General features: G+C 51.6%; 93 protein-coding genes, 1 tRNA gene and 1 rRNA gene (2 of these 95 cut by a window edge). 27 read left to right on the top strand and 68 right to left on the bottom strand.

All coding sequences use genetic code 11. From position 1 onward, the window contains the following. Both D568_RS0111585 and D568_RS0111590 read right to left on the bottom strand, forming a co-directional pair. Window positions 1–213 (bottom strand): 16S ribosomal RNA (locus D568_RS0111585) (it extends 1,323 nt beyond the left edge of the window). Between the two features lie 559 nt (window positions 214–772). Continuing rightward, entirely contained in the window at window positions 773–1,099 is a 327-nt protein-coding gene (locus tag D568_RS0111590; protein WP_020209767.1) for a hypothetical protein, read from the bottom strand. Between the two features lie 50 nt (window positions 1,100–1,149). Between D568_RS0111590 and D568_RS0111595 the strand changes: the two genes are divergently transcribed. Beyond that, window positions 1,150–1,722: a manganese efflux pump MntP gene (locus D568_RS0111595; RefSeq protein ID WP_020209768.1), complete on the top strand. Its 573-nt coding sequence runs from the start codon at window positions 1,150–1,152 to the stop codon at window positions 1,720–1,722. Between the two features lie 7 nt (window positions 1,723–1,729). On the opposite strand, the gene pssA is transcribed toward D568_RS0111595, so the two are convergent. Together pssA and ilvC are read right to left on the bottom strand one after the other, a co-directional pair. Continuing rightward, complete coding sequence (pssA, locus tag D568_RS0111600) at window positions 1,730–2,575, bottom strand: CDP-diacylglycerol--serine O-phosphatidyltransferase (RefSeq protein WP_020209769.1); 846 nt, start codon at window positions 2,573–2,575, stop codon at window positions 1,730–1,732. Between the two features lie 118 nt (window positions 2,576–2,693). Then, window positions 2,694–3,710 carry a ketol-acid reductoisomerase gene (gene ilvC / locus D568_RS0111605; protein ID WP_020209770.1) on the bottom strand — a complete coding sequence of 339 codons (1,017 nt, stop codon included), beginning with the start codon at window positions 3,708–3,710 and terminating at the stop codon, window positions 2,694–2,696. Between the two features lie 114 nt (window positions 3,711–3,824). Between ilvC and ilvY the strand changes: the two genes are divergently transcribed. Further along, on the top strand, window positions 3,825–4,697 hold the full coding sequence (ilvY, locus tag D568_RS0111610; RefSeq protein WP_020209771.1) for an HTH-type transcriptional activator IlvY: 873 nt from the start codon (window positions 3,825–3,827) through the stop codon (window positions 4,695–4,697). A 9-nt stretch (window positions 4,698–4,706) separates the two neighbouring features. On the opposite strand, the gene D568_RS0111615 is transcribed toward ilvY, so the two are convergent. Next, window positions 4,707–5,306: an HAD-IA family hydrolase gene (locus D568_RS0111615; protein WP_026287008.1), complete on the bottom strand. Its 600-nt coding sequence runs from the start codon at window positions 5,304–5,306 to the stop codon at window positions 4,707–4,709. A gap of 274 nt (window positions 5,307–5,580) precedes the next feature. Between D568_RS0111615 and D568_RS0111625 the strand changes: the two genes are divergently transcribed. Further along, window positions 5,581–5,667: transfer RNA gene (locus D568_RS0111625), tRNA-Leu, on the top strand. A gap of 849 nt (window positions 5,668–6,516) precedes the next feature. Here the strand turns inward: D568_RS0111625 and D568_RS0111635 are convergent. The 7 genes from D568_RS0111635 to D568_RS0111665 all read right to left on the bottom strand — a co-directional run bounded on the left by D568_RS0111635 (window position 6,517) and on the right by D568_RS0111665 (window position 18,058). After that, complete coding sequence (locus tag D568_RS0111635) at window positions 6,517–7,491, bottom strand: Gfo/Idh/MocA family protein (protein WP_020209775.1); 975 nt, start codon at window positions 7,489–7,491, stop codon at window positions 6,517–6,519. Next, a complete protein-coding gene (locus D568_RS0111640; RefSeq protein ID WP_020209776.1) occupies window positions 7,488–9,089 on the bottom strand; it encodes a sugar porter family MFS transporter in 1,602 nt (533 codons plus the stop codon). Before D568_RS0111640 ends, D568_RS0111635 begins: the two co-directional genes overlap by 4 nt. Then, entirely contained in the window at window positions 9,086–9,808 is a 723-nt protein-coding gene (locus tag D568_RS0111645; protein WP_020209777.1) for a phytanoyl-CoA dioxygenase family protein, read from the bottom strand. The genes D568_RS0111640 and D568_RS0111645 overlap by 4 nt, the downstream gene beginning before the upstream one ends. Window positions 9,809–9,906: 98 nt before the next feature. After that, window positions 9,907–11,511, bottom strand: coding sequence for a glycoside hydrolase family 43 protein (locus D568_RS0111650; RefSeq protein WP_020209778.1), 1,605 nt, complete (start codon window positions 11,509–11,511; stop codon window positions 9,907–9,909). Between the two features lie 737 nt (window positions 11,512–12,248). After that, window positions 12,249–13,721 (bottom strand): tryptophan halogenase family protein, encoded by a 1,473-nt coding sequence (locus tag D568_RS0111655; protein ID WP_020209779.1) that lies wholly within the window; start codon window positions 13,719–13,721, stop codon window positions 12,249–12,251. Window positions 13,722–13,822: 101 nt separating this feature from the next. Then, a complete protein-coding gene (locus D568_RS0111660; RefSeq protein ID WP_020209780.1) occupies window positions 13,823–16,810 on the bottom strand; it encodes a TonB-dependent receptor in 2,988 nt (995 codons plus the stop codon). Between the two features lie 201 nt (window positions 16,811–17,011). Then, window positions 17,012–18,058, bottom strand: coding sequence for a LacI family DNA-binding transcriptional regulator (locus D568_RS0111665; RefSeq protein WP_020209781.1), 1,047 nt, complete (start codon window positions 18,056–18,058; stop codon window positions 17,012–17,014). Window positions 18,059–18,543: 485 nt separating this feature from the next. On the opposite strand from D568_RS0111665, the gene D568_RS0111675 reads away from it, so the two are divergent. Beyond that, complete coding sequence (locus tag D568_RS0111675; protein WP_020209784.1) at window positions 18,544–20,352, top strand: right-handed parallel beta-helix repeat-containing protein; 1,809 nt, start codon at window positions 18,544–18,546, stop codon at window positions 20,350–20,352. 68 nt (window positions 20,353–20,420) lie between these two features. Here D568_RS0111675 and D568_RS0111680 read toward each other — a convergent pair whose 3' ends face one another. From D568_RS0111680 to D568_RS0111700, 5 genes are all read right to left on the bottom strand, one after another. After that, the gene (locus D568_RS0111680) at window positions 20,421–21,821 is read right to left on the bottom strand and encodes a hypothetical protein (RefSeq protein ID WP_020209785.1); all 1,401 of its coding nucleotides are present in this window, start codon (window positions 21,819–21,821) and stop codon (window positions 20,421–20,423) included. Continuing rightward, window positions 21,811–22,425: a hypothetical protein gene (locus D568_RS0111685; RefSeq protein WP_020209786.1), complete on the bottom strand. Its 615-nt coding sequence runs from the start codon at window positions 22,423–22,425 to the stop codon at window positions 21,811–21,813. The genes D568_RS0111680 and D568_RS0111685 overlap by 11 nt, the downstream gene beginning before the upstream one ends. Window positions 22,426–22,480: 55 nt before the next feature. Then, window positions 22,481–23,578: a hypothetical protein gene (locus D568_RS0111690; protein ID WP_020209787.1), complete on the bottom strand. Its 1,098-nt coding sequence runs from the start codon at window positions 23,576–23,578 to the stop codon at window positions 22,481–22,483. A 649-nt stretch (window positions 23,579–24,227) separates the two neighbouring features. Beyond that, complete coding sequence (locus D568_RS0111695) at window positions 24,228–29,249, bottom strand: family 31 carbohydrate-binding protein (RefSeq protein ID WP_026287011.1); 5,022 nt, start codon at window positions 29,247–29,249, stop codon at window positions 24,228–24,230. 359 nt (window positions 29,250–29,608) lie between these two features. After that, window positions 29,609–30,778, bottom strand: a complete 1,170-nt coding sequence (locus D568_RS0111700; RefSeq protein WP_020209788.1) for a helix-turn-helix domain-containing protein — start codon at window positions 30,776–30,778, stop codon at window positions 29,609–29,611. Window positions 30,779–31,212: 434 nt separating this feature from the next. Between D568_RS0111700 and D568_RS0111705 the strand changes: the two genes are divergently transcribed. Both D568_RS0111705 and xylA read left to right on the top strand, forming a co-directional pair. Continuing rightward, window positions 31,213–32,712 (top strand): xylulokinase, encoded by a 1,500-nt coding sequence (locus tag D568_RS0111705; protein WP_020209789.1) that lies wholly within the window; start codon window positions 31,213–31,215, stop codon window positions 32,710–32,712. Window positions 32,713–32,779: 67 nt separating this feature from the next. After that, window positions 32,780–34,111, top strand: a complete 1,332-nt coding sequence (gene xylA, locus D568_RS0111710) for a xylose isomerase (protein WP_020209790.1) — start codon at window positions 32,780–32,782, stop codon at window positions 34,109–34,111. 223 nt (window positions 34,112–34,334) lie between these two features. On the opposite strand, the gene D568_RS0111715 is transcribed toward xylA, so the two are convergent. From D568_RS0111715 to D568_RS0111725, 3 genes are all read right to left on the bottom strand, one after another. Then, on the bottom strand, window positions 34,335–35,285 hold the full coding sequence (locus tag D568_RS0111715) for an alcohol dehydrogenase catalytic domain-containing protein (protein WP_020209791.1): 951 nt from the start codon (window positions 35,283–35,285) through the stop codon (window positions 34,335–34,337). 3 nt (window positions 35,286–35,288) lie between these two features. Next, on the bottom strand, window positions 35,289–36,101 hold the full coding sequence (gene dkgB / locus D568_RS0111720) for a 2,5-didehydrogluconate reductase DkgB (RefSeq protein ID WP_020209792.1): 813 nt from the start codon (window positions 36,099–36,101) through the stop codon (window positions 35,289–35,291). A 77-nt stretch (window positions 36,102–36,178) separates the two neighbouring features. Then, a complete protein-coding gene (locus tag D568_RS0111725) occupies window positions 36,179–37,381 on the bottom strand; it encodes an MFS transporter (RefSeq protein ID WP_020209793.1) in 1,203 nt (400 codons plus the stop codon). Between the two features lie 128 nt (window positions 37,382–37,509). Here D568_RS0111725 and D568_RS0111730 point away from each other — a divergent pair, with 128 nt between their 5' ends. Next, window positions 37,510–38,397, top strand: coding sequence for a LysR family transcriptional regulator (locus D568_RS0111730; RefSeq protein WP_020209794.1), 888 nt, complete (start codon window positions 37,510–37,512; stop codon window positions 38,395–38,397). Between the two features lie 273 nt (window positions 38,398–38,670). Beyond that, window positions 38,671–39,063, top strand: coding sequence for a nucleoside diphosphate kinase regulator (gene rnk / locus D568_RS0111735; RefSeq protein ID WP_020209795.1), 393 nt, complete (start codon window positions 38,671–38,673; stop codon window positions 39,061–39,063). Here rnk and azu read toward each other — a convergent pair whose 3' ends face one another. Genes azu through D568_RS0111760 form a run of 5 tightly spaced genes read right to left on the bottom strand, consistent with a single transcriptional unit; the run spans window position 39,064 to window position 43,938 of the window. Beyond that, entirely contained in the window at window positions 39,064–39,516 is a 453-nt protein-coding gene (gene azu, locus D568_RS0111740) for an azurin (RefSeq protein WP_020209796.1), read from the bottom strand. A gap of 47 nt (window positions 39,517–39,563) precedes the next feature. Then, the gene (locus D568_RS0111745) at window positions 39,564–40,577 is read right to left on the bottom strand and encodes an ABC transporter ATP-binding protein (RefSeq protein ID WP_020209797.1); all 1,014 of its coding nucleotides are present in this window, start codon (window positions 40,575–40,577) and stop codon (window positions 39,564–39,566) included. Further along, window positions 40,577–42,097 carry an ABC transporter permease gene (locus D568_RS0111750; RefSeq protein WP_020209798.1) on the bottom strand — a complete coding sequence of 507 codons (1,521 nt, stop codon included), beginning with the start codon at window positions 42,095–42,097 and terminating at the stop codon, window positions 40,577–40,579. Before D568_RS0111750 ends, D568_RS0111745 begins: the two co-directional genes overlap by 1 nt. Next, window positions 42,094–43,131 (bottom strand): extracellular solute-binding protein, encoded by a 1,038-nt coding sequence (locus D568_RS0111755; RefSeq protein ID WP_020209799.1) that lies wholly within the window; start codon window positions 43,129–43,131, stop codon window positions 42,094–42,096. Before D568_RS0111755 ends, D568_RS0111750 begins: the two co-directional genes overlap by 4 nt. After that, window positions 43,132–43,938: a hypothetical protein gene (locus D568_RS0111760; RefSeq protein ID WP_020209800.1), complete on the bottom strand. Its 807-nt coding sequence runs from the start codon at window positions 43,936–43,938 to the stop codon at window positions 43,132–43,134. It lies immediately after the preceding gene. 179 nt (window positions 43,939–44,117) lie between these two features. On the opposite strand from D568_RS0111760, the gene D568_RS0111765 reads away from it, so the two are divergent. Together D568_RS0111765 and D568_RS0111770 are read left to right on the top strand one after the other, a co-directional pair. Next, complete coding sequence (locus tag D568_RS0111765; protein WP_020209801.1) at window positions 44,118–45,272, top strand: Card1-like endonuclease domain-containing protein; 1,155 nt, start codon at window positions 44,118–44,120, stop codon at window positions 45,270–45,272. After that, window positions 45,269–45,961, top strand: coding sequence for a glutamine amidotransferase (locus D568_RS0111770; protein ID WP_020209802.1), 693 nt, complete (start codon window positions 45,269–45,271; stop codon window positions 45,959–45,961). Before D568_RS0111765 ends, D568_RS0111770 begins: the two co-directional genes overlap by 4 nt. Here D568_RS0111770 and ada read toward each other — a convergent pair. After that, window positions 45,933–47,036: a bifunctional DNA-binding transcriptional regulator/O6-methylguanine-DNA methyltransferase Ada gene (ada, locus tag D568_RS0111775; RefSeq protein ID WP_020209803.1), complete on the bottom strand. Its 1,104-nt coding sequence runs from the start codon at window positions 47,034–47,036 to the stop codon at window positions 45,933–45,935. The two genes, D568_RS0111770 and ada, sit on opposite strands and share 29 nt — an antisense overlap. Before the next feature lie 390 nt (window positions 47,037–47,426). Here ada and D568_RS0111780 point away from each other — a divergent pair, with 390 nt between their 5' ends. Together D568_RS0111780 and D568_RS0111785 are read left to right on the top strand one after the other, a co-directional pair. After that, the gene (locus D568_RS0111780; RefSeq protein ID WP_020209804.1) at window positions 47,427–50,435 is read left to right on the top strand and encodes a TonB-dependent receptor; all 3,009 of its coding nucleotides are present in this window, start codon (window positions 47,427–47,429) and stop codon (window positions 50,433–50,435) included. Window positions 50,436–50,654: 219 nt separating this feature from the next. Further along, window positions 50,655–51,377 carry a DUF599 domain-containing protein gene (locus D568_RS0111785; RefSeq protein ID WP_020209805.1) on the top strand — a complete coding sequence of 241 codons (723 nt, stop codon included), beginning with the start codon at window positions 50,655–50,657 and terminating at the stop codon, window positions 51,375–51,377. Between the two features lie 76 nt (window positions 51,378–51,453). On the opposite strand, the gene D568_RS0111790 is transcribed toward D568_RS0111785, so the two are convergent. Together D568_RS0111790 and D568_RS0111795 are read right to left on the bottom strand one after the other, a co-directional pair. Beyond that, entirely contained in the window at window positions 51,454–51,945 is a 492-nt protein-coding gene (locus tag D568_RS0111790; protein ID WP_020209806.1) for a DUF6942 family protein, read from the bottom strand. 5 nt (window positions 51,946–51,950) lie between these two features. Then, window positions 51,951–52,616, bottom strand: a complete 666-nt coding sequence (locus tag D568_RS0111795) for an SDR family oxidoreductase (protein WP_020209807.1) — start codon at window positions 52,614–52,616, stop codon at window positions 51,951–51,953. A 66-nt stretch (window positions 52,617–52,682) separates the two neighbouring features. Here D568_RS0111795 and D568_RS0111800 point away from each other — a divergent pair, with 66 nt between their 5' ends. After that, entirely contained in the window at window positions 52,683–53,309 is a 627-nt protein-coding gene (locus D568_RS0111800) for an SDR family oxidoreductase (RefSeq protein WP_020209808.1), read from the top strand. Between the two features lie 48 nt (window positions 53,310–53,357). On the opposite strand, the gene cls is transcribed toward D568_RS0111800, so the two are convergent. After that, on the bottom strand, window positions 53,358–54,791 hold the full coding sequence (gene cls / locus D568_RS0111805; protein WP_245551637.1) for a cardiolipin synthase: 1,434 nt from the start codon (window positions 54,789–54,791) through the stop codon (window positions 53,358–53,360). 130 nt (window positions 54,792–54,921) lie between these two features. On the opposite strand from cls, the gene D568_RS0111810 reads away from it, so the two are divergent. Beyond that, window positions 54,922–55,548 carry a hypothetical protein gene (locus tag D568_RS0111810; RefSeq protein ID WP_020209810.1) on the top strand — a complete coding sequence of 209 codons (627 nt, stop codon included), beginning with the start codon at window positions 54,922–54,924 and terminating at the stop codon, window positions 55,546–55,548. A 15-nt stretch (window positions 55,549–55,563) separates the two neighbouring features. On the opposite strand, the gene D568_RS0111815 is transcribed toward D568_RS0111810, so the two are convergent. From D568_RS0111815 to D568_RS0111870, 12 genes are all read right to left on the bottom strand, one after another. Beyond that, a complete protein-coding gene (locus D568_RS0111815; RefSeq protein WP_026287014.1) occupies window positions 55,564–57,129 on the bottom strand; it encodes a phospholipase D-like domain-containing protein in 1,566 nt (521 codons plus the stop codon). Window positions 57,130–57,343: 214 nt separating this feature from the next. Continuing rightward, a complete protein-coding gene (locus D568_RS0111820; RefSeq protein ID WP_020209812.1) occupies window positions 57,344–58,639 on the bottom strand; it encodes an adenylosuccinate synthase in 1,296 nt (431 codons plus the stop codon). 42 nt (window positions 58,640–58,681) lie between these two features. Further along, window positions 58,682–59,857, bottom strand: a complete 1,176-nt coding sequence (locus tag D568_RS0111825; protein WP_020209813.1) for an ATP phosphoribosyltransferase regulatory subunit — start codon at window positions 59,855–59,857, stop codon at window positions 58,682–58,684. Window positions 59,858–59,987: 130 nt separating this feature from the next. Beyond that, complete coding sequence (gene hflC, locus D568_RS0111830; RefSeq protein WP_020209814.1) at window positions 59,988–60,863, bottom strand: protease modulator HflC; 876 nt, start codon at window positions 60,861–60,863, stop codon at window positions 59,988–59,990. After that, window positions 60,863–62,008, bottom strand: coding sequence for an FtsH protease activity modulator HflK (gene hflK / locus D568_RS0111835; RefSeq protein ID WP_020209815.1), 1,146 nt, complete (start codon window positions 62,006–62,008; stop codon window positions 60,863–60,865). Before hflK ends, hflC begins: the two co-directional genes overlap by 1 nt. Before the next feature lie 111 nt (window positions 62,009–62,119). Beyond that, window positions 62,120–63,445, bottom strand: coding sequence for a ribosome rescue GTPase HflX (gene hflX, locus D568_RS0111840; RefSeq protein ID WP_020209816.1), 1,326 nt, complete (start codon window positions 63,443–63,445; stop codon window positions 62,120–62,122). 17 nt (window positions 63,446–63,462) lie between these two features. After that, window positions 63,463–63,729 carry an RNA chaperone Hfq gene (hfq, locus tag D568_RS0111845; RefSeq protein WP_020209817.1) on the bottom strand — a complete coding sequence of 89 codons (267 nt, stop codon included), beginning with the start codon at window positions 63,727–63,729 and terminating at the stop codon, window positions 63,463–63,465. 129 nt (window positions 63,730–63,858) lie between these two features. Next, a complete protein-coding gene (gene miaA / locus D568_RS0111850) occupies window positions 63,859–64,836 on the bottom strand; it encodes a tRNA (adenosine(37)-N6)-dimethylallyltransferase MiaA (RefSeq protein ID WP_020209818.1) in 978 nt (325 codons plus the stop codon). A 1-nt stretch (window position 64,837) separates the two neighbouring features. Next, window positions 64,838–66,691 carry a DNA mismatch repair endonuclease MutL gene (mutL, locus tag D568_RS0111855; protein WP_020209819.1) on the bottom strand — a complete coding sequence of 618 codons (1,854 nt, stop codon included), beginning with the start codon at window positions 66,689–66,691 and terminating at the stop codon, window positions 64,838–64,840. A gap of 10 nt (window positions 66,692–66,701) precedes the next feature. Next, window positions 66,702–68,045, bottom strand: coding sequence for an N-acetylmuramoyl-L-alanine amidase (locus D568_RS0111860; RefSeq protein WP_020209820.1), 1,344 nt, complete (start codon window positions 68,043–68,045; stop codon window positions 66,702–66,704). 111 nt (window positions 68,046–68,156) lie between these two features. Then, entirely contained in the window at window positions 68,157–68,639 is a 483-nt protein-coding gene (gene tsaE, locus D568_RS0111865) for a tRNA (adenosine(37)-N6)-threonylcarbamoyltransferase complex ATPase subunit type 1 TsaE (protein WP_020209821.1), read from the bottom strand. Then, entirely contained in the window at window positions 68,632–70,113 is a 1,482-nt protein-coding gene (locus tag D568_RS0111870; protein ID WP_020209822.1) for a bifunctional ADP-dependent NAD(P)H-hydrate dehydratase/NAD(P)H-hydrate epimerase, read from the bottom strand. The genes tsaE and D568_RS0111870 overlap by 8 nt, the downstream gene beginning before the upstream one ends. 80 nt (window positions 70,114–70,193) lie before the next feature. Between D568_RS0111870 and queG the strand changes: the two genes are divergently transcribed. The 3 genes from queG (at window position 70,194) to D568_RS20050 (ending at window position 73,484) form a co-directional block, all read left to right on the top strand. Next, window positions 70,194–71,309: a tRNA epoxyqueuosine(34) reductase QueG gene (gene queG / locus D568_RS0111875; protein WP_020209823.1), complete on the top strand. Its 1,116-nt coding sequence runs from the start codon at window positions 70,194–70,196 to the stop codon at window positions 71,307–71,309. A gap of 246 nt (window positions 71,310–71,555) precedes the next feature. Beyond that, entirely contained in the window at window positions 71,556–73,010 is a 1,455-nt protein-coding gene (gene gnd, locus D568_RS0111880; RefSeq protein ID WP_020209824.1) for a decarboxylating NADP(+)-dependent phosphogluconate dehydrogenase, read from the top strand. 264 nt (window positions 73,011–73,274) lie between these two features. Then, window positions 73,275–73,484 carry a DUF3622 domain-containing protein gene (locus D568_RS20050; protein ID WP_020209825.1) on the top strand — a complete coding sequence of 70 codons (210 nt, stop codon included), beginning with the start codon at window positions 73,275–73,277 and terminating at the stop codon, window positions 73,482–73,484. Between the two features lie 16 nt (window positions 73,485–73,500). Here D568_RS20050 and D568_RS0111890 read toward each other — a convergent pair whose 3' ends face one another. From D568_RS0111890 to orn, 3 genes are all read right to left on the bottom strand, one after another. Further along, window positions 73,501–74,190, bottom strand: coding sequence for an alpha/beta hydrolase (locus D568_RS0111890; protein ID WP_020209826.1), 690 nt, complete (start codon window positions 74,188–74,190; stop codon window positions 73,501–73,503). Window positions 74,191–74,245: 55 nt separating this feature from the next. After that, complete coding sequence (locus tag D568_RS0111895; protein WP_157497851.1) at window positions 74,246–75,118, bottom strand: hypothetical protein; 873 nt, start codon at window positions 75,116–75,118, stop codon at window positions 74,246–74,248. 185 nt (window positions 75,119–75,303) lie between these two features. Next, entirely contained in the window at window positions 75,304–75,858 is a 555-nt protein-coding gene (gene orn / locus D568_RS0111900; protein ID WP_020209828.1) for an oligoribonuclease, read from the bottom strand. A 65-nt stretch (window positions 75,859–75,923) separates the two neighbouring features. Between orn and rsgA the strand changes: the two genes are divergently transcribed. The 3 genes from rsgA to D568_RS0111915 are packed head-to-tail and all read left to right on the top strand — an operon-like array spanning window position 75,924 to window position 78,668. Beyond that, complete coding sequence (gene rsgA / locus D568_RS0111905; protein ID WP_020209829.1) at window positions 75,924–76,940, top strand: small ribosomal subunit biogenesis GTPase RsgA; 1,017 nt, start codon at window positions 75,924–75,926, stop codon at window positions 76,938–76,940. A 45-nt stretch (window positions 76,941–76,985) separates the two neighbouring features. Continuing rightward, window positions 76,986–77,792 (top strand): sulfurtransferase, encoded by an 807-nt coding sequence (locus D568_RS0111910; RefSeq protein WP_020209830.1) that lies wholly within the window; start codon window positions 76,986–76,988, stop codon window positions 77,790–77,792. A 3-nt stretch (window positions 77,793–77,795) separates the two neighbouring features. After that, complete coding sequence (locus D568_RS0111915) at window positions 77,796–78,668, top strand: mechanosensitive ion channel family protein (protein ID WP_020209831.1); 873 nt, start codon at window positions 77,796–77,798, stop codon at window positions 78,666–78,668. Between the two features lie 52 nt (window positions 78,669–78,720). Here D568_RS0111915 and D568_RS0111920 read toward each other — a convergent pair whose 3' ends face one another. The 3 genes from D568_RS0111920 to D568_RS0111930 all read right to left on the bottom strand — a co-directional run bounded on the left by D568_RS0111920 (window position 78,721) and on the right by D568_RS0111930 (window position 82,618). Next, window positions 78,721–79,713: an LLM class flavin-dependent oxidoreductase gene (locus D568_RS0111920; RefSeq protein ID WP_020209832.1), complete on the bottom strand. Its 993-nt coding sequence runs from the start codon at window positions 79,711–79,713 to the stop codon at window positions 78,721–78,723. Window positions 79,714–79,799: 86 nt separating this feature from the next. Continuing rightward, window positions 79,800–80,957, bottom strand: a complete 1,158-nt coding sequence (locus tag D568_RS20055; RefSeq protein WP_020209833.1) for a glycoside hydrolase family 18 protein — start codon at window positions 80,955–80,957, stop codon at window positions 79,800–79,802. 59 nt (window positions 80,958–81,016) lie between these two features. Further along, the gene (locus D568_RS0111930; protein WP_020209834.1) at window positions 81,017–82,618 is read right to left on the bottom strand and encodes a carbon-nitrogen hydrolase family protein; all 1,602 of its coding nucleotides are present in this window, start codon (window positions 82,616–82,618) and stop codon (window positions 81,017–81,019) included. A gap of 81 nt (window positions 82,619–82,699) precedes the next feature. Between D568_RS0111930 and D568_RS0111935 the strand changes: the two genes are divergently transcribed. The 4 genes from D568_RS0111935 (at window position 82,700) to D568_RS20060 (ending at window position 87,638) form a co-directional block, all read left to right on the top strand. Next, window positions 82,700–85,024: a fatty acid cis/trans isomerase gene (locus D568_RS0111935; RefSeq protein ID WP_020209835.1), complete on the top strand. Its 2,325-nt coding sequence runs from the start codon at window positions 82,700–82,702 to the stop codon at window positions 85,022–85,024. Between the two features lie 84 nt (window positions 85,025–85,108). Further along, on the top strand, window positions 85,109–86,209 hold the full coding sequence (locus D568_RS0111940; protein WP_020209836.1) for a DnaT-like ssDNA-binding domain-containing protein: 1,101 nt from the start codon (window positions 85,109–85,111) through the stop codon (window positions 86,207–86,209). Further along, window positions 86,121–86,798 (top strand): replication protein P, encoded by a 678-nt coding sequence (locus D568_RS0111945; protein WP_020209837.1) that lies wholly within the window; start codon window positions 86,121–86,123, stop codon window positions 86,796–86,798. The genes D568_RS0111940 and D568_RS0111945 overlap by 89 nt, the downstream gene beginning before the upstream one ends. An 18-nt stretch (window positions 86,799–86,816) precedes the next feature. Further along, entirely contained in the window at window positions 86,817–87,638 is an 822-nt protein-coding gene (locus tag D568_RS20060) for a glucosaminidase domain-containing protein (RefSeq protein ID WP_020209838.1), read from the top strand. Here the strand turns inward: D568_RS20060 and D568_RS0111955 are convergent. The 6 genes from D568_RS0111955 to D568_RS0111980 all read right to left on the bottom strand — a co-directional run bounded on the left by D568_RS0111955 (window position 87,635) and on the right by D568_RS0111980 (window position 93,550). Then, a complete protein-coding gene (locus D568_RS0111955; protein ID WP_020209839.1) occupies window positions 87,635–88,177 on the bottom strand; it encodes a DUF924 family protein in 543 nt (180 codons plus the stop codon). The genes D568_RS20060 and D568_RS0111955 overlap by 4 nt on opposite strands. A gap of 21 nt (window positions 88,178–88,198) precedes the next feature. Continuing rightward, window positions 88,199–89,257, bottom strand: a complete 1,059-nt coding sequence (locus D568_RS0111960) for a polysaccharide deacetylase family protein (RefSeq protein ID WP_020209840.1) — start codon at window positions 89,255–89,257, stop codon at window positions 88,199–88,201. Next, window positions 89,257–90,474 carry a DUF4124 domain-containing protein gene (locus D568_RS0111965; RefSeq protein WP_040516742.1) on the bottom strand — a complete coding sequence of 406 codons (1,218 nt, stop codon included), beginning with the start codon at window positions 90,472–90,474 and terminating at the stop codon, window positions 89,257–89,259. The genes D568_RS0111960 and D568_RS0111965 overlap by 1 nt, the downstream gene beginning before the upstream one ends. Then, on the bottom strand, window positions 90,443–90,706 hold the full coding sequence (locus D568_RS0111970; protein WP_020209842.1) for a PilZ domain-containing protein: 264 nt from the start codon (window positions 90,704–90,706) through the stop codon (window positions 90,443–90,445). Before D568_RS0111970 ends, D568_RS0111965 begins: the two co-directional genes overlap by 32 nt. A gap of 11 nt (window positions 90,707–90,717) precedes the next feature. Then, window positions 90,718–92,976: a DNA topoisomerase IV subunit A gene (gene parC / locus D568_RS0111975; RefSeq protein ID WP_020209843.1), complete on the bottom strand. Its 2,259-nt coding sequence runs from the start codon at window positions 92,974–92,976 to the stop codon at window positions 90,718–90,720. Between the two features lie 97 nt (window positions 92,977–93,073). Continuing rightward, window positions 93,074–93,550 carry an LEA/WHy family protein gene (locus D568_RS0111980; protein WP_026287017.1) on the bottom strand — a complete coding sequence of 159 codons (477 nt, stop codon included), beginning with the start codon at window positions 93,548–93,550 and terminating at the stop codon, window positions 93,074–93,076. 204 nt (window positions 93,551–93,754) lie between these two features. Here D568_RS0111980 and D568_RS0111985 point away from each other — a divergent pair, with 204 nt between their 5' ends. Then, window positions 93,755–94,087: a hypothetical protein gene (locus tag D568_RS0111985; RefSeq protein ID WP_020209845.1), complete on the top strand. Its 333-nt coding sequence runs from the start codon at window positions 93,755–93,757 to the stop codon at window positions 94,085–94,087. A gap of 11 nt (window positions 94,088–94,098) precedes the next feature. On the opposite strand, the gene D568_RS0111990 is transcribed toward D568_RS0111985, so the two are convergent. From D568_RS0111990 to D568_RS0112000, 3 genes are read right to left on the bottom strand one after another with little or no spacing between them, the layout of a single operon-like run. Next, window positions 94,099–94,461: a DUF2750 domain-containing protein gene (locus tag D568_RS0111990; RefSeq protein ID WP_020209846.1), complete on the bottom strand. Its 363-nt coding sequence runs from the start codon at window positions 94,459–94,461 to the stop codon at window positions 94,099–94,101. 19 nt (window positions 94,462–94,480) lie between these two features. Continuing rightward, on the bottom strand, window positions 94,481–95,188 hold the full coding sequence (locus D568_RS0111995) for a M48 family metallopeptidase (protein ID WP_169334798.1): 708 nt from the start codon (window positions 95,186–95,188) through the stop codon (window positions 94,481–94,483). Then, complete coding sequence (locus D568_RS0112000) at window positions 95,181–95,828, bottom strand: MBL fold metallo-hydrolase (protein ID WP_020209848.1); 648 nt, start codon at window positions 95,826–95,828, stop codon at window positions 95,181–95,183. The genes D568_RS0111995 and D568_RS0112000 overlap by 8 nt, the downstream gene beginning before the upstream one ends. A 117-nt stretch (window positions 95,829–95,945) precedes the next feature. On the opposite strand from D568_RS0112000, the gene asd reads away from it, so the two are divergent. Continuing rightward, window positions 95,946–96,809 (top strand): archaetidylserine decarboxylase, encoded by an 864-nt coding sequence (gene asd, locus D568_RS0112005; RefSeq protein ID WP_020209849.1) that lies wholly within the window; start codon window positions 95,946–95,948, stop codon window positions 96,807–96,809. Between the two features lie 34 nt (window positions 96,810–96,843). Here asd and D568_RS0112010 read toward each other — a convergent pair whose 3' ends face one another. From D568_RS0112010 to gltB, 4 genes are all read right to left on the bottom strand, one after another. Then, the gene (locus tag D568_RS0112010) at window positions 96,844–98,220 is read right to left on the bottom strand and encodes a cyclic di-GMP phosphodiesterase (protein ID WP_020209850.1); all 1,377 of its coding nucleotides are present in this window, start codon (window positions 98,218–98,220) and stop codon (window positions 96,844–96,846) included. A gap of 119 nt (window positions 98,221–98,339) precedes the next feature. Continuing rightward, on the bottom strand, window positions 98,340–99,404 hold the full coding sequence (gene hemE, locus D568_RS0112015; RefSeq protein ID WP_020209851.1) for a uroporphyrinogen decarboxylase: 1,065 nt from the start codon (window positions 99,402–99,404) through the stop codon (window positions 98,340–98,342). Window positions 99,405–99,485: 81 nt separating this feature from the next. Next, window positions 99,486–100,904 carry an FAD-dependent oxidoreductase gene (locus D568_RS0112020; protein ID WP_020209852.1) on the bottom strand — a complete coding sequence of 473 codons (1,419 nt, stop codon included), beginning with the start codon at window positions 100,902–100,904 and terminating at the stop codon, window positions 99,486–99,488. Window positions 100,905–100,937: 33 nt separating this feature from the next. Next, window positions 100,938–105,392 (bottom strand): glutamate synthase large subunit, encoded by a 4,455-nt coding sequence (gltB, locus tag D568_RS0112025; RefSeq protein WP_020209853.1) that lies wholly within the window; start codon window positions 105,390–105,392, stop codon window positions 100,938–100,940. Window positions 105,393–105,934: 542 nt separating this feature from the next. Here gltB and D568_RS0112030 point away from each other — a divergent pair. Continuing rightward, a complete protein-coding gene (locus D568_RS0112030; RefSeq protein WP_020209854.1) occupies window positions 105,935–107,950 on the top strand; it encodes an Ig-like domain-containing protein in 2,016 nt (671 codons plus the stop codon). An 81-nt stretch (window positions 107,951–108,031) separates the two neighbouring features. Here the strand turns inward: D568_RS0112030 and D568_RS0112035 are convergent, their stop codons facing one another. From D568_RS0112035 to D568_RS0112070, 8 genes are all read right to left on the bottom strand, one after another. Next, window positions 108,032–109,510, bottom strand: a complete 1,479-nt coding sequence (locus D568_RS0112035) for an SPOR domain-containing protein (protein WP_020209855.1) — start codon at window positions 109,508–109,510, stop codon at window positions 108,032–108,034. An 18-nt stretch (window positions 109,511–109,528) separates the two neighbouring features. Then, entirely contained in the window at window positions 109,529–110,614 is a 1,086-nt protein-coding gene (gene aroB / locus D568_RS0112040) for a 3-dehydroquinate synthase (protein WP_026287020.1), read from the bottom strand. 85 nt (window positions 110,615–110,699) lie between these two features. Then, a complete protein-coding gene (gene aroK / locus D568_RS0112045; protein ID WP_020209857.1) occupies window positions 110,700–111,209 on the bottom strand; it encodes a shikimate kinase AroK in 510 nt (169 codons plus the stop codon). Window positions 111,210–111,212: 3 nt separating this feature from the next. Next, window positions 111,213–113,324, bottom strand: coding sequence for a type IV pilus secretin PilQ (locus D568_RS0112050; protein WP_026287021.1), 2,112 nt, complete (start codon window positions 113,322–113,324; stop codon window positions 111,213–111,215). A 36-nt stretch (window positions 113,325–113,360) separates the two neighbouring features. Next, window positions 113,361–113,891, bottom strand: coding sequence for a pilus assembly protein PilP (locus D568_RS0112055; RefSeq protein WP_020209859.1), 531 nt, complete (start codon window positions 113,889–113,891; stop codon window positions 113,361–113,363). Beyond that, a complete protein-coding gene (locus D568_RS0112060; RefSeq protein WP_020209860.1) occupies window positions 113,881–114,492 on the bottom strand; it encodes a type IV pilus inner membrane component PilO in 612 nt (203 codons plus the stop codon). Before D568_RS0112060 ends, D568_RS0112055 begins: the two co-directional genes overlap by 11 nt. Beyond that, the gene (locus tag D568_RS0112065; protein ID WP_020209861.1) at window positions 114,492–115,073 is read right to left on the bottom strand and encodes a PilN domain-containing protein; all 582 of its coding nucleotides are present in this window, start codon (window positions 115,071–115,073) and stop codon (window positions 114,492–114,494) included. Before D568_RS0112065 ends, D568_RS0112060 begins: the two co-directional genes overlap by 1 nt. After that, window positions 115,073–115,343, bottom strand: partial view of a pilus assembly protein PilM gene (locus tag D568_RS0112070; RefSeq protein ID WP_020209862.1) — the 3' portion only. Its footprint extends 797 nt past the window's final position; the window shows 271 of its 1,068 coding nt (coding positions 798–1,068); the start codon falls outside the window, past its right edge; its stop codon occupies window positions 115,073–115,075. Before D568_RS0112070 ends, D568_RS0112065 begins: the two co-directional genes overlap by 1 nt.

A 115,343-nucleotide genomic window follows, 5' to 3' on the forward strand; every position in this document is an offset into this window, starting at 1 on the left:
CGCAAGGTCCGAAGATCCCCTGCTTTCCCCCGTAGGGCGTATGCGGTATTAGCAGCCGTTTCCGGCTGTTGTCCCCCACTACTGGGCAGATTCCCACGCGTTACTCACCCGTCCGCCGCTCTACTTGTTCCCGAAGGAACGTTCGCGCTCGACTTGCATGTGTAAGGCCTGCCGCCAGCGTTCAATCTGAGCCATGATCAAACTCTTCAGTTTAATCTTTCAAGTGATCTTTACCCTTCCGAAGAAGGTACAACAAAGATCTAAAACTTTGCTCAAATACAGTTGAACGTATTTCTTCAATGACCGAAGTCATTTAATGAATTGTACGAGTCACTTGCATTCGATATATTGTGTTGCCACATCGACTTCGCAAGTGCCCACACGCATTGCTTGATCTAGCTTTTAAAGAACTCGGTGAGGGCTGCGCCTCGAACCGTGGGATGCGAATTATACGCATCAAATTCGTTTTGGCAAGCACTTTTTTCAAAGTTTTTTGCCGGGTTAAAAGCGCTTTAAAAAGCCTTTTAACCTTTCCCGTTAAGAGCGCTTAGCGCTTTAGCGGGGATGCGCATTATACACATCAACTTTTGTTTGTAAACCCTTAATTTCATTAAGTTTTTAACAAACCGGAAACTGAAAAACCTAACCTCAACTCCCGTCTTTCTCAGCGAAAGAGGCGCGCATTATACGCTGAACTTTTCGCTTGGCAAGCACTTTTTGAAAAAGTTTTTGCCGCCGGTTAAACCTTTAAAAGAGCACTCAAAAGAACACCTTAAAGGCCAACCTTTTTACCAACCGCGAACCCTGGAGCTCGCTGCTGGGGAGGCGCATTATACGCATCCGATCCGGCTTGTAAACACTTAATTTCAACCTTAACTTCAACTAAGTTTTTACCGCCCGGAAATCGCCAAAACCTCTGCCAATTCCCGCTCTCCCCTGGGGAAGAGGCGCGCATTATACGCACCAATCCAAACCGCGCAAGACCTAAATACAAAGTTTTTAAAAATAAACCAAACATGGTCGGAAGACACTCAAATAGAACAAAGTTCCACCAGTATAACGCCAAATTTGAAACGAGATCACGCTGAATGGCCCGCATACGGCAAGCCTTGTTACCATTAAGGCTTTAACACTGCGTGTATTTTTCTTATGTCCCTTACCGCCCTGCTGTTTGTTGCACTCGCCATGTCCACCGACGCCTTTGCCGCTGCAATAGCAAAAGGGGCACAAATGCCGAAACCCCAAATAGGGTTGGCGATTAAAACGGGTTTACTATTCGGAATTATAGAAGGGTGTACTCCACTTGTCGGGTGGCTACTTGGAAAAGCTGCCGTACAGTGGATGGCTGCGTGGGATCATTGGATCGCATTTACTCTTCTCGGCGGGCTGGGAATACACATGATCATCGAAGGTTTTAATCCCCCCGAAAACAACGATAAGCCAGAGCCAGCCAAAACACGCTATTGGACGCTTGTGATTACCGCTCTTGCAACCAGCATTGATGCCATGGCCGTGGGCGTCGGCCTCGCTTTTGTTGAGGTAAACATTTTAGCGGCCGCTGCCGCCATCGGTTTTGCCACATTCACGATGGTCACCATTGGCATTATGCTGGGCCACGCCGCTGGTGCATTTGTGGGTAAAAAAGCCGAAATAGGCGGAGGGATTATTCTTATTGTTGTGGGCGCTCATATTCTCTACACACACCTGAGCACCCACGAGTAATAACAGCTTACTCTTTATCGCTGGATGCTTGCTGATCTGGCCCTTTTTTGCGACTTGCGAAAATATTCTTACGCTTCCACCCCCACTGCACAGGGCCAGATGCCGCATACAATACCGCCATGACTAAAAGCACACGCGCCGGATCAATGGTGATAACCACAAAAATAAGTACCACTATCAGCATGGCGACAAACGGCACTCGCCCACGAAAATCGATATTTTTAAAGCTTGTGTAGCGAACGTTCGACACCATCAGCAAGGCCGCCAGCACCGTTATCACCATTGCCAAAATAGCTAACGGAAGCTCGACATTGGTATCGTGCCCGGTCCAAACCATAGCGGCCAGCAGCGCTGCCGCAGAAGGGCTCGCCAAACCTACAAATACACCTTTGTCCACCGTCCCTATCTGGGTATTAAACCTGGCCAGCCGCAACGCCGCGCAGGCGGCAAAGGCAAACGCCGAGGCCCAGCCCAGCTTACCTAAATCGACCAGCGCCCAGTTAAACACCACCAAGGCCGGTGCCAAGCCAAACGAGACCATGTCGGACAAGCTGTCGTACTGCTCACCAAAAGCACTCGAAGTGTTAGTGAGGCGCGCCACCCGGCCGTCCATACCATCAAGCACCATTGCCACAAAAATGGCGATTGCCGCTGCCTCAAAGCGCCCGTTCATGGCTGAGATAATCGCGTAAAAACCACTGAACAAGGCCGCCGTTGTGAAAAGGTTAGGCAGCAGGTATACGCCACGGTGGCGAACTCGCTTACCGTCCTCTTGTACCTCTTCTACATGCTCATCAAACGGCAGCAGACTTTCTTCATCTTCAGGCTGCGACTTGTCGATGTCTTCACTCATACATAAATACCTTAGAGCGTGCGATTAACTAGGCCCCTAGCCTATCATAAAAACGACAAACCCCTGCGCAAGGCAGGGGTTTGTGGCGGGGCAACCCCCAATTCGACCAGACCGAAACTTAGTTCTTCGACTTATCGACAATCTTGTTCGCCTGAATCCAGGGCATCATGCCGCGCAGCTTCTCACCAACCTGCTCGATTGGGTGAGCCGCGTTGTTACGACGCGCAGCAGTCATAGAAGGATAGTTGTGCGCACCTTCTGCGATGAACATTTTGGCGTACTCGCCGCTTTGGATACGCTTAAGCGCGTTACGCATAGCCGCGCGAGATTCGTCGTTAATCACCTCGGGGCCAGTCACATACTCACCATACTCGGCGTTGTTTGAGATGGAGTAGTTCATGTTGGCGATGCCGCCTTCGTACATCAGGTCAACAATCAGCTTCAGCTCGTGCAAGCACTCAAAGTAAGCCATCTCAGGAGCGTAACCCGCTTCGGTCAGAGTTTCGAAACCGGCTTTAACCAGCTCTACCGCACCGCCACACAGAACCGCCTGCTCACCGAACAAGTCAGTTTCGGTTTCGTCTTTAAAGGTAGTCTCAATGATACCGGTACGACCGCCGCCCACACCGCTCGCGTAAGACAACGCAACGTCTTTGGCTTTGCCAGAGGCATCTTGGAAGATCGCGATCAGGTCAGGAATACCGCCGCCTTTGGCAAATTCAGAACGTACGGTGTGGCCTGGTGCCTTAGGCGCAACCATAATTACATCCAGATCTTTACGCGGTACGATTTGGTTGTAGTGAATAGCAAAACCGTGGGCGAATGCCAGAGTAGCGCCCTCTTTCAGGTTTGGCTCAATCTCTTCTTTATAAAGCTGAGCTTGAAACTCGTCTGGAGTCAGAATCATAACCACTTCAGCACCGGCAACCGCTTCGGCAACTTCCGCTACCTTAAGGCCGTGCGCTTCAGCTTTCGCTACAGAAGATGAGCCTTTGCGCAGACCAACGGTTACATCTACACCCGAATCGTTCAGGTTGCAGGCGTGGGCGTGGCCCTGAGAACCGTAACCGATGATGGCAACTTTTTTGCCCTGAATAATAGAAAGATCGCAATCTTTATCGTAATAAACCTGCATAGCAGACTCCTATAAAAGAGGATGAATAGAAAAATCCCGTGCAGTGTAGTGAATACATGGCGTTACGTAAAATGATATATTCGCAACTTAATATTGCAAAAACTGAAACGCACTATGGATATTCACAAGCTCAAGCTGTTTACCGCTCTGGCTTCAGCCGGGCACTTTGGCCGGGCCGCCAGTGCCTGCCATGTGAGCCCTTCTACTATTAGCCGTAACCTAAAACAATTAGAAGAAGAGCTGGGCACCGAACTGGTGCTGCGCGACAACCGCTCTGTGGCACTGACCGAGCAGGGTCAACAGTTTTTGCAGTTTGCGCGCGAAACATTACAGCAATGGGAAACCTTCCAGGAATCCCTATTGGCGGGCAGCCAACAGTTGCGTGGTCAAATCAGCATTTACTGCTCGGTAACCGCCAGCTACAGCTTTTTATACGACATTCTCACCGAGTTTCGCCGCCACCATCCGGGCATCCATATAAAGTTGCACACAGGCGACCCAGCCCAGGCCATTGAACGAGTCACGGCAGGATTTGAAGATATCGCCATTGCCGCACGCCCCGACCGCCTACCCGCCGGGCTGGACTTTAAGCCCATCGCCGAGTCGCCACTGGTGTTTATCGCGCCCCAGCAACAAACGGTGAGTCAAACCTGGTACCAACAACCGGTGATTGTTTCCGAAGAAGGGTTAGCCCGCGAGCGTTTTAATACATGGTGCAAAACACAGGATCTGACCCCGAACATCTACGCGGAAGTTAAAGGTAACGAAGCCATTGTCAGTATGGTGAGCCTGGGTTTTGGGGTAGGACTGGTACCGTTAATTGTATTGGAAAACAGTCCATTAAAAGACAAGGTGCAACGCATCAAACATCAGCCTGACTTAGGGCCGTTTGAAACGGGCATTTGTGTACTGGAAAAACGGCTTAAAAGCCCGATAGTCTCGGCGCTTTGGCAGCAAATTGCGGAAAAAAACAGTCTTCTACCTTAACCATAGAAACTAAAGAAAATAATCGTTTTCAATACCCAGCACTTCCAGCACATCAACGCCTGTCATACCGGCCCGCGCCGCCGCCTCAAGTCCAAGCTTTGCGTCTTCAAACACCACGCATTTTTCCGGCGCTACGCCCATCAGCTCAGCGCAACGTAAAAAAGTATCCGGTGCGGGCTTGGGATTAGCGACAAGATCAGCACCGACGATATGATCCAGCAAATGGGCAATCCCACAATGCGTGATAATGCCCCTCGCCTCCTCCGTATAAGCACCCGTGCCTACACTCATCGGCTTTTTGCCCGCGTATTGCTCCGCCACCGCCAAAAGTGCCGTAGGCTTGACGTACTGCTTCGCCACCTTGGCCACGACAGCCTCTTTGTAGTCGTTCATCTCCTCAAGACTGGCCGGAGCCTGCAAGCCATACTTCTCCAACACTATCTCGATGGTTCCTATGGTAGGAACGCCCGCCAGAGAACGCATTAGCGGGCGATCAATGGGCAAGCCGTAGTGGTTTAGAGTTTCCGTCCAGCCCACTTCATGCAACTGACCACTATCCACCAAGGTGCCATCCATATCGAAAATAATTGCATCGTATTGATCAAACAAGGGAATACCTGCTACAGCTATTGAGTGGGGGCCATACCTTAGCACTACCTTTATATAAGCGTCAGCAAAGAACCAGCTTTGATCTTGCGCGCCGTTTCTCAAACAGTGCCAAACCACCGCGCAAAGCACACCCAACACCACAAATGCCTACAAAATCATCAACTTGCCCGCCGAGGTGATAATTTTAAATTTTTCTTCGTGAAAGCGTTGACAAGCTTTAGGCGCAACCGTATAGTGCGCCACCTCAGCTTTAGGCACACGCCAAAAGCTGGATGCCCAGGTGGTGAAATTGGTAGACACGCTAGCTTCAGGTGCTAGTGGCCTCACGGCCGTGGAGGTTCAAGTCCTCTCCTGGGCACCATATTCAAAGAAAGGCTGAATCCTCTGGGTTCAGCCTTTTTTATTGGCTGGACATCCCGTTACACAACGTCGAGGACCTTCGTCCTTCGTCGCTCCCGGCATCCTACCTAGCGCGACACTTGTGCATCCATGCACATCGTCCTGGGCACCAGATATCAAAAGCCTCGATCATTTGCTCGGGGCTTTTTTGTATGCCCTGCAAAACCAGCCAGAACCCGCTTCAACTTAAAGTATCCAAGCCGTCGCAGTGGGAGCACAAAGCAGCACTTTGCAAATGCTCGCCAGACCATATGCTGGGCGCGCGCTCATTAGACTATCGTTTTAAATTGACCTTAGTGAAAACCTTCCCTTTTTACCCTGCCACTGAATCAGCTACTTGAAACAAATTCTTTTACTGCAGATAACTCGCCAAAGGCTTCATGCACCAAAGAATTCCTACCTCAGGGCTGGATCAAATCGAGCGATACCACCTGACATTACATTTACCGTTTAGGGCTGGCACCACGATGAAAACTCTGCAAGCCTTTAGCTGGTCAGCCAAAGCAGCTTGTAATCACTAACGACTGACAAGTACAAAGAGGCAACCTTTTCTGATTCATCGTAGAAAGTAGAAGCAAAAAATTAGCGATAGAGCTCTCACAGGAATACATGATGAGAATCACCCAAAGCTCGTCGAAGGGAGTTTATATATCCATGCAAACACGAGCGCTCTTGGTTAATCGAGAGCGCAAGAAGTCTTCACGACCACCGGTTAAAACCAGCAAAAGTGCCAGACTAAATGAAACGAACCAGTCCGGCACTTGCCATATAGAAGCAAGACTGACTAGGAAGGAACATAAAGGAAAACGCCTTAGCCACGTCCAACGGCAACCTCTTTAATCATGGCCATATGACGCTGAATAGCATAACTATCGCGCGCCGTTACCACGGATGAACTTGCCCTGCCCGCAAGCAGGTCGTTGGTGACGGCCTGAGCTTCGTAATGAAAACCCTCGGTAGCACGCTTATCTACAAAGTGATCGACTCGATCATCCAACACATACAGAGACGCTTCGCGTGCGCGCCAAAAATCAGGGATAGCGATATAGCCTTGTTCACCAATAATGTAAGCCCAGTTTTGCAGCTTACAGCGGAAGGACGTACCCAAGCTCGCAACGGATTCTGGATAATTAAATAAGATGGCCAGATCGTCTTCGATCCCGTTAGGCGCATGACGGGCCATCACCTGGAGTTCCGTCGGGTCTTGCTTCATAAATAGCCACGCCAAAGCTACGGGATATACCCCCATTTCCAACAGACAACCGCCTGCCAAGTTCGCACCGTACACCCGCTTTTTAGAATCGAAAGGAAGCTGAGGGTACCCAAAATCCGCTTTAATCTGGCAAATGCGTCCAATGCGACCCTCTTTTACCCAACGCAAAGCCGTTTGCACCGGCGGCAGAAAGTACGTCCACATCGCTTCCATCAGGTAGCCACCTGTACGCTCGGCGACACGCTGTAGCTCTTCGCATTCTTCGGGGGTTACCGTCATCGGCTTTTCACACAATACCGCTTTGCCATGCTCTAACGCGGACTTGGCGTGCTCAAAGTGCAAATTGTGGGGAGTCCCGATGTAAATCACATCGATTTCTGAATCCGCCAGCAGCGGTTCATAACCTGCGTAGGCCTTCTCTATACCGTACTTGCGGGCGAAGGCGCGAGCGGTGTCACCATTGCGGGCAGCCACAGCATGGATTACCGCATTTTCCACCGCGCTAAAGTCCTCGGCAAATTGCCCCGCAATGTTGCCCGCACTTAAAAGCCCCCAGCGAATAGTTTGGCTCATGACGTTTCTCTCCTGGTAAATTCTGCTTCTAATTGTTCTAGGGTTTTACCTTTGGTTTCCGGCAGCAACCAATACACCAACACCAACCCAATAATGGCAAAAACACCGTAGTTCAAGAAAGTAATGGCGGATCCCCAATTAGACAGCTGCCACGGAAACACAAATTGCACCAAAAAGCTGACGCCACTGTTAATCACTCCGATAAAGGCCATACCAATGCCACGTAAATGATTGGGGAAAATCTCCGACAGCAAGACCCACATCACCGGCCCTAACGACACCGCAAAAGAGGCCACAAACCCAAGAATACCGATCAGGATTAACGTCGGCTGCATATTGATAGCCGCTTTAATAATTTGCCCTTGTTGTTCACGTAATTCACTTTCGCTGAGATGCTCTCGCAAAGCCCGCTTAAACGCTACATCGCTCTCGTACACCACCCCCTCTAATGGCTGCAAACGGCTTTTTAACTCTGTGCTTTCAATTTCAACGGCCTGAGCATCGTCTATCACATAAGTGGCCTGCTTAAACCCATAGGCGCACACGGTCATGCTGATGACGACCCCCAGCAACCCCACAAGCAACAGCGGTCGCCTGCCATAGCGATCTATGCAAAACATCGCCACCAAGGTGAACACCACATTGGTTACGCCCACCCAAATAGCCTGAGCAAAGGCGGCATTGGTACCCACACCACTTTGCTCAAAAATGGTCGGCGCATAAAAATATATCGCGTTGACCCCGGTAATCTGCTGTGCAACCCCAATCACAAGCCCCACCACCAGCGCGAGACGTACACTCGGTTTCATTAACCCCGACAGCCGCTTTAGGAAAGGTTCCATAGCGCTGGAGTGGCTCGCGCGAATTTCACGCACTTCTTGCTCTGCATCCACGCCGGGCATCAGTTTGTGTATCACGCGTTGCGCGCGCTCAGGTTGATAATTTAAAACCAACCAACGAGGGCTTTCGGGTATGCGCAACAACATTAATACGTAAATACCGGCGGGCAGTAGCTCAATACCAAGCATCCAGCGCCAGGTGTTCGAATCCAAACCAATCGAACCCACCCAATCAGCACCAGAGGCCGCTGCTTGCAACAGGGCATAGTTGACAAAATAGGCGGCCGAAAAACCCACTACAATATTCAGTTGATTGATTGACACCATGCGCCCACGCTGAGATGGGTGAGATATCTCAGCTATATAAATCGGCGCCAGGGTTAACGAACCAAACCCCAACCCACCGATAAAACGGGCCAACGTGATGGTAAGAAAATCAGGGGCCAACGCAGAGAAAGCGGCTGACACGGCGTAAAGCATGGCGATCACTAACAGTATCGGCTTGCGTCCAAACCGGTCACTTAACGGCCCGGCGGAGCCACCCGCGATAATGCCACCTAAAGTGGGCGAAGCGACCACCAGGCCCATCTCCCAATCGGATAAAGCAAAGTCCGCCGCAATGGCGTTAATGGCTCCAGAAATAACAGAGGCATCGAAGCCGAAAAGAAACCCGCCTAAAGCGACCACAACCGCCAGGCGAAATGTCTGAGCTGTGCCGCTCACTGGTGCTGTCGGCACTGCCGTGGTCGGTTGACTCATACATCACCCCCTGCCAGCCGATCTTCCACTACCGAACTGGTCTCGAACTGATAACGCATGTTGCGATAAACACACACATCGGTGATATTTTCCGGCGTACCTTGAGGACAGCAGCGGTAATTAGTGGACACCCGATAGCCCCCGACAACGGGGCGTACCCGATGCCAGGTATGGCCATGAAGCATCACTAAGGTCCCTTTTTTAGGCGTCAGCACTATTTGATCTGCGAACTCTTCGTTCACGTCACCCACAGTGATCGTGCCCCGCCGATGAGAGCCGGGGACAACCAGTGTCTGGCCACCGATCTCTTCACTGATATCATCTGTGTAAATTAGCCGATTAACATTGAAGCGGGCGGCGCTTTCCTGCGGATCACAGTCCTGATGCCAAGCCTGACCTTTGGTTCCCTTGCGGGAAAACATGGTCATGCAGTACAGCGAATACCACCCCTCGCCTAAAATCGCTTGGGTCAGCGCCGTAAGGCGGGGATCATTCTCCGCCACATCGAAGGCATTCTGCCCCTCTTGCTGGGGAAACCAGGGAATGACTTCCGTCGCAGACTTATTCAGGAACTCTTCCGTATGAAGAAATGCCGGGCTCGAGCCAAAATGACCAACAATGAGTTCCTGGTATTGATCCATCAATTCAGACTCAAAAAAATCTTCCAGTACCAGATAACCATCGCGCCAGAATTGTTGGGCTAACGCTTCGTAGTTCATAAAACCCCCAGAACCATAGGTATTCGTTATTGTTAAGTCAGGTATCAACAGCGCAATTAAGCCGCACTCACTGATCGTGCTCGTGCGGCCTATTAATGTTATTCGTCTCGTTGGTAATAAAAATGATGAAAATCAGCGGCCCGCGCGGTGCCGGTTAAATCCTGACACGCCATACCAATAAAGGTACCGGTAAAACTTGCGCCCTCGCCTTTACCCGCCTCGCAAGACAAATGCCGGTAATCTAACGTAACAGGCAACTCACACCATTCACTATCGTCGTATCGATAGCTGAAGGTCAGCTCGGCCCGTCTGATGACGGCTTTTAAGTGTATTTTTTTGTTTGACTCTAACGCAATCGGTGCCATCGGGAAACTCGCTTCCAGCCCCAATTTTGCATCGCAGGACATGATCGCCAACTGCTTGCCAAGCGCCTCATCGTGAGAGATGTATAAATAATGAAACTTCTGCGAATTGTAATAACACACCAGGCCAGCCATTTGCTGAAAGTTTTCTGGATTAAATTCCACCACAGCGCCCGCTTCGCAGCTTAAGCTGTCTTGGCGTAAGGCTACTAATGACGATTCAAAATGACTTCCCAAAGATTCTCGCCCAAACAGCCGCAAACACCCCGCCCGCTCCGTCAAACTAAACAAACGTTCATGGCGCGGAGTTCGCAACCACTGGAACGCTTGAGGCAATTCGCTGTTTGTAAAATCAAAATCGGTCGCTTCCGCTGGCCACGGGTGTTCTGGCAGGTTCGGTGCCTGAACCGAGGTTTCCGGCAAGTTCGACTCATTGTCGAGGCGCAGCCAGCCTTGATCATCCCAGCGCACTCGCTGTATCGCCGATTCTCGTCCTAATGGACTGAAGCGATCCTCAGGCGATAACGGCCGCGAACACAAGTGAACCGCATAGTGTTCACTCCCGTTAGGCGTATCCACTACCGCGCCATGGCCGCATCTTTGTATGGCAAGCTCGGGGTTATCTTTGGCGGTAATAAAGTGACCATTGGGGTCCAGCTCGTAAGGGCCGGTTAAAGAACGCGAACGGGCTAAGGTCATTGCATGATCGTAGCCTGTACCGCCTTCAGCCGTCAGTAGATAGTAATATCCATCGCGTTTGTATATATGGGGTCCTTCCGTAAACCCTAACGTCGAACCTGCAAAAATATTTTTCGCGGTGCCGATAAGCCGTTGCGATGACACATCGTACTCCTGCAGTAAAATTCCACCGAAAAATGTTCGCTCGGGCCGATGATCCCACACCATATTCACAAGCCATTTGCGGCCATCCTCATCGTGAAACAGCGAAGGGTCAAAACCACTGCTGTTGAGGTACACCGGATCGGTCCAGTCACCATCAATACGCTCGCAAGTAGTGAGGTAATTGTGAGTATCTTTAAAATTACCATCAAAGCGTTTTACATCAGTGTAAATAAGCCAAAAGCGTCCGTCTGCCCAACTGAGGCACGGAGCCCAAACACCGCAAGAATCGGGTTCACCCGTCATATCCAATAACGCAGGGCGGTTAAGTGGACGACTCACCAAACGCCAGTTTTTCAAGTCGCGAGAATGGTGAATTTGCACACCGGGATACCACTCGAAAGTAGACGTGGCAATATAAAAATCATCGCCAACTCGAACAATAGAAGGGTCAGGGTTAAAACCCGGTAAAATGGGGTTACGAATATTTTGATTCTTCATGGCGTAACTTCTGCCTATTACTGATGGTAAGGTCTATCGGTGCACAGTGAGCGTTACACTCACCGAGCTGCGTGCGCGTACAAAACGCAATTACGGCCCACTCAGTCATTACCACTTCAACTTGAGGGGTCGTGCAATTTCACAATGCTTTCAATTTTTTATGCTGTATCGTTTTTTAAATTCACCCCTACCGGCCACAAACTAACGCCTCAGCAAAAAATAGCTGCCCGCAGGCAGCCCAAGGCACTTAGGGAGGAGGGTTACCTCTTACTAAGTCTAGCTTTGGAGAGCTCAGCTAGAAGATTGCGTAAACTACTTAGAGTCCAATCCGTCAACCACTCATTTCCTAACGGGGCACTTACGACGCTATACCAAGTATCACCACCGGTTTCAGGCACTCTAGAACCATTCAAATTTCGTTATCGTTAACGTTAACAAAAGTGCCTTACTGAGGTCAATAAATAATTAACTCAAGCGGTGAAGGCTCTCGTAAATCGATCAAATTTACGCAGAATAAAGAGCCGCTGCTTACGCATCGAAAAACTAAAAAACAACGAAGGCAACTCAAAGAGGCAAGCTTTTTAAAGCCAACCCCTGACTACTCACTAAGAAAAGCACCAGCGGCAAAGCAAACTTGTTTTAATGCTGCAACACTCAATGATTCGAGGGCATGCACCTAACATTAAGCGTATAGGCGCGCCTTGCCAAGTCGACCCCACCAAACCCTGATGCGACCTTTACGCTGAAAGATAGCGTTTTAAAAACTCCGCGTGACTGGGTAACTTGGCAATATGCGACTGCACGCCTTGAGATAACTGCTTTAGCAGTGCGGCCAGCTCACTCTCTGGCATTTCATCCACAACGGCGTGATAGGTTTTTGGAATGAGCCCCTGCCCGATCATCACCTGAAACCAAGAATCGACAAACAGCTCGCCATCTTCCAGAAAGAATCGCCCCGTTTGCTGAAATTGCTCCATACGATGTGCCAGAGAGTCAGGCACGCTCATGGTGCGACAATGTTGCCAGAATGGCGAATCACTTCGCTCGGTCAAACGATAATGTAAAACGATAAAATCCAACACCTGACGATATTCGGAATCCGCCCTTCGGTTAAATTCATCGCGGTCCAATGCGCAATCAATACTATCTGGAAACAACTTAATGAGCTTTAAAATATTCTGCTGAATAAGGTGAATACTGGTGGACTCCAAAGGCTCCAAAAACCCGCCAGCAAGCCCCAAAGCAATACAGTTTTTATTCCACTGAAGCTTCCGCTTTCCTGTCACAAATCGAATTTTATTGGGCTCTGATGTCAGCCCTCCTTGGACGGAGTGATTTAATAAATTTAGCGCTTCATCGTCTGGCAAATAATCACTGGAGTACACAATCCCGTTACCTCGACGATGCTGAAGAGGAATCTCCCATCGCCAGCCAGCCTTGTGCGCGACTGCGCGAGTATAGGGCTTAGGGTCTCCGGTTAACTCAGTTTGCAGAGCAATCGCCCTGTCGCAGGGTAACCAATGGCTCCAATCTTCATAACCTGTCTGCAATGTCTGCTCAATCAGCAACGCTGCAAAACCCGTGCAATCTATAAACAAATCACCGTCAACACTCTTGCCGTTATCCAAGGTAACCGACAGAATATTGCCGCTATCTTTGCACTGATTCACACGTGTGACTTTGCCCTCTTCCCGTATGGTTCCGTTACGCTCAGCCATTTTCCGTAAATACTGACCATATCGAGTAGCATCCAGGTGGTAAGCGTAGTTCAAGCCACTGTCAGGGCCTATTGCAAATCTATCCGCTTGGGCAGCCTGGACTTCACGACAATATCTTCCAAACGATTCAGCGAGCCCCAGCTCGTCACCGCGTCGCCAAAAATTATGGAAGCCCGCGGCCCAATAGTTTTTACCGGTTTCACCAAAACCGTGGATGTACTTATGCTCCGGTGAACGCCAGCCCTCAAATTGAATTCCGAGCTTAAACGTGGCTTGAGTCTCTCGAATAAAATCGCGCTCATTAATTCCCAGCAGCTGATTAAAGAATTGCAGTGTCGGTATGGTCGCCTCACCGACACCCACGGTACCGATGGAATCCGATTCCACGAGAGTAATTTTTAATCTCTTAAAAACCTTGCTTAACGCTGCGGCGGCCATCCAGCCTGCGGTGCCACCTCCAACAATGGTTAACGATTCGACTCTCTGGCTCATATCCAACCTCTGTTATTATTTTGACTCAACAAAAAGAGCCGCTATCGCTTATACGATAGCGGCTAAATATCACTAACAACAAGTTTGGTTAAGTGTCACGACTAGAAAGAATAGCGTGCACCCAATGCATACCGAGCACCTTGCTCACCATAAAATACCAGCATGTTGTCAGTGCGCCCATGTACACGAACATCTTCTTCGGTGATATTCAATCCTTCCAAGAAGATAGACAAATTATCCGTCAGGTCATAATTAACAGAAATATCTACCTGACCATAGGCTTCGGTATACACCGGTTCTTGCTGACCATTACCCTGAGCGGTTCCGCTTAAGAAATCGTCGCGCCAGTTGTAAGCAATACGAGCCTGGAGACCATAGTTATCATAGAAAGCAACCACGTTAGCCGAATCGCTCAAGCCCAATAGGGCAAACTGGTTTTCATCGATAACGTCATTGTTATAGCCAATATCGCCATCCACAGTAGTGAAGTTAACAATACCCCCAAAACCTGACTCGCCAAACATGTGCTGCAGCGCAAACTCAAAGCCATCGATAGACGCTTCTTTTTCATTGACCGGTACACGTATGGTGTACATCAATGGGTCGTAACTACTGCGATCTCCCAGCAGCTCACCGCTGGTTCCGTCAATCCAACCTTGCGCCACATAATAGTCGCGAACATCCTGACCAAAGTTATCAACTGACGCTTGAGCAGCCGCCTCTTCGTAACGAGGACCGGTTGCGGGGTTTACCACTGAGGGGAACAGCACTTCGTTTTCAATGCTTGTGCCGATAAAATTTTCTACGTCTTTTTGGTAATAACCCAGAGAAACATAGCTGCCTTCGCCGTAATACCATTCGGCGGAGAAATCAAAGTTAGTGGATTCAAACGGATCCAGATCCGGGTTCCCCGAGCCTGCGGTGCTGTTACCATAAGTACGCGCCTGAGGGCTATCCGGAATAGCCGTGCCCTGTAAATCGCCATAGTTAGGGCGCGCAATTGTCTGACTAAACGAGGCACGCACAACGACGTCTTCTGTAGGCTGGATGGAGAAATCAATATTGGGCAGTAAATTATCGTAAGAGCCCGTTCCCTCACGGAAAATTCCACCATCGGCCTGTAATAGCAATTCGTTCGGCGTGCGCCACTGACCGTTAAAATAATTCGGCAACAAAGAGTTAGACGTTACGTCAGTTTCTTCGTAGCGCAAACCCAGTGCCAGGTCAGTCGGCATACCGGCACTATCCCAGCCCAGGTTGACTTGAACGTAAGCGGAAGACTGCTCTTCTTCCATGCGGTTATCAACCGCGTATTCAGGGTTAATGCAAAGAGTCCCCGGATCACAGAAAGTAAAAGCATTACCACCAGCGCCCTGACCATCGGGGTACTGCTCGTAAAAGCGCGCAATATCACCGGCAAACTGATCGTAATTTACATCAACAAATTGACCATAAACCCCGCCAGCAGACAAATCATCAAACTCCCCCGCCAAGCTTTTAAATTCAAACGCGGAATCATCAAAGTTATTGTCGCCATCACCTGCAGCTGAGTTCCAGTCGCCGCCGATATTGGTGTAACCCACACCACCCCAGTTACCCCCCTGATTGAGGCTAAACGCTGTGCGGTTTTCTATTTTGGTCGCCGCCAAGCCAAAATCCAAACTCTTAACCACAGACTCATCGAACTCGTAGCTACCGTCTAACTTAACCTGATCGATTTCCGTTTTCTGGTATGAGTTACGGTGACTGGTACCCGTAGCAATAATATCGCTTGCCGTAAGAGCACCATCGTCCATTTCGACTGTCATTAACGGTAAGTCTTGGCTGAAATCGACGGTCGTTCTGGTTCGGGTAAATGCAGCAGCGGTCGCCACATTGTCACTGCCACGATAATCCTGAGGCTTGGCTTCGGCCTCCGACGAGTGCGCGTCTAATGCCAGGGTGAGGTTGTCGGTCGCTTGCCACTCTACATTTAAGCCCAAAGAATCCATCTGGCTGTCGGTGCCCCAGCTGCCAACACCAAAACCAACGTCGCAACAGTCTGGAGCCACCAAATATGAGGGAGTAACGACACTGCTTTCGCTGTATAACTCGCTCTCACCTTGAGAACTGAAGCCACCACCAAACCAGGCTGAAAGCTCTTGACGCTCACGATCTACGGACTGCTCTGTGTAGGTGTAATCAGCAGTGGCCGTAATGCTATCCACAGGCTGCCATTGCAAGGTTGCCTGGGCGTTGGTGCGCTCGCGCGAATAATCATCCACACGGTACATATAATTTTGCGGGGTAGACATTAAATCGCCAGCGGCTACCGGGTAGGCATCGATCAGCGCATCGCCCTCACCGACCCGCAAGCTGTTCCAGCCGGAGGAAACAGTGCCAGATAACTGCGCTGAATCGCGCTTTTGGTAGCTCGCTGACACCGCAACACCGAAGGTATCGTCAGCAAAGGTGTTGCTGTAAATACCGGAGATCTCAGGGGTTACATCGTCACCTATACGATTGGTGCTGTCGGCAACGGCTTTAACCCCAAAGCTCGCGTTCAATCCGGCGTTTTCCAGCGGACGAGTCGTTTTAATATTAATGGTCGAACCTATGCCACCGGTGGTTAAGTTCGCCTTGCCGGTTTTATAAATCTCAACACCACTGACGCTTTCCGCAGCCAGCTGAGAAAAGTCAAAAGAGCGGGAGTTATTCGTACCCGTTTCCCCGAGGTTAGCCGTGGGCATTTGACGACCATTGAGGGTGATCATGTTGTAATCGGGCCCAAAACCACGAACGGTCACACGAGAACCTTCGTTGTTCTGCCGATCAATAGACACACCGGTCACCCGCTGTAGCGACTCAGCCAAGTTAGTGTCGGGGAAATCACCAATATCCTCAGCGGAAATGGCATCAACCACACCCTGAGAGTCGCGCTTCACATCCATCGCCCTATCCAAAGAGGCGCGAATACCGGTAACCACTACCTCTTCTAATAACCCAGCATTAGCTTGACCATTTTGCGCCATGGCTCCAGTAGCGCCCCCGCCCATCACCAAGGCAATGGTCGAGGATAAAAGACGTTGTTTTACAGTGAGTTGGCTCATTATTTTTTTACTCCAGTTATAGGCTTAACAATGAACTGGAAATGGCCTCGCCTCCATATCCAGTAAGCGCACTGAAATGCGCGTTACCGTTAACGTTAACAAAGGCTCTCAGAGCGCGTCAATAGAATTTTTAACAATTACATTCCCCCCCTAATGCTTAGCGGTCTTTAGCTGTTTCGTAGCACTGAAAACCCAATGAGCTTACTCAGCAGCCGTTGAACCCCGCTGCACAAGAGCGTGGGCCAATACTTCCCGTTTTTGCAGCTTTATCCCCAATACGCTATCGGCCTTAACCACTTCAATTAACAAGTTAACAGACTCAGAGGACAGCTCTTCAATCGGCTGACGCACGGTTGTGAGCTGAGGAAAAATCGAGGTGGCAATGTTCGTATCGTCAAAACCTGCAACGGCCAAGTCCTCAGGAACCCAAAGACTGCGACGGTGTGCCGTTGCAATGACCGCGCTGGCCATATCATCATTACTGGCAAAAATTGCCGTCACAGGTTTACCGGCATCCAATATTTTCGCGCAGGCCTTCATCCCACTGTTAAAAGAGAAGTCCCCCTCTGCGACAAGCGCCTCATCAACGCTCAAGCCATGCTTGCTCATGGCATCCTGAAACCCTTTGTAACGGCTAACGGCGATTCCTTGGTGGGTATCCCCCTTTATGAATCCGATTGATGAATGCCCTTGCGCAATCAAATGCTCGGTCATTTCAAAGGTGGCCCGGTAGTCGTCGATAGAAACGTAGGAGGATCGCTCCAACTCTAAACCCGGCCCCACACGCACGTAACGCACACCGGCTTTATCCAGCGCATCTAACAAGGGGACATATTCACACAACGGCGGAGGGATGATCATGCCATCCAGCTTGTAACGTTTGGTTAGCTCGTCAACCACAGCCTCCACATCATTGTCCCCGTAAGAGCAAGGCTCAATGACGAGGTGATACCCCAGCTCATTGCAGCGCTTAAGAACGCCAATCAGATACTGGCTGATGTAGCTACCGAGAGAGTTATCGTAAAAAAAACCGATCAGATAAGACTGCGCCCCAGATAAGCTGCGAGCTGACGCATCCAAGCGATAGTTTAACGCCTCTACCGCTGCCATTACCTTGTCATAAGTGGCGGCCGCCACCCGATCTTTATTAAGAACCCGTGAAACCGTCATTAAAGACACGCCAGCTCTTTCGGCGACATCTTTCATAGTGACCCGTGTCGATTTACCCGCGCGTTGTTTTTTACTCATCAAATACTCAGTAAACAAGTTTCCAGCGAATCGGCAGCAGACGACTTGCCGTTAACCGTGATCAGATTAGTCCGGTGTACCCCGGCGCCCTTTAGTACCACAAACAACGCCACATTACCATTTGCTATCGTGGCAAGGCAGCACACGAGTACAGAATTAGTGTCGCGCCTTGCTACTCCAAGCCTTTTGAAATCCGTTTTTTCTAGAGCATCCATCCTGACGACTGAATTTAATGCGCTCGCGTCGAGTTCGACTTTCTCCCACAAGTTCAGATGAGCGTTTGCAAGCCCTCATCAATAGGCGATTTGCATAATCCTGACTCAGTTCAGCAAAACTCGAACACCTTCGGCCATAAAAACGAACCGATAAAAGCGGCCTTCATCACTGCCGCGTGACACGCTGTCCAGCAACAAGTGGCATACTATGGCATTCATTTCACCTTCTGCAATTTCGCCCCATCCGATAACACTAAGGCAGGACCAATTGTGACAAAACCACCCATTAGCTCTCGTATCTATCTATTACTCGCGTTACTCGCCTTCCTGGGGGGCTGTCAAACCAGCGTTAAGACAGAGTCCCGCGTTTATCACGTCTCGCCTGATGGTGAGATCGATGCCAGCGGTGCTGTTGACGACCCTCTCCTTTCTATTAATGCTGCCGCGCAAAAAGCGCAGCCAGGCGATACCGTCATAGTTCACACAGGAATCTATCGCGAATGGGTTAACCCGCCACGCGGCGGCAACGCCGAGCAAGGCCCGATTCATTTTAAAGCGGCCGATAATGCGCAAGTTCGCATCCTCGGGTCCGAGCGCGTAACTGGCTGGCAGAAACAGGCAAACGGGTTTTACCGAGTTTCTCTCAGCCCCGAATTTTTCGGTGAGTTCAATCCCTTCGATCAATTAACGCGTCACCCTGAATACGTCAGCGCTGATGAAGAAGGTGACGGCTGGGGCTGGCTAAAGTACGGCCGCTGGACTCACCTTGGTGACATTATCGCAGACGGCCAAGGACTGACCGAGCGCAAGACACTGGGAGAGCTAACTGACCACCCCATGAGCTGGTACGTGAGTGAAGACCACGGCAACACCATTTTATGGGCCAACTTTGGTGACTTGGACCCGAAGCAGGTGTCGATAGAAGTTACCAGTCGCCCTTTCGGTTTTTTCCCGAGTAAGCCGGGCCTAAGTCATATTACCGTTGAGGGGTTTTCCGTTGAAAATATCGCCACTCATTGGGCACCGCCTACGGTTTTCCAGCCCGGGGCCATCGGCCCTAATGGCGGCAACCACTGGGTGATCAAAAATAATACTGTGCTTTACAGCAAAGGGGTGTGCATATCTATTGGCAACCCTAACGGCGCTGCAGACAAAGATGGCAGCGGTTATCATCAAGTCATTGATAATGTATTACTTCGGTGTGGCCAGGGCGGCATTGCCGGTGAAGCCTGGAATAAACATTCGCTGATAGCGGGTAATCATATCGAAGACATAAACTACCGCGAAGAGTTCGGGGGCTGGGAGACCGCCGGAATAAAACATCACAACACATCGAATCTGGTGATCAAAAACAACCTGATCCGCAATGTACATACATTGGACCCAGAACGCGGAGCAGCTCACGGCATCTGGAACGACTTTAAAAACAAAGACTGGCGTATCGAAAGTAACGTAATTATCGGTGCAGAGGCCTCATCGATTCTGTTTGAAGCCAACTGGGACGGATATCCTAACGTTTTCGCTAACAACGTCATCGTCGGGGGACAGGTTTCGGCCTATTCTTCACGCGGTGACGTCATGCTTCACAATCTATTTTTGGATGTGAAACACACGTGGGGCAATCAAGACTGGCAGGGGCGCCCCACACTAGCCGACAGCTACTGGCTGAACAACCTGTTTATTGGCAATGGATTGGATCCGGAAATTGAAGCCACCAATTTTCATTACTCTAACAACGCCTACTTGAGTGGCGCTGATGCGTTACCACAAGAAAAACACGCGATGACGTTACCCGGTAAGGCTGAGTGGTCAGTTCAGGAAAATGCGACAGACCTGAGCCTACAACTCACGCTGCCGCCGGGCACAGAGACTCTCACGGCAACACCAATCAACACGCAAATGATTGATCTGGCGTTGACCATCGACCCTACCGTATCCGCAGGGTTCTCAGGAGACAGCCGCCAAACTAAGCAGCTTAAGCCTGGCCCTTTTGTTGATTTGACAGCAGGAACCCATCTTTACCCGCTATTGCCGCTCAGCGACCGATATTTACGAGCGAAAGCATTTATAGGGGACTAAGCTTGGCCCACGTCTAAATCCATAGGGCTCACAACAGTGAGCCCTGATTGTCTTCGATAAATCGATGTTTATAGGGCGCGTTTAGTCAATTTGATCAAGGATGTCGACACAGGCAAAAACACTCGATCGTATATATCCTCAAGATCCAGAGGATAAAATACGCGGTTCACTTGATAGCGTTGATAACCTGTAAGATAAAATAGATGTACCATCTTAAAGTCGACCACATCAGCTATCGTGCTCACCGTCGTAGGGCAATCAAGAACACCTGCCTCGGACTTGCGCTCATCCAACACTTGGCTCACATTAGGATCATGATTGCGCAGGTCATTGAGTATTTGCAACATGAGAAGATCGTAGAGATCGCCGCTGCCTAGACTCCAGTCGGTTACCGGAGGTTCATGACTGTGCAAGGTTGCAAGCGAGAAGGCTTCGCGCGGGTCCAACCCCAGCCCCTCTAACAAAGCATCTAAACTAAACGCACTGGCGCCCAAGTTATTAGCGAAAGTGGTGGCCCCCCTTTTCTCTGCTGGAGAGAGGTATGCATTACCTTTTTTCAAATAGTACGCCAGTATCAGCCCGTATTTCGCTACTTCATATTTAGGGTGACGCTGCAACCGAGTAAATGCCCCTCGGGCCGTCGCACTGCCCATCGCAATATTGGAAAGCAGAAGCTCTGGGCCAAAATCGTGATGCGCAATCTTCCGCTTTCCTCCGCGTTTTAAAACCTCATCGCGCCAGACCAGAAAAGTGAATCGGTCAGAAGCCCCCTTGCCCGCCATAACGGCATTCATAACCCGCGCGTGACGATCATCAAGTGCCTCACCCTGCTGGCCCTCGGCAATATTGTCTCCAAAAACACCCGGCCAATCTAAATTAGTACCCCACACCGGCCTGGCATTTTTATGCCCATGGCACTCTTGGCAGCTTTTGGGGTTTCGGGTCAGAACCGGCTCGTCTGGGGTAAAATCCAGCACTGAAAATTCCCAGTCGCCCGTTGTCGTATGCAACTGAGCCATGTCCAGTTTATGGTAGGTGGGATCATCCGGCTTGGTACCTATATTCATCATTAACAACCCATCAGAGCCGAAAAGAATAATTCTGGGGTGATTTAAGTTTGATTGGCCCGTCGCGCGAGTATGCTCGACTAAGGAAAAATTGGTTTGGTAGTGCACCGGAAGCCTGGGCAACAATTCATCAATCGATTGAATATCGTGTTCATTAATGTAGCGCTCAATACCGGATATCGTCATATCAGTAACAGCTCCATTATCCGGCGTTTGAGTTAAAGGCACTATGGTATCAAACGCACTTTTTGGACAGAGCCTAAAATGACCGGTTACGCCTCCAGAATGAAAGAACCTCTGATAAGCATCCTCTTGTGTAATCGCACTGGCAGGCTGATGGAACACACAAAAATAAAAAACCGTAAAAAACAAAAAACCATTATCTTTTAATTTATTTTGCAACCTGACTGCCCTCCTCGGCTGCAACACTTTCTGCCAAATGACCAACCAGATTCACCGGAAGAAACAGGTATTCTCCCGTCACTTCATCGACCGAGCAAATATAGTAAAAGACCTTAGTCTGGCTGCCATGAACATCGATCAGCGCGACATTAGTTTGGCCATCGACATAGTATCCAGCAGCCGAGCACCCTTGAAAAGATTCTAACAACTGCCATTTATTGGGATAGTAGATGGGTCCGTCTGCAATAATTCTCTGCCATTGGGACTTCTCTTGTAGATAGACCTCTGAGCGAAAGTTTCCGTACTGATCCTGCCAAATTTTTTTACGTTTACTCTCCACAAACTCCTCTGCAGATATTGAAGACGAAATACTCTCTGGCTTTTCTTCTCTTTCACCGGGCGCCGAATTTTTTTGAACGTTATCAGCCGAGCTGACACTTAGCCCTGCCAGTTCAGTTAGCGAGTTTGAAATTGAGGATTCAAAGGATTTAGACGGACCTTTCGACTTAGGTAGCTCTATCTGCATCAAAGTATTAAGCACTGGCCACGACAGCCCTAACACTATTATCATGGCAACTACAGCCATATAACTTTTAAGTTCCATGGTCTACAACCCCGACATCTGCGACAAGGTACTCCTTGCCGCAGAAACTTCACTTTTAAAGGGAACAACCTGCTGACGCCGCTTGAGAAGCATCAACGAAACACTGTGAACAGCTTTGAGACCACAGGGGGTGTGAAGCCGGACAGTTAGGATTCGACAAAGCACTGGATACACTCGAGCTACTGTCAGAGCTTACACTTGAATTACTTGTGCTGGAAACCGAGCTTGAGCTGGCAGATGACACACTACTAGCGCTTGAACTATTCGGATTATTACCATTACAGCCACCGCGATATTCACAGGCCTGTGCATTCACACCCGGCTGCCAACTGCGGGTGAATTCAAGCATAGCGGCCTTAACCGAATCATCTAAATCGCCGGCGTATTTATCGATGGCTCCATCACCAACATAGAGTCCTACGTAAGCCATGATGTCATCGGTAGACAACCCACACCCAAAGCCGGTATTCAGTAATTGTCGCGGATCAGAGCCTTTTGCTTGGCTGGCTTCGTTGCGGGTGACAATATCATCCCCATTGGTATTGAGCAGACTCACCAGCTCTTTACCTTTTTGCTCGCCAATCAAAGCGCTAAAGTAAATTTCAGCATCCGCCACGGTCATGCTGGGGTTAATAGACGGTGGGGCCCCCTGATATCCAGACATTGCTTGAAACTGGTCATCAACTTCAATGCCTAAGTTATACTCAATATCAAGAATCGCTTCGCGCGCATTCGCCGGGTCACTACAAATACTGGCATTGCTGACAAAAATCCCCTCGGCATTCAGACAACCCGTGCCATTACCCACGTAAGTAACGCAAACGGTATCACACCACGGCTGGGTAAATTGTTGGCGTCGACCAGATACTACATGAGATGGGTTTTCATCGCTGGCACAAGTAAGCTCGTTACTGTTATCTGTAGTATTGGTATTGCTAGTTGAATTGCTCGATGACTGTTCACTGTCACTTGAATTTGAGGCAGATGCCTCGCTACAACCACCTGCCTGTGCTTGTGCGGCATCCACAAAACAGGCCCCGCCGCACTGAAACGGATGGCTTGCAGGGCAAGACTGAGCAAACACCATATGACTTAGTAGCAGTAAAACTGCACCAGCCATAGGGGCAACAAGTAATCGATTAACGTATTGCATTCTTCTCTCCTTGATAGAGATAGACCGTGCTAACCACTGCGGAATAGGCACGTATTGGACTTTGGATAGAATTAGCAGCGTGGTTATTATTAATATTTCCCACCTACTGACTTTGCCCTATGGACCTAAAACAATTCCGTAGGGCTTAATTCAGGCTTGGATATCCCAGCCTGATATTTCTAATCAACGAAACTCTTAATTAGATAAGCGAGACTAATCATTCCATCTGGCGACTTAAAGTGGAGTAGTCGAAACCCAACAAAAGTAGAACTCGAATGGTTGTTATATGGAAAAAACGAACTGAGAAATGCGCGTTCACTTCAGTAAAAACGAACACCAGCACAAGCTTTTCAATGGATGATAAACGGAACATTCAGAAGCGAGTTAAGCTCGTCGCCTGATAGACTCACTTTCTTGCTGTAAAATTCTTGCTGTTTGTCGGCATCAAGTCCACAAACACCTTCCTACGTCAAACGAGTTCTTTAACGGCTACCGGTGTATTTTTTAGTATTCATTATTAATCCCTATAGAAACACCAAAACGGCCTGCGCCCCTCCCTAGGCCTGAAAGACCAGATAAGGACACAGAACCGGTTTATTCATGCAACAACGGCTATAAGTAGCCCTTGCAACATTTAATAATTGATCGATTAAAGCGTTTTCACAAATTCCTGAATCGCCGTTTTCTCAGAATCGCTGAGGGCATTGTAGGCATCGGTAACCGACTGAGCATCACCTCCGTGACGTCTGATAGCGTCGGCAACACTGTCTGAGGCACCATCGTGCATATACAGCATCTCGTGCCCGTTGCGCTCTAACAAGTGAATATTCTGACCAATGCCCCACAGCGGCGCTGTACGGAAATCGCCCTCGCCCAAATCCCACGTTTTCATGTCGGTATAAGGGCGAATAGTCAGGTTGCGTAAATGCGTAGGTGCATCGGAGCGGGTTTTTTGCACCGGAGTATGGCAGCTGGCACAACCAATTTCTGTGAACGCCACTTCGCCTTGACTCACCGCTGGGTCACTGTAAGTGCCAGGGTCACGCGCAGGCACAGTTAACACCTCAACATAGGTGGTTAACAGTTCCAGTAAGCGGGGTGGCATTTCAACCGGGTCTACACCATGGTCGACAACCAGCGCCGATTTAACCTGATCGGCCACGGTAGGCTCTGCCCCCTCCCAGTTAAAACCGGCTTCACGACCTTCAATCGCTTCCAGCAGCTTCACCCCGTACACCGGTGGCGGCAAGCGCATGCCCTTACCCGGTACGTTAACAGGCTCTGTACCACGACCATCACGGAAGTGACAATTACCACAGGTATCCTGACCAATTTGTACATCCGGATCGTTAAACTCACTGGAGCCTAGCTTGTTAGGATCTACACCGTGGAACAAGTGGTGCCCCAGAATAAAATCATCCACCATGTCTTCTTTGTGCAAGGTAACCATAGGCTGGGTGAAAATCGCGTTGTGCTCTAAATCGATGTAAGCACCCGAGTCAGAGAACACTTGACTGGTACCCGCTTTACCGGCTGGGTTTAAGCGCGGATCACCGTACTTACCACACCAACCACAACCCACTACATAGTGGGAGAAGTCGTTGTAGGTTTGTGCACCTGTGTTACCGGCAATAGCGGTTACCTCAAAACTGATCACCTGACCGTAGCTGTAAGCCGAGTCAAAACCGGGGTTTTGAGTCAGGGCAAAAAACTGCTGGCCGTTTGGCCCACCGGCGGTGTTGCGCATAGATTCATTACGCAAGATGCTGCCGTTGATACCAAAACCTAAGTGCACATCACCGGGGCTGTCTTCGGCCCAGATGGTGTACCGGTCAAGGTTACGCAGACGATCATTGTTGTGGTGCGCATCCAGTACGGCTGCGGTGGTACCGTCTTGGGTGATCGGGTGACGGAAACGCATCCAGTTGGAGGAGCCATCCACAAACGGCTCGTAGTTATGGGGGTTAACCCGCGCACCTTCGGTGGTAAACAAACCTGTCCAAATCCACTGCGTAGCCGGGTTATTGTTTAGTGCGTTCGGGTGCAAGTAGCGGAAAAAGTAATTGTAATCACCACTACAGGGGATAGTCGCTGTACCACCGCTTACCGCTACTTTCTTAAAGGTTAAGTCGCCATCGTCCGAGCAGTGCATCTCAAGCCCAGAATCACCGGCGCCCTTCACAATATAAGGCCCCCAGCGCCATGTTAGCTGGTTACCGTCCACGTCAAAGGCAAAACCGTGGCTGGTAGGTGCATGCCCATTTTCAGGTGTGGCCAGCGCATACACAGGATTTGCCCGCGGTGGAGGTCCCACTTCACCGTCGGTGAGTGAATTGCTCGTCCAGTCGAGGTGGGCAAAGGGTGAGTCTGGATCGATATTATCACCCGGATCACCGTTGCCGCCGTCGTTACCGCCATCATTGCCGCCGTCGGCGCCATTGGTAGTGTAGTCATAACGAGGGAATTGATCAGCGCCCATGCCAGGCACCTTTAACTGTGCGGTAAAGCTACCGCCAGGCAAATTTGCGAAGGTGTGCTCGTAACGATCGCCGTTTTGGCTCGCGGTGTAACAGTCGGCTTCCAGATCACGACACAAATAGTAAGTGCCGGAGTCGGGCCAACCTGACTGCGTGGCAAACCACAGGGTGCTGCCGCTAACGCCAAACGGCTCATTGCCGTTGCCGCCGTCATCTCCGGGATTGCCATCATCAGCGGCCGCCACTTGTACACTCACCTCATCGCGCACGCCGGTCAGGGTGTGATCGGCTTCGGCCAGTTCAACCGCGAGGGTATGGGTGCCCACAGCCAAGCCATCGATAACTACGTCGGCGCTGCTGTATAGCGGCCCCTGATCTTCACCATTAACAAAGTAATGAACATGGCCGTCGTTTTGCGCCAGCGGCCAGTTGTTTACCGCAAAGCCCAGCGTAACGCTCTCACCCTCGGTAAAGCTCGCACCATTGGCGGGTGAGCTGATACCCACCGTGCCTTGCGGGGCTGGTTGATCGCTCACCTGAACTTGCACGGTATCAGACGCCACAGCGCCGTCGTTATCCGTGGCTTCGACACGAAATTGCCAAGTACCCACTTGATCGGCGGTAATGCTAAAACCGTAGGGTGCACTGTTTTTTGTGCTCACCAAGGTCTCAGACATACCCGGGGCGGTCGCGTATAAGGCAACGCTGACAACACTGCCGTCGCTGTCTGAAGCATTTGCCGTAAGGTTAATTGTGTCTCCTAGGGTCGCAGCGGCCGGTTGGCTTAAGGTTACCGAGGGTGCCTGATTCTCGACAGGGTCTGTACTGCCACCTTGAAGAGTAAAGTCCAGTAAATCAACATTCATAGCCGCGTCGCCATTTTGATAGCGCACCTCGACACTGGCACCTTGAGGCACCTGAACGTCTACATCAACGGTGTTGTAGCTACCGACCCAAGAGCCGGTGCTAGCAAAGGGCACAGCCGTATCGCTGCCGTTTACTCGCAACGTGATACGCCCTGATACTTCGGAGGCGTATGTGATACTGACAGTATCGGCCTGCGGAGCGCTATCAATGCGAAAGCCTGCGCCATTGCTGCTGATGTAAGCCACACCCTCGCCACCGCTGGCCGCTGTATCCGGGTAAAGCTGCGCGCCGCCAAACACGGTGGCGGTTTCGGCCTCCAGTGTCAGGCTGGTGGGGTCGCCACTGCTGCTGTTATCTTGCACCACGGTTTTACTGGTAGTGGTCTCTGCTGTAGCGCCTTGATCGTCCACGGCCACGGCCCGGAACTGATAGTTGCCTGCCGTATTAACAGCAACGTCGAAGGTGTGAATATTGCCAGAAACCTGATCTACCCATGTTTCGCTACCGCCGGGGGCAGTCATGAACAAGGTTACAGATTCTACGCTGCCATCACTGTCGTTAGCGTTCACTGCCACTGAAATCACACCACCCTCGGTAACAACTCCTGAATTTGTGCTGGCCGAAACCGTTGGTGCAAAATTGGGCTCATCTACTGGGGCACTGCTATCTTTAGTAAAAGTCGCCTGATCCTGCACGGTATACTGACCGCTTTCGTTATCCTGAACTTTAAATTCAATGGTATAGCTTTGACCCAAGGAGCCATTAAAGTTACGGGTAAACAAGCCGTCGGTACGGGTCGCAGACAAACAGTAAGCGTCTAAACACAGATAAGCGAAATTGCCTTCCCAGTCCGGATTGTCCTGATGAAATACTTGCAAGGTGGAGTCGTCGATATAGCGAATTCCAAACTCGGCATTCGGTGCTGGATCGGGATCCCCACCGCCGTCAGCCACGACATTTTTATAGATTATTGTTTCGTCAGTGCGGCCATCGTTATCGGTGGCCACTGCGCGCAAAACGTAACTACCTGACACTGACGTATTGACGGTGAAGGTATCCGCGTCACCTTGCGAGGTTCCGACCAGCACTTCGCTGCTGTTGGGCGCGGTAACATACAAACTGATGCTGGTTACCGAACCATCGGCGTCGCTGGCACTGACGTCAACCGTAAAACTCTCACCGACCAGTACTTCTGAATTTTGAGCCAGTAAGTTGACGCTAGGGCTTTGCGGATTAACGGAGCCCTGATCACCAAAATTAAGTTCACTGAACAGGTTAGCCCCAGCGCGAATAAAATCGGTGCCACCAGTAGCGTTTTGCCAACGGTTTAAAATAGTGCTGTTGGCCTGAACCCGGCTATCGCCCCAGTAACCTTCAGGCCCGTAAATACCATCATTAGGATTCCAGCGCGGCTGCGCATCCCAGTTAGCATTGATATAGGTAATCGCACGCAGAACATCTTTACTGCCGCTTGAGTACTCCGCAATAAAATCAAAGTACGGCTGATACCACTCATTCCACACTTGATCGGCGGTTTTGTTGACCGGATTACTGCCAAAAGCCGCGTCGGTTGAATAGGTTAACGCGCCGGTTTTATAACGCTGCGGAGTGGATTCATTAATAAACAGTGGCTTATTGTGAGCAACGGCAAAGTCTGCCACTTTGCGCACTTCAGCCCAGTTACAATCCTGTGGCGCAAAATACGAGATACCCACCCAGTCGACTACATCATCGCCGGGGTACCACTCATCGGGGTTAATAGGCACTGGACAGTAGGTGGCGGTTTGCCAAACCAAGGCGATACGGTCGTCATAGCCTAACTGCTCAATACGATTATGCACATAAGCAAAAGTAGACTTTACCGCAGAGGGACTGTGGTTATTCCAAGGCCCATCAACTTCATAAGCCCACCGCAAGTACACGGGGCGGTTGTAGCCACCCAAAGTATTTAACAGCGTATCGATATTCGCGTTGTAATTACCGGCTGCAACCTGATCAATCACGCCGTTCATAGAGACGCCCACCACCAGCGCCCGATCGGGATAAGTGGCGGCCAGTTCGGCCACATTGTTACGTCCTGCACCGGCATCAGCGTTATTAGTCAAACCGTCCAGGTTTGCAATCCCCACATAATTAGTGACACCTGCGGGCTGCGTGCTTACCGATGAAACATACTCACCAATGCTTTCGATATCCTGCCCTACTGATAGCATGACCCCATCATCTGGAACCAAGGTACCACTGACCGCGTATGCCTGTGAGGCTGCAAGTGTTGCAACCCCCAGTGTAAGGCTATGGCGGCGAAACTCTTTCCAATAGCTACTCATGGCTTACCCTACCTTATTGTCTATTGTCGTTAATGAATGTCCGGTCGGCAAAAAACCAGATTCAAGGCATAAAAACGCAAACCAAAAGCAGGAGCAAGTTCTAGCTTAGGCAATAGTGGCGTGGAAAACGTACTGCAGAAAAAACAAAAATTTTTTACCAGTTTTTAGTGATTATAATTTAGTTCGCCCCACACAGAGGTAACATAATTTCTTTTGTATCCTCGGGGTTTGGCAGCCGACTGTTACCTTAAAAGCGAACGGTAACAGTTACACATTTAAGCAATGTGCTTCACTTTTTTATTAATCTAAATAATCGTACGAATTTACAAGCAAAAGAATTAACCCCGCAGTAAAGATAATTAGGCGCCATTTTCCGTGCTGGACTGAAGTGAAGAGTTCGCGTCTCGATATTGACTGGGTGTCATACCCACATGTTTACGAAACAACGTAAAAAACGATGAGCGTGAACGAAAACCGACAGATTCGTAAATTTCTTGCACCGACGCTTGGGACCACTCATCACTGGTCAAACGCTGCTTCACCTCTTCCAGTCGATACCCATTGATAAACTCAAAAAAATTTTTCCCAAACTCGCGGTTAATAACTTGAGAAAGCTGACGCGGAGACAGAGACAACTCTTCCGCCAAGCGCTCGATGTTTAAGCGGGGGCGGCAATACAGCTTATCTTCTTCCATACGCATGGTTATATAGCCCTGCACAGTTTGATCCTCCGCCGAAGAAGGCTCATCACTAGCGGTCATTTCCTTCTCGGGCGGCGCGGGAATCTGACGGGTGGCAGGCGCGTAAAAGAGCCCCGCAAAAACAATAAAATAGATTAATCCCAATTCCAGCACGCCGGGTAAATGAACCACTGTTTCCATCAACGGCCAGGGAGCCCAAGGGTAGAAAAACGGCGGCAGAATTTCTAACGCCCAGACCAACAGAAACCCCCACACCATAAGCTTGAGCCACCCGTATTCCATCAGCTCGACCGTGCAGAAACGATCTTTTAAACGCTCAGAGTACCGTTTGATATGAATAAGCGCAGCGACGGCAAAACCAACAGAAACAGCAAACCCCAGCACACACACCAGAACAAGTTCTCGCCAAAACATTACCTCAAGCATCGAATGCCAACCCAAAGGCTCAGAAACTACAACGACCAGCCCCGGTGCAAAAGGCCACAAACACGACCAACGCCACGGGTAAGACTCTGAGGTTAGCGCGCGCGTATAGTGGAACAACAACGGCCCATGCACACTGTAAATCAACGCCCAAAGCGCAAAGCCACTATCGCCCCAGATAGGATGCAGGACTCTAAACAGTGCGGGGTTATAAGTTAAAAGAAAAACCAGCTGCCCTACCGCGAGCGAGATCAGAAAGGCGGACAATAATCGCTGACTGAGCGGCCGCGGAGGCCGAAGCAGCATCAATAGCCCAAACATCAGACACTGAAACATCAACATGATTAAGATCAGATCATAGGCATTGAACTGAGATTGGTTGAGCCATTCGTAAAATTGGTGCATTACGGTACCTTGAAGTCGTTTATTGCCCCGTATGTTTATCGTTATTGTTGAATTGCGTGCTCTGCCCAAGCTTCAACTTGCTCATCAATATGATATACGTTACAGTTAACGTTAACAACTGATCGCTGTACAAGGTTAAAAACTCGGTCGGAGAGACCCCAACATCCCACGGTCCCTCTGAAACCAAAGCATTTCTTTTACCGCTTAACCCAGGCAGTTGTAGCAAAGAGGGTTCCGTCGAATAGACCATTAGCCTGGATCAGGCAGGATGAAGGGTTTGAGGCTGTTTCCACAAGACCTCCATCGAATTACGACGCATCTGGAATCGTCACATATTGTTTTACAGCGTTACGTATCGCCCGATTGTCTGCGGCTCCATCGCCGCCCCGACCAATACTGGCCCCTAATAACAAACGAATACAACGAGACGCACTATGTACTTTCTTGGTTTAGATATCGGCAGCTCCTCGGTTAAATTGTCCGTCATTGATGGCGACAGCGGCGAGCGGGTGGCCAACGCTACCTACCCTCCGCAAGAAATGACCATCAATGCCCCTCAATCCGGCTGGGCCGAGCAAGCACCGGAAAACTGGTGGAGCGCCGTTAAAAAAGGTTGCGAGCAGCTTTGGCAAATAAAGCCGGAAGCCAGAGATAACATCGGCGCCATCGGGATTTCCTACCAAATGCACGGCTTGGTTGCCGTGGACAAAGACGGCAAAGTGCTGCGTCCGTCCATCATCTGGTGCGACAGCCGCGCGGTGGCCACCGGCGAACAGGCCTTTTCCGAACTGGGCAAGGACTGGTGCATGGCGCACTTGCTGAACGCCCCCGGCAACTTCACCGCGGCCAAGCTGCGCTGGGTCCAGGAGAACGAGCCCGAGCTCTACAGCCGTATCGACAAGATTCTGCTTCCCGGTGATTATATTGCCTATAAGCTGACTGGCGAATGCACCACCACCGCCTCCGGTTTATCCGAAGGGGTGTTTTGGGATTTTTCGGAAAATCAGGTAGCGGATTCATTACTAGAACATTGGCACATTGACCCCGCTTTACTGGCCAGACAAGTCCCTAACCTAGGCATACAGGGTGAGGTGAATGAAATCGCCGCCCGCGAGCTCGGCATCAATGCCGGTGCCAAGCTGGCCTTCCGCGCAGGCGATCAAGTTGCCAACGCAATAAGTCTTAATGTACTGGAGCCCGGTGACGTCGCCACTACCGCTGGCACCTCTGGGGTCGTTTACGCCGTGACCGACAAAAACATCGCCGACCCAGATCAGCGCATCAATACTTTTTTACACGTGAACAAAGGCAATGCCGAGGCACACCGTGGCCTACTCGCGTGTATTAACGGTGCAGGGCGAATGAACAGCTGGCTGCGCGGTGTGTTGAGCACAGGTGGCGATATTTCTTACCCCGCATTAAATGAACTGAGTGAGTCCGTAGCGCCGGGCAGTGATGGATTAAACGTATACCCGTTTGGTAACGGCGCCGAGCGCATCATGCGTAACAAATTATTGTCTGCACAATTGGACGGTCTGGACTTGAACCGCCACGGGGTTAACCATATTGCCCGCGCCACGCAAGAAGGTGTGGCCTATGCAATGAATCTGGGCTTTGACTTAATCAAAGGTTTGGGCGCCGAAACCCGGATCGTTCGCGCCGGCCACAGCAATATGTTTTTGAGCCCGATTTTCACTAGCGCGTTCGTCAACCTGATCGGCGCACCACTGGAGTTGTACCAGACCGACAGCGCCGACGGCGTCGCCCGCGCCGCAGCCTGGGGCTGCGATTTCTACACCAGCCGTGACGACGTGTTCCGCACCCTAAGGTGCAAAGCCATACTCGAGCCGCAAACCCAACTACAAAACCAATATCAAGATCTGTACGCGCAATGGCGCACGGCGGTCGAGCAGCGTTTAACACAAAACCACTAACCCACTAAAACACGGGCCGCCCTAGGGCAAGGTCCAATCTATTAACCACAGAGCCAAAAGGTTTTTTATGAGCATTACATTAGGTGATAAAGAGTATTTCCCCGGAGTCGAAAAAATCGAGTACGAAGGTGCCGAGTCCGATAATCCACTCGCCTTTAAATGGTACGACGAAAACAAAGTCGTCGCCGGAAAAACCATGAAGGAACACTTCAAGTTTGCAGTCTCCTACTGGCACACCTTCTGCGGCGCCGGTCACGATCCTTTCGGCCCTGGGCCCTTCATCTTCCCATGGAACGAAGGCAAAGATGCCGACACCCGCGCACGCATGAAGCTGGACGCAGCTTTTGAATTTTTCACAAAATTAGGCACTCCCTACTACTGCTTCCACGATGTAGATGTGATTGAGGAAGGCAACTCCCGCAGCGAGACCAGCGCACGTTTAGCCAAATGGGTAGGCTGGGCCAAAGAGAAACAAAAAGAGTCTGGCGTTAGATTGTTGTGGGGTACCTCGAACCTGTTCAGCAACCCACGCTTTATGAACGGTGCCTCCACCAACCCAGACTTTAACGTGGTGGCCTACGCTGGAGCACAACTTAAAGACGCTATGGATGCCACCATCGAACTCGGCGGTGAAAACTACGTATTCTGGGGCGGCAGAGAAGGTTACATGAGCCTTCTGAATACCGATGTAAAGCGCGAACAGGAGCACCTAGCTCGTTTTCTGACGATCGCCCGTGATTACGGACGCGCCAATGGTTTTACAGGTAACTTTCTGATTGAGCCCAAACCAATGGAGCCTACCAAACACCAGTACGATTTCGACAGCGAAACCGTTATAGGCTTCTTACGTCATCACGGCCTCGATAAAGACTTCAAGCTGAACATTGAAACCAACCACGCCACGCTGGCGCAACACACCATGGACCACGAAATGCAAGTCGCCGCCAACGCCGGCATGCTGGGCTCCATCGATGCAAACCGCGGAGATTATCAAAACTCGTGGGACACAGATCAGTTCCCCTACAACATTAACGAAACCGTTGAGATGATGCTGGTGCTGCTGCGCCACGGCGGCTTCCAGGGCGGCGGTGTAAACTTCGATGCGAAACGTCGTCGCAACTCCACCGACATGAACGACACCTTCCACGGACACATCGGCGGCATGGACGTGTTCGCCCGCTCACTGCTGATTGCAGATGATCTGATCCAAAAGTCTCCGCTGGAAAAAATGCGGGCCGAGCGTTACGCCTCGTTCGATAAAGGTAAAGGCGCCGATTTTGAAAAGGGCAAACTAACATTAGAGCAACTGGCGGACATCGGTAACAGTATGGGAGAGCCTAATCAGACCAGTGGCCAACAGGAGCTGTACGAAAACATGATTAATCGTTATGTTCGCTGAGCGACTCACGCGATAAGGTAACGACGACCAAAGCGGTCTTTGCCGTGCAAAGACCGCTTTCAACGCTTAGCAAACCAATCCACCACCACATTATTACTAAGCGACTCTACGAGCGAAAGCTTAAACGACCAAATCACTTCTGCACTAACGAGAAAAAGAAGCAATCCTCGTTAAGCCCTAACCCAGTAAACACTACACATAACAAGTGACACTTGCTCTCATGTTAGTGTTCGGCCACCCTAACCACGGCCTTTTTCTTGTCGTGTTCATTGGAGGCCAGAGCATTGGGCAGTTCGTTAAAAGAGAAAGTGTTAGCAGGCTCGAGTATAAGACTGCCGTTGACGATATCTTGCATTAACGTTTCCCCGGCGCGCATCAACTTTTGCCACTGCCGCGAGTTGCCATAGTCGTGTAAAGCGCCAAGCGCTATCTCATGGTAGGAAATGGTGCGCGTGAACGCTGGATCCACTGGCGTAGCAATGCGCCCCAGTATACTGACCACATGACCATTAGCTTGCAGCAATGGCACAAGGCTGGCGGCATGCTCGGACCCTGAGGCATCGAAAAGAGCATAGTAATCACCATCTTCCGGAGCATGCCTATGGAGGGTATGAATACCTAAATGACGCGCATCGTCTTCCGATAAGCTGCCAGATAGCGCATGAACTTCAAACCCGGACTGAACCAAGAGCTGCACGAGTATTTTATTAACCGCCCCCATGCCGGTAACCAGCACTTTTTCGCCAGCTGCCGCCGGTACCTTAGTGTAGGTTTGCCAAGCCGTGAGCATAGGGCAAGGTAAAGCGGCAGCGCTCTCATCTGGTAAGCCATCGGGAATCACCATAAACCGTTCGGCGTTTAATAAGATCGTTTGTGCAAAGCTTCCCTGCTCGCCAAGACTTTGGTGATAGGCCACACGCCTGCCAATTAAAGAGGCGCTAACCCCTTCCCCGACTGCGATAATCTCACCCGCCCCATCCACGCCGGGAACATGTCCGACGGGCCAGGAGCGCGGATCGTTCTGAATAAATTTCCAATCCACCGGGTTAATACCTATCGCCGTATTTTTTACGAGAACCTGTCCCGCCAGTGGCTGAGGAACGGCTTTTTGCTGCAACAATAACGGCACCCCTTTCCCTTGAAAGGTCCAGGCAGAAGTCAAAGCTTCAGTCATGACTTATTGATTCCATTCAGGTGAGAAATCTGGATTTGCCTGGCGATCGCCGCAGTTTAGTGCACTGATGGCGGCGACATCGTCAGTCTCCAACTGAATCTCCTGCGCGCTAAAGTTGGCCTCCAAATTACCGCGCTTGGTGGAGGAGGGAATGGTGACCATGTCTTGGGACAACGACCAAGCCAATACAATTTGCGCCGGTGTCGCGCGATATTTTTCGGCAATGCTGATAATGGTTTTGTCCTGCAAAACTTTACCCACTGCAAATGGCATATAACCTGTTACTTGAACCTGGTTAATATGGCAATAATCTCGCAGCGCATCATTGGTCAGATAGGGATGCACCTCAATTTGATTGGTTGCGAGCGCGCCGGCAGGTAAGATATCCAGCGCTTGCTGTGTTTGCGCAATCGTAAAATTTGACACCCCAATTTGCTTAGCCAAGCCTTCTTGCTGCGCTTTCAGCAGCTCACCCAGATACTCTTGCATTGGCTCCCCACCTTGCGGTGACGGCCAGTGAATCAGTACTAAATCCACATAATCGGTTTTCAGCTTTTCCAAGCTCTGCTTAACACTGGGTAAAAACTCCTTTTGGCTTAGTTTGTCATTCCAAACTTTGGTGGTTATGAATACGTCATTGCGGGCCACCGAACTTTCAGCGATAGCTCTGCCCACATCCTCTTCATTGCCATAAATTTGCGCCGTATCGATGTGACGAAAACCGACATCCAGCGCCATCTGTACACTTTTATAGGCCACCTCACCTTGCAGGCGATAAGTACCCATACCCAACTGCGGAATACTGCGATTGATCATAGTCATGCTCTCTTTAAAAATTAGGTATTTAAAAGCTGAGGACGAAAAAACAATCTTCAAGCGGACTTTTACAAAAGTTAATAACTACGCGCACAAGTTGAACCACGCAGTTCATCGAACTCAGCCCGTCGATCCAAACGGCCTGACACACGGGTGAGTGCCAGTGCACCTAAGGTAATAATCGCGCCGATCCAGGCAGTGTCGCGCAAACTCATGGACTCAACGATCACGCCTCCCAGTATGGCCCCCAATGCAATGCCTATGTTAAACGCGGCAATATTCAATCCTGACGCCACATCAACGGCGTTGGGCGTGTACTTTTCGGCGAGCTTTACTACGTATACCTGCAACCCGGGCACGTTACCAAACGCAAACGCGCCCCACACCAGCACGGTACCAATCGCAAGCCAGGTATTACTCATGGTGAAAGTAAACGCGAATAAAATAGCCGCAAGCCCCACAAACACAACCGTTAAAGCGCCCACAGGACCCAACTGATCAGCCAGCTTGCCACCGTAGATATTGCCCACCGCCACAGAGATTCCATAAACCAGCATCACAACAGCAATTGCCTCAGGTGCCACGCCTGTCACCTGCTCAAGCATAGGTGCCAAAAAGGTGAACGCGGTAAAAGTGCCGCCGTAACCCAAAACAGTCATCGCATAGACTAATAACAGTCTTGGGTGCATCAGCACGCTGATTTGCTCACGCACTTTTGCTGGGGCGGATTGCTTTAAATTTGCGGGCACCAGCCAGGCACTGCCAATTAACGCCACCAGGCCAAGGGCTGAAACCACCAAAAATGTGGTGCGCCAACCAAAGTTTTGGCCAATCCAGGTACCCAAAGGCACGCCTGTTACCAGCGCCACCGTTAAGCCGGTAAACATAATTGCAATGGCGCTTGCTTCTTTGTCTTTGCGCACCAGACTGGTCGCAATGGTCGAGCCTATGGAAAAGAACACCCCGTGAGCCAGGCCGGTCAGAACCCGTGCAAGAATCAAACTGTCGTACCCCGGAGCCTGCCAGGCGAGCAGATTTCCAAGTACAAATAAAGCCATTAAGCTCAGCAAAAGTTTCTTGCGCGGCCAGCGCCCAGTAACCGCGGTAAGCACCGGAGCGCCAATAGCCACACCAAAGGCGTATAGGCTAACCAGCAAACCGGCGCTTGGCAGCGTAACGTTCAAATCTGCAGCAATGGTCGGCACCAGGCCGACAATCACAAATTCAGTGGTACCAATAGCAAAAGCACTTAAGGTAAGCGCCAGTAACGCAACAGGCATAAGGGTTTCCTTCAAATGGGTGGCAAATCGCCGTAAGCCGATATGAGGAACGCATTGTGCCTATTGCTAAATATGCGAAAAACAGTGTTAATAGCAAAAGACTTTTGTGACTATTGAGAATATTGCTTGTGACCGTGCACTCCAAAACCGAAGACCTGGAAGCTTTTATCGCCGTGATAGACAGCGGCAGCTTATCTGCCGCTGCGGATCTTTTAGACGTGCAGGTCGCGAAAATTTCCCGCGCAATACAGCGTTTAGAAATGCGTCTGGATGCCACCTTGTTAAACCGCACCACTCGCCGGTTGGAGCTTACCGAGGAAGGCGCCATTTTGCTTGATCATGCCCGTGAGGGGCTCAATACCCTGGAGAAGGGCGAAGAGGCCTTACGCCTGTTGCAGCGCGCGCCATCGGGGCGTTTGCGGGTAGACGCCGCAAGCCCGTTTGTCTTGCATCAATTGACACCGCTGATCGGCGAGTTTTGCTCGACCTACCCCAAAATTCATCTAGACATTACCTCTCATGACAATGTGATTGATCTGTTGGAGCGCAAAACTGATCTCGCCATTCGTATCGGTAAGCTCACGGATTCAAACCTTCATGCTCGGCTTCTCGGGCGCAGTAAGCTACATTTGGTCGCCAGCCCTGGCTACCTTGCCACGCACCCAGTTCGCGGGCCAATAAGCACGTTAGCGCAGCACCGCTTAATCGGCTTCAGTGATGCCTCGCACTTAAATCAGTGGCCTTTAACTCAAGCACAAGAGCTGTCCTTCGCCATATCTGCCAACAGTGGTGAAACTATCCGGCGCCTTTGCCTAGCAGACCAGGGCATCGCTTTACTGTCCAATTTTATGGTTGCCGCAGACATCGCATCGGGTGACTTGATCAAGGTGTACCCACGGGCAGTGCAAAGCCCCAACCCACGCGAACAAGTGAACGCTGTGTATTACCGCAACAGTGCGGTTTCATCCCGCATTCAATCATTTTTGGATTTTATCGCCCCAAGGCTCACGCTTTGACATCCGTGACCGCCACGGCTCAGCGAGTTGAAAGCGGGCTTAAAATCTTCGATTGACTTTATTCCCCAATACGCTAATTTATTCTTTCTGTATCTTGGATTTAGCCATGCTTATCAATCTGATTAACCGTTTTTTAATGTGGAGACTTGCTCCCATCTTCCCCGCCTGACCGGGCCGCCGTCGGGCGTCCCGTAGTTCTATTACTTTTCATTTTGTGATTTTCGTTGCTACCCCGGCAAATATCTTGGCTGGGATTTTTTTATTGGAGTACGTATGGCCGTTAAAAAACCAAAAATCGTGGTGTCTCAAGATGTGTACGATACCTTGTGCCGCATGATTGATGCGCGCGACGGTGATCCTGTCGCAGAGTTACTGCTAGATGAGCTCGAACGAGCCAAGCGAGTAAAAGCGGGCAAACTGCCCAGCGATGTTGTCACGGTCAATTCAGTCGTGACATTTATAGTGCAAAAAACATCGAAGCACTACACCTACCAGTTGGTGTATCCACAACACGCTGGGGGTAACTCTCAGGCTTTATCGGTGTTCAGTCCGGCAGGCAGTGCGCTTTTGGGCCTAAGCCCGGGGCAAAGTATCGACTGGCCGGTAAAGCCAGGCCAGTCGAGCGTGATAGAGGTGACGGCGGTTAAACCACCCGAGGAGCGGTAATTATTCGACAGTTACCGTGCCTTTCATCAACGCATAGTGACCGGCGAAAGAACAAAAAAAGCTGTAATCACCGCCCACCTCAAGCACTGAAGGATCAAAAGTCACCGAAGTGCTTTCACCACCACCTATCACATCGGTATGAGCGATAACACGCTCATCACCGGGCTTGATGTAATTGTTGTCCAGGCCCGCGCTCATGCCGTCCATCGCAACGCCTTGTAAATCGGATGTTTTTGACAGCACCCAATTGTGGCCCATCACATTTTTTGCCATGTTACCGGAGTGCGTCAGGTTCACCGTAAATTCTTCGCAAGACGAGGGGATCGTCATAGCATCGGTATCAAAGCGCATCTGATCAGTGCTGTCGATGGTGACTGAACATTCCTCGGCTTGAGCGGTTGCCCCGAAAAACACAAAAACACCGGCGGCGACTAATTTGGTTACAGTTCTCATAGGTAACTCCTTCAAAGTGATCAAGCTATGAAAGTAAATGAACTTTTCTACTCTCGATTAAAAACCGCGAGCGGATGAGTGGTAGTGATTGCCAGCTGAACCCTGCTGCCAATATCCGCGCGCACTTCGTGACTGACCCGAACTTTGACCTCAGCACCGTTATCCAGGTCAATTGCGAAAAGTCTGGCACCACCTTCGTACCGTGCCCACCGAATCTGACCATTGCCACCAGAGGGTAAAGGAATTAAGTCGATATCATCTGGCCGCAGTAATAGATCCACCTCACCACTAGCCCCCTTCACCGGAGTTCCAGGTGCTTCACCGATGTCAGTAATCACGCGGTTTTGCTCTAACCGTCCCGGCACAAAACTCGCTTCACCCAAAAAACGCGCCACAAACCGACTGGCAGGCTCACAAAAACACGTTTCCGGGGTATCTAACTGCTCAAGCTTGCCACCGTTTAACACACCGACTCGATCACCCACCGACAGAGCCTCTTCCTGATCGTGTGTTACCCAAATGGCAGGAACGCCCGCTTCTTTTAACGCACTGCGAATTTCCCAACGCAAGCTGTCTTTCAATGCGGCATCCAAATTGGACAAAGGTTCATCCAATAAAATAAACACAGGTTCGTGAGCCAGAGTCCGCGCCAGGGCCACCCGCTGTTTTTGCCCACCGGACAATGTACTGGGTTTGGCATTGCGCAGTGCACCTAACCCTAACAAGTCAATCCAGTGATCCGCCAATGCGGTATCTTTTAATCGAAAGCACACATTTTGTTGCACACTTAAATGAGGAAACAGCGCAAAATCCTGAAACACCATGCCGACGTTTCGTTTTTCAGGCGGCACCGGATTTTTCGCCGTCGCGCTCCAGGCACCTAACGTAATTTCACCATCAGCTATGGGAATTAACCCAGCCAGAGCCTGTAAAATCGTGGTTTTACCACAGCCGGTAGGCCCCACCAACATCAGAATCTCATCGTCGGCCAAAGCCAGGTTTAATTGGTCCACTACACGAGTAGAGCCGTAATTAACGGTTAGGTTTTGCACGCTTAACATTAGCGTTTTGAATCCTCTGTCACATCAAAATCGCCCCGGCGCTCTCCCGTAAGCATCAGCGCCAAACCGAGTCCGGACATCAACACCAGCAGCAAACCGGGTACAGCAGCGCGACCAAAGTACCCAGCTTCGTACACCCGCCACAAATAAGTGGCCAAGGTTTCAAAGCCAGTCGGCCCCAACAGCAAGGTTGCGGGCAGTTCGCGCATGGCCTCCAAAAATACCAGCGCGGCACCGGCAATCATACCGCGCACCGTAAGTGGTAAAGTTATACGTGTAAATGCTTCTTTTGGACTAGCCCCTAGCAGTCTCGCCGCCTTAACCAAACTCGGATCAAGACTTTCTGCAGACGAGCGCACAGAGCCTACCGCCAGCGGCAGGAACCGCAGTACGTAAGCAAGCACCAACAAACCCAGGGTTTGATACAGAAAGGGCAGCTTAAGGCCAACATACACCAGCGCAGTCCCCATTACGATGCCAGGCACACCGAAACCGAAATAGGTCACTCGCTCCATCAAGCGCCCCGCCTTACCGCTAACGGCGGCATGAGCCACCGGCACAGCCAAAATCACCGCCACTACCGCCGCTAACAATGAGGCGTATGTAGAATTCCAGGCATAGCTAAATTCAAAGCCGCCGGTGCCTTCACGGACCAGCCACAGGGCAAATATACCAAGAGGTAGCACTATAGAGAGTAAAGGCACCGGCATCGCCACCGCCAGCAGAGTATTCACTTGCCAGCGAGAGGGCCAAAGCACCAAACGCCTGCCTGGGCGCTCGCGCGTGGCTTTAACGTGGGACTCTAAAAACAACACCAGCCCAACAATGGCGAGCAACTGTAATGACAGCATCGCTGCCTGGCTCAGGCCAAACGCGTTGTATTCAACGTAGATAACACGAGTGAATGTATCCAGCCGCATGATAGCCGGAGTGCCAAAATCCGACAGGGTATACAGCGCCGCTAATAAAGCACCTGCAGCAATGCCATTCACCACTCGGGGTAACACCACTCTCCACAAGCTCATGCCCAAAGACATACCTAGGGTGCGAGCCGCATTCACAAGACTGGCATCCAAGCTCAATAACGAGGCACGCGTGGTCAGAAGTACAAACGGGTAGGTATAGAGAGTCATCACCAATGCAGCGCCCGGCAAACCGTAAAAGGCGGGGGTTGGCAAGCCCGTCAGGTTATTGATTTCACCGCCCGGACCGAATGCCGCGTAGAGTGTAAACGCGCCAATGTAGCTGGGCATGGCCAGGGGTGCGGCAAACAAAATAAGCCAGAACTTACGCCAGGGCAGATGCACATATGCCGTCAACAACGCCAGAGGCACTCCAATTAACACCGAGCCCAATACGGTAAGCCCCATAAGCGCCAGAGTGTTAATCAACACCTTAAGGTTATGAGTATCAAACAGTTGCGCAGTGTCGCTGGCAAGAGATACAAGCACCCCCACTGGCACCAGCGCAAACAGCGCTATTAGCAGCGCCAAGGGGTAAGAGCCGGGCAATCGGGTCATAGCACTCCGACGCGGCGCATCAAGTCCAACGTTGGACGCAAATCGGCGAGACGGGTTAAATCCATTTGTGGCGGTGAAATCGTGTTAAGGGCCGGCAATCCCTCTGGCGTATCCACGCCACTTACAAGCGGAATCTCATAGGCTTCGCTGGCAAGGTAAGACTGCACCTCGCGCGTCAGTAAATAACGAATAAAGTTAATTGGCAGCTCGCCATCACTCAAGGTCAAAATGCCAGAGGCGTTCACCAGACAACCGGCATCGTTGTTGGTAAATGCCAGGCCAACTTTTGCATCAGGCTTGCCGGCTTTTAAGCGCAAGGTGTAGTAGTGGTTCGCAAACCCCACATCCACTTCACCGCGCTCAACGGCCATTACCACGCCCAATTCACCGGCGTAATTTTTACCGCGCTTGTTCATCGCTTTCAGCCATTCGCCGGTGGCTTTCTCGCCCTCCAGTAAACGCATAGCGGTGATAAACGATTGAAAAGACGCATAGGCCGGTGCCCAACCAATGGACAAACCGCTATCCGGCAATGCCGTCACGCTACTGGGGATTTTATCCGCCGTCAGCTTATCGGTATTAAAAGGCAATGTGCGAATACGGCCCGTCACAGGGGACCAGTTGTCGTAACGAAACCCTTCTTTTAACTGGCCTGTGAGATCCGCAGGCAAGGGCCGGGCAAGCCCTTCATCGTTGACCAGACCAATGGCTCCAGAATCGACGGCCCAGAAAACATCCGCTCGTCGAACACCTGCTTTGGCCTCAGCCACAATGGTGTTCGCCAAAGCCGCCGTGACGCCACGGCGGATATTCAGTGTAAAGTCAGGATTGCGTTTTTGAATCGCCTGTAACACGTTTTCATACAGGCCACCCTCGCCCCGCCCCAGATAAAGCGTTAGCTCGCCTTTTAACGGCGGCAAATCTTCAACCGATAAGGCACCGGCCGTTGCGGCCAGCGCTCGCGAGACCGACAACGGCAGGCTGCCGGCAATACCGACACCCGCCAGGGCCTGTAGAAAACTTCTGCGTTGCACTTAGAAAACGTCCTTACGTTCGGATTCGGCTTGTTCCAGCAAATCTTTGGCGTTATCGAGCTTGGTTTGCATATCAGTTACTACACCACGCACCTGATCTACACTACCACCAGCAGAAATTGCTTTAGGCAGAGTCACATTGAAGTCTTTTTCCAGACTTTCAACCAGCGCCGCGTCCTGTTCGATCAGCGCCCCTTCAACGCCCTCAAACAGGTTCAGATAGGTATCGTGAACAATGCTGGTGGCCTCTTCGGGAAGCTGTTCGGCATATTTGGCTACCACGCGATCCAGGCGATGCTTTACCTCTTCGAGGGTTGCGCTGGGCGTTGTCGGCGCAGACTCGGTGGTTTTTACCTTATCCAGCAAGCCACGCTGCTGATACAGGGCCGCCAGTTTAACCGCACCCAGCGCTTGCCACAATGATTGCTCAAGTTTAGCCTGCTCGGCACGCACTTCGGCCACAGGCTTTTCGGCATCGATTGCTTCTTTTACACCGTACAACCCCTGCCAAATGCTGGCGTAAATGGGCACGTAGTTCACCTCGATAGCGGAGTGAAACAACACAGCTTCCCAAATATCCACCACCTGATCAGATTCTGCGGCTTTAGCCCCCTTCGCTTCGTAAGTATCAACCATGTTATCGATACGGCCGTTAATCCAGTTGACCTCTTTCTCGTATTTACCCAAATTGTCCTGCAGGTGATTAACGTGCTCGCCAATGTCGCCGTTGGCGGAAATCTGCATCGCAGCCAAACATAAAGAAGCCGCAAGCAACGCTTTGTGACAGTTTCGCAATAAAACCTTCATAAATATTTCCATTCATAAGACTTGACCTGCTAAATGATACTTATTATCAGAAACAAGGTAAAGAAAGGCGGCCGTAAAGAAACGAAATACCAGTGCCCATGATGCACAAGAGCAACCAACGGCTTACTCAATCGCCAAGACAGGTTAGACTGACGCCCACGCTTAAGGACTAAGGCCCTATGGACAATCACACCACGCAGTTTCTTATCGTCTCCGACCGCCCCAACGGCAATCTGATGCCGCTGACCGATTCGCGTCTCAAGCCGGACGAAATTGTGCTGCTCACACCTCCGATCCCCCACCTGGCAGACCACCAGCAATGGTTGATGCAGGTGTGCCAACCTATGGGCATTCACTGCACGCCGGTGACGATAGCGGAACCGTGGAATATTGATCAGCTGCGACACACTCTGGAACAACTGGTAGAGGCAAGGCTCGCACAGGGCCAAACCCTGCTACTGAACAACACCGGCGGCAACGGCCCCATCAGCATCATTGCGCACGAGGTTTTCTTCTATCGCAATTTGCCCGCCTTTTATGTGTATAACGACCACCTGCACTGGCTGTGCAACCCCGACGCCCGCATGGGCTTCGACCTGGAAGACAAAATCAAGCTGCCCGCTTTTTTGCAAAGCCACGGATTGCACGTCACCCACTACTGCCGCGATGGCATCGCCAAAGCGCAGCGCACCATTGCCGAGCGCTGGCTCAATAACGCCGACAGCTACAGCAAAGCCATGGGCATTCTCAACTATTACGCAGCCAGAGCCGAATCCGACTTAAGTACGCAGGTGGACGAAAACCACTTGCGCGGCAATACACCCTTCAATCAGTTACTGGACGACCTGTTACAGCACCAGTTAGTGCAACTGCACGGCAATCAGTTGAGCTTCAACAGCGAAGCAACACGCTTTTTTGCCAACGGCGGCTGGATGGAAGAGCTGGTGTTCAGCGAACTCTTAAAACTGCGCAGCGAATTTCCGAAGCTGCAAGACCTGGCGCGCAGCGTCCAGCTCAATTGGCTGGAAAGCCGACGCCAGCGTCCAGTGCGCAACGAGCTGGACGTGCTCGCCCTTTACGACAATCGCCTGCTGGCCATTGAGTGTAAAACCAGCCGCTTCGAACAGGGCAACGGCAAAAAAGTGATCTATAAACTCGGCGCCATGCTCAAGCACCTGGGCGGCCCCAGCGCCCGCGGCTTAATCGTCAGCTTTCACCCTATTAAAGACATACACTGCGAACGCGCCGAACTGTTCGACGTGCACGTATGCGAACGCAGCCAGCTGCGTAACCTGACACACTTTTTACGTACACTGCTAAAGGAGCTGCAATGAAAACCGCCCTCGCCCTTTACCACATCGACTTTGAAAAGCTGGGCACGCTTGAACCCGTGCTGGCAGAGTGTGGTTATGAGCTAACGTATATCAACGCCTGCACCACCGATCTGAAAGCCATAGAGGCGCACAACGCAGATCTATTGATCGTATTGGGCGGCCCCATTGCGGTTGATGACGGCGAGCTCTATCCGTTTGTTCACCAAGAATTAGCACTGCTTAAAGAGCGCATCGCTAACGGAAAGCCTCTGCTGGGCATTTGCCTGGGCGCGCAGTTGATCGCCAAAGCGTTGGGGGCGCAGGTATCGGCTACCGGGCGTAAAGAAATTGGTTTTGCACCGTTAACATTAACCACTTCGGGCGAAGCCTCGCCGCTGGCGCTATTGGCCAATAGCCCGGTGCTGCACTGGCACGGCGATGCCTTTGCCATACCCGAGGGCGCGCAGCACTTGGCCAGCACGGACATGTGCGCCACCCAGGCGTTTAGCTTGGGCAAAAATATTCTCGCGCTGCAATTTCACTTAGAAGCAAGCCCCACTGACATTGAGCGCTGGCTGGTCGGCCATCATTGCGAGATCACTGCGGCCGGTATAGACCCCCGCGATATTCGCAAGCAAGCACAGCAGGCCAACGCCTTACCGCAAAAAGCTCGTGCGGTGTTTAGCGCCTGGCTGAGTCAGCTGCATTAGATTCTCTTTGCAATAGCTCGCGTTTGCGCTCTACTCCCCAGCGATAGCCCGATAAACCGCCATCGCTGCGCACCACCCTATGGCAGGGAACCGCTACCGCCAGTGGGTTCGCCGCGCAGGCACTGGCGACGGCGCGAGCTGCACCGGGCTGATTAATGGCTTTCGCCAGCTCGCTGTAAGTGAGCGTTTGCCCGGGCACGGTTCGCCCTAACGCCTGCCAAACCTTGCGCTGAAAGGCCGTGCCCTGCATATCCAGTGGCAGCTTGTGACGCTTATTCGGCGACTCGATCAGACCAATGATCTGAGCGACGGTCTGCTCAAAACCGGCATCCCCACCGATAAGCTCGGCGCGAGTAAACCGACGCTGTAAATCCTGCAGCAACTCTTCAGGGTCGTCACCCAGTAAGATGGCACAAACCCCCTTAGCCGTCTGCGCTACCAACACCTGACCAAGGGAAGACTCCGCCAGGGCAAAATATATTTTCATGGTTTCTCCTTGCGCTTGATACTGGCGAGGCGTCATACCCAGCAAGGCGTAAGCCTCAGCGTAAAATCGACTGCCGGCCCCGTAGCCCGCATTGAAAATCGCCTCGGTAATGCTAGAGCCTTTGGCCAGTTGATCTCGTAACCTGTCGGCGCGCAATTGGCGGGCATACTCTGCCGGGCTCACGCCAACCACACGGCGAAACTGACGCTGCAAGTAAGCCGGACTGATGCCCTCGGCATTGGCCAATTGCGTAAGCGTTGGCATGGACTCTTCATCTTTCAGCCGTCCGCAAATCCGTACCGCTCGCGCCAGTGCACCATCAGTCGACTTTACACAATCCGGCTCACAACGGCGGCAGGGCCGAAAGCCTGCCGCACGAGCCTCTGAGCCCTCGGTGAAAAAGCGAATGTTTTTGATCAAAGGCCGACGCGCCGGGCAAGATGGACGGCAATAAATGCGGGTAGTGGTAACGCCATAAACAAACTGCCCATCAAAACTCTGGTCGCGCTCACACACAGCTCTCCAACCTAAATCGTGTTCACTCACGGGCACCGAGGCAGATAACGTCTGTTGGGGTAAAATCGTCATACCGCTATTCTGCCCGCGTGAACACAGGGCGTCATCCCGTATCTTGCGCCTAAATTTTCAGCCATTGCGCACCAAAACAGAGTTTTTTCACAAGTCAGCGCCCAGCGTTGGTGCGAGCTTGCACTTTTTTACTTGAACGCTTGTTCATTCTGCCCTACCCTCCCGTAACCGTTTACAGCTCGGCCGCATCAGATCCAGTAAACACTGAGATCACGCTCGCCAAAATCACAATAAATCCAATAAAAAGCCAATAATCCTGCTCATTTCTATTCGAGTAGAGGCATGGTTTTATCTGTGACATCTGTAACCGGTTACTAAACTGGCCTTTATTGCACAACAATACTCGAACAGCAATGACTGCCATGCCTATAAAAATGGAGACCCTGATCGATGAAAGTTAGCCATGTACTTAGCAAAAAACGTCTTGCAGCCTGCGTATCTGCCATTGCGGTGGGCGGCACTGCCCTTCCCGCACTGGCCCAGCTGGACACGCCACAACTTGAAGAAGTTGTCGTAACCGGTGTGCGCGCTGCTCAGGAAAACTCGGTAAACATCAAACGCGATGCCGACTCGGTTGTGGATGCGATTTCCGCCGAAGATATCGGTAAGCTGCCCGATGTGACGATTACCGACTCTCTGCAGCGCATCAGCGGTGTACAAATTCGCCGCTCTGCCGGTGAAGGCACTGCCCTGAACATTCGCGGCTTGCCACAAGTATTGACCACCCTGAACGGTGAGTCTTACCTGGGCGCCAACTCTCTGACTACCGTGCAGCCTAACTACAGCGACATTCCATCGCAGTTGTTCTCTGGTGCAGAGGTTGCCAAATCGCAAACCGCCAGCATGAACGCTGGAGGCATTACCGGCATTGTTGATTTACACACCTATCGCCCGTTTGATTTCGATGAAGGCTTCACCGTTTCCGGCGCCATCAACGGCACCTACGGCACGGAAACCGAAGAAACCGATCCATCTGCCAACCTGCTGCTAAACTGGAACAGCGATCGCGTAGGCGTTATGGCGGCTATCAGCCATCAGGAAGCCACCCTGGCTAACTATTACTCTGGCGTCATGGGCGATGGCGGCTGGACCGGCTTTACCAACGAGACCGATTACGGCTGGGTAAGCCCTGACAACGCTCAATTTGCCGATCGCTACACCGACGGCGGTGTCGACATTAACAATGATGGAGATCTGGATGATCGCTACTGGGCTTACGTGGGCCACACCGCCTACAACCGCGAAACCGAGCGCGAACGCACCGGTGCCAATCTGGCGGTTCAGGTTGACCTGGGTGCAGGCTTTGAGCTGGTTGCCGAAGCGCTGGTCACCGACCTTGAAGACAACGATTTCCAAGTGGGTATTGCAAACTCTGATAAATGGCAGAGCTGGAGCTGGTACGACGCGACTCAGTCTACCGACCACGGCAACGTCAACACCGTGCAGGAATACACCACCTCGGGCCGCCGCATTAAGTCTTACTCATCGGTGCAGGCGCAAACCGCCGAGTCGCAGAACTACAACCTGGAGTTAAACTACGACAACGGTGGCGACTTCACAGGCGCTTTGCGCTTGATTCACGGCGAAGCCGAACAAGAACGCCTGAACAGCTACACCGACGTCGACTTGGCCAATGGCAGCCAGTGGGGTGTTGAGTGTCAGTACTACCCCGATGGCACCGCAGGCGTTCAAGGCGATTGCGCCGATGGCCAATTGCAAACCAACCCCGGCGGTTACCTGGGCTATCCACAGCTGAGCATTGATTACAGCGGCGACAATCCAAGCTGGAGCGGCTTTGATAACAACGCCAACCTCAGCATCAACGGCGAATCAATGGGCGACGCCCGCACCATTGCCGACTACTTAGGCGATGTAAACAGCTATGCCTTGGGCGCATTTGCCAGCGAAAACAACTTCTCTCGCGAAGGCGAGCTGGACGTTGCGCGCTTTGACGGTGAATATCGCTTCGACGGTAACTTCCTGACCTCAATCGAATTTGGCGTACGCCTGAGTGAGCGCAGCGTAGACAACTTTGAGTTTGATTTGCTGTCTCCGGTGAATGGCTGCGACGTAAAATGGAAAGCAACCGATGTGGTGCTAAATGGCGGCGGCGTTGATGGCGCTTGCGTAGCTGGCGACGGTGAAAACTTCTACACCGCCGGCGTTCCCACCCCATTGGCCGACCTGAACCCTATTCAAGTGAGCGACTTTGGCAGCGTTTCGGGCATTCCCACTCTCTGGGGCGTGGACCCTCGCGCCATGGTGGACGTAGAGGCTTACCACGAAGCACTTTACCCCGGCACCTATCGCTCTATCTTCCCCGGCCGCTCTTATGAAGTTGAACTGGAAGAGTTGAGCTACTACGCCAAAGCTAACTTTGAAACCGGCATCATGAGCGGTAACTTCGGCTTGCGCGCCATTGATTCCGACCTGACCGTTCTGCAAAACCAAGTGGGTGCGGCACAAGCCTATGGCGCAGCAGCCGTAGATGCAGGGGACATCACCACCGAGCGCTCGCTGGACTACCTGCTGCCCTCGTTGAACCTGCGCTTTGACCTGAGCGACGATTTGATTTTGCGCGCGTCTTACGCTCAAACCATGGCACCTCTGGACTTGGCGCAGTGGGGCGCGGGCTTGTCACCTAACTACGTTATCGACAGCAACCCGGACAGCGACACCTACAACCAGTTTATCGTCAGCGGTGGTAACGCCGACGGTAACCCCGAGCTGGATCCATGGGAAGCGACAAACTACGACATCTCGCTCGAATACTACATGGGCGGCGCCAGCAGCTTGTCTGTGGGCTGGTTCTACATTGATGTCGAGAGCTTTATCGAAAGCGGCACCCTGCAAATGGAACTGCCTGATCAGGATGGCGTTGTTCGTCGCAGCGTGCCCATTTCCACCAGCGTTCAGGGTGACGGCGGTGTATTGAAGGGTGTTGAGCTGGCCGCAAAACTGGCCTTTGACGACTTCCTGGATGTGCCCATGCTGAGTGGTTTTGGTATCGACGCCAACTACACCTACTCGCCCAGCGAGTCAGGCAACCAAGGTATGGACGGACAAGAGTTACCCTTCCAGGACAACTCAGAAGACGTGGTCAACCTGGTCGGTTGGTATGAAAACGGACCTCTGCAAGCGCGTATCGCCTACAACTACCGCAGTGAGCGCGTGGTTGGCTTTAACCAAACCTGGGGCGAAGGTACCTTGTGGCAAGAACCTACCGCTTATGTGGATGCGTCTGTTAGCTACGATATTAACGACTATGTCAGCGTGTTCTTGAACGCGTCTAACATCACTGAAGAGAAAGAGACTTACTACCTGGAGTACGAAGACCAGTTCGCCTGGCAGTACGAGTACGAAGCTCGTTACACCATGGGCGTAAGAGCCACTTTCTAAGTTCTGTTCGGGGCACCTTGTGCCCCTCCTCACTGTCGTGGAGTTAGGGTTTTATAACCCATGCTCTCCTGTTTGGCGCTCGGGCAACCGAGCGCCTTTTTTCTATCTCTACTTTCCCGGGCAACACAAAACGCCCAAATAAACCTGAAAAGTTTTGTCACAGGATTTTTCTCGCCACAACCATCAGGTAAGATGCCAATATCGATCAAGGAGATACAAGTGCCGGTGACTGCTTACGATTGGATTAATATAGGCGCAGCCATTTGGCTGTTTGCAGCCTGGATTGGTTACGCCCGCTTTGCCCGCCACCGGGCCCGCACCGACCATTGCCTGGCCTCTGTTCTGCACATCTACCGCAAAAGCTGGATGATAGAAATGCTCGGGCGGCAAAACCGCATTGCCGATACCGCACTCATTGCCAGCTTAGAGCGTAACGTTTCGTTTTTAGCCTCCACCGCCATTCTAATTATTGCCGGTTTGATCACCATCATGGCCTCCATTGATAAGGTGTACCTCACCATCAGCGCCTTGCCGTTTGCCAACGAGTCTATGTCTGCCCGGCAGCTGCAACTCAAAGTAATTTTGCTGCTGCTTATTTATGTGTACGCGTTTTTCACTCTCACCTGGGCCATGCGTCAGTATGGTTTCTGCGCCATTCTATTTGGCGCGGCCCCAGCTCACGACGCACCAATCGATGAAGAAGACCGACGTCGCTACGCCATCAGCACCGCAAAAATTATTGACCAAGCCGGCCACAGCTATAACTACGGTCTGCGTGCTTACTATTTTTCACTCGCGGTATTGCCCTGGTTTTTTAACACCTGGCTGTTTATTTCGGCAGTGGCGATAGTGGTTGGTGTATTGTATCGGCGGGAATTTCGCAGCTCGACGCTGCAAGCGCTGCTGCGGGAAATTAAACAGCGCGAGACGACGGACGCTTGACTTAAAAAGTCACAATGCGTGTAAAATTTCGCACACGTTAACGCACTGTTATTCTATAAATACAGCCCCAATTAGCCTAGTGCCGACAAGCCTTAACTATTTGCACCAGTCGGCCAATACGCTCATTGCTTAACTGCCGATAATCTAAATAAGGCGAGACAATCAAACGCTGAGACTTATTTACCGCAAAATAGGCGTCCTGCCATTCGAGGCCTGGCACGTTAAGTTCAGCGGCATAGGTTTTACCGGCCACAATGTGAATTCGCGCATTGTCCGCTTGAGGTGGAGGTGAACTAAACAGCAGCGCCGTTTTACTGTCAGCTTGCAGCAAATAGTGATCGCGGTAATCCTGCCAGCGCTCGGGCCAGCCGGGCTCCGGACCTAACTGATAGATAAACTTTGCGTACACACTGAAGAGCTTGCGCCAGTGATTACTGGAGTTGGCAACAATGTGCTCAAGCTCGCCGGGCGCGAGTGGCGCAAGGTTGTTCAGCTGCGGGTAATGATCTAACGCAGGGCGATTTGCGATACAAAAGGCGATGCGATAATTCACATCGCCCAAACCCACAGGCGTTACCAAGGCAACTGCTGGCCGTTGGAATGCCAGAAAGTGCCGGTATTACCCAAGTTAAGCTCATCTATACGTGCTACCAAACGCTCGCCGGCTTCGTCTGGTGTTAAGTCACCATGGCCACCGATCATTTCAGTACCCACCAGCCCCGGATGCAGAATCGCCACGGCAATGCCGCGCTCTTTCAGGTCACACGCCAAGGACATACCCGCAGCGTTTAACGCGGCCTTAGACATACGGTAACCATAGCGCCCGCCACTGGTGTTATCAGCAATAGACCCCATGCGACTGGTAATTAACGCAATTTTAGCGTCGCTACTCAGTTGCGCCATCAAGGCTTCAGTGACTCGCAGCGGTGCCAGGGCATTCACTTCGAACTGATCGCGTATGGTTTTAATATCCAGCTGCCCCAAACGCTCATCGCGCAAAATGCCAGCGTTGTTGATCAGTAGATCAATGGTGACGCCTTCAAGAGCTTTGACCAGCGTTTTCAAGCCTTCGTCCGTTCCTACATCGACACCGTCCATAATGCGGGCACCCGAGCCTTCCAGCTCAGGGGAGGCGCTGCGACAGGCGGCATACACAGTGTAGCCGCGCTGTAAATACAGCTTGGTAAACGATAAACCTATACCTCGGTTGGCTCCGGTGATCACTACAGTCTTCGACATATTTACCTCATCAATGCGTTACAGTTGTTAAACTTCGTTACTTTAACACAGCCCTTAGGAGCGATTATGACTACGCTAGTAATCGGTGCGGCCGGACAAATCGGTCGTATGATTATCAAGAAAATGCACGCCGCAGGACAGCCAGTTGTCGCCATGCTCAGAAAGCCCGATTCCGAGCTGGAAGCCTTGGGCGTCGACATTCGCCTTGCCGACCTAGAGGAAGATTTTAGCCAGGCCTTAGCGGGCTGCGACAAAGTCATTTTTACCGCAGGCTCGGGCGCTAAAACCGGCGCAGATAAAACCATTCTGGTGGATATGTGGGGCGCGATAAAAACAGTGGATGCCGCGCGGCAATTTGAAGTAAAACAGTTTGTGATGGTCAGCTCGCGCGGCGCCGAAGACCCGGACAATGGTCCATCGGCCATTAAACACTATTCGGTATGCAAAAAAATGGCGGACGATTACTTGCTCGCCAGCGGTTTAAGCTACACCATTTTACGCCCAGGCCGATTACTGAATGAGCCCGCCACCGGCGGCGTCAGTACCGTCATGCCCACCGATAAAGAAGCCCAGGTTATTACCCGCGAAGATGTCGCGGACGCCTGCATCCACTGTCTGAAAACCTCGGACACAATCAATAAAATATACCCGTTAGTAAACGGCAATAGTTCTTTAAGCAACGCTCTTTCTTAAGCTAACACCGGATACGGACGAGCCTTCGCGCCCGTATCCGGTTTTGTGCTAGATCAACGGACTGAACAGGTGGGTAATATTTTCAAAAAAACGCGATACAACACTGCGCTGACGCCAGGACTCGGCGCTCACTCTATCGGCATCAGCGCGATAGGCATCCAGCAGGCGCGATAATTCGCAGGCTGTTTCCTGGTGGTAGATAATCATGGTCATTTCGAAGTTAAGCCACAGTGAGCGCAAATCCATGTTCACCGTGCCAAAAAAGGCTAAGCGTTGGTCCACTACAATGGCTTTAGTATGTAACAGCCCCGCACGATAAGTGTAAATCTCCACGCCCGATGTCAACAAACCATCAAAGTAAGAATGACTGGCGTGTCGCACCAGGAATGAATCCACCTTTTCGGGCACCACCAAGCGAACGGTAACGCCGCGTCTGGCTGCAATACGAAGCGCCTGCTCAAGCGCTTCGCCAGGCACAAAATACGGCGTGACGATATCGACGGACTGTTCTGCCGAGTAAATAGCCTGCAACAGCGCACTAAGAATACTTTCTTTCGCCGCATCCGGGCCCGATGGAGCCAATTGCACCAGTGCCGGAGTTGGGTCGGCGGCCAATTTTTCTTGCAGCAGCGGTAAGTCTTCACCGGTTTCTATATTCCAGTACCAGCGAAATACGGAATCAAAAACCGTCACAGCCGGGCCTTCGATACGCGCCATCATATCCACCCACTGACCGACGCCAGAATCCACCTTAAAGTAAGCAGGATCAACCAAGTTAAAACTGCCCATGTAAGCAACACGGTTATCAACAACGACCGTTTTACGGTGGTTACGCAGGTCATAGCGGGCAAGCTGCCAGGGCGTCATGTTGATGGGGCACGCCTTAACCATAATCACACCTACGTCCTTTAAACGCTGGCATTCTTTGGTGGAGAAAAAAGGCGAGCTGCCCACAGCGTCCAGCATCAAACGACATTCAACGCCTTTTGCCGCCACGGTTTCCAGCGCTTCAATAATGCGGTTAACAAGGCCACCCGCCTGACAAATATAAAACTCTAGATGGCAAAACGACTGTGCACTGAGAATGTCTTTCTCCAGCGCATCAATAATGACGTTCGTTTCGCCCAGAAATGTCAGCTGGTTGCCGCCTACTGGCGGTATACCTGAGGTGCGGTATTCCAGGCGCGATAAGGCTCGGCTGGCGGGGTGGTAATCCCCCCAGTCAATCACCGCTTCATTTTGTTGTCGGGTGTGTAAGTAGGCCTGACGCAAGCGCACGCTGCGCTGTGAACGTTTAACACCCAGAAAGCGCTCGCCGAACAGAAGGTAAAGCCCCACGCCCACGTAGGGCAGCAGTACAAGCACCAGCAGCCACGCCAAGGATACGCCCACCGGCAGGCGTTTCATGATCACACGAACAGAAAACGTAATGACCAGCAGCAAGTGCCCCCAGATTAGCAATTGCTGCAATACACTGAGCACTAAAGACAAGTAAAACCTCCATGACGCCGCAGCGGCCTGCGGCAAAACCTGTTAGATAAGGTATTATACGGCCATATCCCGTCACGGATGCAATCAACCCAATTTGCGCGAATATGCGATAGGAGATCAGATGTTAAACCATACCGCCCGTGGATTACTGCTCACCGCGCTGCTCATCAGCCCACTAAGCCAGGCCGCTAACTTGCAGTTTATGGGTCGCAGTGTCGCCAGCGAAATGACGTCTGCCGAAGTCACCGAGTTTAAACAAAGCATCGCCCAGGCCCTGAATGAGGCACCGGACCTGCGAACCATTAACTGGCAGTCGCAAACCTCAGCGCGCTACGGCCGGGTAAAAATCAAATACAGCTATAAAAACAACGGGCAGGAATGTCGCAAGGCCATTTTTGATTTACGCAACGAAGAGCAGCGGCGCGACTTTTTTCATTTTGACGCCTGCAAGCAAAGCAACGGCAAGTGGGTAGTGTCGGAAACCGCCGCCACCGAATTCAGCAAGGACGATTGGAACCAGCTTAAAGCCATTTTCGTCGATACCATTGAAAACAACCGCGACGGTGAAACCGCCGAATGGGCCAGAGGCGGCAACAGCGCCAGCATCACTCCACGAACTACGCTTAAAAACGAGCATAATCACTGCCGGGTGATGGACATAACACTGCAAGATAAAGCCGGTGACACGTCTGCCGGGGTATATACTTTTTGCAAAGACGAGTACCAATGGCGCCGCCAAGCGCCGTAAGCAAATCTGTACAAGTTACAGCTGGGACTCAACCGGCATAAGCTTTAACACGCTCGCCATCGCCCGACGCCACCAGCTGGCGTCGGGTTCGGAATCGTAAGTTTCGCCGCTATAAGTGTCCCGCCAAACGATGTCGTCGTCCTGCCATGTCACCTGATAAGCAATATTCTGCAGCAGTGAATCCACGCCCTGCAACACCCTCTGAGCCAACTCTGGGGAATCGATCAAGACGCCCATTTCCGAGTTCAGCCAGGCAGAACGTGGATCAAGGTTAAATGAGCCGACAAACACCCAGCGTTTATCAATAACGAAGGTTTTAGCATGCAAGCTGGAGGACGACGAGATACTCCACGCTTTCGGGTCCACGTTGGGGCGCGCTTTTACCTCATAAACATTAACACCGGCCTGCAATAAATCATCGCGCTTTTTAGCATAACCGCTGTGCACCGCCACCACATCGGTTGCGGCCAATGCGTTTGTAATAACCGTTACGCTCACTCCCTCTTCTGCTTTGCGAGTCAGAAGCTCAGCACCTTTATCACGGGGAACAAAATAAGGAGAAATTAAATACAGCTCGCTATCGGCAGTATCAAACATATTCAGCAGGCGATTGATCACCAAGCCATCGCCTGTATCTTTTGCTTTCATTGCGGTTAAGTTCGGCGTATCAGACCACACTTGTACCGATGCCCAAGCCATAGGCAAGGTGCCGTTTTTAATTTTTTCGTCAATTTTCGTTGCAACCAAAGCATCGCTGTAAATGCTGCTCTCTAAATGAGAAAACGCAACATCTACCGAGTCACCTGCACGCAATTCATCCGAGCTACGGTTAGCTTTCGTGTTCAAAAGCTCCAGGGGATAAACCAGATCACTGTTCCAGTATTCATCAAACTGTCGAGACACCTCACCTACGGCCGGACCAAAGAGCAACGCATCCATATCACCAAAATTAACATCCTGGTTTGCCGCAAAATACTCATCCCCCACATTACGCCCACCAACAATAGTGGCGATGTTATCCGCTGTGAGTGATTTATTGTGCATACGATGATTTAAACGGCCAAAGTCAGTAGCCATCTGCCACGCCCTGCCCCCACGCCAGAAAAACGGGTTATACATACGCACATCGATATTAGGGTGTGCGTCCAAATACGTTAACGGAAAATCGTGCGGACGTTTTTCCATGTCGTCCAATAACAGACGCACCCGTACACCACGCTCTGCTGCCCGCCATAAAGCCCAAGCTAATATAGTGCCGGTATCGTCTCGATGGAACAGGTAATACTGTACATCCAGCGTATCTACCGCATTAGCAATTAGCGCCAAACGTGAAGCAAAGGCTTGTGTTCCCTCACTTAATAAATGTACCCCCGTTTCCCCTGCCTGCCCTCCACCCTGTAATCGTAATGCCTTTTCCGCAGTGACCAAGGGCCCGACCTTCGGTGTCGGTTTACTGAATTGCTTTTGCACGTGGAAGCGGTCTGGCGCGGATGCACAGCCCCACAACGCAGAATACAGAAGTGACAAACTCAACAGACGGGTAAAACCCCATAACGTGACACGCAAAGCGGTTAGCGACATGAGTAAGGTCCATTTAACATTGGTAACACTCATCAGTGTAGCAAGAACACCTGCCGCGCCATAGTTTTAGCCGCAACCCGTATTTAGCAAAGCCATCTTCGCTTATAACTAAATCACTCCCATACATTCAGCGCCAACACGAATCAGATAAAAGTCTGAACCAAAAAAAACGCCACTTAAAAGTGGCGTTTTTACCTAGAGCATCCAACAATTTTTATTCAGCAAACGGATGGCGCAACACGATAGTCTCTACACGATCAGGGCCGGTGGAAATAATATCCACAGGTGTGCCAAGAATTTCTTCTAATCGCTTAATATAGTTAATAGCGTTTTGCGGTAATTCGTCTATAGAGTGAACACCGAAAGTGGATTCACTCCAACCGGGCATCTCTTCGTAGATAGGTTGTACACGATCCCAACCATCGGCATCAAAAGGAATCGGCATGGCATTACCGTCTTGATCCTGGTAGCCGATGCAAATTTTCACAGTTTTCAGACCGTCTAAAACATCCAGCTTGGTCAGGCACATACCAGAAACAGAGTTAATACGGTTAGCGTGACGCACAGCCACCGCATCGAACCAACCGCAGCGACGCTGACGTCCGGTGGTAGCACCAAACTCATGGCCCTTTTCACCCAAATGCTGACCCACTTCGCAGTCAAGCTCGGTAGGGAATGGGCCCGAGCCCACGCGGGTGGTGTACGCTTTGGTGATGCCCAGCACATAGTCCAGATACAAAGGACCGAAACCCGAACCAGTAGCAGTACCGCCAGCGGTGGTGTTTGAGCTGGTCACATAAGGGTAAGTACCGTGGTCGATATCCAGCAGCGAACCCTGCGCACCTTCAAATAAAATGCTCTGCCCCTGCTCACGTGCGGTGTGAAGAATTTCTGTCACATCAGCAATCATGGGCTTGAGCTCTACCGCCCAGGCTTTTACTTGCTCCAGCACTTGCTCGTAGCTAACAGGGTCGGTTTTGTAGTATTCGGTCAGCGCAAAGTTGTGATACTCCATCACATCTTTTAGCTTGCCGGCAAAGCTGTTCATGTCCAGCAAATCGCCCAAACGCAAGCCGCGACGGGCCACTTTGTCTTCGTAGGCAGGGCCAATACCGCGACCAGTGGTGCCAATTTTTGCTGCGCCGCGCTTCAGCTCACGAGCCTGATCCAGCGCCACGTGATAAGGCAGAATCAGCGGGCAGGCGGGCGACAAGCGCAAACGCTCACGAACCGGCACACCGCTGTCTTCCAGTTCAGCCAGTTCAGTAAACAAAGCCTCTGGTGACAGTACTACACCATTGCCAATCAGGCAGGTAACGCCCTCACGCAACACACCTGAGGGAATCAAGTGCAGCACGGTTTTTTTGCCATCGATTACCAGGGTGTGCCCGGCATTGTGTCCGCCCTGAAAGCGCGACACCAGCGATACCTGATCGGTCAGCAGGTCGACGATTTTACCTTTACCTTCGTCACCCCACTGGGTGCCCAATACCACAACATTCTTGCCCATGGTTGGCCTTACTCTCTTTGCAATAAAAATGAATGAAAAATCTTACAGCGGCGCCAGTACGTAAGCGTCGCCGTTTTTAACCAAAGTGTGGTCGCATTCTAACGCCTGCATTTCTTCACGGCTGCTGGCGGCTACCACACGCTTACCCTGTTCACGCAACTCAGACACCGCCTGCCACTGCGCAGCTGTGCCATCATCACTGTAACCAATTAAGGCCGAGGGCTCGGCGTTCAGCAAACCCAGCTTTGAAAGAGCGGTGATGTCCACCGCAAAACCCGTAGCGGGTCGACGACGGCCAAACACTTCGCCGATGTGATCGTATCGACCACCGCTGGCAATAGGGTTGCCATAGCCGGGCGCAAAGGCCGCGAATACCATACCGGTCAGATAGTGATAACCGCGCAGCTCTCCCAAATCAAAATACAGCTCAGCCTCGGGATAGCGTGCGGCAACCACATCGGCCACCGCGGCCAGTTCGTCCACCGCATTCACCGCATCACTGGCGACAGCGGCAAACAAGGCACGGGCCTCGGTAAGAATGTTGCGGCTACCGGCCAAGCGCGGCAGAGCCAATAAGACTTTAGCGATGGTTTTGTCGGTGATGTTTGCAGCAACCCATGCCTGCATTTCTGCCACAGCTTTACGCTGTAACATGGCAAAAAAGACTTCTTTTTGCGGTGCCGGCACATCCACCTTAGCCATCAGCGCGCGGTAAACACCCACATGCCCCAAATCGATATGCAATTTGGGTAAACCCGCAGCGCGCAGTGATTCGAGCAGCAGCGATACAACTTCGCTATCCGCGGCCGTACTGGCATCACCATACAGCTCAAGCCCCGCCTGAATAGGGGTGCGAGTAGCGAGGGGGTTTTTGGGTTTGGTATGCACCACATGCCCTGTGTAACAGAGGCGGCTAGGCCCTTCGCGCTTATAGCTATGAGCATCCATACGCGCGGTTTGCGGCGTAATATCGGCGCGTATGCCAAGGGTGCGGCCGGTCAGTTGATCGGTCACTTTAAAGGTCAGTAAGTCAACATCGCGACCCAGACCTATGAGAAGAGAGTCGGTGTATTCCAGCAGAGGCGGAATCACCATTTCATAGCCCCAGCTGCGGTATAGCTCTAGCAACTTGCGGCGTAATAATTCGATGGGCCGGGCCTCGGTGGGAAGAATTTCTTCAATTCCATCGGGCAACAGCCAGCGGTCGGCATAAGTCATAGCAGACTCTGTTGGTACTCATTTGAAACGGCAGCCAAGAAACACATTGGCCTGACATAAAAAAGCCGGGCCTATGCCCGGCTGGGGGATTCTACCACCTTTGGACGGCAAATGTTGAGCGAAAAATCGCCTATTTTTGCCCGTCTATGTTCTTCAAGAAGCGGAAGAAATCGCTTTCAGGGTCTACCACCATCAGGTCTTCCTTGTTGGCGAATGATTTCTTGTACGCCGTTAAAGAACGAACAAACGCGTAAAAATCACGGTTCTGGTTGTAGGCCTCGGCAAAGGTCGCAGCAGCGGTGGCGTCGCCTTCACCGCGCACTTTTTCAGCATCGCGATAAGCGTTGGCCTCTAGCACAGCCACCTGACGATCAGCATCGGCGCGGATCACTTCCGCCTGCTCGGCACCTTTAGAGCGGTACTCACGCGCTTCTTTTTCACGATCAGCGGACATACGGTCGAACACCGACTCGCTCACATCGTCAGGCAAGTCAATACGCTTAACACGGATATCAAGCACATCAATACCCAGCAACTCATTGGCCGACTGATTTAAGCTAACGGTCAGCTCGTGCATTAACTCATCTCGCTTGCCAGACACCACTTCATGCAAGGTGCGGCTACCGATTTGGTTACGCAGCTCATCAGCCACCCGGCTCGCCAAACGACTGGCGGCTACCGCCTCATCACCACCGGTAGCTTTGTAGTACTCATCGACATTTTCGATGCGCCATTTTGCGTAGGAATCTACGATCAAACGCTTGTTTTCGATGGTGTAAAAACTCTCGGGGCGCGCATCGGTGGTCATAATACGACCGTCGAATTTGCGCAATTTGTCTGCAAATGGAATCTTTACATGCAAGCCCGGTGCTACATCAGGGTTAATCAGGCGACCAAAGCGCAAGACAACGGCACGCTCGTACTCGGACACAATATAAAGACTGTTAGCCGCAACCAGAACCACCAGAGCCAGCACCGCCACCCCAAAAAAGGATTTGTTAGACATTAGCGACCCTCCCGGTAATTACTGGTGTTGTTGGTGCGGCCCAGCTGGCGAGCCACATAATCACTAATCTGACGCAGCTGATCTTGAGTCAGGGTTGCACTGCGGTTTTGGCTCTCAGAGGCTGACATCAACTTATCCAAAGGCAAATACATCATGTTATTGCCGCCCTCTACATCTACCAGCACTTTAGAGGCAGAGCCCATCACCTCTTCCAGCGCTTCAATGTACAAGCGCTCGCGGGTCACCTCAGGGGCCTTTTCGTACTCAGCCAGCAAATTCAAGAAGCGCTCGGTCTCACCTTCCGCACGACTAGTGACTTCAGCTTTATAAGCTTCGGCTTCTTCCAGCATACGCTGAGCGCGACCACGGGCCGCCGGCACTACCGCATTGGCGTAAGCTTGGGCTTCGTTTTTCAGGCGCTCTTCATCCTCTTTCGCTTTGATCACGTCATCAAACGCCGCGCGCACCTCTTCCGGTGGACGACCTTCCTGAATATTCACATCGCGAACCAAAATGCCGGTACCGTAGCTGTCCAGATACTGCTGCAGACGCACTTCTACTTCATCGGCAATCTTACCGCGCCCTTCAGACAGCACCTGCTCTAATTCGGTAGAACCTACCACGTGGCGCAAAGCAGAGTCGGCGGCGTGACGCAGGCTGATTTCAGGGTCACGCACATTCAATACATAAGCTTTTACATCGTTAACGTTGTACTGCACGGTAATGGGCAGTTCTACGATGCTCTCGTCTTCGGTCAGCATTAAGCCGCGGCTAGGGTACTGACGCTCCTCGGTGACGTTTTCCACAAACACTTCGGTAATCAGCGGCGCATTCCAGCGCAGCCCCGGCTGCTTGATCTCTTTAAAGGCACCCAGCTGTAACACCACGGCGCGCTCTTTTTCGTCCACCTGGTAAACACCACTGAACGCATACAACAGCGCAGCAATAACGCCAGCGCCAATCAGTAACGAGCCAAAACCCTTGCCACTGTTGCCACTGCCATCGCCGCCGCCAGATTTACCGCCAAAAATGCCGCCGAGTTTCTCCTGCAGTTTTTTCAGGGCTTCGTCTAAATCTGGTGGGCCATCGTTATTGCGATTGCCCCAGGGGTCCTTACCCCCGCCTCCCGGTTCATTCCAGGCCATAGGTTAACTCCGTTGTATTTATACGTAGAGCGAGCGCCGGGCGGCGCTCGCCTGTTAATTTGCTGGCGCAATTCTAGCACTGGCTGCGAGTGCTTTACACCAAACTCAGACCTAAAAGTTGCCCGCTGCGTGATGATCCACTGGCGCCTCACCTTCCCACTTGAGCTGATCAAAGCGTAGCCCCAAACCACTGAGAATACGCATCAAATCACTGTGTGGAATACGCACAGTGGCCGTGCTACAGCCGTCTTCGCGGTAAGTCTCTTCATTGATGGCGTGCTGTTCAAACAGACGGGCACGCAATCGACCATCGGTCGGGGACAGTATCAGATCGCCTTCTACCATCTCCTCACCCACCAGCTCCGTCACCGCTTGGTAAAGTAATTCAACACCGGCACCCGTCTGAGCCGACAACCATACCGCTACAGGCGTGCCATCGTCGTCGCGGTCAATCCTTGGCTCCATATTCAGCAAATCGATCTTATTGAATACGCGCAACTGAGGCAGCTCACCCGCGCCAATTTCATCCAGAACTTCGTCCACCTGCTCGATGTAGTGCAGGCGCTCGTCGGCTGCGGCGTCTATCACGTGTAAGAGCAGGTTGGCGTTCGCCGCCTCTTCCAGGGTGGCACGGAACGCTTCGACCAACTTGTGCGGTAGATGGCTGATAAAACCTACAGTGTCAGCCAGAATAACGGCACCGATATCGTCCAGCTCCACCCGACGCATAGTGGGGTCAAGAGTGGCGAACAGCTGATCTTCAGCATACACATCTTCACCGGTAATCTGATTGAACAGGGTGGATTTGCCGGCATTGGTGTAGCCCACCAGCGACACTGTAGGTATGGATGCGCGCTGCCGCGACCGCCTGCCCTGCTCACGCTGGGTGCGCACTTTAGACAGGCGTTTTTCAATATTGGAAATACGCCCGCGCAGCAACCGGCGGTCGGTTTCAAGCTGAGTTTCACCCGGCCCACGTAAACCGATACCACCTTTTTGCCGCTCCAAGTGGGTCCATCCGCGCACCAGTCGGGTAGACATGTGGCGTAGCTGCGCCAACTCTACCTGCAACTTACCTTCAAAGGTCCGCGCGCGCTGGGCGAAAATATCCAGAATCAGACCGGTGCGATCAAGTACCCGGCATTCGAGCGCCTTTTCCAGATTGCGCTCCTGGGAGGGGCTAAGGTTGTGATTAAAAATAACAAGTTCTGCCCGGTGCTCTTCCACCAAGGCCTGCAATTCCTGCAGCTTACCCGTGCCGACAAAGTATTTAGCGTGAGGCGCATCGCGATGACCACCTACAAACGCCACCGGGTCGCCACCGGCAGACAAAACGAGTTCTTCAAATTCTCGGGGATCTTCGGGCTCTTGCCCACTGGAAAGGTCCAGATGAACCAGCACGGCCAGCTCACCTGAATCGGGTCGATCAAAAAACAATGACTTACCTCGTGGAATTACTCGCCCTGAGCATCACCACCGTCTTCGCCCTCAGCAGCAGGGTTCAGCAGTGGCACGCGAACAGCGCGCGAAGGAACCACAGTAGAAATGGCGTGTTTATAAACCATTTGACTAACAGTGTTTTTCAGCAGCACCACAAACTGGTCGAAAGACTCGACCTGGCCCTGCAGCTTAATACCATTTACCAAGTAAATGGATACCGGAACACGCTCTTTACGCAGCACATTCAAGTAAGGGTCTTGTAAGCTATGCCCTTTTGACATCTTTTTTCTCCTTTTGATAATAAAAGTACGCCTAAGTCTTTCTAAAACCGGAAGCATTTCGGCCCGAAAGGGGGCGATGACAAGCATGAAAAACTGACTAGGTATTTCACAGTTGTATTATATGGCCCCCTATGGCAGGTAATTCAAGCTATATCGTACAATTTCTTCTGTTTTTAACGCTATACCGGCCTCATTTTCGGTAAAAACCCAATTTAAGTCCTGCCAACCTCTCAACCAGGTAAATTGCCGCTTAGCCAACTGCCGCGTAGCGATGATGCCGCGCTCTACTGCCTCATCCAGATCGATCCGGCCGGCCAGGTAATCCCAGATTTGACGATAACCAACCGCGCGAACGGCAGGAAGATCCTCACTGAGATCCCCGCGCTGGTATAGAGCAGTCACCTCTTCAACCAGGCCCAGTTCGACCATTGAGTGAAATCTCTGTTCTATACGATGGTGCAGAACTTTTCGATCACGAGGCGCAATTGCGAGCTGAGTCACGTTAAAGCGCTCGATAAAGGCCGGGCCCTGCTCGCGCTGTTGGCGGCGACGCAGCTCAGTCATGGTTTCCCCCGAGCTTAAATAGACTTCCAAAGCCCGCGACAACCGCTGCGAGTGATTGGGGTGAATCTCGGCAGCGCACTCGGGATCCACCTTTTGCAGCTGCTGATGCACATAGGGCCAGCCGTGTTCGCGGGCATCGCGCTCAATGCGTTCGCGCACCTCGGCGTTGGCCGCAGGCATGGGTGCCAAACCGTCTAGCAGCGCCTTAAAATAAAGCATAGTGCCGCCCACCAATAGCGGGGTTCGTCCCGCCGCGTGACTGCGGGCAATTTCCCGCTCAGCATCGGTCACAAAATCGGCGGCAGAATAGGGCTCTGCCGGGTCACGAATATCCAGTAGGCGGTGCGGTGCCCGAGCCAGTTCGGCCGCGCTCGGTTTGGCGGTACCTATATCCATACCGCGATAAACCAACGTGGAATCCACACTGATTAAATCCACCGGCAATTGTTCGTGTAATTCCAGAGCGAGATTGGTCTTGCCGGAGGCGGTAGGCCCCATCAGGAAAAAAACCGGCGGCTTTTTATTCGCCTTCGAGCAAGTCATGTCACTGTCCACGCATAAAGAGCTTGTCCAGCTCATCCAACGATTGCAAGGTCCAGGTTGGGCGGCCATGGTTACACTGGCCACTGCGTTCTGTGGCCTCCATATCACGCAGCAAAGCATTCATTTCCGCGATGGTCAATTTGCGATTTGCGCGCACAGAACCGTGGCAAGCCATTGTCGATAGAATTTCATTCACGTGATGGGCTAAGCGTTCACTGCTGCCGTGTTCGATGATGTCCGACAACACATCGCGCACCAGCTGATCCACTTTAGCGCCGTGCAAAATAGAAGGAATTTGACGAATCAATAACGACTCCGGTCCCGCGCGCTGCAATTCAAACCCTAACGTAGCGAAGGTATCCGGATGCTCTTCGGCGCAGGCCGCTTCTTTTTCACTGACGGCCAATGTCACCGGCACCAGCAGCGGCTGCGCCTGAATACTGCCACCGGCAAAAGCGGTTTTCATGCGCTCGTAGGTAATACGCTCGTGCGCCGCATGCATATCGACAATAATCAGGCCCTGTGCATTTTCCGCCAGAATATAAATGCCTTTTAGCTGCGCGATCGCAAACCCTAAAGGCGGGATTTCCCCTTCGGCGGAAGACAAATCAGCCATCACCGGCTGCGGGTTTGCTGCCGCCGGACGATAGCCGGGTGTGGGGGCTTCCGCCACGGCATTATTGGTAGTCTCACCATCGGCAGCCTGCATGGCCGCCGGAAAATAGTTTTGTCGCCAATCGCCTGCGGGGCGTGCTGCCCCCGCCAAAGGCATGGGAGCCTGCTGTGACATTTGCCCCGGCGCGTCGTTGTGCGGCCTGGCCATCTGAGTTTGACGCTCCAAACGCTCACCGGGCGACACCTCTGCCAGGGCGTGATGCAACGAGCTGAAGATAAAATTGTGTACGGTGCGACCATCGCGAAAGCGCACTTCGTGCTTGGTGGGGTGCACATTAACGTCCACTGTCGCCGGGTCAACCTCCAGGTACAAGACAAACGCCGGATGACGCCCGTGGTACAGCACATCTTGATACGCCTGGCGCACCGCGTGACTCACCAGCTTGTCGCGAATAGCGCGACCATTGACGTAAAAATGTTGCAAATCTGCCTGGGAGCGGGAAAAGGTCGGCAGGGCTACCCACCCCCACAAACGCAAACCCGCGCGCTCGATATCCAGATGCACTGCGTTATCCATAAACGCCGGACCACAGACTTGGGATACACGCCGTTCGCGCTCGGCCTGACTGGCGCCACCGCGCCAGCTGTGAATCGCCCGACCATTGTGGCGCAAGCTGAACGAGACATCGTAACGTGACAAAGCCAAGCGCTTAACAACATCTTCAAGATGATTGAACTCGGTTTTTTCGGTGCGTAAGAATTTGCGCCGCGCCGGGGTATTAAAAAACAAATCTCGCACTTCAACCGTTGCACCCTGAGGGTGCGGCGCGGGCGCCAGCTCGGTTTCCATATCTCGGCCGGCTGCGGTTACCTGCCAGCCTGCACCGTTTTCATCGGTGGCGCTCGTCAGTGCTAAACGAGCCACCGAACTGATACTGGCCAGCGCTTCGCCGCGAAACCCCAAGGTCGCAACCGCTTCTAAATCATCCAAATCGGTAATTTTACTGGTGGCATGACGCGATAACGCCAGCGCCAAATCTTCCCGGTCAATACCCGAACCATTGTCGCGCACTCGCATCAATTTCACGCCGCCGTCTTCTACTTCGACATCCAGGCGTGTCGCACCGGCGTCCAGACTGTTTTCCAGCAATTCTTTAATAACCGAGGATGGACGTTCAACCACCTCACCAGCCGCAATCTGGTTGGCAAGACGGGGGCTTAACAGCTTGATTTTTGACATGAAAACTTCTTTAGGAGGTTGGAATTCGCAGCACCTGACCGACCTTAATGACATGATTGTCCAAGCCGTTATGCTGCTGCAAGCGACTGACACTGATGTTAAAGCGCTTGGCAATCTCGCTCAAGGTATCGCCGCTGCCGATGGTGTATTGAGTTTCACCACCGCCGTTTTGTTTTTGCCAGGCGATATAACTACCCGCTGGCGGATACTGGTAAAAATATTGTTTCACTCCGGACACTAACTGGCTGGCAAGCTTTACCCGGTAATTGCGGCTGCCAAGGTTTTTGGCCTCGGTGGGGTTGGAAATAAACCCGGTTTCGACCAAGATGGAGGGCACATCCGGCGACTTTAATACCGCAAAACCAGCCTGCTCAACGTGGCGCTTATGCAAATGCGCCATCTGTCCCATGGACTTAAGCACATAGTCGCCCACTTGCAGGCTTGCCCCCAAGGTGGCGGTCATGGATAAGTCCACCAGCACTCCCGCCAAGACTTCGTCTTTATCTTCCAGGCTTACGCTGCCAACCCCGCCGATTAAGTCCGACTCGTTTTCACGCTGTGCCAAAAAGCGCGCCATTTCACTGGTGGCGCCAGAGCGCGACAACGCAAATACGGAAGCGCCGCGGGCCGAGGGTTTGGTAAAGGCATCGGCGTGAATCGACATAAACAAGTCAGCCTGCATACGCCGCGCAATATTGCGCCGCTCACGCAAGGGTACGTAGTAATCACCTGTGCGAATCAACTTTGCGGTATAACCGGGCTCGGCGTTGAGTTTATCGACAATCGCTTTGGCAATGGACAGCACCACGTCTTTTTCGCGCAAACCATTGGGGCCGAGGGCGCCCGGGTCTTCGCCGCCGTGACCGGCATCTATCGCAACAATAATATCGCGCTTGCTGGTTTCTACATCCGGCACCGTAACCGGCGGCGGCCCTTCATTGCTGGGCACTACATCTTTTAAGTCCACCACCAGACGGTCACCCGCACCGGCTTGGCGCTGCAGAAAAAAACTATCGGGCTTTACCCGGACGGACAAATCCAACACCACGCGTAAATCAGAACCATTGCGAGGGGCGTAACGAATGGACTTAATAGGTGTTTCACTTAGATTTAACTTGGCAATATCCGCTTTAAACTGTGCATTGCTGACATCAATCACAACCCTTTCCGGACCATCGAGGGTAAACAGATCGTGGGTAACCGGTGCGGATAAATCGAACACCAGGCGCGTATGATCCGGCGCACGCCACAGGCGTACACCCTCAACGTCGGTAGCTGCATGGGCCTGACTCACTAACAAAACAGCGCCAAGCAGCATAAGCGCAACACGGGCTTTTAATCTGACTGGGGCCATATTCGGACGGGGACCATTACGTTGAGAGATCGTTAAATCACTGTGTTATTGTCAATACAAAACGCGGGGCGTTTCAATCACTGACGAAAAGCTCGACTACTTAAGACTCAGCTACTGTTGAGTTTGCGCCGTTAGCCGCTCAACCAACGCTGCACCGAGATCAGAGCTGGCCTCTAGCTTAACAACTCGCCCACCATCTTGCACCTTAAGGGTCGCAACCACATCCGGGGTGGGCAGCACACCCTCCCCACGACTGGGCCACTCGATCAGGCTGATGCTGTTGCCGCTGAAATAATCCCGGATACCCATGTACTCCAACTCTTCCGGATCACCTAAGCGATAGAGATCAAAGTGATACACAGTGCGCTCGGACAGCTCATAAACCTCAACTAAGGTATACGTTGGACTTTTAACCGCACCTGAATGCCCAAAGTGCTGTAAAACGCCACGGGTCAAAGTGGTTTTGCCCGCGCCCAGATCCCCCTGCAAATGCACGGTTAGCAGGCCGTCCGTTTTTGCCATGGCAGCACCCACCGCGTTACCTGCGCGTACAGTGGCGACCTCATCCGCTAAAAATGTGGTCCACTCAATCACCCAGCAAAGCCCCCAAGTAATCGAGCAAATCGGTTGCCAGCAGACTGATTTGACCGCGCTCCTCGGCGGCGAGGTCGGCGCTGTGGGCGTGTAAGCTGGCCCCCAGTGCCGCCGCATTCGCCACGCTCATGCCCTGCGCGATCAGAGCACCGAGCACACCACTGAGCACATCGCCCATGCCACCACTGGCCATGCCGGGGTTGCCAGCGCTGATTAACTGCAAGGGCACATCATCGGCTGCGACCAAAGACCCAGCTCCTTTTAACACGACCGCTCCGCCAAACCGCTGCTGAATAGAGTCGGCCGCGGCAAAACGATCTGCCTGCACTGCTGCGGTGTCCGTGTTTAACAGGCGCGCTGCTTCACCCGGATGGGGCGTTAAAATCCAGTTGGCGCGAGTTTTACCCTCGGGCCAGAGCTTACCCGCGGCAATCAAATTCAACGCATCGGCGTCTAGCACCAGCGGCAGATCGGTTGCCAGCGCCTGCTGCAGCATTTGCTCGGACCAGGGCGAATCCCCCAAGCCCGGCCCCACCACCAACACACTCGGGCGCGCTAACCAAGGCTCAAGTTCCTGCCCCGATATCACGCCGCAAGTCATCACCTCAGGGCGGCGCGCCAACGCCGCTGGGACATGTTCCGGCCGGGTAGCTAAACTGACCAACCCTGCGCCACTGCGAGCGGCGGCCTCAGCGGCCATTAGCGCAGCGCCACCGCGACCGGTATCGCCACCAATTACCATCACGTGACCAAAGCTGCCTTTGTGCGCATCCGCTTCGCGTTCCGGCAAAAGCGCTCGCAGATCGCTGTACTCTGGTGCCAAAAGCGATGCTTCCACCTCTTTATAAATAGCCTCGGGAGCACCCAGGTCATCAAACACCAGCTCGCCAGTTAACGCCGGACCACGGCCGGTGAGCAAACCGCGCTTCAAGCCGATAAAGCTGATGGTCAGCTGCGCTTTTATTGCCACACCGCACTCAGAGCCGGTATCGGCACTGACGCCAGAGGGAATATCCAGCGCCACAACGGGCAAGCCCCTGGCGTTAATTTGCTCAATGGCCTGCCTATACTCGGGGCGCACATCTCCGCGGATGCCCGTTCCCAGCAGGGCATCAACAACAACGCCGGTACTGGGCGCCGGGCCCGGCGGCATCATAATCACACCTTCTTGGCGAGCGTATTCGTAAGCGGCGCGCGCAGCATCGCTGAGCTTTTCAACATCGCCAACCAACACCACATTCACCGGAATTCGCTTAGCCGCCGCCAGGGCCGCCACCACAAAGCCGTCGCCGGCGTTGTTGCCGCTGCCACAGTAAATGGTCAACTCTTCAGGCTCGGGCCAACGGGCCAGTATCGCTTCAAAAGCGGCGCGCCCGGCGCGTTTCATCAGCTGCGTGGCTGGAACCCCAGTGGCGATAAACGCGTTATCGAGGGCGCGAACCTGTGCGGCGGTGTACAAGCGAGTGGCGGTCATAAAAGCTTCCGGTGTCTCTCTGGGTTAGAATGGGCCGTATTATAAGGACTTTATTCCACCACACCCAACCGGAGTTACGCTTGAGCAACTTTGATTTTCACCAACTGGCTCGCGACATTAAGCACTGGGGTCGCGAGCTGGGCTTCCAGCAGGTGGGAATTACCGATACCGAGTTATCCGCGCAAGAGGCAAAACTGCACGACTGGCTGGCCAAAGGCTACCAAGGAGACATGCAATGGCTGGACGAACACGGCAACAAACGATCGCGCCCCGCCGAGCTGTTACCGGGCACGTTGCGGGTTATCTCTGTGCGCATGGATTATTTACCGGGTGATACCGAGCAAATCAAAATTCTTAAAAATCCGGAAAAAGCTTATATCTCGCGCTACGCCCTCGGGCGTGACTACCACAAACTGATCCGCAAGCGCCTGGCGCAACTGGCAAAAAAAATTGAGGCCGCCCTACCGGATGAACTGAAGCCCAGCGAGCAACAGCAAATGCGCCCATTCGTTGACAGTGCGCCGGTGATGGAGCGCCCGCTGGCCGATAAAGCGGGTTTGGGCTGGACCGGCAAACACACACTGATTCTCAACGATACCGCGGGCAGCTGGTTTTTTCTGGGTGAGCTGTTCACCTATCTGCCCCTGCCTGTAGATACAAGCGATCAGCCCAACCGCTGTGGCGAGTGCACGGCCTGCTTAAAAGTCTGCCCCACAGACGCCTTCCCCGAACCCTACACTCTGGACGCGCGGCGCTGCATTTCTTACCTGACCATAGAGTTAAAAGGTGCCATCCCCGAGGAGTTTCGCGAGCCCATGGGCAACCGGGTGTTTGGCTGCGACGACTGCCAGGCCATCTGCCCTTGGAATAAGTTCGCTAAACCCACCTGCGAGACCGACTTTTTACCCCGCCACGGGCTGGAGAGCTCCGAACTGCTCACCCTCTTCAAGTGGAGCGAGGCAGAGTTTTTAAAAAACACCGAAGGCTCGGCTATTCGTCGCATTGGTTACGAGCGCTGGTTGCGTAACTTAGCCGTTGGCCTTGGCAACGCCCCCACCCGCCCGGACATAATCGACGCCTTACAACAACGCCTGGGCCACCATGGTGAATTGGTGGACGAACATATTCTTTGGGCATTGGAAAAACAATCCCAGCCGGGGCGCCGGCGTAAACGTAAAATCAAAAACTCGGCCTAAGGTTTCCCAGCACCGACCAAAGCCATACCGTCACCGTCAGAAGCTAACGCTCACAAGCAGCACTATCGGTCCAATTGAGAATAAAAATCACCCTATCACGCGCAAAACAGCCCAGTTTCGGGTACAATGCCCGCCCGCTGAAGCCGGACACCGCCAATGCCCAGAAAGAATGACGCGGTGATTATCGGTTACACGAGCTCCAAAAACAGCTTCCTCTCAAATCACTGACAAAAAGTACGGTTTGCTATGAAAACACTGTCTGATATCGGTTTGGTCGGTCTCGCCGTTATGGGTGAGAACCTTATCCTCAACATGGAAAGCAAAGGCTTCACAGTAACGGCGTATAACCGTTCTGTGGACAAGGTCACCAACTTTATTGAGGGCCGCGCGAAGGGTAAAAACATTCGCGGCGCCGAATCGATTGAAGAGCTGGTGAACTCACTGGAAAAACCTCGCAAAATTATGCTGATGGTTAAAGCCGGTGCGCCTGTCGATGCTTTTATCGAGCAACTGATCCCGCATCTGGACCAAGGCGACATTATCATTGACGGTGGCAACACCCACTTCCCCGACACCAACCGCCGCGTAGAGTACCTGCGCGAAAAAGGCATTCACTTTATCGGTGCCGGCGTATCCGGTGGTGAAGAAGGCGCATTAACTGGCCCATCTATCATGCCCGGCGGCGCTCCCGAAGCCTGGGAAGCGGTTAAACCGATTTTCCAAGGCATCGCTGCCAAAGTTGAAGGCGGTACCCCTTGCTGCGACTGGGTGGGTGAAAACGGCGCTGGCCACTTCGTGAAAATGGTGCACAACGGTATCGAATACGGCGACATGCAGCTGTTGTGTGAAGCCTACCAGATCATGAAAGAACTGCTGGGCATGAGCGCCGACGAAATTCACGAAGTCTTCGCCGCCTGGAACAAAACCGAACTGGATTCCTACCTGGTAGAAATCAGCCGCGACATCATGGCGTTTAAAGACGAAGACGGCGAGCCACTGGTTGAGAAAATTCTCGACACTGCCGGACAAAAAGGCACCGGCAAATGGACCGGCGTTGTCGCCCTGGACTTTGGTGTCCCCCTCACGCTGATCGCCGAATCGGTATTCGCACGCTGCATTTCTGCACTGAAAGACGAGCGCGTTGAAGCGTCTAAAGTACTGAGCGGCCCGGCGAAAAACTTCACCGGCGATAAAGAAGCCTTTATTGAAGACCTGCGCCAAGCCGTACTGGCCGCCAAAATCGTTTCTTACGCTCAGGGCTACACCCTGATGCGCGAAGCGGCAAAAGAATTTGGCTGGAACCTGAACTACGGCGGCATCGCCTTGATGTGGCGTGGTGGCTGTATTATCCGCTCGGCCTTCTTGGGCGACATTAAAGCAGCCTTCGACAAAAACCCAGAGCTGAACAACTTGCTGCTGGACGACTACTTCAAAGGCGTTGTTACCAGCGCGCAACAAGGCTGGCGTAACGTGGCGGCCACCGCCATCACCAACGGTGTGCCAGTGCCCTGCCTGACCGCTGCACTTAACTACTTTGATGGCTACCGCACCGAGCGTTTGCCCGCCAACCTGCTGCAGGCGCAGCGCGATTATTTTGGCGCGCACACCTACGAGCGCTTAGACAAACCACGCGGTGAGTTTTTCCACACCAACTGGACCGGCCGTGGCGGTAATACAGCGTCTACCACTTACGATGTGTAAGTGATGGCTAACGCTGAGCCTCGCTGATAAAAAAACGGGGAGCAGTTTGCTCCCCGTTTTTCGTTCTGAAATTGCCTACCGACGCATCAAAAAGCGACCAATAGTAGACTGCCCCCAACCACCTTCCGGTTCCCTCACAGAAAAAAGCGTTGCTTATCCATGTAAGCCGTGGATAATGCCGGCAACCCCAAAGGCTTCGCTTCCAAAAACCTTTCCTGAGTTACTTTTCACTTTTAATGCACACTACTCGTCACAGGACTCTTCATGAGTAAAAACAAAAAATTCAACGTTCAGGTAACAGATAACGGCGGCAATTGGCGCGCCGAAATAACCCGTCGCGCCAGCGCACGTAAAACCGTTACCAGCAAGGTTCAGGACGGCTTTGCCAGCGAAGCCGAAGCCACGCAATGGGCCGAAGCCGAGCTTAAAATCATTCTGGACAATGTGCGCGCCCGCCAGAGCGCCAAACAGTAACGAACGCGAACGCCTATTAATCCACCAGCGGCAAACAGCGATTAATAAACTGACTGATATCGGCGATTTGCTCGCGACATACTTCGTGGGCCATGGGGTAACGGTGCGATTCAAAACGATAGCCCTGCTCGCGCAGAACAGATTCCGCCCGATCAGCCAACTGTGGTAACACCACACCATCTTGCGTACCGTGCTGAATAGAAATGGGCGTTGTTTTATTGGCTTCAGTGAAAGCGCAGTTATTACCGGTTGCGAAATAGGTGGATAACGCCATCAAACCCGCCAGGGGTTTATGGCTGTTAAGAACCACGTCGTAGGCCACAGCGCCACCCTGAGAAAAGCCCGCGATTAAAATACGCTCGCTGTCGATTCCGGCGGCGACTTGCTCATCAATTATTTTTCCGATGGCCTCACTTGCCTGCATCAGGTGTTCAGCATTGAATTTCCGATCCACATCCATACTCAGAAGATCGTACCACGCGGGCATTTCATAACCATTGTTAACGGTTACTGGCATAGTGGGAGCCTGTGGAAAAATAAATCGAATACGCGCCCCGGGGTTAAGCGTCAGCTCCGGCAATAAATTGGCAAAGTCATTACAACTGGCGCCCAAGCCGTGCAACCAGATAACACAGGCATTGCTTGGAGCGGCCATTGAACTATCAACTTTTAAATAACCGAGCTGTGCAAAAGGATTTTTTAGCATACTCTCAAACTCAATATAATCGTACGGACCAATAACGCTAAAAATGATCTCGACTTTAACTTTTCATTAAACATTCATCTAAAATAATCATCATGTCCGACAACTCTAATGGACTGCCGCAGCGGCACAACTCTACATCCACTTCGCGAAAGGAGATTCCATATTCTGCGCATAAGCCATCGTTTACCGCCCTATATTGATCGATGATCTTTTCCCGTTGCGAGGAGGAAAAGGCGCCCCCATCAAAATTCGGAAACGCCCTTAAAGCCAAGTTAAACAATTGTTCTCGCTTACCATCAGGAAACTTCATTACTTTTGAGAGACGAATAAGCTCTAACGCTTTTGCACTCACAGACTGATTAACATTCGGGTGCACCGGCGAAACCAACTGCTCCAACCCCAACTCATGGGAAAAGTGACCAACAACACCTTCTTTTGCCAGACAAGCATCATCATAGCTAAACACATGGACCTTATCTTTGCCAAAAACCTCCGCCCATAACTTTAACCATGACGTATAGTTAAGAAAAACATTATTCGCCAGATGTGCATCGATAAAGCTTTGCGAATCTAAGCATTGGGGAGAGGCCCAATCTTTTGTTTGCTGGTTGTAAACCGATTGCAGATATTCATCCTGTCGCCGCAGATATACATAAACCTCAACACTGTAACCTTTCAGCTCACGCCCTAAGGAATAAATTTGATCTCTGCCTTGAATAGAGGAGAACTCTTCACTGGAAAGAATAACATCCTCTTCAGAAACACGATGCAACTCATCTCGTAGCTTCTCCCATACATTATTGTCAACTGGATGACCTATTGTATTTAGACCTGATTTTTGAAAAGCCAGGTAATGATGACCGTAAAGAAATACGCCAGAGTCCGGGTAATAAAACCCCTGCGGTCGAAGATTCTCTTTGTTATCCAACAGGCTTTGCTGGAGAATGGTTGTACCCGTTTTATGGGTGCCTATGTGAATGTGTATTCGCTTTGACAATATCTTTCTCTTTAATAAAACCGCACATGTTGTTCAAATAGTAGCACTGAGCATCTAATACATAACCTGCTCAATAACACCACTTATGCATTGCCTTTTCTTATTTCTACCAATTTTTAATCCATACGAATAAAACAACTCCGATAATGCACCAACTCAGCAATCGAGTCTTTAATATCGGCCAGCGCCAGGTGGGCACCGGATTTTTTAAACCCTTCCAGGGCTTCGGGCTTCCAGCGACGGGCGAGCTCTTTCAAGGTGCTTACATCCAGATTGCGGTAGTGAAAATAGCGCTCAAGCGCAGGCATACCACGAGCAAGAAAGCGGCGGTCTTGGCAGATGGAATTACCGCAAATAGGAGATTTACCTGCCGGCACCCATTGCTTTAAAAAAGCGATGGTGTCGGCCTCGGCTTGGGCGAGGGTAACAGTTGAGTCTTTTACGCGCTGAGTTAAACCCGATTTGCCGTGCTGGTTAGTGTTCCACTCGTCCATGGCGTCGAGAACGGCGTCGGGCTGATTGATGGCCATCACCGGGCCTTCAGCGAGAATATTCAGGTGCGCATCGGTGACGATGGTGGCGATTTCAATGATTACATCATTATCCGGGTCCAGCCCGGTCATTTCCAGATCAATCCAGATCAAATTATCGTCGTTCAGAGTAGGGCTCATGGGATACTTTTCCTTTACAATACGTATTAGGAATCTATCTTACCATCGCAAACCGGGGCCTGCCCTTGAGCAAACGCAAGCTAACGCGCCGCCAGGCGTGGCGCATAGAAAAAATTCAGAAAGAGCGCGAAGAGCGCGCCGCCAAGCGCGACCAGAAAGCCGACGACAAGCTGGGCGAGAGCAATCTGGGGCCAGAGCAATCTGGCCTGATTGTGACCCACTATGGCACTCAGGTCATGGTGGAAGATACAGCAACAGGTGTGGCCAAACGCTGCCACTTTCGCAGCAACCTTGGCGGCCTGGTGACCGGTGACAAAGTTGCCTGGCGCGATGGCAACCCCTATGGCGTGGTGGTAGCCAGAAGCGAGCGAGACACGGCACTGATGCGCCCCGACCCCTACGGTGCCATGAAAACCGTGGCGGCCAATATTGACCGTATTGTCATAGTGATAGCCCCCTACCCCGAGCCCCACTTTAACTTGATTGACCGCTATTTGGTTGCCGCCGAGGCCATTGGCATTGAGCCCGCACTGGTGGTTAATAAAGTCGACTTAATTGACGACCAACAACGGGCCAAGGTAGAGGCCATTTACGCCCTCTATGAAGGGCTTGGTTATCAGGTGATTCGCGCCTCGGCCAAAGAGGATGCGGGGCTTGCGCCTCTGCGTGAATACCTGGCGCACTTTATCAGTGTGTTTGTGGGTCAATCCGGCGTGGGTAAATCGTCCCTGGTAAACGCGCTGCTGCCTGATGTTAACTCTCGGGTGGGCGAGCTGAGCGAAAAGCAAACGGGCACCCACACCACCACCAGCGCGCAGCTTTACCATATACCCAGCGGTGGTGACTTGATCGATTCCCCCGGAATTCGCGAGTTCGGCCTCTGGCATATCGAGGCCGAAGATGTGCTGGCCGGCTTTAAAGAATTTCGCCCGTTTATTGGCGCCTGTAAATTCCGCGATTGCTCACATACCGTTGAGCCCGGCTGTGCTATTTTACAAGCCTTGGAAGACGGCAATATCAGCCCCGGAAGGCTTGCCAGCTACCGCCATATTCTGGCAGATTTGCACCCCGGCCGAGCCTGATACCGCTGCTAAGCGTCTTGGATGTTAAACCTTAAGGATTGCTGTATGTCCCAATTGCCCCTGATCATTGAACCCGCCGAACTGTTACCGCTGCTGCAAAGCCCCAAGGCCCCGCTGATTGTGGACCTTTCCAGTGAAGAGAATTATCGCCGTGGGCACATCCCAGGGGCGGCTCACGTGCCGCCGCAAATGCTGCTGTGCAATCGCCCCCCAGCACCCGGCCGTATCGCGCCAGTTGAACAACTGAATCGCTTGTTTACTTACCTGGGACTAACACCGGATACCCATGTGGTGGTGTACGACGATGAAGGTGGCGGCTGGGCGGGTCGATTTATCTGGACACTGGATACCATCGGCCACAAGCACTACAGCTACCTGAACGGCGGGCTGCACGCCTGGCTGGGGGAGGACCTACCGGTTACGCAAGAAATTGAAGACCCCAACACCCACGAGGTGGAAGTGGAAATTGACCCCGAACATCTGGTGGAAATTCCAGATATTTTGCAAGGGCTGGAAAATCAGCGTTTGCAAATCTGGGACGCGCGCGGCCCTCAGGAGTATCGCGGCGAGAAAATTCTCGCGCAAAAGGCTGGCCACATTCCGGGCGCTATTAACGTTGAATGGACAGAGCTTATGGACCGCGACCGCGGCTTGCGCATTCGCAAAGACGCGCGCGAGTATTTAGCCGCAAAAGGCCTAACCGGCGATAAACCCATAGTCACCCACTGTCAAAGCCACCACCGCTCAGGCTTTACGTACCTTGTGGGTAAATCACTGGGGTTCGACATCAAAGGCTATCACGGCTCCTGGTCGGAATGGGGTAACCACCCCGATACCCCGGTGGAGGTGTAACCCTTGCTCGACTGGCTGGACATTACCTTAGTTAAAGTCGGTGAATACACCCTGACCACAGGCGCATTGTGCGCATCGGTATTGGTCATTGCCGCCACCTTTGTCCTTGCCGGTTTAATCAGCCGCGCCATTAACCGCTTGGCACTCTACCGCCACCCAACGGTCAGCCACCAAATTTATACCATTAATAAAATCGTTTACTACTTCTTGATCGTGCTCGGTTTTATTGGCGCGTTATCGGTACTGGGCTTTCAGCTCGATAAACTGGTGATCGTTGGCGGTGCGCTGGGTATTGGTATTGGCCTTGGCTTGCAGTCCATTGTTAATAACTTTGTTTCCGGCATTATTATTTTGCTGGAAAAGTCTATCAAGGTCGGCGATTTTCTGGAGCTGGACTCGGGCTTAATGGGCGAAGTCAAAGCCATTCGCCTGCGCTCCACCCTGATTCGCACCAATGATAATATTGACATTTTGATACCCAGCTCTGAGTTTATCAGCGGCCGGGTTATTAACTGGACGCTCGAAGAAAATGTACGCCGCTTTCGCATTCCTTTTGGCGTGGCCTACGGTTCGGATAAACAAAAAGTCAAAGACGCCGTGCTCAACGCGGTAAACAACGTCAGCTACACCCTTAACGATGAAAAACACAAACCGCTCGTGTGGATGACAGGCTTTGGCGACAGCAGCTTAAACTTTTCACTCGGCGTGTGGGTTGCGCCCGATGCCGTCAAACGCCCCAGCCAGGTGACGTCCGACTATTTATGGGCGATTGACGATGCGCTGCGCGAAGCGGGGGTAGAAATTCCCTTTCCGCAAAGAGATTTGCATTTACGCTCTAGCAGTATCGATTTGGGCACAAGAGCAGCAGAAAATTGATGTAACGGGGGCGGGTTCATTCCCATTCCCCGTTAACCGTTCAGAATCTTTTTCAAATTCCCGCCATCGCCTCGGCAACAATTTTCAACGAACGCAGCCGGTCGCTTTGTTCGTAAAAGCTGCTGGCGAAAATAAACTCGTCCGCGCCAGTTTCTGCTTTAAGTGCCGTTAAGTGATCCTTAATAGTCTCGGGGCCTCCGACAGCAGCAATACCGTGAAAGTCATTAATGTGCATCTGCTCCTGCGGGGTCCAAAGGCTGCTCATATCCTCAACGGGAGGGCGCAGACGCAGGTGCTCACCACGGAGCAATGCGAGTATGCTTTGCTGCCCCGTCGTATGCAGATAACGCGCCTCGGCATCGGTTTTGGCAGCGCAAACCGGCACACCGATGGCCGCGTAAGGTTTATCTAAAACCTGCGAGGGCTGAAAACCTGTGCGGTACAGATGCAAGGCCTCCATCATTAAACGCGGCGCAAAGTGTGAGGCAAAAGCAAAGGGTAAACCACGTTTGGCCGCCAACTGTGCGCTGTAAAGGCTAGAGCCCAGCAACCAAATGGGAATATCAGAATTCATACCGGGGGCGGCAAACACTTTCTGCCCCGGTTGTTTATCACCTAAAAAGTATTGCAGCTCGGCCAGCTGTTCAGGAAAGTCATCTACGCCACTGTTAAAGTCGCGGCGCAGTGCACGCATAGTGGCGCCATCACTGCCGGGCGCACGCCCCACCCCCAAATCAATCCGCCCGGGGTAAAGCGCTTCGAGCGTGCCAAAGTGCTCAGCAATAATAATCGGGGCGTGATTAGGCAGCATAATACCGCCAGCCCCCACCCTTATAGTTTGTGTTGCACCGGCAATATGGCCAATCAACACACTGGTGGCCGAACTACCGATGCCGTCCATACTGTGGTGCTCGGCAAGCCAGAAACGCTTATACCCCAGCTGCTCGGCAGTTTGCGCCGCCTGTACAACTCGTTCGTAAGCGTCTTGGTAGCTGGCATCCACTTTGGCATGAGCTAAATCGAGTATGGAATACGCGGTAGACATAATAAGACCCTCCAAAACCGGAACACCGCCATGCTAACGCGTGTTCTCGGTCTTGGAGTGACAAGAATGGTTAATAAACCGTGCGGTTACTCAGCATCGAGCCGACCAAAAGCGCTATTAAGCGTATTGAGCAGCTCATTTTCATAGTCCGAGGTGTATTGCCAAAACATAACGCCGCCGAGCTTTTGCTGGCGAATATATTTCACTTTTGCCGCGATTGACTGCGGGTCATCGTAACTCACAAAAACACGTTCTTTTTCATTCCACAACCAGGGCGCCTGAGCCGCTTCATCCCAGTGACGTTGGTAGCCTGCCTGTTCAATCACATTAGGCCGAAGATTACCGTATCGGGCGCTGCCAAAGCTTGCTTCGCCGGCATCCGCTGGTTGTTGTAAACCGAAACTTTGCGGCGTGACATTCACCCAGGTGCGACCATAGAATGCCACGCCCACCACTAATTTGTTCGCAGGAACCCCGGCCGCCATGTGATTTTTAACCGCTGCATCGGCCGATTGGCCAGAGGAATCCTCTGGGTATGAGTAAAGCGCGGTATGATGGCCGGTGACACCGCCCTTGCGCGGAAAATTGTAGTCGTAAGCCATGATGTTGATGTAATCCAGATACTTCTGCCAATTGCCGATATCACTTTTCGCCAAATAGTCCGGAAAACCGCCGCTGACTATGGTAATCAGTAAGAGGCGCTTCAGTTCTTTTTCCAAGGTATCAAACGCCGTACGTAGCCCCCGTAATACCAGCGTGAAGTTGCGGCCATCTTCTGGTCTATGAGTATTGCCCGCGCCGGCCAGACCCGGATATTCCCAGTCAATATCAATACCGTCTAATTGATGGCGGCGTACAAACTCTACCGCGCTTTCAATAAAGATCTGGCGCGACTGCTGCGTTAGAGCCATATCCGAAAAACCGCCGGACCAGGTCCACCCGCCCACCGAAGAGAGTATTTTTAAATTGGGGTTACGCTGCTTTAACGTTTGCAATACCCGGTAGTTCTGATCGTCAAAATCAAAACCGTTCACAATCCTGCCATCGTTAATGTTTGAAAAAGCGTAGTTAATGTGAGTGAGTTTTTCGGCGGCAATAGTGTCGGGGTCGAGCGGTTCTTCCGGGCTGAACACATAACCAATAATGACAGGCTCAGGCGCATGGTGATGCCCCTCGTGTGCACTAGCAACAAAAGAGGCAAGCGCAAACAGTACGCCACTCAAACAGGCAAATATTATTTTCATTGGATGTCTCCACTGTTATGTTTCCCCGGCAAAGTCGGGGCGTGAGATCATCTATTGGCTCAATCGTTTTTTATCGGTAAGACTCTGTCACCCTTCCATACCATACGGTACAAATCGTGGCGTCGGTCTTTTAAGTTCTGCACAGTCCCACTGTTGCGCGCCATGATCAAAGATTCGGGGCGTAAGTCGGCAAAGGCAACCGTTTCCACATTTGGATCGGTATCGGCGGCAATACCGTCGCGGGCAAACGCAAAATCGCAGGGTGTGAGAATACAGCTTTGCGCGTACTGAATATCCATATTGGCAACGTTAGGCAAGTTGCCCACGTTGCCCGACATAATAACGTAAAACTGGTTTTCCACCGCACGCGCCTGGCACGAGTAACGCACCCGTAAATAACTTTGGCGCTCATCCGTACAGAAGGGGACAAACAAAAAGTGGATGCCCTGATCGGCCAGATGCCGGGCCAGCTCAGGAAACTCTGAATCGTAACAAATCAATACCCCAATAGGGCCACAGTCGGTATCGATAGCTTGCAAACTGCTGCCGCCTTCAATGTCCCACCAGTAAACCTCGTTGGGGGTAGGGTGAATTTTGGGCTGTTCAAACATACGGCCATCGCGCAGAAAAATATAAGCGATGTTTTCAATACGCCCATTCGCCATTCGCGTAGGGTGAGACCCGGCGATAATATTGACGTTATATTGCAACGCCATATTGCGGAACGCCTCTTTTAAACGCGGCGTGTATTTGGTGAGCGCCTCGATGGACTCATAGGGCGTCAGCTCCTGATCCTCAATAGAGAGCAACTGCAACGTCACCAGCTCGGGAAAGACCACAAAGTCACTTTTGTAATCCGCCACCACATCCACAAAATATTCAATGTACTTTAAAAACTCGCTAAACGAGTTGATTTTGCGCTGCATGTACTGCACGGTCGCTACACGCACCACTTCAGGCGTGCGCACACCATAGGTTTTGCGCGGCTTGTCGTCTTTTTTAATAACCTTGGGATTTTCCCACTTCATGTGGGCGGCATAGCCTAAAGACTGTTTGTCTTCATCCAGATAGTCTTTAAGAATGCCGATGATTTCAAAACCGTTGCGCAACTGAAAAGACAACACGGGATCTTTGGCTTTTTTGTGAATCACCTGATCCACGTAATTTTCAACGGTTTTAAATTTTTTGATTCGGCGCGCCAGATTGGGCATTCTGCCGGCAAACACCACACCTTTTAAGCTTAAGGATTCACACAGCTTTTTGCGCTCGTTGTACAGCCGCTGCCCGATTCGGTAACCGCGATAGGCATCGTCGATACACACTTCCATACCGTACAGCCACTCGCCGTTAATATCGTGACGCGAGGCATAGCCGTTACCGGTAATCTCCACCCAGTTATGAGGCTTCAGGGCCACCTTCCCCGAGATACGAAAAGTCGCACAATAACCCACCAGCACATCGCCCACCATGACCACAAACTGGCCCTGCGGGAAGGTATTGATCTGACCAACAATAGCCGAACGTACATAGGCTTCCATACCCACTGGGGTATAGACACGATCCGACAAATCCACAATGGCATCCACATCGCCCAAAGTGGCATTGCGCACAGTCAGGTGAGATTTAGGGTCGGCGAGCTTGTTATCAGAGGAAGTAACCATACGCGGCCTCGTTGATAGGAAATGCTTTCACTTTATAGCAAAACCCCTGTGGTATGCTACGGCGCTTGGAGGATCCTCGAAATGAAAAAACGCACCATTGCCCTGCTATTATTAATTCTGACTGGCTGTACCGTTATCGGGGCATCCTCACTAGACACCGCCTTCGGCAAACCCAGCCCCCGAGAGCTAAACGCCGGGGACGATGCAAGTCACTATCAAGAAACCGTAAAACCGATTATCGAAACACGCTGCACAGTGTGTCACGGCTGTTACGATGCACCTTGCCAGTTAAAAATGGATGCCGATATGGGCATCTTACGCGGTGCCAGTAAAGACAAGGTATACAATGGTGCCCGCCTACTCGGCGGCGAACTTACTCGCTTGTTTATCGATGCCCAGTCAACCAGCGAATGGCGAGAAAAAGACTTCTACCCTGTGCTAAACGAGCGGGAGAACACTCCCCAAGCAAATCTTGAAGCCAGCGTATTAGGACGCATACTGAAACTAAAGCAAGCCCACCCTCTGCCCAGCCAAGCGGTGCTACCCGATTCCTTCGACTTTTCAACCGACCGCGACCAATACTGCCCTACTATCGAAGAATTTGATGATTTTGCCCAAGAAAAGCCCTTGTGGGGTATGCCCTACGGCCTACCGGGCCTGGCAAACGAGGAATACAACACGCTACTGAGCTGGCTGCGACAAGGCGGTGATTTTGGCGCACAGCCTGCGGTGCCAACTAAGCTGCTGACAGAAATAGACCGCTGGGAAACGTTTTTTAATGGCCCATCACTTAAAGCGCAGCTGATCAATCGCTATCTCTACGAGCACCTATTTCTCGCCAGCTTGCACTTTGAATCAGCCAGCGACACCACCTTTAAACTCGTGCGTTCGAGTACACCACCGGGCGAACCCATTAAGCGTATCACCACTCGCCGTCCATTTGACGATCCCAAAACCGAACGGGTGTATTATCGCTTATGGCACGACCCCAGCACTCGCCTGGCAAAAACCTATATGCCCTATACCCTAAACCAAGCGCGTATGGATAACTGGCAAGCGTGGTTTTATCAGCAAGATTACGAGGTAAACGCCCTCCCCGGCTACAAACCTGAAATCGCCGCCAACCCTTTCGCCAGCTTCGCGCAGTTGCCAATAGACGCTCGCTACCGTTTTTTACTGGATGAAGCCGAGTTCACCATCATGAACTTTATTAAAGGCCCAGTATGTCGAGGACAGGTGGCGTTAAACGTAATTGAAGATCACTTTTGGGTATTTTTTGTCAGCCCCGATACGATAGACCCGGTCGCCGACAACGCCTTTTTTCAAAACAACGCGAACCACCTTCGCTTACCCGCCGAAGCGGGTAACACTTTCCGGCCGCTGTCACACTGGCTTGAGTATGCCCACCTACAGGAAAGCTTCCTGCGAGCAAAAGCCACCTATGTTCAAAAACGCATACAAAACTACGAGACCATTAACCTTGACTTAATTTGGGATGGTGAACAGCAAAACGATAACTCATCGCTCACCATATTCAGGCATAACGACAGTGCCTCAGTGGTACGTGGCATGATTGGCCCCGAACCCAAAACCAGCTGGCTGATTGACTACCCACTGCTGGAGCGCATTCACTATTTGCTGGTGGCAGGTTTTGACGTATACGGCAATGCGTCGCACCAGCTGCTCAGCCGTTTATACATGGATTTTCTGCGCATTGAAGGCGAAATGAACTTCGTCGCCCTGCTACCCAAAGAAACTCAAGAGCCCATTATCAAAAGCTGGTATCGCGGTGCCGAAAAGGACATCAACACTTACCTTACACGCTACTTGGATCGCTTACCGGAAGTGGGACTGATTGACTACCACACCGACACGCCCAAAACAGAGCTACTCAACGCTCTGAGGGATTTTTTACAGCCGAGCCAAGAGAACAGTACATTTATTGACGCCCTGTCCTGGCCAGCAGAGCTTGAGGAGCAACTTACCCAACTGCAAAGCATCAAGAGCACAGCGGCCAGCCTTATGCCTGAGGCCAGCGTAATTCTGGTACCAGAGCACGGTGTATTCAGCGTACTGCGCACCAGTGCCCACAGTAACGTTGCCTCGCTGCTGTCAGAACAGGATCGGCGCCGACCAGATGAGGATCGCTTAGTGATAACCGCCGGGGTTTTAGGCGCATACCCCAATACCTTCTGGTTAGTTGATAAACAGCAACTTGAATCGTTTGCAGAAGCAATCGCCCAGCTCGGCAGTGAAGCCGATTACCGCAAACTGAAAGCGCAATATGGTATCAGCCGCGCGGACCCCAATTTCTGGGATATCAGCGATCAAATTCTGAACGCTTATCGTCAGCAACAGCCCAACACAGCAGGATTATTGGACTACAACAGACTTGAGAATCGTTAGATCAGGGAGCATAGCAACAAAAGCACTGACACGGCGGCCACAGAGACCTACAATCGCCCACCCGTTCAATGCTAAAGTGAGCCCATGACCACCTCGTTGCTACCCGAAAAACCGCTGATTGTCTCGCCCTCACTGGCCGCCACTATTGGCCTTGAAGAAGCTTTGCTGCTGAGCGTGTTAGCCGAGGCAGAACACAGCTGTCAATTGGGCCAACGCCAGATGGGCGAGCGGCTGCCGTTTTGGCCCGCTGAAGACATCCAGCGAATTGCCAAAAATTTGCAGGAGAAGGGCCTGATTCAAATCACCAGTGCCCCCTACACCCAAAGCGGTTTGCTCACCTGGCGTTTTAACCCAGGGGTAATACAAGGTGCTGATCAAGCAGCACCCACTAAAACTATACCAACGACCTCCACTGCAGCGCGTCAGAGCAACCAAATCAGTCCCCAGTGGCAACCCGACGCCGAACTCAAAACCCAGCTGGCTCAATACAACATCCCGGACTACTTTATTCGCCAACAGGTGCCAGAGTTCGTCACCTACTGGCGCGAACGCGGGGAAGCTCATCACAGCTGGGGGGCAAAATTCTTAAAACAGGTGGTAAGGCGCTGGCGGGAGCACGAAGCAGGTATGTTCCAGCGCGAGCAAGACATGCCCATGAGCGCCGACTGGCGACCATCACGCGATGCTATGGTGCTGCTGGTACGCCACGCCGGAATCAACCAAGCGTTTGTCGAAGACGCCATTCCAGAATTTGTGCTCTACTGGCGTGAACGCGGCGATATAGGCCGCACCTGGAATACCCGATTCATCCAGCACGTAAAACGCCAGTGGGCCAAGTTCACCAGTGCGCTTGAACATGATACCGAACCCAAACGTCTGCCTGATAACTGGCAACCGGGACGGGACGTATTTGATGTGCTGGCGCTGGCCAATATTGATTTAGAATTCGCCCGGCAGCAGATCCCCGAGTTCGTGCTGTTTTGGCGAGAAAGTAACCGGGTGTACAGTTCCTGGAACACAAAATTTCTGCAGCATGTAAAATTTCACTGGGCGCGTCAACACGCACTCAGCCAAGCACCATCACAGGGTAATCAACATGTCAGACAGCAACCAGTTGCTGGATCAAGTGCAACGCGAGATAGAAGCCTTGTCGAAGACCTCACCGACCGCAGCTGGGCAAGCTGAGCAACAAGAGCCTCGCCGCCAGGTCAGCGACGCCCACATTGACGCACTCAATGAGGTTTTTGCACTGTTTCGCATTAACTACCACAATCAATATTACAAAGCCTACAGCGACGCGGCTGTGCTTGGGCAGATAAAAAAACTGTGGCTGGAATCGCTGCTGCGGTTTGAACCCGATACCATTCGCCGCGGCGCCCGTGAAGTGATCGAAACCAGCGAGTTTTTACCAACGCTGAATAAGATGATCAACGCCTGTCAGGGCGACCCGAAAAAACACGGTTTAAAAGACCCCCACGCCGCTTATGTGGAAGCCTGCCAAGCGCCATCGCCCAAGGCCGCCTTTCACTGGAGCCATCCTGCGGTTTACTATGCAGGCAAGGCCGCCGACTGGTACTTTTTAGCCAGCTCCAGTGAACGGCAAGCATTTCCTGTTTTTGAGCAACATTACAAACGCTACTGCGAACGGGTTATGAACGGCGAAACTTTAACGCCACCAGACACGCCAGCGCTACCGGAATCGGTCGAGGTTCCGTTATCAAAAACAGAAAACAAAAAGCGCCTGGACGCACTTCGTAAAGAGCTCGATTTATAATAAGGCCTGAGAGATTTCATGACGTTGCAAAAAAAATTCTACGCCCTGGCGGCAGCGCTGACACTGTACAGCCTCGGCACCTTGGGTCTGGCAATTTACCTCAGCCAGCACACTTACCAACCCGCGGGCGTTGCCTTGTTGCGAGGCAAAACTCAGCTACCAGACTTAAAAGCCATCAGCGACATTCCACAACGTAAAGATACCTTTGTAAGCTTGCTGGAGCCGCTTATCGCTGAGAAAAATCAAGCGCTGCTGGCACTTCGCCAGGAAATTCTGGCGTTAACCGAAAAGCTAAACCAACACCTTGAACTTACCCGAGTCGAGCAAGAGCGACTTGAGCGTTTATCGCGCCGCTACGATATCCGCACTGATGGTCTGACTGAGCTGGAAACCTGCACACTGCTGCTGAAAAGAATCGATATCATCCCACCGTCAATGGTTGTTGCACAGGCGGCAAAGGAATCCGGCTGGGGCACTTCACGCTTTGCCCGTGAAGGTAACAACTTGTTCGGCCAGTGGTGCTACACCAAAGGTTGCGGCATCGTGCCGGGCAGGCGCAGCGCAGGCGCGAGGCACGAAGTGCAAAAATTTCCCGGCATTGAAGATGCCATCAACGCCTACTATCACAACATCAACACTCACAAAACCTACCGTGAACTGCGCAATATCCGCGCACGCGCGCGCAATTCGGACAGCGACATCAGCGGACTTAATTTGATCAAAGGCTTGAATGGCTACTCAAGTCGCGGCGCGGTTTATGTACAAGAGTTGGGTGAGCTGATTCGCTACAACCAGTTCGCCAAGCTGGACGCACCAACGGCCGAGCTGACAGACGGCTAAAAAGACGACCTTGGCTGCTGTAAAAAAGCCTCCTCTTCCGCCGTGCTTTCACGGCCTAGCACTTGGTTGCGATGAGGGTAGCGGCCAAATCGGTCGATAATTTCTTTGTGTTTGCGTTCAAACTTTAGGTTGTTGGCGTTCCCCAAGCGGGTAAACAACTCCATGGCCTGCTGGTGAATCACTCTATCTTCGCTGTGCATATAAGGCATATACAGGAAGCTGCGCTCATCCTGAGTTAGCGAGTCATCCCAACGGTTATTGACGGCGTATTGAGCGAGCGCAAGCGCCTGCTGATCGTAAGCAAAGGCCTGCGCGGTATCGCGAAACATGTTGCGGCTAAATTGATCCAAGACAATGACTTTGGCCAATAAAGACTTAGGCGTTTCATCGCCTTGAGGGCCAGCCTCTTTCGCCAAAGACTGGTGTAAAGACAAAAATTGCTGACGAATCCTTCGATCCAGTTGCTCACTTTTTTTAAACCAATCGGTAGGCTGCAATTCTGAAAACCAGAAGTGCAGCACTTGCTCTAGTGTCTTCATAGATGAACCTCCAGAACCCCCTTAATCAGTATGCTGCCACCGACCATTTTTATCTGTAATAAACCAGGGCTGAGAGAACCAATAAAATCGCTTGCCATCAGAGGCTGGTGCAGTACAGTTATAGCGCGAGCGACCCGGCGTTAAGCCCTCTTCACTTTGCACTAAAACACGGTTCCCCTCGCGCACGACCTTCATAGGTTTACCCGCCCAATAACACTGTACTGTCGCCGCAACCGCTTCACTTTGCAACTCAAGAGTCAATTGGGGCTTTGTATCAGCGTTAACAATAGGCTGGTCGAGCGCCTGCCCGCGGCCATCGTTTAAATGCACACGCTCCAGTGGGAATGGCATAGAGTTTACTTTATCGGGAAAGGTCTCCATTCGCCCATAGGAACTGCCCATAGGAAATCGGGGCAACGCCAGAAAATCACTTGAAGCCCCAACCGCCCCTGAGTGTTGCGCAAAGCCCACATAATTTAGCTCCTTTACCAGCGATAAAAGCGCCGCACTGTATTCGCCGTAAGGGTAAGCAAGGTAGGGCTGCATGTTTTTTAGATGCGCTTTTATAGCCGCTTCAGAGGTTACTATTTCGGTGCGCATCCGCTCGCGCCACTGTTTCTCAGACTCGCCCTCTTTGCGGCGCACCATATGTGGATGGGTCGCAGTATGATTGGCAATGATCGCTCCAGCAGCCTGCATTTCCTTCAGTTCACTCCAGGTAGCGTAGCCCGGTGCCCCCACCAGGGAGGAATTAACAAAAATGGCAAACGAGTAACCACGCTCTTTTAACAAAGGAAAGGCCGTGCGATAGACAGAATCATAGCCGTCATCAAAAGTGATCGCCGCACTGTATTGATTCTCTGCTTCATCATTTTTCAATTGTTTAATAAGCTCTGGCAAGGGCAGAACAGTAAAGTCATTATCAGCCAGAAACTGTATATGCTCGGCAAATAACTCAGGTGATGTTGACGTCGCGGCGGGCGTATCATTACTTATATGGTGGTATTGTAAAATTACGGCTGCCTGGGCGATTGAGCTAACAACGGCAAGCATGAGCAAACAAACAAATCGAAACAGCATTAATACACCTCGCACGCGTCGGGTAAAAGAGCCTGGCCAGCATTACTTAAACAACGCCACTTAATCCCGGTATAACCGTGTTCCAGTTCGGGAACCAACTCGATAAAAACCCCTTCATTAGCACCGGCCAAATCGGCGCGCAGTGTCCCAGGATTCGCAATGGCGACATTGTCGACCACCGCACTTTTCATCGTTTGCCTGCGCACACCAAGGGCGCTTATGGATAACGGCATGACACCTCTTACCTGAAAGTATTCAGCAATCATTGTCCGTAAAGGCGAGATCTCCACGAACGCCTGCGCCAACTGCGCCTTTTTCTGATACAGACCCTCGACAGTTGACGGTTCAGGAGCCGCGTCATTTTTTATTAAGTGCTGTATCTCTTCCGGGTTGAGAATCGCCTCACGCCAGCTTTCATTGTTTTGCAATTGATCCAGTGCGACAAGATAAGCGTCTTCTACCGCACCAAACAGACTAAGGTCCCTGTCGAGTCGGGTGGCAGCCACTCCCTGAGTAACCCAAGAGTGTAATGCCTCGCTGTTCGGCGAGTCAGCCAGTTGCCACTTCACTTTTATCCACGCATTCAGCACATCAAAACTACCCACAGCGGCAGACTCAAGGTCGCCCAACGTGGCCCCGGCGTGCAGATTAGTGCGACAGGCGTTGATTTTTAAGTCGATAATCTCAGCGTTTAACACACGAATTTCCGCGCTATCCACAACGGGCATTGAATAATGACCTGCGCGATAGAGCAAGCCGTAAGACGATTTACGCAATTGGCGATAGGTCGCAGCCTGCAAATTTGCATCGTCGCGCAAAACTTTAGGGTAACGAACACGCAGTTGATTAAAGTTTTCACTGGTAGGCGACACACAATCGCCACCAAAGTAGTAAGTGATCAGCGCTTTGCTTTCATCGCTTACGGCATCTGCGTAGTAAAAGCGGTCCAACACCAGCGGAAAAACCTCACCGCTATAGCTGGCTGGTATTTGATGATCCATAAAGGGAGCGGGCGGCATACCACCCACGTCTATAACTTTGGCTTCGGCGTGGGAAACCCGGCGCTGATCGGAATAGTGAACCTTGCCGTTCTCGTCGGTCCAAGTATAAACCTGTGCTTGAACCAGCGAGCCCAGTCCACAAAGGCACAGAAAAAAGAAAAACCGGCAACGCGACATTAACCGGTCAGGCCGAGATAAACCGTAGCCCAACGCCATGCTCCTCAACCCGAACCACTTCCATCTCTAAAATTGGTGCGTCATCCATCAATCCTTGCACCTGCCCGGTGACAATTGAGCCGATTGGGGGGATTTGCTCAGGCTCTAGCACCACGAACACACCTCCGTCTGAAATGTCACGGGTTCTTACCACCATTTCACCCAGCTGTTCGTGGCAAATTTTTATTTGACACACCATTGGGGTTCGGAGATGTTCACGCTTATTTTCCACCAGTTACTCCATTATTTTTTGTCTACCGATAAGCGATCCACTTTTTGGAAGCCGCGAGGCAGTTTATTGCCTCTACGTCCGCGCTCCCCTTGATAATGTTCTAAATCAGTAGGCTTTAGGGTTAAGTGACGTTTTCCCGAAAAAACGGTTAATGACTGCCCAGCATCAAGCGCTACAATCGCAACGGCAAACTCCTCTCTCGACTGCACCCTGGCAGCGGAAATATTAATAATTTTATTACCCTTGCCTCGCGCAAGTCTTGGCAATTCGCTTAATGGAAACACCAATAAACGCCCCTCGTTACTGACCGCAGCGACAAACGCGTTGTCTTGGTTAGGAACCAGCGCTGGCGGTAACACTCGCGCTCCTTTAGGTAAGGTCAGAGCGTTTTTACCTGCTTTATTTTTACTGTGCAGATCACTCAGCGAGGCAATAAAACCATAGCCTGCATCGCTGGCAAGCAATACGGAGTCGCTGTCACCTCCCATTAATAAGCCTTCAAACGTGGCGCCATTGGGTGGGTTCAAACGCCCACTGACCGGCTCACCCTGACCTCTGGCAGAGGGTAAGGTATGCGCAGCCAGGGCGTAGCTACGACCCGTTGAATCCAGCAAGATAACCGACTGATTGGATTTTCCCGGCACGGCTAATTTGAACGAATCGCCTGCTTTATAATTAAGCGAACTGGGGTCTACCTCGTGGCCTTTGGCCGCGCGAATCCAGCCTTTTTCCGATAGTACCACGGTTACAGGATCTACACTGATCAGCTCCGCTTCGCTAAAGGCCTGAGCCTCTTCGCGCTCAACGATGGGCGAGCGACGTTCATCGCCGTATTCTTCCGCCGCCTGCTTTAGTTCTTTGCGAATTAAGGTTTTCAAGCGGGCTGCTGAGGCGAGGGTTTTGTTTAAATCATCTTTTTCTTTTTCGAGCTTTTCCTGCTCTTCTTGTATTTTCATTTCCTCAAGTCGCGCCAACTGACGCAACTTAGTTTCAAGGATGTATTCGGCCTGCATTTCAACCAGGTTGAAACGCTCCATTAATATCGGTTTTGGATGATCTTCTTCGCGGATAATGCGGATCACTTCATCCACGTTCAGATAAACAATCATCAACGCGGCCAAACGCAGCAACCGCTCTTCGACTTTGGCTAAGCGATGCTGTAAGCGACGGCGAGTAGTGACGGTGCGAAAGCTTAACCATTCGGCAAGGATTTTTTGCAGGCTTTTTACCGCTGGGCGCCCATCAATACCAATCATATTCATGTTGATACGATAGGATTTTTCTAAATCCGTGGTGGCGAACAAATGCTGCATAAGCTGCTCGTGGTCCACTCGATTAGACCGTGGGGTAATCACCAGGCGGGTCGGATTTTCATGGTCAGACTCATCGCGTAAATCAGCCACCATTGGCAGCTTTTTATTTTGCATTTGCGCGGCAATTTGCTCGAGAATTTTAGCGCCGCTAACCTGATGCGGCAGAGCCGTCACCACCAAATCGCCGGTTTCTTTTTCGCGTGACCATAAAGCGCGCATTTTCAAACTGCCACGACCGGTTTTGTACAATTCGATGATGTCTTTGCGCGGCGTGATAATTTCTGCATCTGTGGGCATGTCGGGGCCCTGCACAAACTCGCACAACTCGTCGACATCCGCTTTAGGGTTATCCAGCAAGTGAATACAGGCACCAACCACTTCACGCAAATTGTGAGGTGGAATATCCGTCGCCATACCTACTGCGATACCGGTAGTGCCATTTAAAAGCACGTTGGGCACGCGGGCCGGAAATACCTCGGGCTCGTCGATGGTGCCATCGAAATTAGGCTGCCAGTCAACCGTTCCCTGCCCTAATTCCTCCAGCAGCACCTCGGCGTAGCGGGCCAGCTTAGATTCGGTATAACGCATAGCGGCAAAAGATTTGGGATCGTCCGGCGACCCCCAGTTGCCCTGGCCGTCTACCAACGGATACCGGTAGGAAAATGGCTGGGCCATAATCACCATGGCCTCATAGGCGGCGGAGTCTCCGTGCGGGTGAAACTTACCGATCACATCACCTACCGTACGTGCCGACTTTTTATACTTTGCCGTAGACTTTAAACCCAGCTCGCTCATGGCGTAGACAATTCGGCGCTGCACGGGCTTTAATCCGTCACCCACGTGCGGCAAGGCGCGATCGAGAATGACGTACATTGAATAATCTAGGTATGCCTTTTCAGCATACTCTTTCAGTGAGATAAATTCTTCAGCCTCAGAGAAGGTCGTGTGTTCTGACATGCTTATTCCTACTAGTTAGGCGTTAGCGCCCAAGATAAATCTTGTGTAATCATTTCTGTTGCGATTGGACGGACACAGCGTGAGCATTGTCCGTCATTTAGAGCGAATCGAGTGTAACGCTGCCTTTTTCACTAATTCGAATAGCGGGCCTCATACGCCCAGTATCCAACTTGGCATTGAATTCATATTCTAAAGGTTTATTGGTTGGCTTTTCTGTCAGCGCCCGTACCAGCCTCACCATTTGAACCACATCAGCCGAAAGTGACAGCTCTAGCGGGGTTTCACTGTAGGCCTTAAACGTAGGAATATCCGCACGAACCCCCGAGAGCAGACTGAACCCGTCTAGGTCTATGCTATAGGACATACCTTTGACAGACAAATCGACATTGTTAGGGTTACTGATGGACAGCTGAACCCCCAAACGCGGGGCAATTTCACCCTGTTGAGCAGGCAGTAGTTTAAGCCCCATAACTTTTACCTCTGGTTCAGTAAAACCTGGCGACAAGGTCGCACACCCAGCTAAAGTAAAAGCAATTGCTATCAGTAACGGGAATACAGGAGAGACATTCTTCATTTCCATACCTCGAAAAGACGTAACCGGAGAATACCCAAGCACAGCCATATACCCAAGGGCTGTGATTCAATAAAGCCGCCCCTAGAGTTAAAAGTTATAAGGATCTCTGCAGCTCATAATCTTTGTGACACGCTTCACGCCAGATGATGCGCCACTGTGCTCTAATCGATGGAAAATACCAATCAGCGGGCCAGAGAGAGATGTATGCCTGACCAGCAAAATTTTAGCCGAGAATTTCTTGGCAGCAGGGAAATTAGCTTTACCAACCGACAGGAGTCCATCTACCCCACTTTAATGCGTTTCTGCCTGGATTTTAAATTTAAGGTTTTACAGGTTTTACTCCCGCCCCTAAACGACGCGCCCCCCGGAAAAATGCTGATTATGGTACGCGCCGATTACAACGGCGATGCAGAGGGTGTCATCACTCCGGCTTTCGCCCAATTAGAGCAGCTGGAACGCTATGTGTGCGACAACCAAATCGATATTTTGCATGACTACTTATTCGGTGTAGATGAACTCGCCCAACAAGTAGGCTGACCCGAGCGGGGCTAGCCCAGCTCGGCCTCAAACTCGGCCAACAGATCAAGAGGCTCCCACTCTTCTCCCTCCAGCTCGCTGTCCCAGTTCACCCCCACCAATAGCACATCGTCATGCATTCCGGGCAACCAATCTTCAAGTAGCTCGTCCAGGGCAATCGCAACCGGTTTATAAATGGCCCACTCAGCCACGCAGTGCGTAGCTGCCAGCTCGCGAGCAGACCAGAGCGGCATAACATCGGTATTATCGTAACGCTCAGAGTCACATAACGCCCAGCCGTCTGGCCCTTCTAACCCCCAAACACAACCGGTATCTATGCCCTCAACCACAAAACGGTCCAGGTTCTGTTCAAAACTATCGGTGACAGGCTCCATTGGTAGGTCCTCTAGCGGCTTACTCGAAAGGTAAAATTAATGTGTGGCCATGCTGACGTAACCACTGACGATGGGGTTCAAAACCCGGACACAATCGCCGCACCTGCTGCCAGAATGCGCTGCTGTGATTTTGGTGCACCAGATGACTCACTTCGTGGGCCACAAGATAATCTACCACAGGCTCGGGAGCCAGCAGAATTTGCCAGTTATATTGGATATCCCCCGATCGTGTGCAATGCCCCCATTTTGACCGGGTGGCGCGCACGTTTACCCGCCCCACAGACAATCCCGCGCTAGCGCATAGGCGCTTGGTTTTAGCCTCTAAAATTTCAAGTGCCTGGGCCCGGTACCAAGCCGTTAATGCCGTATAAATCTGTCGCTTCACGCTCTGCTGGCTGCGTGTTCCCAGTTGCAACACCAGCTGATCGGCTTCGCGCCAACTGCTCTGCCGCGCCCCTTGTGTCACCTTTACTACCAACCAACCGCCAAGGTAAGGAAAACGCTCTTGATCTTGATATTGATAAGTAGGCCGACGTTGTAACCTTGCCTGCTGGCGAGACACCTTATCTTCAATCCAGCCCGACTTGGCAGCCACCATTGCGCGCAGGTGGCGTTCAGGGAACCCTTTGGGTGCACGCACAATGACTTGCGCATCGCGCACCTCGATGCCAATGGTTCGACGCCGGGATGAATACCGAATTTCAACACTGTGACGATGACTAGCCAAAGTTTTTGTCTGCCACAAAAGGATTATTGGCCCGTTCTTGTGCAAAATCCGACATTGGGCCATGACCGGGAACAAATTGAATGTCACCCCCCAAAGGCCATAGTTTGGTCACGATCGAGTCTACCAGGTGGGCATGATTCCCCTGAGGAAAGTCGGTTCTGCCCACCGAGCCTTTGAACAATACGTCGCCTACGAAGGCAAGCCGAGCTTGCTTATCCACCAGAACAATATGCCCAGGTGTGTGCCCCGGGCAATGCAGCACCACTAAAGTACAGTTTCCGAGCGAAATAGTATCGCCATCGTTCAACCATTGATCTGACTGTACTTCGCCCACAGGCTCAAAGCCCATCATCTGTGCCTGCTGGGGTAGGTTATCCAGCCAGAATTGATCGGCTTTATGTGGTCCAAGAATAGGAACCCCACAACGTTCAGCGATTACCCTGGCAGCCCCAACATGATCCATGTGTCCGTGGGTAAGCAGTATTTTCTCCAGTGTCGCGCCAGACTGCTCCAGCGCCAACAATAATTTTTCAGGCTCACCTCCCGGATCAACAAACGCGGCTTTACCGGTCTCCTGACACCAAATTAAACTGCAGTTTTGCTGATAGTGAGTGACAGGTATGATTTGATACCCAAGCACAAAGCCCCCTTAGCACAAGAAAAACGCCATTTTAACAGTGTTTTTTTATCCAAAGCTCAGTGTGATAGTAAACTCTGGTAGCATAGCGACACTCGATTTACGGAGCTTTCGCCCACTATGACCATTAAAGACTCTCTGTTTATTACCAGCCAGCACCTTATCCCTCAACATGCTTTGTCGCGCATAGTTGGGCGGATCGCCAACTGCACCAACCCGACCATCAAACACGCATTCATTAGCTGGTTTGCCAAACGTTACGGCGTCGACATGAGTGAAGCAGAGCGCACCGACCTGAAAGATTATCAATCTTTCAACGACTTTTTTACACGAGCACTGAAACCTGGAGCCCGGCCGATCGACAGTGCCAACAACTCTATTGTCTGCCCGGCAGACGGCACGATAAGCCAGCTTGGCAAGATCAATGATGGCCGAATTTTCCAAGCTAAAGGCCAACTGTATTCGGTGCAGGAGCTACTTGGCGGTGACGAAAAGCTGGCGAACGAATTCAGCGAAGGAGACTTCGCCACAGTTTACCTATCCCCCAAGGACTATCACCGTGTTCACATGCCTCTAACCGGCACACTAAGGCAAATGATTTCTGTTCCTGGTCAGTTATTTTCTGTCAATGAAGTCACCGCGCAACACGTACCACGCTTGTTTGCTCGCAATGAGCGAGTTGTCTGTATTTTTGACACGGAAGTAGGCCCTATGGCTGTTGTCTTAGTGGGGGCCGTGATCGTGGCGGGCATTGAAACCGTTTGGGCAGGAGAGCAAGCTCCCATCGGCCGCCGGGTAAGCACCACTTATTACGGTAAAAATGCCCCCGAAGGAATACACTTAAACAAAGGGGAAGAAATGGGCCGATTTAAACTAGGCTCTACTGCCATTGTACTGTTCGGGCGGGATAAAGTGCATTGGTCCAATAACTTTCATGCAGGCGCAGCCACACGTATGGGGGAAGCACTGGGGCACAGAGTGTAACGCGCTCTGCTGTTCCAGCTTAAAACACTGGCAATTAACTCTTAAATCTATCTAACAGACTTAACAATCCCTTTCGCTCAATAGACATTAGATAATCATCACGAACTTTTAATATATCCACATCGTAACTGCCTGGCTCTAAATCTCGAGCGATCTCAATTTTTTGAGCATCTTCTACCGTTCGCTTACCGGCATCAATCTGTGCCTGCTTACGTTTATCGTCTTCAGCCAAATCCAATAAGTATGGGGTGTCGAGCACATTTTTTAGCGCATCCACCACCACCATAACTTTTGGCTTAAGCCGACGTTCGAAGTTTTGCTCTACAACGATGCCAACCTCTCCTGTACTCAGCTCCACCATAGTTCCTGTTGGATATAAGCCAATAGCACGAATAAACTCTACGACCAAATCCTCCTGGAAGAGTGTATTACGCAATTCGTACAGTTTTGCCACCGCACGCGATGGAGCAATGGGAACCGTCGCAGTACGAGGTGTTACCACCATATCGTAAAATGTCACAATGCCCGCAATCTTGCCAAGCAAAGGAATTTTATCGCCCACTAAATGCTGAGGGAACCCACTACCATTAAGCCGTTCACAATGCGTTCTGACAACACTAATTACCCTGGGCTCGACGCCTTCGGTCTCGCGCAGGATTTGCACTCCATACTCTACAAACTTTTCGTACTCGTTTTGCTCTGTTTCAGTTAAATCCGTTTTACTGATCAATTCGTTAGGCAGCTTGGTTTTACCCACGTCTTTTAGCAATACGCCCATAGCAAGGATATCCAGGTCACGCTTAGCCAAGCCAATATGGCGACCAAATAAAATACCCCATACTGCAGCACGCAAAGCATGACTGTAGGTGTACTCATCAGCCTCCTGAACACGTGACAGCCACGTAAAGGCATCAGGATTTCGCACCACACTGTCAACCATATCGCTCGCCAGCTTACGAGTTTCGGTGACAGGAATCCCTTGATAACGCTCTGTATCCAACTGCTGTAAAACCTGCCCCACAGCGGTGTACACTTTCTGATGTAACTGACGTGCCTGTCGAACCTCTTTTTTAAGAGGCTTAACATCAACATAGTGATCCCGTTTAACCGTGATTGGCTTTACGGGGATAGAAACCGGAACTTCTTCCGACCGGCGCTTGCTTTTAGTTTTTTTAGCGTCTCCTGAATCAGCGACCATGCTTTTCAAGTTTACCGCTACCGGCGCTCGGCCTTTTACAACATCAATATAAACGTGATTACACAGGCTTTTAAGCTTACGCAATTCGTCCATTTCACGAATATAGAAGCCCTGCAAAGGAAATGGGGTCTGCGTCCAAGGTCGGTCCAACCCGGAAACAAACATACCAATAGTCAGCTCGTTAACATTTAGTTTGACTTGTTTAATGCCCACATCTCGTCTCCGTAAATGAGCAGCGCACCCCAATCCTTCCGGTTCATTGCCTCAATCAAGATTAGGACAGTTTAATCAATTACTAAATAACGAGCCAGTAGCATCAGATCTGCTGCACTTTACGTGTGGTAAGCGGTCGACAAATCGTGAACCGCTCGGATAAAAGCACCTGCATGTTCCGGATCGACTTCGGGCGTAATGCCGTGCCCCAAATTAAAAATATGGCCTGAGCCTGAACCATACGAGCTAAGAATACGCCCCACTTCTTCTCGAATTCGCTCTGGTGAAGCGTAAAGTATGGTCGGGTCCATATTGCCCTGCAAAGCGACGGAATCCCCCACTCTTTTTCGTGCCGCACCAATATCTGTGGTCCAATCCAAGCCCAAGGCATCTGCACCAGTAGCGGCCATTGCCTCCAGCCACTGCCCACCGCCTTTGGTAAACAAAATCACTGGCACCTTACGCCCTTCGCGCTCACGGATTAACCCTGAGACTATCTGTCGCATGTACTTTAGCGAAAATTCGTCATAAGCCTGATGCGACAGAGCACCGCCCCAGGTATCGAAAATTTGTACCGCTTGGGCACCGGCCTCAATTTGTGCATTCAAATACACGGTAACCGACTGAGCCAGGGTATCGAGCAACCGGTGCATCACCTCTGGTGAGTTATAGAGCATTTGCTTGGCGCGGCGAAAATCACGGCTGGAGCCGCCCTCGATCATATAAGTTGCCAAAGTCCAGGGGCTACCAGAAAAACCAATCAACGGGACACGACCATTCAGTTCGCGGCGAATCAGAGAAACGGCGTCAATCACGTAGGGCAAGTCGCTTTTGGGGTCGATAACCTTGAGTGAATTGACATCGGCTTCGGTGCGCACGGTCTTTTTAAACTTAGGCCCCTCGCCAGTTTCGAAGTACAGGCCTAACCCCATAGCATCGGGAATGGTCAGAATATCTGAAAACAAAATGGCAGCGTCTAAAGGGTAGCGCTCCAATGGCTGCAGCGTTACTTCGCAAGCCGCCTCGGGGTTGCCACACAGCCCCATAAAGTTACCCGCGCGCTCACGGCTTGCGCGATACTCCGGCAAATAGCGCCCAGCCTGGCGCATCATCCAAACGGGGGTCACATCTACCGGCTCACGCATTAACGCCCGCAAAAAACGATCATTTTTTAATTCGGTCATAGTTATTTCTTTAAACTTAAGTATCAAACGGGCGGAGTTTATCGCCCATAAAAAAGCCGGTCATCTGACCGGCTTTTTACATTACACGTCGAGGTAATCCAGTATACCCTCAGCTGCCTGACGCCCCTCCCAGATGGCTGTAACCACCAAGTCGGAACCGCGGACCATATCACCACCGGCAAACACTTTAGGGTTAGAAGTCTGGAACATATACTCCTGCTCTTCCGGCGCGACTACGCCACCCCAGTTATTGGTTTCAACACTGTGGTCAGCCAACCACTCAGGGGGGTTGGGGCGGAAACCGAATGCAATAAGAACCACATCGGCCGGCAAAATTTCTTCACTGCCTGGAATAGGCTCGGGGCGACGGCGGCCGTTTTCATCAGGCTCACCAAGCTGCGTAGTAACCACCTTAACGCCTTCCACTTTGTCTTCACCGACAATGGCCACAGGCTGACGGTTAAACAAAAACTCAACGCCCTCCTCACGAGCGTTTGCAACCTCACGCTTGGAGCCAGGCATATTTTCTTCGTCGCGCCGATAGGCACAAGCCACTGACTCTGCCCCCTGACGAATGGATGTACGATTACAGTCCATCGCGGTATCACCACCGCCTAACACAACCACTCGTTTACCTTTTACGCTGATAAACTCTTCTGGAGCTTTTTCAAAACCCAGATTGCGATTGACGTTTGAGATCAAAAACGGAAGCGCATCGTGAACACCAGGTAAATCTTCACCCGGGAAGCCGCCCTTCATATAATTGTAGGTACCCATTCCCATAAACACGGCATCGTACTGCTCTAACAGCTCAGCCATGGTGATATCTTTACCCACTTCGGTATTGAGGCGGAACTCAATGCCCATCTCGGTAAAGATTTCACGGCGGCGACTCAGAACCGTTTTTTCCAGTTTGAATTCTGGAATACCAAAGGTCAGCAAACCGCCAATTTCAGGGTAGCGATCAAAGACCACTGGTTTGACGCCGTTGCGCACCAGCACATCGGCACAACCAAGGCCTGCGGGCCCCGCGCCAATTACCGCAACCTTTTTATCCGTCCATTGCACCTGTGACATATCAGGACGCCAACCCATGGCGAACGCGGTATCGGTAATGTATTTTTCGGCATTACCAATGGTTACGGCACCAAAGCCATCGTTCAAGGTACAAGCGCCTTCACACAGACGATCCTGCGGACATACGCGACCACACACCTCGGGCAAGGTATTGGTCTGATGGCTCAGCTCCGCGGCCTCGAAAATATTGCCTTCTGAAATCAGCTTGAGCCAGTTAGGAATAAAGTTGTGTACCGGACACTTCCATTCACAATAGGGGTTACCACACTCAAGACAACGATGTGCCTGATCGGATACCTCCTCTTTGCTATAGGGCTCATAAATCTCGACAAACTTATGTTTGCGAGTTTCAATGTCTTTTTTCTGCGGGTCTTGACGACCCACCTCAAGAAACTGGAAATTGTTGTGTAAACGTTCGGCCATAATCAACGCCTCTAATCTGTTAAACCCAAGGGGTTATTCACCGCGGTTTTTCAAGCTCTCTAGCAAGCCTTTCATGCTCGCTGCCTTGGGTTTGACCAACCAGAATTTGCCTACATAGTCATCGAAATTTGCCAGCAACTGTTCGCCCCAGGCACTTTCGGTTTCGCCAGTAAACTCTTCAATTACACTGCGTAAATGGTTGCGGTGCGCCTCTAATGACTCGGTATCCACGCGATGAATTTCCACCAGCTCGTGGTTATAGCGATCCACAAACGTATTGTTCTCATCGAGTACGTAGGCAAAGCCGCCGGTCATCCCGGCACCGAAGTTAACCCCTGTATCTCCCAGAACAGTCACTACGCCGCCAGTCATGTACTCACAGCAGTGGTCACCAGCGCCTTCGACTACAACATGTGCACCGGAGTTACGCACACCACAGCGCTCACCCGCGGTACCTGCGGCAAATAATTTACCGCCTGTGGCACCGTACAAACAGGTATTGCCGATAATACTGGTGCGGTTAGAGGCAAACTCCGAACCCTTGGGCGGACGAATCACAATCTTACCGCCAGCCATGCCTTTACCGACGTAGTCGTTGGCATCACCTTCCAAGTGCATTTCCAGACCGCCTGCGTTCCATACGCCAAAACTCTGACCAGCGATACCGGTAAGGTTCAGTTTAATCGGAGCATCGGCCATGCCCTGATTACCATATCGCTTAGCAATTTCACCGCTTAAGCGCGCACCGATAGAACGATCGCAATTGGTTAGATGGAAACTGAACTCACCACCGGTTTTTGCCTCGATGGTCGGTAATACTTCGCGCACCATGGCTTCAGCCAACTCCCCTTTGTCGAAGGGGTAGTTACGGTCAACCGAACACATCTGCGGTTTGGTCGCCAGGAAATCATCGGTATGCACAACCGGACTTAAATCCAATTGCTTTTGTTTTTCGGTAGAGCCTTCGGTCAACTCGAGTAAGTCCACCCGGCCGACTAACTCCGCCAACGAGCGCACACCCAGATCAGCCATTAACAGACGAGCTTCTTCCGCAACAAATAAGAAGAAGTTTTTCGCCATTTCTACGGTGCCGATATAGTGATCTCGACGCAGTTTATCGTTTTGCGTAGCGACACCGGTTGCGCAGTTGTTGAGGTGGCAAATACGCAGATACTTACAGCCCAGAGCAACCATAGGTGCGGTCCCAAAGCCGAAGCTTTCAGCGCCCAGCATCGCGGCTTTAATCACATCCAGGCCGGTTTTTAAACCACCGTCGGTTTGCACACGAACTTTATCGCGCAAATCATTTGCCCGCAGGGTTTGGTGGGTTTCGGACAGGCCTAATTCCCAAGGTGATCCGGCGTAGCGAATTGACGTAAGCGGGCTCGCCGCCGTACCACCGTCATAACCGGAGATCGTAATCAAATCAGCGTAGGCTTTCGCTACACCAGCGGCAATGGTGCCGACACCGGGGCGAGATACCAACTTCACCGACACCAGCGCGTCAGGATTGACCTGCTTCAAGTCGTAAATCAGCTGGGCCAAATCTTCAATAGAATAAATATCGTGATGCGGCGGTGGAGAAATCAATGTGACACCGGGCACCGAGTAGCGCAGCCGTGCGATCAATTGATTTACTTTGCCTCCGGGAAGCTGACCACCCTCGCCGGGTTTAGCGCCTTGCGCCACTTTAATTTGCAGTACTTCGGCGTTAACCAAGTAGTGCGGCGTCACACCAAAGCGGCCCGAAGCGATTTGCTTAATCTTTGACACTTTAGGGGTATTAAAGCGCGCGGGGTCTTCACCACCTTCACCGCTATTAGAGCGGCCACCCAAGGTATTCATCGCTTCGGCCAGTGCTTCGTGGGCCTCGGGCGACAAAGCGCCCAGCGACATACCGGCAGAATCAAAGCGCTTGATAATACTTTCAACGGGCTCGACTTCATCCACCGAAATCGGTTCGCCGACACCGCCGCGAACCTTTATCAGATCACGCAGAGTGGCAACCGGGCGAGTATTGACCAAATCAGAATACTTTTGCCACAGCTTCCAATCACCGGTTTGCACCGCATCCTGCAACGCCTTAACAACGTCCGGGTTAAACGCATGGTATTCCTGACCATGAACGTACTTTAAGAGGCCACCTTGAACAATGGGCTTACGATCCACCCAAGCGGTTTTTGCCAGTGATTTTTGATCGGCTTCCAAATCTTCAAAACGCGCACCTTTAATGCGTGACGTGGTGCCGGTAAAACACATATCCACAACATCTTCTGCCAGCCCCACAGCTTCAAATAGCTGAGCACCGCGGTAAGAAGTAATGGTTGAAATCCCCATTTTTGAGAGGATTTTCAGCAGGCCTTTATCCAGACCTTTACGATAGTTTTTATAGGCTTGATCGACATCTGTCAGCAACTCGCCTTTATTCAGCAAGTCATTCATCACATAGTAGCTTAAGTACGGGTATACGGCCGTGGCGCCATAACCGATAAGTGTTGCTACCTGGTGAGAGTCACGCGCCGTTCCTGTCTCGACAATAATGTTGGCGTCACAGCGCAGACCTTTTTGAGTCAGATAATGGTGAACCGCACCCGTTGCCAAGAGAGCATGCACTGGCAGCTGGCCTTTTTGCAGCCCCATATCACTCAAAATAACCTGTACGGCACCACCACGCACGGCCTCGGCTACGCGCTCGCGAAGATCTATAATGGCCTGCTTAAGGCCGACGGTGTCTGGATCGTACGCCAGAGAAAACACTTCCGCCCTGTAATCTTCACGACCAAGGTTTTTGAGCGCGCGGAACTTTGCGGGCGACAAAACGGGGGAGCTCAATATAACGCGGTTAGCGTGCGCTTCAGTTTCGTCGTAAACAGATAATTCACGCCCAACACAGGTCTCCAGCGACATAACAATCGCTTCACGCAGGGGGTCGATGGGCGGGTTGGTCACCTGCGCAAACTGCTGACGGAAATAGTCGTACAGCGATCGCTCTTTACCAGACAGTACCGCCATGGGAGTGTCATCCCCCATAGAACCTACCGCCTCTTGACCACCTTCGGCCAGTGGGCGCAACACCTGATCACGCTCCTCAAAGGTAACCTGATACTGCTTCATGTAGGCTTTCATCTCGGCAGCAGATAAGCCGTTTTCAGCCACATCGGTCTCAAGAGTGGACTCAATACGTACAGCGTTGTCTTTTAACCACTGCTTATACGGCTTGCCAGCCTTGAGCTGCGCGTCGATATCCTCAGTGTGATAGAGCTTACCGGTTTCGGTATCCACCGAAAGAATCTGGCCCGGCCCCAAACGGCCTTTGGCTACAACGTCTTCGGGCTTATATGCGTAAACACCTACTTCCGAAGCAACGGTAATCAAATCATCTTTTGTGATAACCCAGCGCGAGGGGCGCAAACCGTTACGATCCAATGTACACACGGCATAACGACCGTCGGTAATCACCAGACCTGCCGGGCCATCCCAGGGCTCCACATGCATAGAGTTGTATTCGTAAAATGCGCGCAGATCTGAATCCATGTGCTCAACGTTCTGCCAAGCGGGTGGAACAAGCATGCGCACAGCGCGATGCAGCTCCATACCACCAATCAGCAGCACTTCAAGCATGTTGTCGAGGCTGGAAGAGTCTGAACCGGTGCGATTTACCAGTGGCGCCACCTCTGCGATATCCGGTAGCAGAGGTGTAGAGAATTTATCAGTTCGAGCCACTGACCAGTTACGGTTACCCATAACGGTGTTAATTTCACCGTTATGGGCCAACATACGAAACGGTTGAGCCAGCGGCCACTGGGGCATGGTATTAGTGGAGAAGCGCTGATGGAAAACACAGATGGCCGTTTCTAAACGCTCATCGGCCAAATCAGCAAAAAACTTGGGCAAATCCACTGGCATCATCAGCCCCTTATAGGACAGGATGCTGGTGCTCAAGCTTGCTATATAAAAGGATGGATCATCTTTCAGTGCAAGTTCTGAGCGACGACGCGCCATCATCAATTTAGCGCTGAATACTTCTTTACTAAGGTCCTCAGGCGCATTGACAAACACGTGATTAAACAGCGGCAAGGATTCAAGCGCGATAGGTCCCAAACAACTGGAATCGACCGGTACCTCACGCCACCCCGCTGGCTGTAAGCCTTCGGTTCGTAACGCCTCTTCCAGCACAGATCGCGCATGATCTGCCTTCTCCACGCTACGACTCAGCATAACCGCGCCAACACCGTAGGATTCACCTAACGGATCGCAGCCTGCTTCTTTAGCGACAGCGCGTAGAAAACTGTCTGGCTTTTGCAGTAACAGACCGCAGCCATCGCCCGTTTTACCATCGGCGGCAATACCACCGCGGTGGGTCATGCAGGTCAGGGATTCAATAGCAGTTTCGAGTAAACGGTGGCTGGTTTTTCCCTTAAGATGGGCAATCAAACCGAAGCCGCAGTTATCTTTAAACTCGTCCAAACTGTACAGACCAGTGGTCATACGCTGTCTCTCAATAATTACCTGATTTACTCTCACAAAGGCAGGTTAACTTCGCTGCACCATGCGCCAGACAAAAAAGCCCCTAAACAAGAGGGGCTGTACAAATGGGCGCAGAATATTACCCGCTAGCGCCTCTTTAGGCAAGCAAAAGCGAGCCTTTGGGCCTTAGTGGTAGCGGGCTAACAAGCGAAATCAAGCTGAATCACGGAAGCTCACAGACTAGGCGTCATGGAATAAAAAAGCAACACACATCACGAGTAAGCGAGCCCGCGGGGACGTTTAAACGTATGAGAAATTACAATCAAAACACACAACAAGAGCCTGAAATTAAAAGAAATTGTAAAAATGTGCCACTATTCCTCATTTTCACCACTTAAGACCTTTATCCCGCTAACGATTTACGCTAATTTAGGCAGCAAGCGCGCAGTTTCTATACAGAAATGCGACATTTGCCTGCACATCCAAGGCCCTTGGGGGAAGCTTTCGCTAGCGGCCGCAAGGCAAATAACAATGACAATTCCGATAAATTCAGGACCATAGATATGCGGATAATCACACTCGGGTCTCATGCGTCAAAACTTGCAGGGCTTATTGCTCTATGTGCCGGTCTTACGGCCTGCGGTGGCGGCAGTAGCGGCACTACTCTAGACAACATTAATAATGGCGGTGGAGGCACGGGCAGTAGCAGCAGCGCCGCCAACGATTTAGCCGAGATAGGCTCTGGCTCTGGCGCAGATTTTCAGCCCGGTGTCATTGGCGTAGGAATTGGCGATGCAGTGCTATCCGCAGGCGGCAACACCTTACTTACTGTAAACGTTGTTAATAATGGAGCACTTATTACCGACTCAGTAGCTGTCACTTTCAGCTCTCCCTGTATTGCAGCCGGAGAATCTTTGTTAAGCCCGCAGTCCGGGGAGATTTGCGAATCGGACTGCCCAACTGACATTGTTCAAACCACCAATGGTCAAGCCACGATTCGATATACAGCAAACGGATGTGTCGGCACCGACCCCATCTCAGCCACCACCACTTATGGCGGTTCCGTCATCAGCGCAAATGGGGCTATAGAAATTGCCGCAGATACCGTACAAAGCCTGACCTTTGTAGAAGCATCCCCTACAGCAATCGGCCTAAAAGGCACCGGGGGCAATGAAACCTCAACACTAACCTTTAAGGTACGTGGTAGCACAGGCGCACCAGTCAAGGGCATACACGTTGACTTTAAACTCAACAGCTCCAGTGGCGGCCTCTCTTTGGTCAACGACACCGGCGTATCGGACGTAGACGGCCTGGTTTACACCACTGTTCAATCTGGCTCAGTCCCTGGGGCGGTTAGAGTAACCGCCACCACTGAAGGCGGGATTTCCACGCAATCGTCTCAACTGGTTGTATCCACCGGCCTGCCCGACCAAAACAGTATGTCCATTGCCGGTAGTGACAACCATCCAATCGCATGGCGATACAATAACGTCACCTCTCAAATCACCGTAAACGCGGCGGACGCTTTTAATAACCCCGTGCCCGATGGCACTCCTATTTATTTTACTACTGTGGGTGGTGCAATTGGCTCGAGCTGCCTGACCGGCACCAGCACAGAAGAGGACGAAGGCGTTAGTGGGTCATGCAGCGTTACCTGGCAAAGCCAAAGCCCCAAACCCGAAGCCGATCAAAGCTTTTCGATAATTGAAGAGCCTAACAACCACGATCACACACCATATTTACAGTGCAATAATGGCGCAAGCCACTGCCGTAACGGCCGGGTAAAGATTCTTGCCACCACCATCGGTAATGAGTCTTTTATCGATGCTAACAATAACGGCATGTACGACCCCGAGGTAGACGTTTTTTATACCGCTGATAGCCCCGAAGGCGACACTGCTGCACGCATCAGAAACTGCCGGCGCTCAGAGCCGGTATCCGGCTCAGCTTCTCATGCTGATTCCGGCTCTACCTCAGAAGCCTTTGGCTGTGACGACCTCGGCTCGCCATATGTTGATCGCAACTTTGACGGGCGTTATAACGCCGGCGAAGAAATAGCGACCGTCAACGCCGGCGACAGCAACAGCTACGAACCAGGTGACGGCCTGTACAATGGCGTATTGTGTCGCGAAGAAGATGCCGCTGCCGGTGCGTGCACACGCGACGCCGTATTGGTAAGAGCTGAACACTTACTGGTTATGTCTTGCGACGCCCCCCTCTATACCAATGACGGACGCTTACCCGGAGAACCCACTGAAACCGTTACCTTTGAGCCAGGCGAAACCAAAAGCTTCAAACTCATGCTGGCAGACTGTAATGGTAACGGGATACCTGGCGGCACAGAGATTTCCGTGAATGCCGATCTAGCAAACGGTGTCGAAGCAGAAGTATTCCCTAACGGCGAAGTAAGCGCCTCTTCGGAATACAGCTACATCACGCTATTTATCTCAGCCGACGACTCTGAAGCCGCCAGCGGTGCAGTGTTTGTTGAAATAGAAGTGCCAACCCCGGGAGACGGGAGTATTAAATACGGCTCCAATGGTGTGAGAGTGTTTTCTGAGATTCCTGAATCCGAATAATTAGCCACAACCAAAAAGCCCGGTCAAATCGACCGGGCTTTTTTACTCTTCTACTTCTTTCAACCTTCCTTGTCAGAGTGATTATTTCTGCAGCTCTTTGTGAACATCCCTCACACCACGCACCCAAGGCTTAGCCTCACGCTGAACAACAGGCAACCCCCTAACGGCCTCCTGCGCCGCAGCTCTTGATGGATAACGCCCCGCCAACACCACATACCACGGTTTACCCGACCGGACAGAGCTATAGATTCGCAATTGATCAACATTAGCTTGGGAGTTTCGGTACTTTTGCGCTGACGAAAGAGTACTTACACCCAACACTTGTAATGTGTAGGAACCCTCAGGCCAAGCAAGTATTTCGAGCTCATCCTCGGTAAACGAAGTATGGGCAGGCCGAACGCTCTTCGGCACTGACGATGACGATGTCGATGTCGATGTCGATGTCGATGTCGATGTCGATGTCGATGTCGACAATATTGAGGAGGAACCGGCCTCAATCAAATCCGCCTCTAATCCCTTATTGACCTGAACATCAGGGTCAACAGCCTCTGCTTCAGAAATACTTTTAGCTTCTGCCGGAAAAGCAGCCTGTTCACCTGCAAACCCAGAAGACGCCTCGGCCCACGCAGCTGTTTTCGAGGAGGCGGATCCCACTTCCACCGAAGACGGAATTTTTAGCGACTTATTTTTTTCTGCTGCCTCCTCATCGGAGCTACCGCTATATAGATACACCATACCCAAAGCCGTAACCAAGCCGGCTACCGCAAAGATATGTATAACAGGGAGCTTAGGCACAGATTGGCTCGCGCTCTCTGCCGCCGGAACATTTTCTTCGTCGGCCAGAGCATAATCTTGAAGCCAAAATTTCGCCTGCCCCAGTAAGCTATTCAAATTACCCGCAGAAGATCTCCACCAGGGTTCCACCAAGGAACGATTATAGAGCGGCTCGCCCTCGTAACCAGCGTCCTCCATACGCCTTTGCAACAAAGAAACCGACTCATCCAGCCCAACCTGTGGCAATTCATAATCCTGAACAGACACATCCGGCATTCCATAGCCATCAAGCTTTGGAGTAATGTCCTTACGCCCTAGTAGCACTAAGCGAATAGGTGGTAACTCTTGCGCCGACTGCAGCAAACTCATTAAAGGTGCCAGCGTCTCGTCACCCAGAAAGTCCGCATCATCAACCACTACATACAATTGGCCTTCTGCCAAAGCAGAACGAATTTGCACCAGAAGCTCTCCAGCACTGGCATCTGAGTGGAGTGGCAGATTTAAAAAATCGGCTATTTTTCTGAGTAAAGCACCGCCTTCAGACTCTCGGGCAGCAAAAAAGACAGTCTCCCGTGATAGGGCAAGACGATTGTACAACTCATAAGCCAAAGAGGTTTTACCCGAACCCTCCTCACCAGTAATCACCACTAACGGAGCAACAAATTCGACTGTGTGCAGCACTTCTACTGAAAGAGCATCGAGCCCTTCCCACAACTCGGCCGCAGGCGCCTCTATGAAGGGATCAGCATCCAATCCCAGTATGGCAAAATAGCTCGGTTCACTCATCCAGGCCCCCGTAGTGATTTATGTGCTGCGTGAGTGGGTAAGCGTCTGCTCAAGCAACTGCGCATCAAAATCTGCCGTTACTATCGCCCGCCCCAACTCTTCAAGCAAAACTAAACGCAATCCCCCGTCCATCGCTTTCTTATCGACAGCCATCAACTCAAGGAACTCCTCATTCGTCATACCACTTGGAGACTGGGTGGGTAAATTAGCTGCCTGCAAAAGATTGCGTGTACGCTCCACCAAACTTACTGGAACATTCCCCATTCGGTGCGACAAGTCCACAGCCATCATCATCCCAGCGGCCACGGCCTCCCCATGGAGCCAATTGCCATAACCTTGCGCGGTTTCGATAGCATGGCCAAAAGTGTGCCCTAAATTTAAAATCGCGCGTATTCCACCCTCACGCTCATCTTGAGCCACCACTTTAGCCTTGCTTTCACAGGAGCGGACGACGCAGTAGGCTAGCGCTTCAGCCTCTTTAGCCATGACTTTATCGATATTTTCTTCTAACCATAGAAAGAAGCTGGCATCGCAAATCAATCCATATTTGATGACTTCAGCCACACCTGCTGCCAACTCCCGCTCTGGCAAGCTTCGCAATACAGACACATCGGCCAGCACAGCTTGAGGCTGATAAAAGGCTCCAATCATGTTTTTTCCCAAGGCATGATTAACGCCTGTCTTGCCGCCCACCGACGAATCAACCATGGATAATAACGTTGTCGGAACCTGAATGAAGTTGACCCCCCTCTGATAACAAGCAGCCGCAAATCCAGCCATATCTCCGACCACACCACCACCAAGGGCTATAAGAGTGCACTGCCGATTAAAGCGCGCCTGCAGCAGGCCATCAAAAATCAAATTTAAAGTTTCTAGGTTTTTATGCTTCTCGCCATCAGGGAGGACTACAGTCTCGACTCGAAAATCTTCGCCGGGCAAAGCATCCAACAAACCCTGCAAGTAAAGGGGGGCGATAGTGTCATTGGTAACAATACAAACTTGTCGACCATGAATATGTGGTTTTAAATGCTCAGAGCAGAGCAGCCCCTCGCCAATATAGATAGGATAACTACGCTCTTCGAGCTCTACCTGTAAACTGTTCATCATTTCTTGCACCGTTGTTACACACTGAGGCGAGTTTACCACAGGCACCTACGGGGCAAAGCGTTAGCAGGCGGCGAAATACCCACTACAGGAGAGCATCGACAATTTCCTGCACAGCCGCTTTAGGGCTAAATCGATCGGTATTAATAACAACTCGCGCAATAGAACGGTAAATAGGCTCACGCTGAGTCAATATTTCCACAATTTTTTGCCTAGGGTTTTCTACCTGTAGCAAAGGGCGCTTACGGTCACGAGAGGTTCGCTCTACAAGTTGTTCCACAGAAGCATTTAAGTAACAAACGCAGCCATGCTCCTGCATAAGCTGGCAATTTTGCTCTCGAGTAACAATTCCTCCTCCAGTGGCGATCACTGAAACCTCGCCCTCGCACAGCTCCATCAGAACTGCCGTCTCCCTGTCTCGGAATCCCTCTTCGCCTTCCATATCAAAAATCCAGGGAATATCAGCCCCGGTTCTGGATTCAATCAAGCGATCTGTATCGACAAAAGGAAGTTGTAACTCTGAAGCCAGCAAACGGCCGATGGTAGACTTGCCGACCCCCATGGGGCCGACAAGAAAAACATGTTGCTTAATCATTCTTTATTCAGTCAGCTCATTAGCCATAATGCGAGGAGTAATGAAGACTAACAACTCACTTTTTTCACTATTCACGATATCGCGTCGAAATAGACGACCAAGGTATGGAATATCCCCAAGGAAAGGCACTTTATCCACACCGTTAAGCTGCTGCATTTCAAAAATACCACCCAACACAATGGTTTGCCCATCGCTGACCAAAACTTTGGTATTAACCCTGGTTATATCAATAATAGGAACGCCAAACTCTTGGTTAATTTCAGCTAAAAGGTCTTTTTTGATCGCCAGATCCATGATGATGTTGTTGTCTGGGGTAATCTGTGGCGTAACGTCCAGCTCCAGCACTACCTCTTTGAATGAAGCTGCGGTCGCACCACTAGCAGAAGCCTCTTGATAGGGGATTTCACTACCCGTTGAAATTTTAGCCTGCTGCTTATCACCAGTAATAACCTTCGGCTGAGACACGATTTCTGCGTACCCATTGTACTCCATGGCCGACAATTCAAGATCAAGGAAGGTGTTGTCGGTTAACAAGCCAAAAGCGATGCTGCCTACTGGGTTTTGAATACCCATATCGACCATCATGTTTTCGTTCAAATCCATGGTGCCGCCGCCGTAGATAAAATCAAACGGGCTGCCAGGGTCCGAGTCTAAACCATCAACTGACCCACCCACTTCAAACAGGGCATCATCACCCAGGCTGGCACCAACACCACCCCAGCGCACTCCCAATTCCTCGCGGAAATCTTTATTGGCAATAACCAAACGCGCCTCAATCATTACCTGTTTGATAGGCACATCAATTTCTTGCAACAACGTTTTGAACGCTTCTACACGGTCGACGGTATCTGTCACAATAATTGAGTTGGTACGGCTATCCACTACTGCATGTCCGCGCTCAGACAGCAGAGTGTAGTTCGCACCCTGGCTATTATTGCTGCGATTACCACTTTCACCACCCATGGCAATCTCGAAAACTTCTTGCGCGTTAGCATAGCTGATACGAATGTATTCGGTGCGCAGCGGTGCCAGCTCTTCAAGTTGGCGCTTAGTTGAAAGCTCTTGACGCTCCCGCTCTGCAATTTCTGCAGCAGGAGCCACCATCAACACATTACCCACCTGACGCTTATCCAAGCCTTTGGTTTTAAGCACCATGTCCAACGCTTGATCCCACGGCACATTATCCAGGCGCAGGGTAATACGGCCCTGGACTGTATCTGAGGCCACTAAGTTCAGCTCCGTGAAGTCGGCAATAATCTGTAGCACAGCGCGAACTTCAATATCTTGGAAATTGAATGACAAGCGCGCGCCTGTATATTCAAATTCGCGTTCTTTCTGCGCTTTCTCGGCCGCCGTCAGGGGCTTAACGCTGACGATATAGCGATTGTTAGTTTGATAGGCCAGGTAATCAAACTCCCCTTGTGCCTTAATATTCAGCACCACATCACCGTCATCGCTATCGGCAGAAACAATGCTAACGGGCGTTGCGAAATCAATCACATCCAAACGGCGACGCAGCTCAGCAGGTAATTGAGTGTTACTGAAACGCACCCGCACACCTTCGGCAGTATCACGCATATCAGCCCGGATACTGCTGTTCGACAGGTCGACAATAATGCGCCCTTCACCGCTTTCACCACGACGGAAGTCAATAGCCTGAATTGACTTGGCGGCGGAGCTTGCAGATGGTGTAGCACTGACTGCTTTGGCTGTCTGACTGGTGGTGTTTTGTGTAATAACGCCTGGATCGTTAGCGCCTACCTCAACGACATACGCATTACCATCAACACTCGACTTATAGGTTGATAAGTTCTCAAGATTCAAAATCAGTCGAGTGCGATCACCGGATGTCAGCACCATCGCGCTTTTGCCGTTATCAAACGCCAAGGGGTAGCGCCGCTCTTTCAGCTCACTCACGACGTCAGGAAAGTCCAGCACAATGCGCGCCGGTGATTCAATCGTATAACCCTGCGGCTCGGGAGGGGCCTCACTAAACGTAAGACGCACTTCAAAGCGCTGATTAGGCAGTTCTGCGAACCGGATATCGTCTAGGCTTGTCGCCCCTACATGACACGACAGCAGGGAGACTACTAGCAACACGAGTGTTTTTCTCATTTTCCACCCCATAAAGAACAAAGCACGCATGACCGCCTATTCCTTTTCTTGTAATTTAATAATACGAGGACGCTCAACCCAGCCATCGTCGCCATCGGATACGATTTCCATCACCTCAATTTGAGTCGGTGATGCCGATATAATTTTGCCGTGATTTCGGCCCATGTAATTGCCTACCGTCACTGGCTCGACACTTCTCTGACTGCCTGGCCCGGTATCTATCAACGCCCACAGGGAACCGTTCTGCTCAACCGTGCCGACCATCAGCATATTTGTGATACTAAAGTTCTCTAAATACTCTTTAGGCCTGCTTAAATCTGGCTCAACAGATTTACCGCCCTTAACGCTTGCCAGCTCTTCAACAGGACGCTCGAAAGGGCTGCGCAGCGTCATGGCCGAATAACTAAAAGGAGGCAAAGGCCTAAACACCGGAAGCGGCTCAATTTGCTTGCCGGGACGTCGCTTGGTCTCTTCGATGTAATCACGCAGATCACCCAAGTCACCGCCAGCGCCACAGCCGCTCAGCAATAAAGCAGCTAGCAATAGTGGGGTCTTATTATTCATCATCCCCACCTCCTTGATAATGGTAGGTTTTGGCCCCAATCTCCATCAGCAAATCTCCGCCCTCTTTGGACTGCTTAATGGAGAAATCATGTAAAGTCACGATCCGTGGCATACCCGCCACACCGCTCACAAACCCCCCGAAATCGTGATACCCACCTTTCACGGTGATATTAATAGGAAGCTCCACATAATATTCAGCGTCCCGCGGGTCTTGAAGCTCCAAGCTCAAATCACTCAACCCGCTTTCTACGCTGCGCGCATCGATGTCATCCAGCAGCCCAGGCACCTCGTTGTCGGAAGGTAAGCGTGCCAGTAATGATTCAAAGGAGCGCTGCATCTCTTCCATTTGCGCCCGATATGCCGCCAGGTTTGCCGCCTGAGCACTTCGAGTTTCAAAGGTTTGACGCAGGGTGCGCTCTTCGGCCTGCTCACGCACTAGCAGTTCATTGATCGATTTAACTTTAAAATAATAAGTAGCCGCCAATACCGCAGCCACGATAAACAAACACACAAGAATTTTAGTTGGCAGCGGCCAAACACCCAGTTTATTTGGGTCTTCGTAGTCGAATTCACGAACCGCCGCAATGGTATCTTTAAAAGCCATTACTCTGCCCCCTCATTGTCTGACTCTACATCAGCCGCTTTTGCGACTACCGTTTTAACGGTCATCGAAAAAGCATTCGCCTGCCCTCCGGCTCCTGGAGCCACCTCCACGGAAGACAAGTTAGGGGAGTCGTACCAAGGCGAGGAATCCAGATTCCTCATAAAACTAGACACTCGATTATTGGATTCCGCCAAGCCCTCCATGCTTACGGTTTCTCCAACTCTCTCTAATGAAGTTAAGTACACACCGTCCGGAATAGCTCGAACCAACTCATCGAAGTGGTGAACAATCACCGAACGAGTGCCTTCCAAACTGCGAATCAACTCCATTAGCTCCAAAAGCTCTTCACGCTTTTTTTGCAAATCTTTGATCTCTGCAACTTTTTTATCCAGCTCAGCGATTTCACTTTGCAGCATTTGATTCCGCTGATTCTGGTGCTCCACTCGCCCATTCGCCTGAGAGATCCAGAAAAAAGCCAATACACAGGCCACCAAAAAGACGCCAAACATTATGGCGATGAACTCTTTTTTCTTTTCTTCGCGGTAAGTAACCCGCCAAGGGAGAAGGTTTATATTAGCCATTAGTCAAAGCTCCTCATCGCCAGCCCTGTTGCCACCATCAGCGATGGGGCATCATTGGCAAGAGCCGCCGCATTCACCCTGGATGCAACCGACATATTTGCAAAAGGATTTGCCACCAATGTCTGTGTACCTAGCTTCTCCTCGATTAATTCAGCAAGCCCCTGCATGGAAGCTACACCGCCAGCCAAAACGATATAGTCAACATCATTGTATTCACTGGAGGAAAAGAAAAATTGAAGTGAGCGGGTGATTTGCTGCACCACCGCTTCT

It is taken from the genome of Gilvimarinus chinensis DSM 19667, assembly GCF_000377745.1.
Lineage (GTDB): Bacteria > Pseudomonadota > Gammaproteobacteria > Pseudomonadales > Cellvibrionaceae > Gilvimarinus > Gilvimarinus chinensis.

Bases quoted from the DNA above. Each gene is read 5' to 3' on its own strand.
- D568_RS0111590 (WP_020209767.1), bottom strand. From the start codon at position 1,099: ATGCGGGCCATTCAGCGTGATCTCGTTTCAAATTTGGCGTTATACTGG.
- D568_RS0111595 (WP_020209768.1), top strand. From the start codon at position 1,150: ATGTCCCTTACCGCCCTGCTGTTTGTTGCACTCGCCATGTCCACCGAC.
- pssA (WP_020209769.1), bottom strand. From the start codon at position 2,575: ATGAGTGAAGACATCGACAAGTCGCAGCCTGAAGATGAAGAAAGTCTG.
- ilvC (WP_020209770.1), bottom strand. From the start codon at position 3,710: ATGCAGGTTTATTACGATAAAGATTGCGATCTTTCTATTATTCAGGGC.
- ilvY (WP_020209771.1), top strand. From the start codon at position 3,825: ATGGATATTCACAAGCTCAAGCTGTTTACCGCTCTGGCTTCAGCCGGG.
- D568_RS0111635 (WP_020209775.1), bottom strand. From the start codon at position 7,491: ATGAGCCAAACTATTCGCTGGGGGCTTTTAAGTGCGGGCAACATTGCG.
- D568_RS0111640 (WP_020209776.1), bottom strand. From the start codon at position 9,089: ATGAGTCAACCGACCACGGCAGTGCCGACAGCACCAGTGAGCGGCACA.
- D568_RS0111645 (WP_020209777.1), bottom strand. From the start codon at position 9,808: ATGAACTACGAAGCGTTAGCCCAACAATTCTGGCGCGATGGTTATCTG.
- D568_RS0111650 (WP_020209778.1), bottom strand. From the start codon at position 11,511: ATGAAGAATCAAAATATTCGTAACCCCATTTTACCGGGTTTTAACCCT.
- D568_RS0111655 (WP_020209779.1), bottom strand. From the start codon at position 13,721: ATGAGCCAGAGAGTCGAATCGTTAACCATTGTTGGAGGTGGCACCGCA.
- D568_RS0111660 (WP_020209780.1), bottom strand. From the start codon at position 16,810: ATGAGCCAACTCACTGTAAAACAACGTCTTTTATCCTCGACCATTGCC.
- D568_RS0111665 (WP_020209781.1), bottom strand. From the start codon at position 18,058: ATGAGTAAAAAACAACGCGCGGGTAAATCGACACGGGTCACTATGAAA.
- D568_RS0111685 (WP_020209786.1), bottom strand. From the start codon at position 22,425: ATGGAACTTAAAAGTTATATGGCTGTAGTTGCCATGATAATAGTGTTA.
- D568_RS0111690 (WP_020209787.1), bottom strand. From the start codon at position 23,578: ATGCAATACGTTAATCGATTACTTGTTGCCCCTATGGCTGGTGCAGTT.
- D568_RS0111695 (WP_026287011.1), bottom strand. From the start codon at position 29,249: ATGAGTAGCTATTGGAAAGAGTTTCGCCGCCATAGCCTTACACTGGGG.
- D568_RS0111700 (WP_020209788.1), bottom strand. From the start codon at position 30,778: ATGCACCAATTTTACGAATGGCTCAACCAATCTCAGTTCAATGCCTAT.
- D568_RS0111705 (WP_020209789.1), top strand. From the start codon at position 31,213: ATGTACTTTCTTGGTTTAGATATCGGCAGCTCCTCGGTTAAATTGTCC.
- xylA (WP_020209790.1), top strand. From the start codon at position 32,780: ATGAGCATTACATTAGGTGATAAAGAGTATTTCCCCGGAGTCGAAAAA.
- D568_RS0111715 (WP_020209791.1), bottom strand. From the start codon at position 35,285: ATGACTGAAGCTTTGACTTCTGCCTGGACCTTTCAAGGGAAAGGGGTG.
- dkgB (WP_020209792.1), bottom strand. From the start codon at position 36,101: ATGATCAATCGCAGTATTCCGCAGTTGGGTATGGGTACTTATCGCCTG.
- D568_RS0111725 (WP_020209793.1), bottom strand. From the start codon at position 37,381: ATGCCTGTTGCGTTACTGGCGCTTACCTTAAGTGCTTTTGCTATTGGT.
- rnk (WP_020209795.1), top strand. From the start codon at position 38,671: ATGGCCGTTAAAAAACCAAAAATCGTGGTGTCTCAAGATGTGTACGAT.
- azu (WP_020209796.1), bottom strand. From the start codon at position 39,516: ATGAGAACTGTAACCAAATTAGTCGCCGCCGGTGTTTTTGTGTTTTTC.
- D568_RS0111745 (WP_020209797.1), bottom strand. From the start codon at position 40,577: ATGTTAAGCGTGCAAAACCTAACCGTTAATTACGGCTCTACTCGTGTA.
- D568_RS0111750 (WP_020209798.1), bottom strand. From the start codon at position 42,097: ATGACCCGATTGCCCGGCTCTTACCCCTTGGCGCTGCTAATAGCGCTG.
- D568_RS0111760 (WP_020209800.1), bottom strand. From the start codon at position 43,938: ATGAAGGTTTTATTGCGAAACTGTCACAAAGCGTTGCTTGCGGCTTCT.
- D568_RS0111765 (WP_020209801.1), top strand. From the start codon at position 44,118: ATGGACAATCACACCACGCAGTTTCTTATCGTCTCCGACCGCCCCAAC.
- D568_RS0111770 (WP_020209802.1), top strand. From the start codon at position 45,269: ATGAAAACCGCCCTCGCCCTTTACCACATCGACTTTGAAAAGCTGGGC.
- ada (WP_020209803.1), bottom strand. From the start codon at position 47,036: ATGACGATTTTACCCCAACAGACGTTATCTGCCTCGGTGCCCGTGAGT.
- D568_RS0111780 (WP_020209804.1), top strand. From the start codon at position 47,427: ATGAAAGTTAGCCATGTACTTAGCAAAAAACGTCTTGCAGCCTGCGTA.
- D568_RS0111795 (WP_020209807.1), bottom strand. From the start codon at position 52,616: ATGTCGAAGACTGTAGTGATCACCGGAGCCAACCGAGGTATAGGTTTA.
- D568_RS0111800 (WP_020209808.1), top strand. From the start codon at position 52,683: ATGACTACGCTAGTAATCGGTGCGGCCGGACAAATCGGTCGTATGATT.
- D568_RS0111810 (WP_020209810.1), top strand. From the start codon at position 54,922: ATGTTAAACCATACCGCCCGTGGATTACTGCTCACCGCGCTGCTCATC.
- D568_RS0111815 (WP_026287014.1), bottom strand. From the start codon at position 57,129: ATGTCGCTAACCGCTTTGCGTGTCACGTTATGGGGTTTTACCCGTCTG.
- D568_RS0111820 (WP_020209812.1), bottom strand. From the start codon at position 58,639: ATGGGCAAGAATGTTGTGGTATTGGGCACCCAGTGGGGTGACGAAGGT.
- D568_RS0111825 (WP_020209813.1), bottom strand. From the start codon at position 59,857: ATGACTTATGCCGACCGCTGGCTGTTGCCCGATGGAATTGAAGAAATT.
- hflC (WP_020209814.1), bottom strand. From the start codon at position 60,863: ATGTCTAACAAATCCTTTTTTGGGGTGGCGGTGCTGGCTCTGGTGGTT.
- hflK (WP_020209815.1), bottom strand. From the start codon at position 62,008: ATGGCCTGGAATGAACCGGGAGGCGGGGGTAAGGACCCCTGGGGCAAT.
- hfq (WP_020209817.1), bottom strand. From the start codon at position 63,729: ATGTCAAAAGGGCATAGCTTACAAGACCCTTACTTGAATGTGCTGCGT.
- miaA (WP_020209818.1), bottom strand. From the start codon at position 64,836: ATGACTTGCTCGAAGGCGAATAAAAAGCCGCCGGTTTTTTTCCTGATG.
- mutL (WP_020209819.1), bottom strand. From the start codon at position 66,691: ATGTCAAAAATCAAGCTGTTAAGCCCCCGTCTTGCCAACCAGATTGCG.
- D568_RS0111860 (WP_020209820.1), bottom strand. From the start codon at position 68,045: ATGGCCCCAGTCAGATTAAAAGCCCGTGTTGCGCTTATGCTGCTTGGC.
- D568_RS0111870 (WP_020209822.1), bottom strand. From the start codon at position 70,113: ATGACCGCCACTCGCTTGTACACCGCCGCACAGGTTCGCGCCCTCGAT.
- gnd (WP_020209824.1), top strand. From the start codon at position 71,556: ATGAAAACACTGTCTGATATCGGTTTGGTCGGTCTCGCCGTTATGGGT.
- D568_RS20050 (WP_020209825.1), top strand. From the start codon at position 73,275: ATGAGTAAAAACAAAAAATTCAACGTTCAGGTAACAGATAACGGCGGC.
- D568_RS0111890 (WP_020209826.1), bottom strand. From the start codon at position 74,190: ATGCTAAAAAATCCTTTTGCACAGCTCGGTTATTTAAAAGTTGATAGT.
- orn (WP_020209828.1), bottom strand. From the start codon at position 75,858: ATGAGCCCTACTCTGAACGACGATAATTTGATCTGGATTGATCTGGAA.
- D568_RS0111910 (WP_020209830.1), top strand. From the start codon at position 76,986: ATGTCCCAATTGCCCCTGATCATTGAACCCGCCGAACTGTTACCGCTG.
- D568_RS0111920 (WP_020209832.1), bottom strand. From the start codon at position 79,713: ATGTCTACCGCGTATTCCATACTCGATTTAGCTCATGCCAAAGTGGAT.
- D568_RS20055 (WP_020209833.1), bottom strand. From the start codon at position 80,957: ATGAAAATAATATTTGCCTGTTTGAGTGGCGTACTGTTTGCGCTTGCC.
- D568_RS0111930 (WP_020209834.1), bottom strand. From the start codon at position 82,618: ATGGTTACTTCCTCTGATAACAAGCTCGCCGACCCTAAATCTCACCTG.
- D568_RS0111935 (WP_020209835.1), top strand. From the start codon at position 82,700: ATGAAAAAACGCACCATTGCCCTGCTATTATTAATTCTGACTGGCTGT.
- D568_RS0111940 (WP_020209836.1), top strand. From the start codon at position 85,109: ATGACCACCTCGTTGCTACCCGAAAAACCGCTGATTGTCTCGCCCTCA.
- D568_RS0111945 (WP_020209837.1), top strand. From the start codon at position 86,121: ATGTCAGACAGCAACCAGTTGCTGGATCAAGTGCAACGCGAGATAGAA.
- D568_RS20060 (WP_020209838.1), top strand. From the start codon at position 86,817: ATGACGTTGCAAAAAAAATTCTACGCCCTGGCGGCAGCGCTGACACTG.
- D568_RS0111955 (WP_020209839.1), bottom strand. From the start codon at position 88,177: ATGAAGACACTAGAGCAAGTGCTGCACTTCTGGTTTTCAGAATTGCAG.
- D568_RS0111960 (WP_020209840.1), bottom strand. From the start codon at position 89,257: ATGCTGTTTCGATTTGTTTGTTTGCTCATGCTTGCCGTTGTTAGCTCA.
- D568_RS0111965 (WP_040516742.1), bottom strand. From the start codon at position 90,474: ATGGCGTTGGGCTACGGTTTATCTCGGCCTGACCGGTTAATGTCGCGT.
- parC (WP_020209843.1), bottom strand. From the start codon at position 92,976: ATGTCAGAACACACGACCTTCTCTGAGGCTGAAGAATTTATCTCACTG.
- D568_RS0111980 (WP_026287017.1), bottom strand. From the start codon at position 93,550: ATGAAGAATGTCTCTCCTGTATTCCCGTTACTGATAGCAATTGCTTTT.
- D568_RS0111985 (WP_020209845.1), top strand. From the start codon at position 93,755: ATGCCTGACCAGCAAAATTTTAGCCGAGAATTTCTTGGCAGCAGGGAA.
- D568_RS0111990 (WP_020209846.1), bottom strand. From the start codon at position 94,461: ATGGAGCCTGTCACCGATAGTTTTGAACAGAACCTGGACCGTTTTGTG.
- asd (WP_020209849.1), top strand. From the start codon at position 95,946: ATGACCATTAAAGACTCTCTGTTTATTACCAGCCAGCACCTTATCCCT.
- hemE (WP_020209851.1), bottom strand. From the start codon at position 99,404: ATGACCGAATTAAAAAATGATCGTTTTTTGCGGGCGTTAATGCGTGAG.
- D568_RS0112020 (WP_020209852.1), bottom strand. From the start codon at position 100,904: ATGGCCGAACGTTTACACAACAATTTCCAGTTTCTTGAGGTGGGTCGT.
- gltB (WP_020209853.1), bottom strand. From the start codon at position 105,392: ATGACCACTGGTCTGTACAGTTTGGACGAGTTTAAAGATAACTGCGGC.
- D568_RS0112030 (WP_020209854.1), top strand. From the start codon at position 105,935: ATGCGGATAATCACACTCGGGTCTCATGCGTCAAAACTTGCAGGGCTT.
- D568_RS0112035 (WP_020209855.1), bottom strand. From the start codon at position 109,510: ATGAGTGAACCGAGCTATTTTGCCATACTGGGATTGGATGCTGATCCC.
- aroB (WP_026287020.1), bottom strand. From the start codon at position 110,614: ATGAACAGTTTACAGGTAGAGCTCGAAGAGCGTAGTTATCCTATCTAT.
- aroK (WP_020209857.1), bottom strand. From the start codon at position 111,209: ATGATTAAGCAACATGTTTTTCTTGTCGGCCCCATGGGGGTCGGCAAG.
- D568_RS0112050 (WP_026287021.1), bottom strand. From the start codon at position 113,324: ATGAGAAAAACACTCGTGTTGCTAGTAGTCTCCCTGCTGTCGTGTCAT.
- D568_RS0112055 (WP_020209859.1), bottom strand. From the start codon at position 113,891: ATGATGAATAATAAGACCCCACTATTGCTAGCTGCTTTATTGCTGAGC.
- D568_RS0112060 (WP_020209860.1), bottom strand. From the start codon at position 114,492: ATGGCTTTTAAAGATACCATTGCGGCGGTTCGTGAATTCGACTACGAA.
- D568_RS0112065 (WP_020209861.1), bottom strand. From the start codon at position 115,073: ATGGCTAATATAAACCTTCTCCCTTGGCGGGTTACTTACCGCGAAGAA.